This window comes from Pseudomonas sp. Tav-5-1A, assembly GCF_055755055.1.
The window spans coordinates 4,111,515-4,223,375 of record NZ_CM146901.1; the positions used below are offsets into that span (position 1 = coordinate 4,111,515).

Consider the following 111,861-nt stretch of genomic DNA (forward strand, 5'->3'; position numbering starts at 1 on the left):
GGCGTCGAGATGGAACTCAACGGATCGCCGCTGGAACGTCTTCAGGTCAGCGCGGGTTACACCTACACCACCACCGAAACGTTAAGCCCAGTGCGCAGCGTGAACGTCGCGGTGAGTGACGGCACCACGTACAACACGCTCATTCCGCGTCATTCGTTGCGCCTGTGGAGCGACTACCAACTGGCCGGCGACCTGAGCCGTTGGACCCTTGGCGGCGGCGTGACCGCACAAAGCGACATCTCTCGTCTCTCCAGCACCATCAAGACCGAGCAGGCCGGCTATGCGCTGTGGAGCGCCCGGCTGCAATACCGCATCGACGACCATTGGAGCGTCGCGCTCAACGGTAACAACCTCTTCGACAAGACCTATTACGCGACCATCGGCGACCGCACTGGCGGTAACTACTACGGTGATCCGCGCAACTATATGGTGACGTTGAAAGGGAACTTCTAGACCGCGTAGGCATGCTGGCGGCAGACGCTGGCATGTCATTTTGCGAAAGGCGGCTGTGGGTTGAAAGCAACCATCGGCGGAGGGTGCTGTCGGTCAGAAGCCGCCCCTCCGTCGACGCCGGTTACCAGCCTTGCCACAGCTTGGAACCGAGGTGTTCGGTGCTGCCAACCTGGTTTTTGATAGTCTTGCCCCTTCCGCTTTCAAGGCATGAGCCGGCATGAATATCATCAGCGCAACGATGCACCAATCGAAACACACCACGGCCCCTCACCCGGTTTTCACGCTTGACTCCATTCCACTGGACAACTGGATCAAAGGCATCGCGTATGACAGCGCGGGCAATGACATCACCGAGGGTCTGGTCCCTGCACAAGGTTGGTTGATTGAGGACGACCACCTTCGATACGCATGGCAAGTGCTCGAACCCGCCGCACAAGACGGCTCGACGATCGTGCCGCTGTTGGTCTGCGCCGATGACATGGATTTGAGCTGTACGGTCGCGGTAGTGGAGCAAGTAATAAGCGGCGACATTGTCAGCTGGACGCGTTTTGGTAGAGCACTCGACACCATTTCCGGCGTGATCACCGCCGTGAACTGGAACGAGACCAATCAACGAGCCTCATTCCACAGGGGTCAATTTCAAGACGCCTTGGCAGAATTCAAAAGGTTGACTGAGTATGCGTGGGCTTGAGCATGATTCGGCGCGCTTCGGCGGTTTAGCAGGGAGACGTGCATGACGCCGGATGACAGCGAGCTTGGTGTGGAGCGAGGGGAGCCAGCTCGTCGATGGTAGGTATGAGGAAATGGGCAAGGGTTGTTGAGGCCGTTTCGGCCGATAGTGGTGACTGCGACCGGGCAGGAGCGGACGCTAGTTCCCTGACCAAGGCCTATTGCCACCGTTCAGCACTACAAACGATAATGCAACCTATTCCCACTAAGCAGCTGGATGGCTTTTGCCGTGTCTTCCCCCTCAAGCGCCATCGTCGGCAATCTCTACGTAGAACATAATTCCTGGCTTCGCACCTGGTTGCGCAGACGTAAGGCCTGCCACAGCGATGCGGCCGACCTGGCCCAGGACACGTTCGTGAAAGTGCTCAAGGCATGCAACGCCCAGGATATACGGGATCCGCGACAGTATCTGGCAACCGTGGCCAAGGGTTTGATGATTGATCTGTTCAGGCGCCGCTCCCTGGAGCGGATCTACCTGGACACCCTCGCCTGCTTGCCCCCTGCCGAAGTGCCCAGCCTCGAGGAACAGGCGATTGTATTCCAGACCCTGCTTGAAGTTGATCGGATGCTCGCCGGCCTAGGGGCTAGGGTGCGCCAGGTGTTTATCCTCTCCCAACTCGACGGCCTTACGTATAAAGAGATTGCCGAACAATTGGGTCTGTCGGTTCGCACTGTCAATTACCACATGGCCAAGGCCATGGAGCACTGCTGTTTGATGCAACTGGAACTGGACGTATGAATTCAGGGCCAAGCCGCGCACAGCGTGACGCGATCCGCGAGGCGGCGCGTTGGTACGCAGTGCTCGCCTCTGGCGAGGCCAGTGAGCAGCAGCGTTTGCAATGGCACCAGTGGCATGACGGCAATCCCGAACGACAATGGGCGTGGGAGCGGATGCAAACCGTGACTGATGCCATGGGGCAGCTACCCCGACGGGTAGCATCCTCGACACTGCTCGGCGTCGCTCAGTCCCGTCGACAGGTACTCAGTGGGCTTGCGCTGTTGTTCGGCACAGGGGCATTGGGTCGTGCAGCATGGCGCAGTGATACCCGTCGCGAGTGGATGGCCGACTACCGAAGTGCAGTGGGAGAGCGGCGCGAGATCAACCTGGCAGATGGCACACGAATGTTGCTCGACACTGACACCGCGGTAGATGTGCAGTACGACAATCAACATCGCCTGCTGACGCTACGCCGAGGAGAAATCCTGGTGACAACGGGCAGTGATCAGCAACGACGCCCCTTCATGGTCGAAACTCGCTATGGGCGGGTGCTCGCGCTGGGAACGCGTTTCGCTGTCACTGTGGATGATGTCGGCGCTAACGTGTCGGTGTTGGAAAAAGCGGTTGAGCTGACGGTCGGTGCTGCCCCGGGCATCCGGCTTGAAGCGGGCCAGCAGGTGCGATTCGGACCAAGTGGTGCTCAGCCCTTGCGTCTCAATGATGCGACGGTGGCAACGTGGGAACAGGGTCACCTGATCGCGATCGATGAGCCTCTGGCAAGCCTGATCTCCCGCCTGTCCCGATATCGCACCGGCATTCTCCAATGCGATCCGCAGATTGGCAGGATGAAGGTGTCGGGGTCGTTCCCTATCGACGACACCGACCATGCACTGGAGGCGCTGCAGAGTGCCTTCCCGGTACAGGTCGTTCGGCGCACCCGCTATTGGGTCTCGGTGGTGGCTCGCGACGGGCGCCGATAAAATTTCCGCAAGCGTTGCACTTTTCCTGCACCTGGCTCGGCCTACCCCTGGAAACGGATTAACGAGTGTTCTCGGGGAGGGAACCGTGAGCTTTACCCAACGACCGCATGCTGCCCTGGCGTTAGCCATTCACCTGGCCATTGGCACGAGCCTCGCCTGGCCGGCCAACACATTCGCTGCCTCAGCCAGCATTGATGAAAACCGTACGTACGATATCGCCGCCGGGTCATTGACCGAAAACCTGAGCCGCTTTGCCGGCGCATCAGGCGTCGCCCTGAGCTTCGAGGCAACGCTTACCCAAGGGCGCAAGTCTCCAGGGCTGAGCGGTCGCTACAGCGTTGACGCAGGCTTTGCCATGTTGCTGGCAGGCAGTGGTTTGCAGGCAGTACGCCAGAGCAATGGCGTGTACTTGCTGAAAGTGACTGACAACGCTGGCGCCATGGAGCTGGGTGCGACATCGGTATCGGGGTACGCGCTGGGGGAGCTCACTGAAAATACCGGTTCCTACACCACAGGTGCCAGCGCCACGGCAACCCAGTTGAGTCTCAGCCTGCGCGAAACTCCGCAGTCGGTGAGCGTGATGACTCGCCAGCGCATGGATGACCAGCAACTCAATCGCCTGACCGACGTGCTGGAGCAGACACCCGGAATCAATGTGGCCTACAGCGGCATGGACCGCTTCGACATTTACTCCCGCGGCAGCACCATCACCAATTACCAGATCGACGGCATCACTACGCAGTCCGACAGCCAGACCCGCACCATCCCACAAACCTCGATGGACATGGTGCTCTACGACCGCATCGAAGTGCTGCGCGGCGCCAGCGGGCTCATGACCGGATCCGGCGACCCAGGTGGCCTGATCAATATGGTCCGCAAGCGACCGACCCGCGACTTTCAGGCCCATGTGCAAGCCGGTGCGGGCTCGTGGGACCTCTACCGTAGCGAGGTAGACGTCTCTGGTCCCCTTAACGCCGAAGGCAGCATTCGCGGGAGGCTAGTGGGCGCGAAGCAGACCCAGAACAGTTTCATGGACGCCTATGGCAGCGATCGAGACATTCTCTACGGCGTGATGGAGTTCGACCTGGACGATGACACCACCCTGCGTACCGGGGTCGACTACTCGAAAATCGACATCGACGGTGCCGCCGGCGTCCCCCTGGTGTACAGCACCGGCCAGCCGGCTCACTTCTCACGATCCACCAGCGTGGGCGCCCGCTGGGCCAAGGACGAGATCCAGACCTACAACTACCTGGTTGCCCTGCAGCATCGGTTCGCCAATGACTGGTCGCTGGACGTTGCGGGCAACTACATGGACATCGACCGCACCGACCTGATCGGCAACTACCTGTTCAAAGACGTAGGCGTGCTGCCTTCACTCAACCAGACCACTGGTAACGCCCGGGCCGATCGTGGACTGGCCAATGCGGACCAAACCCAGAAAGGTTTCAACCTGACTCTGCACGCTCCCTACGAGCTGTTCGGACGCGCCCATGAACTGGTCACCGGCTTCAACTACACGAGCTACGACAACACCCATAACGTGCTGAGCGATGGCATCTCCAACCTCTTCAACTTCTACACGTGGGATAACTACCTGCCCGAGGGTACGACCTATACGCCCTCGTTCGTGATGAAGACCCATTACCAGCAGCGCGGGGTTTTCATCGCCAACCGCTTCAAGGTGACCGACGACCTGAATCTTATCCTGGGCGTACGCAACTCCGACTACAGCTACGACTACAGCCTGCGCTACTACACCGGCACGGCCGGCAGCACGTCGAGACGACGCGAAAACGGCGTAGTCACCCCCTACGCAGGCCTGGTCTACGACCTGACTCCGGAACAATCGGTGTATCTGAGCTACACCGACATTTTCCAGCCACAGAGCAACCAGGATCGCAACGGCGTAGTGCTTGACCCGGTCACGGGCCAGAACTACGAAGCCGGCTGGAAAGGCGCGTTCTTCAATGGTGCCCTCAACACCAGCGCGGCGGTGTTCGAAGTCAAGCGCGATAACCTCGCCGAACTGGATATCGGCTATACGATTCCCGGAACCAGCAATAGCGCCTACCGCGCCGTCAAAGGTGCCATCACCAAGGGTTATGAGGTGGAACTCAATGGCCAACCCGTGCAAGGCTGGAACCTAAGTAGCAGCTATACCCATGCCGAAACGCGTGACGCCCAGGGTGACCGCAACCTGACGACCATACCAGTCGACATGGTAAAGTTCTGGTCCACCTACAACGTCGGCGGGAACTGGAATGCCCTGACCCTAGGCGGTGGCGTCAACTGGAATTCCCCGACCTACGTGGCGTTCAGCGGCACAACCATCAAACAGGACGACTACGCGGTGTTCAACGCGATGGCTCGCTACCAGTTCACCGCCAAACTTTCCGCCACGCTGAACCTGAACAACCTGTTCGATAAAACTTACTTCAGTAGCATCAATGGAGCGCAAGGTTTGTATGGTAACCCCCGGAACTTCATGATCAGTACGCGATACGACTTCTGATAATGGGCGCTTTGTAGCCTGATTTCCGTTGCTGGTTCACGTCAGGCTGCAGGGCGCGCTGAATTTCTCCCGTGTATTACAGGCCCAGCGACTGGCTGCTCTCGGCCAGAAGCGGGCCTCCGATCGACACCCTGCAATCAAATCTGGTTTAGCGTCCCTGTACCCCGCAACATGGACGAATTGAGGTTTAACGGTGCGCTCCTGGAACGACTTTTATCATCAAACCGCCACACGTGCCCCCTCCGCACTGCTAGCCAAAGCACTGGCCCTGGCGCCAGAAAGGACAAGTGCTCCATGGGCCGTTGATCTGGGGTGTGGCGCGGGCAACGAGACAAGACAGTTGCTAGACGCCGGCTGGCATGTATTGGCTATCGATAAAGAGCCTGGAGCCATTGCGCTAACTACGGCGACGTGCCCAGCGGAAAAGCACGGAAGACTAACCACTGCGCTCGCCAGCTTTGAACAAATGCCACCGTTGCCGCGCTCGGGCTTGATCCATGCCGGCTTGTCACTGCCCTTCTGCCGGCCTGGCCATTTTGCATTGCTGTGGGACCACATTCGGTGTGCCCTGATACCAGGTGGCGTGTTTGTCGGCCATTTTTTCGGAGTCCGACATGGATGGTCCGCGCTAGAAAACCTCACTCTCCACACCGAGCAGGATATTCGAGGGTTCTGCGGCGGCATGGAGATCGCGCTACTACGGGAAACTGAAACGTTGATTGAAAGAGACGACGGCCCTCTCAACTGGCATCGCTTCGACCTCATCGTCAGAATGCCCGAAACCATTGCCGTAACTCGCTAAGGTGTCAGGGTTTGAGTGCCGTAGTCCTCAACGGGCTTATTCCCAAGCCACCCGCGATGCGGTCAAGTTCGGTACCGGGCAACCGCGGCGCAGCAGGCGCGGCCTGTTCGGTCGGCGGCCAGCGCAGATCTGTTTTTATCGGATCACCACCCAGCCGCGCGAGCCGAGCCTTGCGTGGAAAGACAGATCTATCCAGGCAGGCTTCACGATCGGCAGAGGATGACAGCTGACGACATCCGCCGCCGTTTGATACAGCGCGTGCTTCGCACACACGCTTGCTACTTACATCGTTAATATCAACGCAGTCCAGCGAGCCGAGCGCGCCTCCCAGTACTTGTGCAACTGAATCCGCGTGGGCCTGAGATGTGAAAATCGATGCCGACAATACCAGCGCCAGCTTCCAGTCCATGGGGTATCCCTCCTCCGCTAATACCCAGCATGATCCACGAGTGAGATTCCACTTTTATGACCACGGCCCGCGGACTACAACGGTCATTTTTTTCGGATAACTTCATCAACTGGCAAGCTGCTCACGTTGCGCGATGAATAGGTTTTTCACCGACTGGAGATTCGGAAATTGACATGGAAGTGCTTGGCGTTCTGGATAGCTTTGCTGGGGTGGGCAACGGCGAATGCTGATGCTGTCCGCGAACCGGCGTTGATAAAAGCAGCGCGGGCAGCCTGCAAAACCTTGAGCACCTTGACCGGGCCATCGTTTTTTCGCTCGAACGCTTATTTCTCCGGGCCGGACGGGATCATTGCGGTAGTGATCCAGGGCACGAAACCGGCCCCCTCCATGAAGGGGCAAGTGGGCTCCGAGTTATGCTTGTATTTTCCGCAACGAAGACAGGCTCAGATTACTGAATGGGATGAGTTGGCCAAGCCTGGCAGCAAACCACCGATTAGCAGGCCTGCAGACTTTTAGGCGTTTTGCCGGCTGTAACACCCGGTTGAGCCAATTTGCTGATCAGCAAAAGAGCCGTAAATATCATCTGGGTCATCCAGCATTTACGGTCCGCGGTTGTAGAAGAAGGAACCACGTATGCGCGAACGCAAGGCAGCGCGACTGCTCGTTATCAGCCCGTCTCGAAAAGTGCTCCTTTTCAGGTTTACCCATACCGAGGATGCTTTGGCAGGCACTAGCCACTGGGCAACCCCTGGAGGTGGCCTGGAACAAGGCGAGACATTCCACGCTGCGGCGATGCGCGAGTTGCGTGAGGAAACCGGTCTGCAAGCTTCAGTAACGGGGGAAGCAGTGGCGCACCGGCGTGTCTCGCTGCTTCTCCCCAGTGGCGAGACGGTGCTGGCCGTTGAGCAATATTTTGTCGTGCATGCCGGGGACCAGTCCCTATCCCGTTCGGAGTGGTCACCCCATGAGCGCCAGGTCATGACAGACCATTATTGGTGGTCCATTGAAGAATTGAGGTCCACCAATGAGCGGATATTTCCGGAAGGGCTTGTCGACATCCTCGTGCGCGCGGGCATCTGACGACTTGATCGAGATGATGCTGTGCTTCTCCGTGCGTTACAACGTAGTACCGCTTCATGCGTTCGCCTCACCTTATGGTCGTCCGCTCCCTGTCGCGATATCTTGAGGGTATGTGCGTGACAGGCATGTGAACCCTTCCCTTGCTCGGCAGATACCCAGCTTCTGAATAAGCGCTTCCGGCCAGAAGCGGCTGTTCGAGATCAGCAGCGCCAGCCACTGCAACATGGCTACAATTCCCACTCTTGGCCTGATGAGAGGGAACTCATGGATTTGTATGTGGTGCGGCATGGAGAAACCTGGGCGAATGCCGAACAACGTTACCTGGGTTCGCTCGATCCTTCGCTTACAGCACGAGGACGTGAACAAGCCAGGGCGCTGGCCGCGAATATGCCCCCTGGGCTGGACGCACTTGTCGTGTCCCCACGTTTACGGGCGATAGAAACCGCCAGTATCCTGGACGAGAGACTTGTTCTCCCGGTGCAGGCAACGGACTGCTTTCGAGAACGTGATGTTGGGGTGTTCGAGGGGTTGACTCAGGCAGAAGCGAAGGAGCGATATCCGCAGCTTTGGTCGCGAAATATAACGCGCCAATGGGGGCTTGCCCCGACCGGCGGGGAGTCGATCGTTGACGTTGTGGAACGGGTCAGAGGCGGGATGATCGATTTGGAGTCGAAATACTCATCGAAGCGTATTCTTCTCGTTGCGCATGGCTTCGTTGCAAAGACAATCCGCGCACTGGCCAGAAGCGACTTTTCAGACTTCTACAGCTGGCAACTCTCCAACGGCAGCATGCTCGCTTTGGAAAACTTCGAACTCCCGACAGTCGATCTGGAGACGTTAAAGGCCTCACTCCCACCTGGATAATTGTGCAGTCGTGCTCTCGTCCTCAGCCTCGCTCGAAGACCTCCCCTACACCGAATGCCATTCGGTGTTCCAGCGAGCACTGGAGTTGTTGCGCAAAAGACTCAAAGAGTTCTGGCGCTGAGTTAGCGAGTGACACCGAGTGGATCGAGGGCTGTCCGCGTTGGAGCGGGAATGGCTGGTTACCAGAGACGGCACTCGTCCAGAACCGGACAAACAACAAAGCCCTCTCAAACGAGGCGTTCGTACGTCAGGTAATCATGCGCACCGAGCCCGGCACATAAAAATCCCGCTTTCTCATACAGTCTCTTCGCAGGGTTATCCGCTCGCACACTCAGCCGCAGCTGCCGGAATCCATGCTGTGCCGCGTCCGTCACAAAAGCTTCCAGGAGGGCCATTCCAACGCCGCAACGTCGATACTCAGGCCCGACATGAACAGTGCAAAGTTCCGCGTGAGAGTGCTCAGGCACCCAGAGTGAGTAACCCGCGAATTGATCGTCCATGAGCGCGACTGTCAGACGGTCAAAATTCTCTACCCACCGCGTCAGGTGTCGTTCCAGTTGGGTGCGCCAAGCAGATTCATGCTTGGGCTCCCAGCAGCGGATGTAGCTCTCCTCGCCTCGATAGACGGCCGGAAGATCGGTGATACGTGCTTGTCGAAGTTGAAGTGCCATTCCATTAGCCTTTTTATTGAGCCTGCAGACAGGGCATGGTCTACGAGCTGTATAGCAAAGTCCGACAAATAATCGTAGCCATCGCCGGGGCAGCCGCTATCGGCCACAGGCGGTCTCTCGGCGGATCGAGTCTGGGGCAGTTACACTGGTTTTTTTGACCGCATGGAGAAACACATGCCCAAGGCATACCAAGGAAGCTGCCTGTGCGCAGAGGTCGGTTATGAGTTGCTCGTCCCTCCCAAAGCAGTAAGCCATTGTCATTGCAGCCAGTGCCGCAAGGCTCACGGAGCCGCGTTTGCATCATATGGCAGCGTTCCGCGTAGCGCGCTACGAATTCTTCGCGGCGCCAACAACCTCAAGACCTATGCATCCTCACAGACGGTGTTGCGCGAGTTCTGTGCAGAGTGCGGTTCGACCCTGTTCTGGTCACGTTGTGAGGGTGAATTTTCCGACTGGATTTCGGTAGCGCTAGGCACGCTTGATACGCCACTCCTGCCCCACAACCAAAAGCACGTCCACGTCGATTCCGCAGCCCTTTGGTACAAGTCATCTGTCTGTTGCTCAAAATCTGAGTGACCGCTCTGGGTCGAAAGCAGACGATCATGACTGACCACAATCCATTGCTGCCCTTAGCATCGAGCGGCAGTCGACCAGGATCGCCAATACGGTCAATTCCACGCATCCGTCTGCTGGACTGTCGGTTCTTGTCAGATCACTATTTCCTGTCAAAAGCGTCAAGCCCGGTAAGCTGGGCGGATAGCGCCCAAAGGCGTTCAGCTTGTTCAGGGTCTGCGGCATAGGGCCGGACGCCGACAAAGGATGGTGGTTCGTTTTCGTTTAACGATGCGATCTCACAGTCCTCGCAATACAAACCTCCCATTTCAGTTAGCTGCGGAGCTGTTGCGGCCCAAACTTGGGTGGCCGCGCCCTGCTGTGTTGTCTTAAAAGTAGGATCAGCAAGGTTGCCGCTCGCGTCCAGCCAGCCGGCGGCAACCATTTCGTCCAAAGGCAAATGGCGTTGGAGCGGTGTGAGAATTTTACCGGGATGAAGGGAGAAAGCACGGACACCTTCGTGCTGACCAAGCCGATCAAGGTGGACGGCAAACAACGCATTGGCCGTCTTCGACTGACCATAGGCCAACCACTTATCGTAACCCTGTGTGAAGTGCACATCCTTCCAGCGAATATCTGATTGCTGATGCCCTGCCGATGACACCATGACCACCCTTGCACCACCCTTGAGCGCAGGCCAGAGCAGATTTACGAGTGCGTAATGCCCCAGATGATTGGTGGCAAACTGTGCCTCCCAGCCTGCCCCTACGCGGGTTTCCGGGCAAGCCATGACTCCTGCGCTGCCTATCAGGATGTCGATGTGCCGATTACTGGCCAGGAAACGCTGTGCAAAGTCATGCACGCTGGCCAGGTCGGAAAGATCCAGTTGCTCGATTTCAACATTCGAAATTCCGCTGGTGTTTGCGCGCGCAGTTTTAACATCACGTGCCGCAACAACGACACGCGCGCCTGCATCACTCAGTGCCTTTGTCGTCTCTAGGCCCAGGCCCGAATGCCCCCCAGTCACTATAGCGGTGATGTTGGTCAGATAGTGCCCTTCGAGTACCGCTGCTGCGGTGGTTGCCGCTCCAAACCCCGATTGGATGGGAGACTGTTTGCTGGTCATGGCGTGTCCTTGATATCTGGCAAGCGATAGGGGAAAACATCCACGGCGACCATTGTCTAGGTTAGGCTTAGGACTTTGAATGCACCAAAGTCCAACTATCTGTCGAGATCGTCCTACATCCATGGATCCCCTCTCCGAAGCCCTCTCTCTTTTGAACACCCACAGCTCTCTTTTTGCAGGTCTGAAGGCGGGCGGCGACTGGGCTATCGACTTCCCGCCGCCCGATGGCGTCAAATTCAATGCGATCGTCGAAGGGACTTGTTGGCTAGTGGTGGAAGGCTTGGGGCAACCGATCCAGTTGACAGCTGGAGATTGCTTTCTTTTGCCACGCAAGCGGGCATTTTCCCTTCGCAGCGACTTGTCATTTCCGGCCATCCACTCAGAGGCGATCTATCGCCACGCTGTCAATGGCATTGCCAGCTGTGGTACGGCTGATGCGTTTTTCTTGATCGGAGGTCGTTTTGACTTCGGTGAGGAAGCTAGCCTGCTATTTGAAGGATTGCCCGCCGTTGCCGTCATCAAAAGTGGTACGGATCAAGCTTCCGTGCTGAATTGGGCCCTTCGGCGTATGGCTCACGAGCTTACCAATCCCTCGCTTGGGAACTCCATCATCGTTCAGCACCTCGGCCACATCATGCTGGTGCAGGTGTTACGAATGTATTCGACTCAGGAAGTAAATAACGTCCCGGGTTGGTTGGTTGCCATATCTGATCCGCGTATAGGGGTAACCATTCAAGCCATTCATGCCGATCCCGCACGCTCTTGGACGGTTGAAAACCTTGCCGAAATTGCGGGTGTTTCCCGGTCGACCTTCGCACTGCGATTCAAGGAAAAGTCCGGTACCACTCCATTGGAGTACGTCTTGCGCTGGCGCATGCAGTTAGCTGCAAAATTTTTAAAAACGAACAATCAGGTTACTATTTCGTCTATCGCACAGAAGCTAGGCTATGACTCCGATAGTGCGTTTAGCCATGCGTTCAAGCGCGTGATGGGTTGTTCCCCTCGTGAATACAGGGAGCGAGCAGTTTCCATATCTTGGCCTGGAGCACGGCCAGCCTTGGTAAAGAAGCCTCGGGTACTTGGATAGAGGGATAGCTTCTGGCCGATATCTGCCGGTTCGTAAACCTGCCTAAAGGTCAATGCCTCCGCCCCTGGCTAAATTCGCGAAGCGGTCTGCATCCAACCGAACCCGCTATGCGGAATTGGCCCAGAGGCGGCTACCGAACCAACGAGGCCTGTCTCTAAGGGCTGCAATCGGCCACGAGCAGCCCTTCACCCCAAGCATCACATATCAGCCGTATGCCATAGCTGCCGAAGGCACGCGCCGCCCCCCAGATGTGCCGCATCGCCTGTGACGCGGCCTGGCGGCCGCTGCAGGTAGCCGCTGGCGTCGGGACACGCTGAAGTTTTCCAGTGAAGTCAAGGCCCAGCCCAGCCTCCGGCAGTGGTTACCGTGCAGAGGCTGGCCGACCGTTTCTGTCCCCAAGAAGCCCTTTGGGTCAAGTCTCAATCCACCACAAACAACTTTGCACCGGTGGCAGTTGAGGAACGGTGAGCTTCAGCGTTGTCGGCTACCTGGTAGCTCATCCCGGCCGTCAAGGTGAAGGTGCGTCCGTCATCGAGTTGGGTCTCCAGTCGGCCATCCAGACATAGCAGAATGTGCCCCTTGCTACACCAGTGATCGGCCAGGTAGCCAGCGCTGTACTCAACCATTCGCACTCTTGCATTGCCGAACTGGCGGGTCCGCCAGAGCGCTATGCCAGCTTCGCCAGAATGAACAGTCGGTTCTATTTTCGACCAATCGGTTGTGCCAAAGGGGATATCTGTGAGTTGCATGATTGTCTCAAACGAGGGCTGGAGCTGAATCGTAATGAACGCTGGAGGCGGCCGACAGATACAGATCAGGCTGATGTCCACCATACGCCAGAGAAACAGCCGCGCTCGTAGTGCGATCAAGTAGCGACTGCCTGCTTTTCCAGTACCCGCTGCGGGTTGGAAGCATTGCCTTTGCGCGCTTGAATGCCATAGCCTTTCGTTCTTCAACACCTACCATCGACGAGACAGTGATGAACGAACCACAAGGACGTATCGAGCTTTCCGGGCTGAAATGCCGACCTGTTGGCCCAGATGACGCCGATATGATCGCCGTGCACCGGCAAAGAATGTTTCTTGAAGCTGGCGGGGAGCCTGATGCACTGCGCGTCATGACTGAACACTTTCGCCCATGGCTTCAGGAGCGACTGGACGACGGCCGGTACTACGGTTTTGCGCTCTGCGATGCTGATCAGGCCGTGGCGAGCATTGGCCTCATGACCATCGACTGGCCGCCCCACCCATCGCACCCCACCATGGGCCGGCGGGGGTACGTGCTCAATGTCTTTGTCGAACCAGCCTATCGCCGCCGTGGCTTGGCTTCAGCCTTGATGCAAATCGCCGAGGCTGAGTTTGCTGGACGAGGCATCACCTTCGCCGTGTTGCACGCAACCGAGGTTGGAAAGCCTGTGTATGAGCAAATAGGCTGGATGGGCACCTCGGAAATGGCCAAAACCATCGGTTGATATAAACCACTTTCGGCCAGAAAGCGTCTAGGGGTAGCGGTCCAGTTTTAGCTGGACGAAGGTCAGGTCGAGCCAAGTGCCGAATTTCACGCCGACCTCCTTCAAGGTGCCGGCATGCTCAAATCCACGCCGTTCATGCAGACCTATCGAGACGAAATTACCGGCTTCAATGCCGGCCACCATCACGTGCTTGCCGGCGCTGCGGGCGCGGCCTATAAGCGCCCTCAACAGTTGCTTGCCGATGCCATTCCCTCGCTGATCGGCACGAACGTAGATGGAGTGTTCAACGGTGTGCCTATAACCATCCCACGGCCGCCAATCACCGAAAGAGGCGTAGCCGAGCACGCTACTGTTGGCGTCGACAGCGACCAACACTGGGTAGCCCGCTCGTGTGCGCTCGGTAAGCCAGGCACCACGATTGGCAGTGTCGACCCGCAGGTCATTCCAGATGGCAGTGGTGTTCTCCACGGCGTCATTGTAAATAGCGGTGATCCCCTCGATATGGCTCGCAGCTGCATCGACAATTTCCATGGCGCTCCCTTTCCATTTAGTCACTATAGTAGATACCCCACTCACTACAGCTGACAGGATAGCAACGTTTTTCAAAAGCGCTTATACCCAACGAGAATGCTTGAATAAAAACCATACCTGTCGCTCGTACGCCCCGATCCCCGCGATGTGCCCCTCCAATGACTGTATTACTATAGTAGTACGTGAAAAAATTACGCATTCGCCGTCACTGTGCCCGCATAGTGATGCCGAATGGCAGAATCACCGACGATGCCGCCTGCCGCACGGCTGCCGATCATCCAGCGAGAAGATCCTGATGAAAAATGACGTTGACCTGAAAATTGGTGCCCGAATAAAGGTCGAGCGGGAAAGCCGGGGATGGTCGCTGACAGAGCTGGCTGCCAAAGCCGGGGTTTCGCGAGCCATGATTTACAAGGTCGAGCGCGCGGACAGCAGCCCAACAGCGAACTTGCTAGGCAAGCTTTCCGGCGCCTTTGGCCTCAGCATGTCCACGCTCATGGCTCGGGCAGAACTAGGTCATGGGAAGCTGCTGCGTGCCGCAGATCAACCACTTTGGATTGACCCCATGACAGGCTATGAGCGCAGGCATGTGTCTCCTGGCTCCGACCTGCCGATTGATCTTGTCCAGGTGGCGCTGCCCGCCGGCAAGCAGGTGCCAATGCCAGCCTCCGCCTATGCGTTTCTGCGGCAATTGATATGGGTGATCCACGGCGAGCTGGTTTTTGTAGAAGGCAATGTCCAACACCGCATGGGCGAAGGCGACTGCCTGGAACTGGGCCCGCCTGCAGACTGCATCTTCATGAATGAGAGCAGCGAGCCATGCGTCTATGCGGTGGTTGCCCTTAGCGTGTCCTGATTGCCCAGGGTTGCAACGCAATCCACTCCCCCACCCCGCTAGCGCCCGCTGGAGACACCGCCGTAGCACCTGCGCGCCACGGCAATGAAGGCTTGGGTTGCCATGGAAGCCTGGGTTTTGTCCAGCACGGCAAGCCCGACCACCCGCCTGACCGCAGGGTTCAAGGGCCGTGTCAGGTATTCGGCCGAGGCGCGCTGGGGCAACGAGGATTGCGCCACCACCGTCACGGCATCGCCGCGCTCCACCGCAGCCAGGGTGCTCATCAGTTGTGAGGTTCGGTAGCGCACGCGCGGTTGCAGCCGTGCCGCCGCGAACAATTGCGATACCAGTTCAGAGGAGCCGGCCTCGGTCAGGACGAAGGGGTCGGCACACAGGTCGCCCAGGCTTACCGAGGCTTGGGGCGCCAGGCAATGGTCGAGCGGCAGCACGGCAACCATCTGATCTTCGATCAGCGGATAGGTATCAAACTGACCGTCGGGCAAGGTAACGAAGCCCACATCGACGCGATGCTCCAATAGCCATTGAACAACCTGGCGATCCGGCCCCTCGTCGATGTGAACTTCTATGCCCGGATAAGCCGCGCGGAACTCGCGCAGAATGGTGGGTAGCAGGCGCTGCGAAGACGTGGGGCCGAAAGAACCTATGCGCAGCGTGCCCAGGGTCAGGTTCCGCGCATCGGCCGCCTCCAGGCGCATGGCGTCGGCCATGCCCAGCATGGACTTGGCCCGCTGAACCAAGCGCGCGCCGATGTCGGTCAGCTCGATCTGGCCATGGTGGCGGACCACCAGCTCAACCCCCAGCTCTTGCTCAAGGGCCTTCACCGCATGAGAAATCGCCGATTGGGACACCTTCAGGTCCGCAGCGGCCAAGGTGAAACCACGCCGCGCTGCCACGGCCACAAAAATCTCGAGTTGGGTAAGCGTCATTGGCGGGGCATGAGGATTTGCTCATTTCCATATGAGGCAGAAAATGCGTAAGTATAGTGCGAATAGGAATAACGGCAAGCACCGAACCTATGTCTCTTGGCTCGTTAAGGAAGAAATGATGCTCACCCAATGGAAAACCGATGGAATTTCATCATTGTGGCCGGAAATCAACGGCGAATTTTTGGCGTTGCGAGGAATCCCCAACGATCACCTACCGGCCAGTGAGGCGCAAGCCTTGTACAAGAAAATCCTCGTCGGGTTTGACGCGATAACGAGCTGTGAGATGAAGGAACTGTACAAATTTAAACTGTTCTTGCAGCAAACCCCGGTGCATTTCAGCTCGCTGCCTGAGGTAAAGTTCATTCACAAGGCGTTCATCGCCTGGGTAAACTTCGAGTACGAGATGGCAAGAGCGTTATTTGCCAAACACATGAGCACTTACCCGACTGACGTAATTGCTCTTTTTTTTCTGCACATGCTGGATTTCTGCACCGGCAAAACAGTTCGCTTGAAACCGGACTTCGTCACCTATGACCCGCACATGTCCGATGAAACCGAACTCTATGGTTATTATCTATCCATGAAGGCATTTGTCCTGTGCGAAAGCAAATGCTTCGACGAGGCCCTGGCCGTAGGCCTGCGCTCGGTGGCGCTCATACCTGATAATATTTACGGCATTCACGCGGTGGCCCATGCCCTGCATGAGTTGGGCGAGTGGCAGGAGCTTACAACGTTTCTGGAAAACAGCAAGGTTCACTGGATCGAAAACCCAGGCATGCGAATGCACGTCTACTGGCACCTGGCAATTGCTTACGAGCGCTGCGACAACCTGGAGCAAGCGTTGTTCGCGTTTGACTCTTTGTACGCACTCAAGGACAGCCCTTTTGCAAAGCAGGACCTGGATGCAGTGGGCTTCCTTTGGCGGCTACGCCTCAAGTCCAGTGATGGAACTTACCGCGTGATGTGGAAGCGGCTGGCCATGCTCTGGACCGGTAGCATTTATGCATCCACTTCATACTTCCATAAGATCCACGCGGCATTTGCTTTTTCCGCCACCAACCAAACGATCCTGATCGAGAAGCAAATAGTGGACAGCGATGGATTCGGGGTCGAAACCGAAGCCCACCATGCGGGCATGAATGTGCTGAAGGCCATCCATCTTTTCACCCTGCAACGCTACAGCGAAAGCCACGACCTATTGAGCGCCAGCCGCGAGCATTGGCATTTGCTTGGCGGTAGCCGCGCTCAGCGAGAGATCCTGGAACTGACCATGGCCTACGCGGTGCAGCAAATCCCGTCAACCCAACCAGAGAAACTCTCGGCATGACGCACACTCGTGGCTTACAGAGCCGATATTCAGAACGGTTGATTTACCTGCAATTATCCCTGGTCGCGATGATATGGGGCGGAACGTTCGTGGCCGGGCGCTACATGTCGGTGGATACCCCTGCCCTGCTGTCAGCCAGCGTGCGATTCCTGCTGGCAGGTGCAGTGCTGGGGGTATTTTTGCTGCTGTCCAAACAGGCATTTGTGAGGCTGTCGGGGGCCCAGGTGGTCAAAGTGCTGGGCTTGGGTTTTTGCGGTATTTACGCCTATAACCTGTGTTTTTTCTATGGGCTGCACATCATCAGCGCCTCACGGGCGTCGTTGATCGTGGCGCTGAATCCCGCGGTCATGGCGATAGGCGCTTATCTCATGTATCGCGAGGCGATCTCCCTCGCGAAAGCGTTCGGTATTGTGCTCTGCCTGATGGGCGCGGCGGTGGTGATATTTTCCAAAAACCACCTGGCGATCGCCGGCGATGGCGCTGATTGGCGCGGCGACCTGCTGATTTTCGGCTGTGTGCTGAGCTGGGTAGCCTACAGCCTGTTCGGCAAGTCGGTGGTCAAGGAAATCGGCGCGTTGCATACGGTGACCTACTCGATCTGGGCCGGCGCGGCGATGCTGACCGTCACCGCCATTGCCAAAGGGCAGTTCAGCCTGGAGCTGGTGAGGGCGTTGCCGGCCAACGAACTGTTGAGCCTGACCTACCTGGGGGCCATTGGTTCGGCGCTGGCGTACATCTGGTTCTATAACGGCATCCAGGTGATCGGCGCTACCCGCGCGGGGGTGTTCATTGCGCTTAACCCGTTGACCGCGGTGTTGCTGGGGTGGGGGCTGCTCGATGAGCACATCAGCGTTTATACCGCGGCGGGGGGAGCGTTGGTGATCGGCGGTATTGTGATGTGTAACAAGGCGGTTTCTGCGTCGGGGAGCACCTGGTTTCGGTCTGGCTTTTTTCTTCGGCACTGAAGCGCAGTTGGGGGCAACGGCGGCAGGTGGCGATAATGTTCATGACAGGATGGCTAAGCTGAGCAACGGCCGCTCACGGCCAGAAGCAGACTCCCGCCATTAAAATAGCAATCCGGTTTCGCTATTGAGTGGCTAGCTTATCGCGCACAAATTCGATGAAGCGCTGGGTTTTGGCAGGAAGCAATCGAGTTTCGGTCAGGGCATACACCGAGACAGGTGATCCCTGCCAGTCAGGGAGAATCCTTCGCAGTTTCCCTTCCGCCACGTCCTGAGCGGCGATTCCCTCTGGCAGCAAAGTAACCCCCAGATCCAGCGACGCCATACGTCTCAACATCCCGACGCTATTGAGTTCGAATCGCCCGCCGATATCGACCTGCTCCGTTTCACCTTTGCCTGAAAGCGTCCAGCGATCCGAACTCGGGCCGCGCAACCGCAAACACTCATGGTGAGTCAATTCCAGAGGTGATTGTGGCTCTCCCGAGACTTCCAGGTACTGCGGCGAGGCGTACAAGAAGCGTTGTAGGCTCGCCAACTTCCGCGCAATCAGATTAGAGCTTGGGGGTTCGCCCATGCGGATCACTACGTCGACTGGTTCGCTGATCAGATCAACTTGCCGGGGCGTGAGGTCGAAATCGAAGCTGATGCCAGGGTATTGCTGAGCGAACTCAGCGATCAGTGGTGCCAGGTAGACATTGGCAAAATCCACTGGGAGTGACGCTCGCAACAGGCCGCTAGGACGAGCCAGCATCTCTCCCAATTGCTCATGAGCGAGTCTAGCCTCATCGACGATCCGCTTGCAGCGTTCGTAATACAGCTGTCCCGCCTCGGTCAGTTCAATTTTCCGGGTTGTGCGATGCAGCAGCCGCAGGCCAATGGCTTTTTCCAGGCCACTGATTCGCCTCGAAAGCGTTGAGTTGGGCATGTCCAGTCCCTCGGCAGCTTTTCGAAAGCTGCGGACTTTCACAACCTCGACAAACAACGCCATGTCATTCAGATACTCCAATGCATTGCTCCATCAGTGGATCAGTGATTTCAATTTTACCGGATTTATCCCGGATACGGATTGATTAATCATAGGCACATCACCACTGAGGAACACCGCAATGAACTCTCTTTTTTCCGAAGTCAAAGTAGGTCGTTACACCCTCTCCAACCGTATGGTCATGGCGCCAATGACTCGCTCGCGCTCTGACGATGCTGGCGTACCTTCCGATCTGGTCACCACTTACTACTTTCAGCGTGCTTCGGCAGGTCTGATCATCAGCGAAGGCGTATTTCCGGTTGCCATGGGTAAAGGCTATGTACGCACCCCTGGTATCGAAACCACTGACCAAGTGGCCGCCTGGAAGAAAGTCACTAGCGCCGTTCATACTCGCGGCGGCCGCATCTTTATGCAGCTGATGCACTGTGGACGAGTGTCCCATCCATCGCTCCTGCCGAACGGTGCACAGCCCCAAGCCCCTTCCGCGATAAAGGCAGCGGGTCAGACTTATACTGCAACTGGCCTGCAAGATTTCGTCACCCCGCACGCACTGAGCGTTTCGGAAATTGCTGATGTTGTCGCTGGATACCGCAACGCGGCCCGCCTGGCGATTGAAGCCGGTTTCGACGGTGTCGAACTGCATGCAGCATCCGGTTACCTGCCAGAGCAATTCCTGTCCACCGGCAGCAACCAGCGCGACGACCAATACGGTGGCTCGGTCGAAAACCGCACCCGCTTCGTCCTGGAGGTACTCGCTGCCATGGTCAGTGAAGTAGGTGGTGACCGTGTAGGTATCAAGATTTCGCCGGAGATGAACTTCAACGACATCGTCGATGCCAACCCGCAGGAAACCTACACCTATCTGGTCTCGCAACTGCGCGGTCTGAACCTCGCCTACCTACATGTGGCGCTGTTCGGTGCCCAGTTCGACTACCACGCAGCCCTGCGACCTCTGTTCGACGGAAGCTACCTGGTCGGCAGTGGCCAGACCAAAGAAAGTGCTCAATCTCTGATCGCAGATGGCAAGGCTGACGCAGCTGTGTTCGGTGGCGCGTTCCTGGCCAACCCTGACCTGCCGCAACGCTTCCTGGCCGGTGCTGAGTTGAACGTACCGAACAAAGACCTCTTCTACGCCCCTGGCGCTGAAGGCTACATCGACTATCCAACCATGTCCGAACGGGCATAAGGAGACCGTCATGTCATCCAGCGCACGTTTGCAACGTATGAACCATGGCAGCCAATTCAGGGCGTTCAGCCTGCGTGGTGACCAGTACGCAAAACCAATCGATCCATTCTTGGGTGTCGATCACGCGTGGATCAGCGGGCCGACGTTCCCACCCCATCCTCATGCAGGTTTTTCAGCGGTCTCGTACCTGTTTTTGGACTCTGAAACGGGCATCGACAACCGAGACTCGTTGGGTAACCGCAATCTTATCCAACCGGGTGGGCTGCACTGGACGGCAGCAGGTCAAGGCATCGTGCACGAGGAGGTTCCGGCTGAACCCGGCAAGACCGTCCACATGCTTCAGATATTCATCAATTTGCCGGAGCGAAAGCAGGACGCTGCGCCATTTGCGTTAAGTCTCGAAGCTCAGGATGTGCCTGTCGTCTACAAACCAGGAGCAAAGATTCGCGTGCCTTTCGGAAGCTTCGAGGGTGCTGTGTCGCCACTGGCAGTGCCGACCGAGGTTCGCCTTCTGGACATCTCCTTGGAGGATGGGAGCGAAGTCGCGATTTCTATTCCAGAAGGGCATATCGCTTTTGTAATGCCCATCGACGGTGAGGTTTTGGTCGACGGCAAACCCTTCGACCTGACCAAGCCCGAGGCTGCTGTAGATCTGCCACAGACAGCGGATCGAGTTGTGACTCTGGCTGCCAAGAATGGCAACGCTAAAGCGGTCATGTTTTCGGGCGTTCCGTTGAACCAGCCGGTGTTTTGGCAAGGGCCCCTGGCGCTTGCTTCCGCAGAGGCCTTGACCAAGGCAGTCAGTGGATACCAGCGCGGTGCATTTGGAACTCTGCAAGCATTCAATTGAAGTTAATGATCCCCAACTGGGGTGGTGCACCCCATACAATCGCTAGGAGAAAGACCATGACGTACGAAAAATTCAGTGCCGACAATGCTGCACTCCTGCTGATCGACCACCAGGTCGGCACCATGGGGTGGGCGAAGTCCATGCCGTTTGAAGAACTCAAACGCAACGCTCTGATGCTCGCTAAAGCAGCTCGCATCCTTAAGCTCCCTGTCGTACTGACGTCCAGTATGGAGGAGTATGCACAAGGCCCTCTGCTGAGCGAGCTGAAAGAGATCCTTCCGACCGAATTCGCCGGTCGCATCAAGCGTCTGGGCATCGTGAACGCAATGGACGATGAAAACTTCGCCGCTGCCGTGAAAGCCACTGGCCGCAAAAAACTCATCCTCGCTGGCGTGACCAACGACGTCTGCACGGTATACCCGGCACTGTCGCTCGTACGCGATGGTTACGAAGTCCAAGTCGTGGCTGACGGTGGTGCTTCGCCTACCAAAATGGCTGACGACATCGCCTTGCGTCGCATGGATAAAGCCGGTGTGACCCTCACCACCACCAATCAGTTGATCGCCGAACTGGCAGGCAGTTGGGCCACCCCAGAGGGCGGTCAATTGGTTCAGGTGCTGATGGAAGCATTTGGCGACTGACTCCTTGCTCTAAGCCAGAGGAGCTGGAATATCGCTCCTCTGGCCCCTTGGCAATAGAAGCGACGAATGAGTCGCCTTTTTTGCAATGCCGTCGACGTGACGTCATCTGCCTTCATGGTTGTCCTCATCACCGGATCTTGAATCAATGGCTTCAGACGAAGAGATCACCATCATCGGCGGTTCGCTCGCCGGACTCACCCTAGCACTCGCATGCGCATCATCAGGTTTGAGAGTTCGTGTACTTGAGCAGTCCGAAGGACACGCGTCAGGCGGCGACAGTCTAACCGTCGATCTGGCCCTCCTGGCCGCCACAACCGGGCACAATCCCCGTGTGTCACCTGCGCTCCCCGTCGTCCCAGCCTACAGAGATCTCACTACTTGGCCAGCGCTCTATGGCTGGTTACGAGACCGCGTGAACGAGGCTCCCGGCATAGTGCTTGAAGGCGGCAGACGAGTGTCTTCTGTTTCTGACCTAGGCGACTCAGTTCAAATCACCTTCGCAGATGGCCATCAGCAAACGGCGCCAGTGGTTACTGGGGCGGATGGCTATCGTAGCGTTGTTCGACAAGCGATAGCGCCTGAGGCGCCGTTTGCGAAATACGCAGGCTATCTCGTTTGGCGTGGGCTTGTTGACGAGCAAACGCTGCAAAACCCGGTGTCCTGGCCCTCGGATGGTGGCCTTTGGATTGAGTTCGTAGGCGGTTACAGACTTGTTGCAGCAACGCTGCCAGGTCGTGACGGATCTGTTCAGCCTGGGCAGCGACAAATCACATTTGCCTGGTTTGACGCCCATCAAGATGAGCTGCTGCGTCGTACTGGCTGTTTGACCGCAGAAGGGCATACTGTCGGAACTCTCGCCCGAGGCATGATCGATGACAGCGTCAGGTCAGCACTAGCGAAGCGTGCCCATACCATATGGCCGGAAAGATGGCGGGAAGCAGTGCTGGCAGGTATCCGCTCTCCAAACACGCTTAGCGGCTCTCCCATCGCTGAATACCTTCCGCAACGGCTTGCCCGAGGCAACATGGCGATCATTGGTGATGCTGCGCACGTCATCACGCCTATGACCGGCAGAGGGCTTTTGACTGGCATGGAGGACGCTTCGACCGTGGCGCATCTGCTGGCGAGGCGAAGCCCCGGAGAAACATTTGCTACTGTGCTAGCGCGTTATGAGCAGGCTCGACTGCCATTCATCCGGGGCCTAGTGAAGCACTCAATGAATATAAGCAGTGAGTATCTGAAACTCGCCCGAGCATGAAGAGAAGCGGGCAGATGGTTTAACTGTCAGGGTCCGCTTTGGGTCGAAAGCAACCATTGGAGAATGGCCGCCTTCTGCCCAAAAATGGCCAGCAGCCACGGATGCTGGGCCCATGACTCCGGTTGATCCCCAATGCTATTTCTTTTTACGCAGCCCCACCGCGACTCCCATCAATGCCAGCGCGCCTCCTACAGCATGATAGCTATGCAGCCGCTCCCCCAACACCGCGCACGCCAAGGTATGCAAGCAGCTAGGAAAAAGACAGTCCTCGCAGCGTAGGTGGGCCTCATCAGCAAGATGCAGGTTCAAATGCCCATTTCGATGGTTTCCGGATCCGGCCCCAAGCGGCCGGCTTGCTTGAGTTGGGCAATCGCTTCAACCTCCCGACGGCTGAGCTGAAAGTCGAATATGTCGATATTGGCCGCAATTCGTTCGGGATTGGACGAGCGAGGTATCACCACATAGCCATTCTGAAGGTGCCAGCGAAGGATGACCTGGGCAGGGGTTTTGCTGTGGCGCTGAGCGATTTCAGCGAACAGTGGCAGTTTCAGTACCTCACCGCCCTGCCCCAGCGGGCTCCAAGACGAGACAACGATGCCTTGCTCACGGCACCGATGGCTCAGTTCGGCTTGGTTGAAATCGGGACGGACTTCGATCTGGTTGATTGAAGGAATCACGCCTGTGTCATCAATGATATGCGCCAGATGCTCGCTATTGAAATTGGACACTCCGATTGAGCGGACCCGACCTTCCTTTCGCAGGCGCACAAAGGCCTTCCAAGTGTCACGATAGGCTCCCTTTTTCGGGATGGCCCAATGGATCAAGTACAGGTCCAACGTTTCAAGGCCCAGACGCTGCATGCTGGCGTCGAACGCTCGCAAGGTGCTGTCGAACCCTTGATCGGCATTCCATAGCTTTGTCGTGATGAAGATTTGGTCGCGGCCCAGATCGCTTTCCATAACCGCTCGGCCAACTCCGGCTTCGTTACCGTAACTCATCGCCGTATCAATATGTCGGTAACCGGATTCCAAGGCAATCCTGGAAGACGCATAAGCCTGCGCGTCGTCCAGTTTCCACACGCCGAAGCCCAGTTGCGGAATCTCTACGCCATCATTGAGGGTAATCCGTGGAGCGGATGCCATGGCTATCTCCTGATAAAGATTGAGGGGGACATCAGTAAGGTGGCTGAATTGAGTATCTCCCGGTTTCAATACTGTGATACAGATGCAATAATTTTAGCCATTCAAAACCGTGAGGTTCGCAATAATGGACAAGTTGAATGCCATGGCTATGTTCGTTCGCGTGGTTGACTGTGGCAGCTTCACTGCTGCGGCATTGGCGAGCAACGTCAGCCCGACCATGGTTGCCAAGCACATTCGTGCCAGCGAGGCACGCTTAGGGGCGCGCTTGCTCCACCGGACGACCCGTCGACAGCACCTCACTGAGGTAGGCCAACTCTTCTATGAGCGCTGCAAAAAAGTACTGGCCGAAGTCGAGCTTGCCGAGGCAAGCGCCTCGGAACTCCAGGAGACACCACGTGGTGCAGTCAGGCTGGTAGCACCGGTCACATTCGGTAGCCAGGTGCTGGTACCAGCTCTGACTCGTTATTTGGAGCAGCATCCGGAGGTGGATGTAGAACTCACGCTCGATAATCGAGCGCCTGACTTCCATGCCGACAATATCGAACTGGGCATATTGATTGGTGACGTGAAGGACATGGGCCTTGTTGCGCGGCCACTCAGGCCCTACCGCAGGATTCTGGCGGCGTCTCCAAAGTATTTAGCCACACACGGCACGCCCTCCCACCCTGAAGAATTGGAACGGCACAGTTGTTTGGGGCTATCGTACTGGCGACGACATGATCGGTGGAACCTGGTCTGCGAGAATGATGAAACATGCGCAGTGATGGTGAAGGGAAGATTCTCATCAAACCAGGGAAGTGCGTTACGCATGGCAGCACTGTGTGGAATCGGCATCGTATTGCAGCAAGAGGATCTGTTATCAGACGATATTGCAGCGGGGCGCCTGGAGCGGGTCCTGGCAGATTGGTCTTATAAGTCGACTCCAATGCATTTGCTCTACCGACAAGACACCACTCCGACTGCCAAGCTGAGAAGTGTGATCGATTTTCTCATGAGGGAGTTTGCAACTTGAGTTCTGGGGCGGTAGAGCATCGCATTATATGAAAGCCTAGCCTCCACTAGCGGCGAAAGCACGTCAGGGTGGATAACCGCTAAAGTTTTTCCTGCTCCTCGAAAACCTCTGAAACAACCCCCATAGCGTTGTTAACATTTGCCCCACCCGCATAGAACATGGTTTGTAGAACCGCTTCGACAATCTGCTCCTGGGTTGCGCCGGCCTCCAGTGCTGCCTGCGTATGTGCCCGGACCTGCGGCAGTGCGGATCCCATCGTCACGCAACTGGCGATGATAATTAATTCACGCGTTGCCAAGTCCAAACCCGGTCGATCCAAAATTCCAGCAAATGCCCAGCTCATCGTCATAGTGATCAAATCAGGGCAGATGTCCTCCCGCGACTGGGCCAACTGTTGCCCGCTATGGTTACCGTGCAACCTAGAGAAAAGCTGTAGCCCGCGTGTAAAATCCGGGCCTCTCGCCAACTGCTGTTTGCTCATATGCATTTACTCCTCTGGTACCGGTTATCCGACAGTGGGTCATTCTGCGAGGCATGAAGGCTGCGAAACAGCAGCTTCAGGTGTTTTCATTCCATACCCTGAGGTCCTGAATGAAAGAGAGTGGATAATTGCTCGTGACGGTCAGATGCGGTCGGACACTGGGTGGAAGCCCTGGGCCTTCTCTCATGCTTCACGTATTTGGCTGCCCTTCACAAAGGGCAGCTTTCGGCCGAGGCTGTGTAAAAACGCTTTCGAGCAGCTTTGGTGGCCTGATTGGGGGCTAAAATCGCGCGCCTATGCAACTTCCAGCTCCGCTGATTAGCCAAATGCCGGCGGATTTCGCGTAGCAGCGCAGACTTCAAAACCGTGCCTGCGTTTTTACACACTCTGGGCCAGAAGCTGCCTTCCAGCCAAGCAATACCCCCCAGCCACATACGATAGTTGCCGAACGCCCCACCAGAAGTACTGCAGCGCCTTTGACGCGGCCTGGCGGCCGCTGCTACACATCTTCTCACCTCAGCCAACCAATCGCTTGCGCATGGGCGTGCACGCCAGCTCAAGCCCCGAAGGCGAGGTATAGATGCCGCCAACCTCCCCGAGGTAACCACACCGATGGTAAAACCCTGTGGCATTCGGGGTCGCGTCCAGGTGAATTTCGTCAAGCCCAGCCGCAATCGCCAGCCGCTCCAGATGCTGGATCATGGCCTTGCCAATGCCCTGCCCCATGTACGTGGGCAACACAAAGAGAGCGCCCAGCTCCCCGGACTGGAAATCGATCAGCCCCGTGGCAACCGCCACGTCACCCCACCAGGCAATGTGGTACCGGCGCGCCACACTGGCCCGGTACCGGTCCGTCAGGGGCACCTGTGTCCAGGCTTGAACCTGTTCTGGCGTGTAGACGGTAATACATTGGTGTCGAATAGCCTGAAACCGGATATCGAAAGCGACCTCGGCGTCGCTGTACCTGGCTGGGCGGATCTGCAACATGCTCACTCTCCTTGTCATGGATGTTCATGACCGGAGCATGAAAAAGCCCCGGCCGTTGCTGGCGGGGCTTGGGGGGATGCGTGGGATTTACGCGCGCAACGCCCTATGGCCCGCCGAGGGGGGCATCATGGGGTGCATCTGGGTTACGCGGCTGCAAGTGGTCATGGGGGCATCATCTGATGTTTTGGAAGGGAGTGCAATTTTTCGGGCGCAGAGGTGTTCGATGTTGGACGGCAATCGGCGAGACGCAGCAGTGCGTGCGCTGCGATGGTCATCTCAAGTCTCCCAAGCCGTTGTAGTGAGAAGACTTTTCCACCCATCTTCGATACTGGCGAGTGCGCAAGGCCATGGCGAGCTGCTGCAAGATCAGCGCCCGCAACGGTGAAACGCTCGGATCGGTTTTTTTAGCTCGGCTGAGTTTGCGCAACTGAAACTTCACCACTGCCATGTTCGCCAAGGCGGCAATGGCTTTGTTTTTCCAGGTGATTGCAGGCAACTGCGGTGCGCTGTCCTTGCCCTGCTGCCAGTTACGAGGCAAGTGCGGGTCGATGGCCAACGCTGTGCCGATGCCCACCATGTCCACACCACTGCGCACCACGCTTTCGGCCACCGGCCGGCGGCGGATACCGCCGGTAACCATCACCGGCATGTTGGCGACGGTTTGGATGTCACGGGCGAATTCGACGAAATACGCTTCACGCGCCAAGGTGCGACCGTCGCGGGCGTCACCCTGCATTGCGGGTACTTCGTAGCTGCCTCCGGATAATTCCACCATGTCCACGCCCAGGCCGTTGAGCAACTCAACCACCTTTTTCGCCTCATCGGCAGTGAACCCTCCACGCTGGAAATCAGCGGAATTGAGTTTAACCGCCACCGCAAATTCCGCGGACACCACAGCCCGGACCGCCTTGACGATGGCGAGCAACAGGCGCGCGCGGTTTTCCAGGGAGCCGCCCCACTCGTCCGTTCTTTGATTGGTCAGGGGCGAAAGGAACTGGCTCAGCAAATAGCCATGGGCGGCGTGGATTTCCACGCCGGTGAACCCGGCTTTTTCGCCCAGGCGGGCGGTGTTCGCGAAGCGCTGGATGACCTCTTCAATCACATCAGGGGTCATCGCCCGGGGCGTGGCGAAACGCTTGGACATGTTGCCCAGTGCCAGGGGCACGGCTGACGGCGCCCACGTCGTTTGCCCGAGGTTGGCCTGCATCTGCCGGCCTGGGTGATTGATCTGCAACCAGACCTGCGCGCCGCCGGATCGAGCAATAAGCGCCCAACGCTTGAAAGGGGCCAGGTGTTGATCGTCCTGCAACACCACGCCACCCGGTCCGGTCATGGCGCGGCCGTCGACCATCACGTTGCCAGTGATGATCAGGCCGACACCGCCGTCCGCCCACGCTTGATAGAGCCGCATGAGGTCTTCGGAGGGAGCCTGGTGGGCGTCCGCCATGTTCTCTTCCATGGCGGCTTTGGCGATTCGGTTCTTGATGGTGGAACCGTTGGGAAGGGTCAGGGGGGCGAACACATTCATGGGGCAGTCCTCAACTGGAGATGAGGCCACCTTAAGATTGAAGTGAACTTTAAGGTCAATACCTTTTTGTAGCCCCCTCTTCTCGCAGACGAGTTATCAGCATTTGCGCGTTGTCCCCACACGCAACACCCTCGGGCTTAGCTTCAATGCCCTTGATGACGAGCAGAAGTTGCGCTTTGTTTTGCGCCAGCCGCTCCTGCAGCACACTGATTTCCTCCACCTTTTGCTTCAGCCCCGTGAGCAACGCGTCGTGCTGGCAGCCGCTGGCGTTCCCCGGCATCAGTTGCCGGATCTCCTCCAACGAGAAACCTGCGGCCTGTGCACCGGTGATGAGTTCCAGCACCCATTGGGTATCAGGCGCGTAATCTCGGTAGCCGTTGGCCTTGCGCTCGACGGAGTGAATCAAGCCACTGGCCTCGTAAAAACGGATTCGTGAAGGGGCCAGTCCGCTGATTTTCGCCAGTTCGCCTATTCTCATAACCCCACCCTGCACCACGCTTGACCTAAAAGCTGACTTTAAACCTAACGCCATCAGGCGGCCAAGGCCGGCTCAACCTTCGCTCGCAAGTTCCTCGCGAACAATCGCTGCACCAGCACTCAACGCTCTCAACTTGCCGCTGGCCACTCGACGCGGCAACGGTGCCATGCCGCAGTTGGTGCACGGGTAGAGTTTGTCGGCGTCGACGAATTGAAGGGCTTTGCGCAGGGTGTCGGCAACTTCCTCGGGCGTTTCGATGGCATGGTTGGCCACATCAATGGCCCCGACCATCACCTTCTTGCCCCGGATCAGTTCGATCAGCTCCAGGGGAACGTGGGAGTTGTGACATTCCAGCGAGACGATATCGATGCTGGACTGTTGCAACTTGGGGAACGCCAGTTCGTAATGGCGCCACTCCGCGCCCAGCGTCTGTTTCCAATCGGTATTGGCCTTGATGCCGTAGCCATAGCAGATATGCACGGCGGTTTCGCAGTTGAGCCCTTCGATGGCGCGCTCCAGGGTGGCCACGCCCCAGTCGTTCACTTCATCAAAAAAGACGTTAAAGGCAGGCTCGTCAAACTGGATGATGTCCACCCCGGCAGCCTCGAGTTCCCTGGCCTCCTGATTGAGAATTTTGGCAAATTCCCACGCCAGTTTTTCCCGGCTCTGGTAATGCGCATCGAACAGGGTGTCGATCATGGTCATGGGGCCTGGCAGTGCCCATTTGATCGGTTGCCGGGTCTGCTGCCGGAGGAATTTGGCGTCCTCGACGAACACCGGTTCTCTACGCGCAACAGCGCCCACCACCGTGGGGACGCTGGCGTCGTAGCGATCACGGATCCTGACGGTCTTGCGCTGTTCAAAATCAACGCCGTCGAGGTGTTCGATGAACGTGGTCACGAAATGCTGACGGGTTTGTTCACCGTCGCTGACGATGTCGATACCGGCCAGTTGCTGCTCGTGCAACGCCAGGCGCAAGGCGTCTTGCTTGCCTTCAATCAGCGCGTCGTCGTGCAGTTTCCAGGGTGACCAGAGTGTCTCGGGTTGGGCAAGCCAGGCAGGCTTGGGCAGGCTGCCAGCCGTCGATGTGGGCAACAATTTTTTCATGAAAAAGACCTTGGTTTAAATGAATCAAAACGTGCAGTTCGCCGCCCACTGTTCAAGCATGGCTTGGTAGGGTCTGATGAACTGTTCTTCGGCGAACTTGCCTTGTTCCACAGCCAAGCGACTACGTTCCTCTCGATCATAAACAATGCGCGTCAGCGAGTAGTCCTGGTGTGTCAGGCTTGGCTGGTAGGTTTTACCTGCCGCCGAATTGGCGTTGTAAATCTCGGGCCGGTAGATTTTCTGGAACGTGTCCATGGTGCTGATCGTGGCCATCAACTCCAGGTTGGAGTAGTCACCCAACACATCGCCTGTAAAATAAAACGCCAGCGGCGCCGCACTGTCAGGCGGCATGAAGTAGCGAACCTTCATGCCCATTTGCTTGAAGTATTCATCGGTCAGCGAGTATTCATCCTGCTGGTACTCATGGCCCAATACAGGATGCTGGTTTTCGGTACGGTGGTAGGTTCTGCTGCTCGAAACGCTCAGGCAGATGACCGGCGGCTTGTCGAAATGCGCTTGGTAGGCGCTTGAATTGACGAAGCACTTGAACAGCTTTCCGTGCAGCTCGCCAAAGCCTTCCGGTGTGCTGAACCCGGCCTGCTTGTTGTTGTGTTCCAGCAACCGCACGCTGAAATCGTAGTCGCGCACGTAAGAGGAAAAGTTATTGCCGACGATGCCGCTGATGCGCTCGTTGGTTTGACGGTCGACGATCGTAGTTTTGAGCACTTCGATCAGCGGGATGGCGTCACCACGGGTGCCGGCCCCCATGTTCATCTCGACGGAGATGATCTCCAGTTCGACCCCGTAGCGATCACCTGCAGGGTTGTCCCAATGCGCCAGCGCGTTGAAGCGGTTATCTATCATCTTCAACGTATTGCGCAGATTCTCCTGCCGGCTTTCACCCCTGGCCAGGTTGGCGAAGTTGGTGGTGACCCGGGTATTGTTTGATGGCGAATAGTGCTCATCAAAATTTATGCTTCTGATCGTGAAGGTGAATTCATTGTTCATTCCAACTGCCACCCTGCTTTTCAGTATTGACCAGCGTTCTGTTCCCTCACGGCCTTGGCGTTGGCGAGTGTGAAGAGCTGAGCGCAGGTTAAAGCGGGTGGCAGTTGAGTAAAAACGAATTGATTTCAAAAAAGCATTAGTTCTGCTCATGCCGCTGCAACAGCGCGACAACGAGCTGGCCGGCGCTACCCCTTGGTCAAGTCCACCAACGGCGTCTGCCGCACTTCGGTGTCGCGCCCACCCTGAATATCACTCACCTGCTTCAAGGCCTTGTCCACTGCGGCCTTGTCCGCCAACAGGCTGTAGCTGATGTGGAACTGCTTGTGCTCTTTCGGGCCAATGGTGGGTACCAGGTTCAGTGGGCGCTGGTAACGGCGGTTGTAGGAAAAACTGGTCCCTGGTTCCAGCCCCGTGACGTAGCCCTGGCCCTGGGTATCGGCGTTTTTCCACAGGGAGAACACCGGCAGCGTCTGGGTGTTGAAACCGACCGCCACGCCCAGGCTGCCCGCCTGGTTATGCAGCACGGTCAAGGTATCGCCCTTGGCATCGGCATAGGGCACTACGTTGTAGACCGTTTCGTCGTAGTCCTTGGTGGGCGCGCGGTAGGTTTGCCAGTCGGCCAGGTCGCCCTTGGCCTTGTCGTTGAACGGCGACACCTGTTTCACCGGCGCAGCGAAACGCGCGCCCTGCTCCAGGAACGGGGTGCTGAAGTTGCTGTGGTACAGCGCCTGGTATTCCTTTGGGTAGTCGCCGTTGTTGGTGAGGGTGTCGTTGAGGGCGAACGCTACGCTGCCCGGCTCGGTGACCAGTTCGGTGGCGACGGCGAAGTCGACCTTCTTGAACGCCTGCTCTTTCAGCTCGCCACGCAAGCGGATGGCGTACGGCGGCTGCTCGTCGATGTGCAGGGTGACTTTGCTTGCGGGTATGTTGGCGGCCCGCCCGTGCAGGGTCAGCAGCTCGCCGTTGTCGACGCCGGGGTGGCCGACCCATTCGTAGCCGCAGCGGGCCACCAGCTCGTTGAAGCCTTCCAGCCAACCCAAGCCATCGCGGCCATTGAGTTCGATAAAGGCGGGGTTGACCACTTCCTTGACCGGTGAATCCCAGCCCATGCGCACCTTGCCCACCGAGGCGTGCAAGACGTTCATGCCGCGGGTGGGCACCACCGAGAGTTGCATCGTGCCGTTATCGATGTCGACGATGCTGACGCCCTCCTGCCGCCCACCGTGCAGGGTACGCACCGTGACGCTGAAAGGTTTGGCGGTTTTCATCCCGAGCTGCTGGCTGGTGACCTGCCAGTTCTGGGCGGCTTTGTCAGTGTCGAGCAATACGTAATCCCAGGCCATGGCGTGGGAGCCGGCGGACAGGGCGCCGAGGGCAACGAAGAGTTTGAGCGGAGTCATTGCAGTAGCCTTTCTTGGAGTTGTGGGTTTTTTATAGCCTTGAAGAAACGTTTCAGCAAGCCCAGGGGCGACGTTCCCCGCCCATTTAGGCCATGATGCACGGCAGCGCGAGGCCCCTGGCGCGAACAGACAAGGAACGGTTGACCTTCACATGACCCTGCAACAACTTACCTACTTCCTGGCCGCGATCGAGCACGGCACCTTCTCCAAGGCCGCCGAAAGCCTGCACATCGCCCAGCCGTCGCTGTCCGAGCAGATCCTGCGCCTGGAAGAGCACCTGGGCACCCACGTGTTCATCCGCACCAACCGGCGGCTGGTGCTCACCGAGGCGGGGCGGCGCCTGCAGCCGTTCGCCCAAGGCATGGTCACCGCCGCCCGCCAAGGCTACGAGGCGGTGCAAGCGGTGCGCGAGCTCAGTGGCGGGGTGGCCAGCTTCGGCACGTTCGGCACGGCGCACCATTACTTCCTGACCGACCTGATCGAACAGTTCCGCACCCAGCACCCCGACATGCGCATCAAGATCGTGGGCTACAACTCGTCCGAGATCGCCGAGTTGGTCAGCCACGGCGATATCGAGGCGGGCCTGGTGATGCTGCCCATCAAGCAGCAGAACCTGACGGTCAGCGAGCCGGTCTGGTCGGCGCAGGTCGGCTACATCAGCGCCAACCCCGACCACCTGCAGGGCCCGAAAACCATCCGCGACCTGGCCACCGCGCCCCTGATCCTGACAGAAGCGCGCTGGAATACCGCCGACCCTATCCGCCGCCTGCTCGCCCAACTGGCGGCCAAGGGCGGCGAGGTGCTGGACCCGATCATCGAGGTGGAACACCAGGTCACCGGCTTTGAACTGGCCGCCCGCGGGCTCGGCGACGTCATTGCCACGCGCCCGATCCTGCATCAGCTGGGCTTCAATGACCGCCTGGGCTGGGTGCCGATCAACCCGCCCATCTTCGAAGTCTTCGGCTTTATTCACCGCCACGACACGCCCATTTCGCCGCCCACCCGGGTGCTGATGAACCTGATGCGCAGCCACCTGAGCCGTATCCAGGCGTTGTATGCGCATCTGGAGTCGCAGTAGCCATAGGCTGCGCCTATACGAAGCACTTTGTTTTACCCATTCATCCGCACGCAAGCCGGTTGGATACTGCCCCCACGGACGCCAATGACAGGCGCTTGCACCGTTCGATGAAGGGGGAGTCAACCATGTCCACTCAACTGCAGTACTGCATCATTGGCGCCGGGGCCGCAGGCCTGGCAGCGCTGAAGACCATGACCGACGCCGGCTTCCAGGTGGACTGTTACGAGAAGTCGGGGCACATCGGCGGCCACTGGAACACCGACTACGACGCGTTGCACCTGATCACCCCGAAAAGCAGCTCGTGCTTCGATGGTTTCCCGATGCCGGCGGACTACCCGGTGTACCCCAGCCGCGACCAGGTGAAGGCGTACATGAACGCCTACACCGACACCTTCGGCCTGCGCGAGAAAATCACCTTCAACACCGAAGTGCGCACCCTGGTGCCCCTGGGCGACAACGGCGAAGCGGGCTGGCAGGTGACCCTGGCCGACGGCACCCGCAAGCGCTACGCCGGGGTGCTGGTTGCCAACGGCCATTTGTGGGATTGCAAGATCCCCGAGGTGGGCAAAGGCTTTACCGGCGTGTCCATTCACTCGGGTGAATACCGCAACGTCAAACAGGTGGAAGGCAAGGTGCTGGTGGTGGGCTTCGGCAACTCCGGTTGCGACCTGGCCGTGGATGCCGCCCAGGCGCGCCTCGACACCACCATCGTGATCCGCCGTGGCCAGCTGTTCCAGCCCAAGACCATTTTCGGCGTGCCCCGCGGTGAGTTGCCGTTCCTCGGCCAGTTGCCGCCCGAACAGCAGAACATGGTGATGAACCTGCTGATCATGGCCACCGTCGGCTCGCACACGAACTACCCCGGCCTGCCTGCCCCGGAAAGCTACGACCTGGACGAACAGCCGCCGGTGGTCAACACCCTGCTGCTGTACTGGATTCAGCACGGCCGCATCAAGGTGGCCCCGGGCATCGAGCACATTGAAGGCAAGACCGTCACCTTCAGCGACGGCAGCCAGGGCGACTACGACACCATCGTCTGGGCGACCGGCTTCAACACCCGCCTGCCGTTCCTGGACGAGAACCTGCTGCAATGGCGCGACGGCGCGCCCCTGCGCACCGCCGCCATGACCCTGCCGACCAACCTTGAAGGCCTGTTCTACATCGGCCTGGGCGCCCCACGTGGCCCGCAATGGCCGGTGTACTGCGACCAGACCAAATTGGTGATGCGCTTCCTGAAACTGCGCGCCGCCGGCATGCAAGGCCTGGCGGCCAAGTTCGCCAGGCTGCAGCCGGCCGACTCGCGCATCGACATCATCAAGCGCGAATGGCTCGCCAGCTACAAAGACACCCAGCGCCAACTGGATGTCATGGAACTGTCCCTGCAACCCGCCGCCCCTATCGCCCAACTGGCCTGACTGGACTACTCATCATGACTACTGCACCTACCGCCAGCGTCATCATCACCGGCACCTCCTCCGGCATGGGCCAGGCTGTCGCCCAACGTTTCCAGGCCGAAGGCTGGCACGTGGTGGCCGTCGACGTCGCCCCCGGCACCCAAGCGCCCAGCGCTCTGTTCTCGCCGGTCGTGGGTGACATCACCCGCGAAGCAGAGCTGACCAGCGCCATCGACGCCGCCCTCGACGGCAAGGCGCCGTTGAAAGCCGTGATCAACGCGGCCGGGATTTTCCCGACCTCGTCGCTGGAAAGCTACAGCGACGCCCTGTACCGCAAGATCTTCGACATCAACGTGCTGGGCTCGCTGAACATCGCCCGCATCGGCACCCGGCACTTGAAGGCCGCCGGTGGCGGCGCCATCGTATTCTTCGCGTCGGTGGACGCCTTCACGGTGTCCAAGAACCAACTGCTGTACAGCGCCTCGAAAGCCGCCGTGGTGTCCATCACCCGCTCGCTGGCCATTGAACTGGCCGACCACAACATCGTGGTCAACGCCCTGGCGCCGGGCTGGGTAGACACCGAAGGCACCCGTGCCGGTGGCCGCATCGAAGCGGCCATTGCGTCGATCCCGCTCAAGCGTGCCGCCCGCGTTGACGAGATTGCCGACTGGGTCTGGCAGCTCGGCGCCAAGCCGTCCTACGTCACGGGCGAGTCGCTGTGCATCGCCGGCGGTGTGTTCATGCGCTGACCCAATCGCAGGCCCCACGCGCCAAGACGTGGGCCTGCCCTTCCTCCTGACAGCTGCCTCATTACAATTATTCCAGAGGGCAAAATCATGGGCGAACTCTACGTTTCCTCCACGTCGCACGACAGGTCCACCCCGCGCGCCAAGGCCTCGACCTCGCGCAAACCGATGACCAAGGCCGTGGTCGGCGTGACCCTGGGCAACATGGTCGAATGGTTTGACTTTGCGTTGTACTCATCACTGGCCGGCATCATCGGCAAGACCTTCTTCCACAACGACAACCCCACCACGCAACTGCTGGCGATCTATGCAACCTTCGCCGCCGGTTTCCTCATCCGCCCCCTGGGGAGCCTGGTGTTCGGCCCCATCGGCGACAAGTACGGGCGGCGCATGGCGCTGTCGCTGAGCATCTCGCTGATGGCGGTGGCCACCTTCGCCATTGCGCTGATACCCAGCTACGCCAGCATCGGCGCGTTCGCCCCGATACTGCTGATCCTGATGCGCCTGCTGCAAGGCCTGTCCACGGGGGGCGAGTACGGCGGCTCGTGCACCTTCATCGCCGAGCACGCGCCGGACAAACGCCGCAGTTTCCTCACCAGCTGGCTGGAGTTCGGCAATATCTCCGGTTTCCTGCTCGGTGGCGCGGTGGTCACCCTGTTCACCCTGACGCTGGGCGAAGCCACCATGGCTGACTGGGGCTGGCGCGTGCCCTTCGCCGTCGGCGGCCTGTTGGGCATGATCGCCCTGTACCTGCGCCTCGGCCTGGAAGAAACCCCGGTGTTCCAGCAAATGCAGGCAAACGAAGCCGCGCTGAAAAACAGCCCGGCGGCCAAAGCCGGCCTGTTCACCCTGCTGTTGAACGAGTGGCCGCAACTGCTCAAGTGCATGGGCCTGGTCACGGTGTTCAACGTGACCTACTACATCATCCTGGGGTACATCCCCGGTTACCTGGAGAACGTGCTGGGCTACAGCAACAGCTTCAGCCTGAGCCTGGGCATGACCGCCACGCTGTTCATGCTGGTGCTGATCCCGGTATCCGGCCTGCTGGCGGACCGCATCGGCCGCAAGGCCATGATCATCGCCGGCTGCGCCCTGCTGATCGTGCTGGCCATCCCCTGCTTCATGCTGCTGCACAGCCAGTCGCTGCCCCTGCTGCTGGCAGCCATGCTGACCCTGACCCTGGCGCAACTGTTCTTCGAAGGCGCCATGCCGGCGACGCTGACATCGCTGTTCGGCTCCCGGGTGCGCTTCAGCGCCCTGGCCATCAGCTACAACGTCGCCGTGTCGCTGTTTGGCGGCACCGCCCCGCTGATCAACACCTGGCTGATCAACGCCACCGGTAACCAGATGATACCGGCCTGGTACCTGATCGCCGGCGCCGTGGTCGGCCTGATTTCCGTCCTGTTCGTGCAGGACTCCACCGGCAAACCTCTCCCACAATGAGACCCATGATGACTACTCCAACCTCGCGTCAAAACATTTCCTCGGGCGGCCAGTACGAAGCGGTGTTCGGCTACTCGCGTGCCGTGCGCGTGGGCAACCACCTGCACATCTCCGGCACCTGTGCCTCGCCGGACTACGAACACAGCAATGCCGGCGAACAGGCCCAGGCCATCCTGGCCACCGTGCGCAACGTGCTGGCCGAAGCCGGCATGAGCGTGGAAGACGTGGTGCGCACCGTGGTCTACCTGCGCGACATCAACGATGCCGCCCAGGTGGCCAAGGCCCACAGCGACGTGTTCGACGGCATCCGCCCGGCCAGCAGCCTGATCCAGGTCGACTCCATGCTGCGGCCCTGGCAGAAGGTCGAGATAGAGACCTACGCCATCGTCGCCGGCTGACGCGGCCTGCCGGCCGCTGCTACAGGGCATGCCGCACCTCCCCGTAGCAGCTGCCACAGGCGGCGTCAGCGGCACCCAGCCGTCAACGCTAGCCGAGCGAAGCAAATCCACCCCGGCTTCACGCCACCTAGGGCAAATGCCCCAAGGGTAATCCCCCTTGAGGCTTGATGGTCTTGATCGCAAAATTGCTGCGAATATCCCGCACCCCCGGCAGCCTCAGTAGCGACTCCGTAAGAAAGCGCTCGTAGTCACGCAGATCCGGCACCACCACATGCAGCAGGAAGTCCGACTCACCTGAGACCAGGAACGCCGAGATGACCTCTGGCAGCGCCAGCACGGCCAAACGGAAGTTTTCGGCTTCGACCTCATGGTGACGTTCGACCTTCACCCCCACGAAGACAGTCAACCCCAGCCCCACGGCTTCCGCCTCCAGGCTGGCTTGATAGCCGCGTATCACCCCCGCCTCCTCCAGCTGGCGAACCCGCCGCAAGCATGGTGAGGGGGACAGGCCAATCTCCTCGGCCAGTTGAACGTTGGTGAGCCGACCGTCGCGCTGCAGGGCGGTGAGAATACGTTTGTCGTAACCATCGAGCTTGGGGTAGACCGGGCGCTGAGTTGGCATAGGTAGCCTGTTGAATAGGGATTGATTGGCACAATCTGCCAATGATAGCCAATTCAAGGGTTCATTACGCAACCACCTGCCCCGCCCATGCGGCTTAGAATTTTGTCCTCACTTCCTGCCCTGACGGTCGCTGCCATGGACGATAAAGTTCTCTATCTCGCCGCCCTTGCGATGATTTTTCTCATGCCTGGCCCCGACATGGTCCTGCTGCTGCAGACCGGCGCTTGCCAGGGCCGCAGACGGGCGCTGGCCACCGCTTCGGGTTTGGCCATGGCCCGTGCCGCTCATGTCACGTTGGCGGCGGTGGGCCTGGCATCGCTGTTCAAGGTGCTACCCTGGACGTTCGAAATAGCCAAGTTCGGTGGGGCTGCCTATCTGCTCTGGCTCGGCCTCAGGATGTTCAAGCCGACCAGCCATGGCACACCGCGCCACCCGCCGGCGCAGAGCACACCGGGCCAGGGGCTGGCGGCGGTGCGGCGTGGCATGCTGACCAACCTCCTGAACCCCAAGGCCTTGTTGTTCTGCTCGGTGTTACTGCCGCAATTCATCCACCCGGGCCAGGGGCCCGTGCTGGGCCAATTTGCGTTCCTGGGCGTGATATTAGTGAGCGTGGGCGCAGTGTTCGACGTAGCCTACGCCACCGCTGGCGGCTGGATGGGCCGCCGCCTGGAACACAGCGCCGTCGCGCAGAAGGTCCAGCAATGGCTGTTTGGCGGGATGTTGATCGGGTTCGCTGTGCGGCTGGCGTGGGTGCAGCAGGGCTAATCTACCTGTAGCAGCGGCCGCCAGGCCGCGTCAGAAGCCGCTGCGTTGTGCCTGGCTCACCGTGGTTGCAAGACGCCGCCTGGCGGCAGCTGCTACATCCTGTGGGAGCTGGCTTGCCAGCGAGCTGTGGGGCCATAGAAGCTCGCTGGCAAGCCAGCTCCCACAAAGGCAGTTGCAGCTACGGCAACCCCAGGGCCTTGCGGCCCTGGGCCATGGACTCAGGCGCGACACCGGCGAACAAGTTCGCCTGGCTTTTCACCAGCCCGGTACACCGGGCAACCCCCACCATTGCCTCCAGGTATTTGAGCCCCACGGTGGAGGAATCCACCACGGGCACGCGCGTGCCCTGCACGTGGCTGTAGCCGGCGCGACGCAACAGTGGCCCGTAATAGGCACAGCCCACCAGGATCACGTCTGCCCCGTCGCTGATGCACGCGTGCGCCGCAGCCTCGAAACGAGGAATGAATTGCCGTGCCGGCGCATCGACGGCTTCCAGCAATAGCTGTGCATCGGAATAGGGCGTGATGGACCGGACCGGCCGAGCGGTACAGCGGTCCCGCAGGCCATAGGCGATGATATCGCGCTCGATGGCCACGGCAGTCTTGTCGGAGACCGTGACCACCGCGAACCGTTGGCCCATGGCCAGGGCGGCTAGCATCGACTGCTCGCCCACCGAAGCTACCGGGATGTCGAGCATCTCGCGTGCTTCCCACAAAGGGTCATTCCAACAGCCCAGATAAACGCCATCGTATCCGTCGGCCTGGGCTTGCATGGCGGCTTCCACCATCAGCACCGAGTTCAGGTGCTCGGCATACTGCGAGCGGGTGAAGCCACCGCTGGTGGCCAGGAAGCGAAAGTCCAGTTGAACGTTTGGGGCAACCACGGCGCCGACACGCTCGTGAATGGTCGCCCATAGCGGCTCCAGGGCCGGGTTACGGGCAGTCGGGTGAATCCAGCACAGTTTCATCGAGGCATTCCTCTTGGCCAATAAAAACCGGCGAACGGGTCGCCGGTTGCAGGGCAAAACGGCTCCTGGCATGGGATTGCCGGCGCATGCCTCCACCAGCAGCATTGTGGCGCTCGGTGTAGGGCGAGATGAACGGTGGGTTTCCAGTGTCTTGCATAGGCGGGGCCTATAGAGGCGTGGTTGCTCTGCGCTCTTTGCTCAGCCTTGCCACAGCGCTGGCAAATGCCATAGCCTGCTTGTCTTCGACACTCACCATCGACGGGACAGCGATGAAGCCACCACAGGGACGTAGCGAATCAAGCGGGCTGCAATGCCGGCCTCTTGGGCCAGATGACGCCGAGACGATCGCCTTGCACCGCCAGACAATGTTTCTCGAAGCTGGCGAAGATGCTGAGAAATTGCGCGTAATGACTGAGCACTTTCGCCCATGGCTGAAAGAGCGGTTGGATGACGGTCGATACTATGGCTTCGCGCTCTGCGATGCCGACCAGGCTGTTGCGACCATTGGCCTAATGAGCATCGATTGGCCACCCCACCCAGCCCACCCCACCCTGGATAAGCGCGGGTACGTGCTCAATGTCTTCGTCGAGCCCGCCTACCGCCGTCGTGGCCTGGCTTCAGCCTTGATGCAACTCGCCGAGGCCGAGTTCGCCAGGCGGGGTATCAGCTTTGCCGTGCTGCACGCCACCCAGGTTGGAAAGCCTGTGTATGAGCAGATAGGCTGGGTGGGGACGTCGGAGATGGCCAAGGCCATCACTGGATAACGACCGCTACCCACACGCGCCCCCCCCCCGAGCCAAACCCATGCCCAACCCACCCTTCGCCCCCTACCAACACCTGGCCAGCGACCTTCTGGCCTGCTTACCCACCACCAACGACGGCTCCCACGACCTGTCGCACCATCACCGGGTATGGTCCAACGTCCGGCGCATTCAGCAGTGCGAAGGCGGCGACCTGGAGGTGCTGCTGGCCGCCACGCTGCTGCACGATTGCGTGGCGGTCGAGAAGGACTCGCCCCTGCGGGCCCAGGCCTCGACGCTTTCGGCGGAAAAAGCAGCTTCGGTCCTGACGGATAGAGGCTGGGAGCCGAGCCGGGTCGAACAGGTTGCCCATGCCGTGCAGGCCCACAGCTTCTCGGCAGGCGTCGCGCCCCAGACCCTGGAGGCGAAGATACTGCAAGACAGCGACCGCCTGGACGCCATTGGCATGGTGGGCGTGGCGCGCTGTTTCTACGTTGCCGGGCGCATGGGCTCGGCGCTGTACGATTTCACCAACCCCACGGCTGCTGATCGCGACTACCAGGACAAGCAGTTTGCCATCGAGCATTTCCACACCAAGCTGCTGACGCTCGCGGTCGGTTTCCAGACAGCCGAGGGCGCCCGCCTGGCTGCGGTGCGCCATGGGCGGCTGGAGTCATTCCTGGCGGATTTCATGGATGAGATTGAGGGGTGAAGACACTGGCGGTCGTCTGCCTGACTTGCTCGCGCAGCCATCGGTGCACAGGTTCGGCGTCGTGCCGGGGATGCCAGCTCATGGCGATACTGACCTGCGGCGTGGCCACTGGCAGCGCAAACACATGCAACTGGTTGGAGTGAGGACTCCAGCGGGCAAATGGCTCCGGTATGGCGGCGATGAAATCCGAGCTCATGGCCATGGCCAAGGCCGCCTGAAACGACGGCACCACAAGGGCCACGCGCCGCTTGGCGTTGACCGCCGCAAGTCCATGATCGATAGGGCCATCGGCCACACCACGCCGTGAGGCGTTGACGTGCGGCCAGGCAATGAACTGCTCGACACCGATGTGCTCAAGCGTGACCAGCGGGTGATCCGCCCTGACCACGCCCATGAACTGCGTCCTCAGTAGGGTTTGGGTCTTGATCTCCGGCGCGTCGCCATCGAGCACTCCCAGGTCCAGGTCCACCTCGCCGCTGCGCAACGCCTCCATGCTTTGCTGAGGGCGCAACACGAAGCGCAAGGTAATCCCCGGCGCCTGCTCCAGCAGCCGGGCGCACAGCGCCGCCGCCCAGGTCCCGATCACGCCATCGCTGGTACGCAGAGTGAAGGTCCGCTCGACTTGGGCAAGCTCGATATCCGGCGGCGCGAGGATACCCCGCACCTCTTCGATCAAGGTCCGCACCCGCTCCCGCAAATCCAGCGCCCGCTGGGTGGGCACCAGGCCTCGCCCTGCCGGCACAAACAACGGATCACCCAAGGCGTGGCGCAGATGCGCGAGGCGACGACTCATCGCCGGGGCGCTCAGATTCAGGCGCCTGGCCGCACCAGCAACGCTGCCCTCGTTGAGCAACGCGTCCAGGTCAATCAAGTGGTTGAGATCGAGGCTCTTCACGGTGGATCTGCACCTTAAGACAGGTATCGCCAGGCATCTGCTGCAAATGGCGCATGCATAGGTTGCTATCGTTGCAATTTATTTAATCAAGAGGTGCCGCAAAAATCCACCGAACTCATTCCTGACAAGGTGCCCGCCATGCCTGACTCGCGCAGCCTCCCCGTATCACGCCAAGCGCCCATCGCGGCGCTCTTGACCTCCTCACTTGCACCGCTGTGCGCCGTGGTCCTCTGGTCCGGCAACACCATCGTCACCAAGGCCGCCGCAGTGGCCATTCAGCCAGCCTCGATTGTGTTCTACCGCTGGCTGCTGGCGTTTGCGCTGCTCAGCCTGTTTGCCGGCAAAGGCGTGTGGCGCAACCGCCAGGTGGTGGCCCGGCACTGGCCCAAGCTGATGGTGTTGGGCGTGCTCGGCATGGCGGTCTATCAAGGGCTGGCGTACCAGGCAGCACTGACCACCTCGGCAATCAACATGGGCGTGCTGGTCTCGCTGGCGCCGCTGATGTCAGCGCTGCTGGCCTGCGCCATCGCACGCGAGGCCGTACCGGCACGCACACTTGCCGGGGCGCTGATATCGCTGGCGGGGCTGTTCTGGTTGACCAGCCAGGGGCACCCCATGCGCCTGTTCCAGCAAAACCTCACGCCGGGCGATGGCCTGATGCTGGTCGCCCTCTTCGCCAATGCGTTGTACGGCCTGCTGCTTAAGCGCTGGGCGTTGCCCCTTTCAACCTGGCAGCAACTGCAGGTGCAGGTCGGCTTCGGCGTGCTGGTGACGTTGCCGGTCTGGCTGATGAGCCCTATCTCACCAATAACCGCCGGCAACGCACCGCTGATTTTGTACGCGGGTATCGCCGCGTCGATCGGCGCACCGTTTTTCTGGATGAAGGGGGTTCGCCACTTGGGGGCGCCGAAGGCGTCGTTGTACCTGAACCTGGTACCGGTGTTAGTGGCCGTGGTGGCGTGTGGGGTATTGGGCGAGCAGTTGCATGCCTATCATGCGGTGGGTGGTGGGCTGGCGTTGCTGGGGGTGGGGGTGGGATTGCGGCTCAAGCGGGTCAACTGACGTTCACGGAGGGCATCAAATGAATCAGCCAGCAATACATTCCATAACAGCACTGCCCGAGAACATCGCGGTTTTGGAAAAAGAGGCCATCGCCGAGGGCTTCAGGTTTCTCACGCGCCTGGTTGCCGAATGGCAGTCCGGCGCCAATCGCTTCAACCGCACCGGCGAATGCCTCATGGCGGGTTTTATGGAGGGCCAGCTGATAGCGATTGGCGGTCTTACCCAAGACCCATTCGCAGCGCATGGCGTCGGCAGGCTGCGTCGGGTGTTCGTTGCCCGGGCGTTCAGGGGCCGGAACCTGGGCAGGCGCCTGGTCGAGCAGCTGGTTGCCCATGCCGCTCGACACTTCCGCGAGGTGCGCCTGTCCACCGATTCCTCCAGCGGCGCAGCCTTCTATAGTGCCTGCGGCTTTCAGGCGGTGGTGGATGAACAGGCGACTCATCACTGTGTGCTTGAGCCCACACGCTCTGCGTAGCAGCGGCCGCCAGGCCGCGTCACAGCCGCCCCAATAGCCCGTGGCAGAACATTTCCCTTCAGAGGGCGGGTGCTCTGACAGCCTTGCGAGCGTTCATCACGCGCTCGGTAGTCTCTTGCTCAGTGAGTAACCTGAGCGACAGCACCTTGACGATGAACGGGGGCCCCGCTGGCTCTCCACAGGCCACTTCGGCGCTACCGCCGATGGGCAGGTAACCATACGAAGTACTCGACGCGACCTCTTCCCCCGTCTCTCGGTCGACTATCCGCGCACGCGAAGCCCACGCACCGCTGGCGGCAACAGGGAACTGGGTGTTGACGTCGTATTGATACCTGGCCGTCGGGCTGTCCAGTTTTTCTGCTTCATGAACGTCTGGCCCACGGAGTACTTTCACGCCTGGGCGCGACGTGCGTTGCGTCTGAATTTCCTGAAGGTCTGTGTGAGTAAGTAGATAACTCGACAACGAAGAGTTTGCTTCAGGCATGTACAACAGCCTCACTTCTGGCAGCGTATGCTCGATCATCTGTTTTGCTTCACCACAGTTGATGGCCATGAAGTGCTCCAGCTTCGACTTTTGTTGCCAATAGCCCGTGGGGTGATGGAACCAATAGAAGTTAAACGCCAGCAACGCAGCCGCCAGCACAGCCACCTCCAGCCAGCCCGGCTTCAGGTAACCAGGCCAGGAAGGCCGTACTAGCTTTAGGACGGCGAACAGCATCGCCATCAGCCAACAGAAGTAACCCCAACCCAGGCCGGATATCGCCCCGTCCCCGTGAGCTTCGTCATAGATAATGCCGCTGCGGAACATGAACGTGCAGGCCAGGACCAACGCCACCACCGCCCAGCGTAATGCGCGGTGCGGGTTGGCGAGAGACAGCAGCACAGCCCCGAGGTAAAGAGGGTTGGCGAACCAGGAGAAGTGCCCGTCGATAAACCCGAGCCACCCTAGTGCGGCCGTTTCGACACCGTAGACGACCTTGGTGCCTTGGTAGTAAGCCGGCAAGGCAAGCGCGGGAAAGAACAGGGCGATGCTTATCCAGAGATAAGGCCTGAACGGCAATGTCGATCGAACCTGCGCTGGCATCCCGGCGCTTCCTTGCATGACGAGTAGACACACAGCATAGCCAAGCGATGAAAGGCCCAGGACGAACCGCCATTGCGCACTTAAGGTTCGTAGTTCGGCAACTCGATGGCATCCGCCTTCGGCGACAGGAGCTTGCCGAAAACGCCCTTGAACCCCGGCAAGGTCGCCAACCGCAACAGCGCATGCCCCACCGCGATGCCCGCCCGCGAATGCGGCGAGGCCAGCCGGGGGGCGAATGTGGGCACGCTTTGCGCCTGCGCCACGTAAGGCCGCATCAAGGTTTCATACGCCGCGAACGCCTGGGCGTGGTCGGCGTGACGCCCCAGCTCGCCGGCCAGCACATAGGCGCCGCTCAGGCCCAGGCTGGTGCCCATGCCACTGATGGGCGACGCGCAATAGGCAGCGTCGCCCACCAGCGCGACGCGGCCTTTGCTCCAGCGGGGCAGTTTCACCTGGCCCACGGCTTCCAGGTAAAGGTCGGGCGCATCGTCCAGTGCAGCCAGCACGCGCGGCGTCTCCCAGCCGGCGCCGGCGAACAATTGCCTGAGCAAGGCTTTCTGCTCGGCCTGGGCGAGTTTCTCGTAGCCACTGGGCGGCTGCTGGAAGGACAGGAAGGCGCGCGTGGTGCCGAGGTTGTCCGGGCGCAGGCACACGCAGCGGCCGCCCGGCAGGTTGTACCAGCGCATCGCCTGGCCATCGCTGGGCTGCCACGGCACGGTGAAATAGGCCGTATACAGGTCCAGGGAGCGGCGCGTGACCTCGTCGCCAAACACCTGGTTGCGCGTGGTCGAACCGATACCCTCGGCCACGATCACCAGGTCGTAGGCTTGTTCCGCGCCTTGGGCAAAACGCACGTGCACCTGCTCGCCGTCATCCACCAGCCGTTCAATGCTGTCGCCAAAACGATAGGTGACCTGATCCTGGCTGTGCTGGATCAACAGCTTGGCGAGTTCGCCGCGCAGGATTTCCAGCTCGGCTATCGGGCCCTTGCCGTCAAACGCGCCTACGCCGATGAACGCCTGGGTGTGGTTGGCGCGGTCAACGAAGGCGATGCCCTGCTCTGCGGTGGTGTGCGCCCGCACCTGCGCCTCCAGCCCCATGCGCTGCACCACCGTGCGGCCGGCGCCGCGCACGTCAATGGTCTGCCCGCCATCGCGGAAGGCAGGCGCCCGCTCCACCACGGTCACGTCCATGCCCTGGCGCGCCAGCCAGTACGCCAGGGTTGGCCCGGCAATGCTTGCGCCGGTCACCAGAATCTTTTGTGTTTTCATCAGGCGTGGTGGGCGCGTGGCAGGCTGCTGCGATAGACGCCGATCACCTGCCCCAGAAAGGCTTCGATCACGCGGCGGTCACCGCTGTCGAGGCCATGCAGCACGCTGCTCAAGCCCGTGAGCATGGGCGAGATATGTTGATAGGCCAGCGCCACCGACGCCGGCACCGGGCACACCAGCACCCGGCGTTTGTCATCGAGCTGGCGCTGGCGCACCACGTGCCCGGCCCGCACCAGCCGGTCGATGACCTGGGTGATGCCGGCGGTGGTCACCGCCAGCCGCGCGGCAAGTTCGGTGGGCGGCAAGGGCCCGTCGGTGATCAGGTGTTCGAGGGCGGCCATGTCGGTCTGGTTGATGCCCAGGGTGGCCGCCAGGTTACCGGCGGCGGCGCGGGTGAGGATGGCTATCTGCTGCAGCTGTTGGCCCAGGGGGTCGTTGGCGATCTGCAGGGTATGGGGGTCTTGGGCTGGGGATGGCTTCATGCGCGGGGTGTCCGGTGGGCAAGGGGCGCGGCTGCGATGAAGCCAAGCTAACACATAACTAGCTTGCTTAGCTAGTTACCATGCCTGTAGCAGCGGCCACCAGGCCGCGTCAGCAGCCGGCGCGTTTCACCTGGCGCACCGTGGTTGCAGGACGCCGCCTGCGGCAGCTGCTACGTGGTTAGCTTCCGGAGGTATCGGTGCCTGCCAATATCTCCGCCAGGTTGTGGAAATGCCCCTTCCCCGTAGTCGCCGTCGAGCCGCCGGCGGCGCTGCCCGCCTGCGTCAGGGCCTGGCTCAACGTTTGGTGCTGCACCAGCCAACCGGAGGCCGACTTTTCCTCCACGCTCACATTGTCCAGGAACGCCAGCGCCGCCTTGGCGCGGCCCACCGGGTCCTTCGCGTAAGGGTCGGTGAAGTTTTTCGCCTGGTCGGCCGGGCCGCTGTAATACCCCGTGGCCAAACGCCCCTGCTGCGTCATCAGCGCCTTGGCTGCGGTTTGCTCCTGGCTAGTGAAGTGCCCGTCCTTGTTGGTCGCCACTGCGTACAGCGAGCGGCGGTCGAGGTCGCCCATCGCCGAGTTGCGGTCGGTGTCAGTGCCGTCGTAGGGCTTGCCGCTTTTGGTCATCAGCGCGTACTTCTCGTCCAGGCGCTTGCGGGCGTCGGTGGCCACGTCGGCAAAACTCAGGCCCTTGGAGCTGGATACCGCGCCAGGCTGGGAGACGCCCAGGGCCAGGGCGTCGGCCGCCATGCCCGCGCGCGCGGGAAAATAGGCGGAATAACTGGCGATGGCGTGGCTGTAGTCGGCCGAGGTGCCGGACAGGCTCACGGCGTTGCCGGCGTTGCCGGCGTGCTGGGCGCTGCTGGCGGTGGCTTGTGCGGTGGCGCTGGAAGCGCTGGTGCTGCGCGTGGCCTGGCTGGCGTAGGCGGCCGCGGCGGTGTTGGACGAGTTGTTGTGGATGATCATGCGGCTTCCCTGTCGAGGCGACGGAGTTATTTTCATTGTCGACACAACAGTAGGCACTTTGTGTCAGGCATGAAATATTCTCGGCCGCCTGGGTGCCAACTTGAGGACCTGGTTGGCACCCGCCGCAGTGAAGCCATGGGGAATTATTTGCGGGGGCGGCACCACCTAACGCTGCTGGAACGCAACCTTCACCCCCAACGCAATAAACACCGTGCCAATGAATTTGCCCTCCCACTGCCGCAGCCTGGCGAGCCCCTTGGCCCAGCGGCTCAACGGACGAATGGCCAGTACGAGCAGGCTGGTATACAGCGCGCTGAGCCCCGAGAAGATCAAGCCAAGCACCGCAAACTGCGCCAGCGAAGAGCCCGAGGCTGGGTGAACGAACTGGGGCAGGAACGCCAGGAAGAAGATCGCGGTTTTCGGGTTCAACACTTCCGCCCCCACCGCCTGGGCGAAGGCCTGGCCGGGCGAGACAGTGGGCAGTTGGGTGACCCGCGTGGCACTTGCCTTGGCGAAGAAGGCGATAACGCCCAGGTAGATCAGGTAGCAGGCGCCGGCCACTTTGACGACGGTGAACGCCAGCGCCGAGGTCATGAGGATGGCCGACAGGCCCAGCGCAGCGCTCAAAGTGTGTATCAGGTCGCCTGCGGCGATGCCCAGCCCCGTGGCCATGCCCACGGGGCGCCCGCCTTGCAGGGTGCGGGTCAGCACCAGCAACACGGCGGGGCCGGGGATCAGGAACAGGCCAATGACGACAGCGACATACGTCACGATGGAAGCCAGGTCGAACATCGCGGACCACCTCAGGGCAGGAGAAGTCTCCAGTAATCCTGATCCGAAAAGCGAAAGCAACCTGCCGGGGCCGGGTCTGCCTTGGCGAACCGCAGGTGCGTTGGCGGGGTCATTATTTGAAATGCGATATTCCAGGAGCCCCCTGTGCCTCGACCTCCCCAGCGAACCGCACGCAAGGCTGCGTTCCTTGCGGACACCACGGCCTTGATCCTGTTCTTCACCACCACCGGCATCATCAATGAACGCTTCATTGCCGGCATGACGTGGGAACAAGTGCTGCACGCGCGGCTACTGGGCGCGGCCCTGATGGTGCCCGTCGCGCGGCCTTACGGCCTGTGGCGCGACCGGTTGATGACCCGTGCCGGCCCGGGCCGTGCGTCCAAGGTGCTGTGGGACAGCCTTGCCCTGGTCAGTTTCCAGGTGCCTATCTACGCCGCAATCATTGCCACCAGTGGCGCCTCGGCGGGCGGCGTGGTGCGCGGCACGCTTGGCGCGGCGTTGATGATGTTGTTGCTGGGGCGCCCCTACGGCGCCTTCCTTAACGCCGTGCGCAAGCTATTCGGCTTGCCACCGGGCGGCGACCGCCCCATGTCGCTCAACAGCTGACCCCCTGTAGCAGCGGCCAAAGGCCGCGTCCCCAGGCACCGCGGTTGTCCAGACAAACCCCGGTGGCGCAAGGACGCAGCCTTCGGCAGCTGCTACGCGATTGGGGATACCCCGAAGATCGCGATGCAGACGGTGCCATTTCAAGACAGTTGCCGGCACGCCCTAATCAATTAATGCAATTAATCATTTGAAAGCTATTTCAGTTCGAACGCGTCGTAGACCACCGCATTGCCCAGCCGCATGGCGCTGCCCACCCCGATCGTGCGGTTGAGCCACGCGTACCGTGGCGCCGACGTCTCGAACCTCAGCGTAATCCGAAACTGGTACTGGCCCGGGTCAACGTCCTCCCCAGCCGCGACCTTTTTCATCACCTCGGCCGGCCCGAACCGGTAGCCCTCGGTGCGCAGGTAAATCAAGGCGCCGTCGTCGGTCTGCAGCAGGTAGCGGGTGTCGATAACGGCCACGCCGTCGGGCGTGACCACCTGCCAGTCCGCGCCGTTGTCGAGAATGGTGCCCTTGAGCCGCGGGCCTTCGAAGTGGCCGCCGGTGATGGGGATGATGCGCCGGTTGCCCTGGCCGCTGGTAGCGCCCAGCTCCCAGATGGGCGCCACCAGATCAACGCTGAAACGCGCCAGCGGTTCCAGCTTGAGCGGTGGTGGGTCGTAGGTGGCGGCTTGGGTTATGCTGGCGCAGGCCGTCATGGCCAGGATGGGCAGTTGTTTGCGTAGGTTCATGGTGTAGGGCGAGCTCTCTTCTTTTTATATTAGATAACTTTATTAACCATTAAAGCGCAAGACGCGCGACCGAACCACCCCTTGACCGCACACATGGAGTTGCCGTGATCCCTGGATACCGCCTGCGCTTTTACTGTTTTCTCGGTGCCCTGTTCTGCCTGGCCAGCTGCTGGGTGGCGGCGCTTTCGCTAATGGACGGACTGACCCTGGGGCAATTCGATGCCGTGACGGGTTTCCGTCCGCACAAGATCAAGGAACACCTGGTGTTCAACCAACAGCCGTGGCGCTTTACGTGGTACCTGCTCGGCGAAGGTGCGCTGTGCGTTGCGGGGGGCGGCGCAGGCCTGGCGTTGGCCTGGGTGGTGCTGCGCGGGCGGCGTGCGTTCAAGCGTTGGCCGCAGGGTTTTTAGGAGAACGGCGACGGTTTGAAGAAAATGTCACGCGTACGTTTCCGGAAACAAAAGCCCTAAGCAAGTGCCTAGGAACCCGCCTGCAAATTCTGGGATAGTGGGCAACGAGCCTGCCGTGTTCGGGCTCGTCTTGTTGCAAACACAGTGTCTTATGGCAGCTGTGCGCGGGGCATCTCCGGATGCGCCGGGTTCCTGGTGTCCCGGTTGACCAACCCTCGCATGGCTGCCACCCATTTGATGGGTGCGGGGGCTGGCACCCATTCCGAGCTACTGACTTGGTCGATGGCATGAGCGCCGCCAAGTAATCTTTTCCGCAACCACTGCCGCCAGACTGCGCTGACGGGTAGGTACACCGGAACTCCCCAGCGCGTCTGAAACCCCGTGCAGCCAGCCGGCACCGGCTACGAGAATGTGACAGCACTTCAGTAGCACATTTTTGGCAACAAACGCTATCGGAAAAATCCTAGGAAAAATCCTACAACTCCTGCGATAATCGAATAATTAGCTTACATTTTCACGCTTGCGCCTGTTCCCCTCGGTAACTAACCTCCCCTTTGCCGCTGACTGATAGCGGCCGGGTTTGGTCACCCGACGGTCAACAGACGCAAAGCGTCGCCATTTCGTGCCAGCCCTTTCTGGGCCGGCACGATGCTTTATGGCAGCTGTGCGCGGGGCATCCTCGGATGCGCCGGGATCCTGTTGCCCCGGTTGACCAACCCTCGTATAGCTGCCACCCCTTTGTTTGGTCACATTGACTGGCAGCTCCGTTAATCCAACAGGAGCTACATCATGGTCAAACCCACCCCCGATCCACCCTGCAACAAATCCCCCCATCACCGCACCGCCCCACCTCCCGGCCGGGCGACCACAAGGATTTATTCACAGGGAATTTGATCATGAGCGACTTTCTAGAAACCACCGCCCTGCCCTTCGGTATGCGCGACTCCCAGCAGCAACCCTTCTTCAGCGTGAACCCGGGCATCAGCCTGGAAGACACGCTGTGCCACCTGGCGCATTTGCTGCGCTGCGCGTACGACTCGGCCTACGAGCTCACCGACGGCGACGGCGTTGAAAAAGGCCTGGCGTGGTCGGCGCTGCACCACATCGAAGGCGCCAAGGGCCTGGTCGATGCGCTGATCGCCGTCAGGTAGCCCGCTGCGTCGCCGCGGCCTGGCGGCAGCGGCGGCGCTGCTATATCGCCATCACCGACCCTGCGGGGGTAAAATCGGCGCTTTTTACGCGTATCGAACGGATGCCCAATGAGCACTGGCAAAGCCGCAGGACTTTTATTACTCACCTCTTTCCTGGCCGCATGCAGCGTTTCCCCGCCCCGCACCCCGGATGACATCTGCGGCATCTTCCGCGAAAAGGACAGCTGGTACGACGCCGCCAAGGCCACCCAGCAGCGCTGGGGCGTGCCGATCCAGGTGCCGTTCGCCATCATGTACCAGGAATCGGCCTTCCATCAGGACGCCAAGGCGCCGCGCAAATACCTGTTGTGGGTGATCCCCTGGGGCCGCGTGACCACCGCCGCCGGCTACGCCCAGGCCAAGGACGAAGGCTGGAACGACTACCGCAAAAGCACCGGCCACAGCGGCGCCAGCCGCAAGGACTTCGACGACGCCATCGATTTCGTCGGCTGGTACATGGACAAGACCTACACCATCAACGGCGTGTCCAAGTGGGACGCCTATGACCAGTACCTGAACTACCACGAGGGCTGGGGCGGCTACCGGCAGCGCACCTACGCCAGCAAGGCGTGGCTGCCGGCGGTGGCGGGCAAGGTGCAGGCGCGCTCGCAGATGTACGCGCAGCAGTATGCGGGGTGCAAGGCTGATCTGGACCGGGGGTTCTGGAGCCGGTTGTGGCATTGGTTGTGAGGCGCTGATTCCCTGCGTAGCAGCGGCCGCCAGGCCGCGTCCACAAGCGCCGCGTTTTCTCCAGCTATACCGCGTTGGGGCGGACGCAGCCTGCGGCAGCTGCTACGTCCCTTGGGGAGCTACTCGATGAACCGCCGACGCCCCGCCATCACCGCAAAAAAGATCTGCAGGCAAGCCGCCGCCAACAGCATCCACAACGACACCTGCCAGCTCCCGTAAACACTATGCAGCCACCCCGCCAGGAACGGCCCCGCCGCCCCCAACCCATACCCCACGCATTGCGCCATGGCCGACAGCGCGCTGGCCTGGTGATGGTCACGCACCCGCAGGCCGAACAGAGTCAAGCAGGTGACCATCGACATCCCAGCCCCAACCCCGGCGAACACCAGCCAGACCAACGCCAAGGACGGCACCCACAGCAAGCCCGCCATGCCCACCACGATCGCCAGCGAGCAGATCAGCCCCAGCAGCCGCTGGTCCTGCAGGCGCTTGATGGCAACGGCAGTCGACAGGTTGGCCAGCACCGCCACGGCCTGATAGGCAAAGAGGTGCGCACCCGATTCGGAGGGGCCAATACCCACCGAGGCGGCCATGGCGGGATACCAGTCAATCAGCGTGTAGAAGGTCACCGTCTGCAGAGCCATGAACATCGACACCTGCCAGGCAATGGCACTGCCCCACACCGACTTGGGCGGCGGCGGTGCCACGGCGCTGGCACCGCTGCGGGCCTGACGCAGGTGGGGCAACCAGCACAGGATGGCCACCAGCGCCAACGCAAACCACAGCCCCAGGGACAGCTTCCAGGTGTAGCCCGTCAACGCGGACAACTGCGCTGACACGCCGCTGGCCAGTGCCGCCATCAACGCCATGGTCGCGGCATACAGGCCGACACACAACGCGGCCTGGGCCGGGAAGTCGCGCTTGACCAGTGGCACCACCAGCACGTTGGCCGTGGCAATGCCGGCACCGATCAGCAGCGTGCCAGCCCAAAGCCCAGTGAGCGTGCCGCTGGAGCGAATAAGGCAGCCAGCGGCGATCAGGCAAAGCGCACCGAACAGCGCCTGCTCCAGCCCGAAGCGACGCGTGAGCCAGGGGGCCAACGGCGAGGCAGACGCAAACATCAGCAAGGGCAAGGCGTTCAGCAAGCCAGCGGCGGCGGCGCTAAGGGCGAAGTGCTGTTGCACCTGCTCGAGCACAGGGCCAAGGGATGTGATGGGCGCACGCAGGTTTGCAGCGATCAGCAGGATGCCGATCAGCAACGAGGAGGTAAAAAGAGAGGTTCCAGCACGAACGGCTGGCGAAGAAGTAGCCATGGCAACCACGCACAACGAGGGGACGGATCTGTCCCGGGTGTGCGTTGGTTGACGTTAACGCTTACGCAGAGCGCTGGGTAGCGCAATGTCTGGGGTAACGGTATCAAACAATTGCGGTGCGGTTCAACGGGCGTGGCGATCTGCCGCGTGCTGCACTGCTATCGCCGCTGCAAGCCACCAGGTCGAACCTTCAATGAATTTTCTTTCATTGAAAAACACTCCAGCCCACCACAACCGGGCCGACACACCGTCCGTAGAACTTTCAACAAACCATCTGTAAGGATACAAGAGTGGGCGTTTCCCAAGCTACAATCGCATTCCGTCGTCCGCAGGCAGACTTCAACCCTGAGCAGGTCGTTGCCCGGGTATTCAACAAGCGCGTTGAAGTACTGCCCCAACGCCCTCCGCGCTTTGACGCCGAAGCAGCTGACGAGGTGGTTGTGGAGCAATACGGCGATACCTGGGTGATCAGCAGTGCAGCGCTGGCCATGCCGCTTCTGGAACAGCCGCACGCCCTCACCCGCGACTTGCATCGAAGCCTTGGCTCGCCTGCAATGATCGTCCCGTTTTGCCAGTACGAATCTGGAGGCACCTACGGCTACGCGCTCATAGAGAACGGCGTGCTGACGCGGTCACGGCTACAGAATCTCGATAACCCAGCCCAGCAATTCGGGCCGTTGAAACCGTTTGAAGCGCGCTGGGCGTCAGCCGAGTTTTACCTTGAGGAAGATGATTGCCCCGAGGATGAGCGGCAGAAGATCTACTACCTGGGCGATCGCGAGGTGGAAGTGCCGGAACATGGGCTGGCGAGTCGCCTGGGATATGAGGCATTGATGGAGTATGTCGGAATTTGCCCTTGGGACAATTCGCTTGAACCGCGTGTGTGGTATTTGCGGTTGCATGATCAGCCGGTGGCGCGCAAGGCTTGGTGGAAAGTGTGGTAAGCGGCCTTTTTACAGGATTCGCAATAGCGTGATGATCGATATCACCCACCTCTTCCATACCATACGGAATCTTCAGGCACGCTCATGAAATCGCCACCCTCAACCAGGCTCGGGACACCCGCGCCTTGCACGAGGCACTAGACGAGCTTCCCGCCACGGCGCTCATCGAACTACTGGGTGAGCCTTGGCATCAGCTCCATGAAGACATTGCACAGGGGTTGGATTGCTTGCAGACCCACGGGCCAGCGAGGCGCTGCTGCGACTAGCCTTGCACCCGGCTGCCTACCTGACGGGTTGGGGTGTTGCAGCGCAGTGTCAGCGCAAATGTGCGTACGCCCTTGCCCAACTGGGGACTGAGGCGTCGCGCCATGCGCTGCAGGTGCTGGTGCAGAGTGCTGACTTGGGGTTGCAGGCTTTTGGCGAGGAGGGATTGGCCCATTGGGCCTTAGGTTCTGTCCGAAATCCTGAAAAACTGTAGTTGTCAACTGATTCCGGAGACTGAATTGAGTTTTTCCTCTGCGGCTGCAGGCGGTAGCCCTTCGTTGAATTGATGCGGTCGCCGCCAGTTGTACTGCTCCATCAAAAACCGACTGATATCTTGCTGTGCCAGCACAGCGCTCATGTAGCCCACCGGCGGTATCCATTCAGTCTTCAGGCTGCGAAATAGCCGCTCCATCGGCGCGTTGTCGTGGCAGTTGCCGCGCCGACTCATGCTCTGCGTGAAGCGGTATCTCCATAGTCTCTGTCAGAAACTCCGGCTGCCGTATTGGCTGCCCTGGTCGCTGTGAAACAGCACATTCTGAGGCCGGCCACGCTGCTCATAGGCCATATCCAATGCCCTGATTACCAGGTCGGCATCAGGCTTGGCTGAGAACGCCCAACCTACAACACGGCGGGCACAAAGATCGATCACCGCTGCCAGATAGTGCCATCGACCTTCGGCCCAGACGTACGTAATGTCACCGCACCAGACCTTGTTGGGGGATGCCACGCTGAACTCTCGATCAAGTACGTTCGGGATATCGGGTCGCTCCACGGTGGCCTTTTTGTAGGCATGGGAGCCCGGTTGTTTGCTGATCAGGTTCATCTCGCGCATCAACTTACGTACCTTGAATCGCCCGATTTGCATGCCGTCCTCTTTCATCATCAGCATGATGCTTCGACTACCCGCAGCGCTTCGGCTTTGGGTAAACAGTTCGTTGACGCGGCTGCGCAAAATCACCCGTTCGGCATCAGGGGATCGGCGTTTTCGAAGGTATGCGTAGTAGCAAGATCGGGTGACTTCAAATACCGAGCACAATAGATCAACCGGCTCCTCGGAGCGAAGCCGATCGACTAACGCGAGCGCTCGTGTTCCTCGGCCATCAAGAGCGCGGTAGCCTTTTTTAGGATCGATTTTTCCCGTTCCAGACGATTGATTCGGGCTTCCAATTCTTGGATTTTTTGCTGCTCAGGTGTTAACGCCTTGCTGGTCGGGGTGACACCGCCACGTTCTTGCTGGAGCTGGTTCACCCAACGACGCAAGGCCGACTCAACCAGCCCAAGCGAACGGGCTGCCTCGGTATGGCTGTAGCCTTGATCGAGCACCAGGCACGCAGCCTCGCGCTTGAACTCAGGGGTAAAGGTACGACGTTGCTTGGTCATCAGACACCTCTCTGTGGCGAGCATTCTCGCCTAAATGGGTGTCCGGTTTCATTAGACCACCACGGCCACGTCCCATCTGGTTCAGTGCAACGTTTGAGGCTGCAGTTGCAGAGCGGCCTCGCTTATGAGCATCGCCTTATCCTTGGAAATATTCGAGTTCGCCTTGCCTAAACTTTGTGCAAGGCGGAACAAGCTCTGCATCTGCATCTGCAGCTCGTCATCGGAGATAATATCCAGTGTATCGCGGAGATCGGGGTGCTGGGCGATCAGCAGGCTGCGGTACTCCCGAATTGAGTCATCCATGGCGGCATCCTCCTTTGCATTACGAAGAATTTTAGTCTGCACTTTTGGAGTAAATAGTCCGCTCATCGGCAGCATGAGCCAACCTGAGGATGTCATTGCGCCCTCCCCAGCCGTCCGGCTTCGGGCAATCGAGGCTTGCACTCACCGGCTTGAAGACTCACTTCCCGCAAATGCAAGCGGAGCGCGCAGACGTGAGGATGGAAGCCCGCTAGGGCCAAGACGCACCGCGGCTTGGTTAACGACAGCCGTCCGCGCAGCGGCACGCACTAGATCGACGTTGCGCAACGGTACGTACCCTCCGAAACCACCGCCGCTTTCTTGAAAACCTCGAAAGCTTATAGTTGCTATAACTGAGCCAGCATCCTCAGTAACCCTATTCGGATCAGCGGTAAGCCGATAGGTGAGTTACCCCGGCCAGAGGCTCAATCACGCCAACGGCGATTTCTACCTTTCCATTCTCCAACCGGGCTAGCGAAATCACATTGTTATCGTGGAGCACAAACCTCTGGCCTTCCTCAACACCAGGGTAGCGATCGGCAACCTGGTAATCCACGTAGTAGGCAAGGTGCTTCATTAACTGGGTGTCGTTGATGGTGACATTCATGGCGATCTGCAGGCCTTGCCCGACAAAACCAGTGACCAAGATCCCGGCGACAAAATGGGCCATGAATCGAAGGGACATGTTGGCTACCGCAGAGCCTGGCTGGCCTAAGAAAAGAACTCCCATCCGCTCCTCCATCCAACCACGGATTAGCTTGGCACCTGGAATTCTTGATGCGAGCCATGCGGATTCCGAGACCGACACAGCGGCCACACACCCCAATGCGATAGCGAAACAGACGACGCTCAACAGCAATACATACAGTAACAACGCACAGACGACGGCCGACACAGCGATCGTCCCATCGAAATCTTTGGACGGGAGCCCGGTGGCCAGCGCAACGACCCATCGTGCCGCCACGTAGGCCGCGAGCAGCACGCCAGCGTGCACAAAGGTCATCACTGTGCGACTGAACTCGTGGCGCACAACCCATGCGACGAACTTTGCGAGCCACAGACAAAATCCAGCACAGATGAGTCCGCAACCTAGATAGAGCAGAAATGGAGATTCTGTCTTTTCGTGAAAAATGACCACCTTGAATGTGGCTAGAAGTGCCACACCAATACCTAGCCGGTAGAAGTGATAGCAGAGTGGGAGCGATGGCCAAAGCTTGGCTGACAGCCAATTTGAGAGGGATCTGAGCATTTTTGAATATTCGACTACATGGATTTGACTGAAACGACTACTACATACCGGTATTTCTTCCTCGCCGCCTTCACCGCTTCTTGTTCCGCCAAGAGCTTACTAAGCGTGTCGGCTTCGTGAATCAGCTCAAACGTTTTGCCTTCAAACTCATTGCCGACGCGAAGCGTCACTCGCAGCCTAGGAGTGAAGGCTTTGGCCACCTTTTTCTTGGTCGCAGGCGGTGCTACCGGCTTCGTGAAGACTAAGTCGACAGCGGGCTCGGGAGGTGGCGGTGCCGTAGGTTGAATAGTGGGCGCGGCAGTGCCGAACAAGGCACGCCGCATTTCTTCTTCTGTCAAATCTCGGGTCATCAATGTCTCGACGGGGAAGCATAGCTGCTTCCCCAATTATATCAGCGTGGGCAGTGCCCTGCCCTCTGTGATCAATGTATCGGCTACGTTCTCCTAATTCGGGAGGCAGAAGCGCACCTGGATCATGCTCATTTTCTGAATCAGAGCTGGCAGGCAACAACGTGACAGAAGCGAGAGATCGAGGAAACTAATCCCAGAACTCGCTCGATGGAAAATCATTGATTGAATCCTCAATCAGACCATCATCCTCTGCAGCCTTCAGGCGAACGGTCATCGATGTCGACACTAGCTGCCACCGATAGTCTCGAAACCTCACATCGAAGGTCATGGCTGCATCGAAGCACTCAAACTGCTGTCCATAGCGAAATGATTCGATGCGTGTCAGATCGGCAGTGGCCGAGGCAATCAGTACACCTCTATCAGGGTCGTACTGCCTTTCGGCGAGTAGATTAGAGATGTGAACCCTGACTTCCGGAGTATTGCGGTTAAGTTCGTCCTGAACGGCCCAGCGGATCACCTCCTCTTCCAAAGCGTTTGCCACCTCCGGCAGGAAAATAACGTCTGAAAACTTCTCAACGCCGAACGTGAAGCGAAGCAGCCGGGCATCCTCTCGAGCTCCTGATGCCACGCTCTGCAACTCATGATAGCTGGAGAATCCTGCGCCAATTGAAAGCCGCTTACGCGCCACCGAAAGTTGCCAGCCCTGCTGCTGGGCAATGGCTTTGGAAAGAGACTTGAATACGTTAAGTGCGGATAAATTAGACATGACATTCCTCGTGCCATGGACGCGATGACCGATTGCCTGCTCACCGGTCTGTCCATGAATGGGATTGCCATAGGTATTGGGAGGAATAAAACGATGGGCTCTTGCTGCGCGTAACAGGCGCCAGGCGACCATCACCGCCCGTGAAAGAAGATATCGAAACGGGCCAGGAAAACAAGATTTCCTGCTTCACTTGGCGTCCCCGACTGGACGCTGGGCTCCTGACCATCACACCGGCGCAAGCTCCCAACTGGGCATTGGTAGCGAAGCGCTAGCTTGTGCTTTGTCAGACACATATTCTTGAGTCATTTGCATACCACCCCCTAGGTACATATGACCACGCCATACACCTCTGGCCCCTCACTTCTGGCACCATCCGGAGACCCCAAGCGACAGGCCGTTAATGCGCTGAGGGGCTACGCGTACCAACTGTACGTGAGTGCATTGGCATGGATTCGATTGGAAGCTGGGCATCGTCTGTATCTCGAGGTAGCCGAAGACTATGCCATCGTGGCGAAGGACTCGGTGACAGGCGTCCAGGTTAAAGACACTGCCGGGTCGGGCACGATCACTATCAACTCCCAGGATGTCCGTGAGGCTTTGGATAACTTCTTGGATCTGGTTGAACGCAACCGGAATGCGCAAGTCACCCTACGCTTCCTCACCACCTCTTCCATCGGCTTGGAACGAGAGGTAGCTCACAGAATAAATGGCGAAGCTGTTCTCCACTATTGGGCAAGAGCAGCACGAACTGCAGAGGTTAGACCCCTTAGGGAAGCGATTCTCAGAGCTAATGTCTCAGACCGCCTGACTACATTCATTATTGCCCGAACCGACGACGAGCTGCGTCGCGATCTCCTCCAAAAAATAACGTGGGACTGTGGAGAGCCAGGCATTGCAGACGTTAAGCAGGAGCTATCAGTTGCATTGGTTGCGTACGGCAGTGACCGCCTTCGACTCTTGCCGACTGAATCAGAACCGTTAGCGGCAGCCGTCCTTGAAGCCGTCTTGGAGACCGTGCTTCGCTCAGAGCCCACTGCAAGGTATGTGGATGCAGGTTCACTTTTAAAGCTCTGCGAACAAGCAGGCCGAACCTCGCTGCCGCCTGGCATGCTCGAGGGGCTAATACATCAGGGGATGACTCAAGGTCAGAGGCAGCCAACTGAACTGGCAATGGCTGTGATGGAAAACGTGGCCGACTTACCAATGCCAGCTGATGTTCTGCCTCGAGCTGATGTAGTGCAGACGGTGATAGACGTCTTGAACAAATCCTCGGTTGCCATCCTTTCAGCTGGAACAGGAATGGGCAAGTCGGTGCTTTCTAGATTGTCTGCTGCAGCATACGGTGGAGATTGGACGCTTGTCGATCTACGAAATGCCCCCCCACAGGAGTGCGAATACAGGCTTAACAGGGCCCAAGGGGAAGCGGTCACAAAATCGCTTACAGGGATCATCCTGGATGACCTCAACGCGCTGAATCAACCGCAGTTTGCCTCCAGCTTTGGCCGATTCCTACGTGCCCTGAACAGGAGCAATATTGCTTGCATTATCACCTGCTACAAAGACCTGACATCGGGTTCGATTGACAGGCTTGGGCTGGATTTGGGCACATCACTTCGAGTTCCTGCGCTTAGCCAGTCGGAAGTCGCCAGCCTTGTGCAGAAAGCAGGGGGCGACCCAAAGTTGTGGGCATTCTTCGTTCGATATACCGGCGGAAACGGGCACCCGCAGTTGGTGCGAGCAGTTCTGGCTGGGTTGAAGCTGAGAGGATGGCCTTCATCTGACCTTTCCGAGCCAGCCGCGACCAATATTGGGGCAGACGTCGAAGGCGAGCGCGAAGCGATACGTCAAACACTTGTAGAGAGAATGGACGAGCAAGCCAGAAAGTTTCTCTATCGAACAAGCTTGGCTGTAGGGCGTTTCAAGCGCCAAGCCGCGCTGCAACTTGGGGAAATCTCCCCTCCTATTCAGTCCGCTGGGGAATACCTTGATGCTTTGATCGGGCCGTGGATTGATAGCCTTGGTGCGGGGGTGTTGAGAATATCTCCACTCATAGCGAACGCAGGTGAAAACGTGTTGTTGCCGGGTGAACAAGCTTCTGTTCATCAAATGTTTGCGAACCAACTGTGGGCAGATGGGAATCTTGACGTACGGACTGTTGATGATCTATTCATCCATAGCCTCAAGGGAAAGAGTAACCGTCTGGTTCAATTGGGAGGTGCGCTCCTAAGAACGAGGGCGGAACAACTAGAGGTGATTGCGCAATGGTTCCCAAGCTTACGTTTCGCCTCGCTCGAAACCCCAATTGTCCCCAACGACCTCGCAAAATCCTTCCTGTTTAGGCTCAATCAATTCGTACTGTGTGCAGCAATCGACGGCAAGACATCTCACCCAGTGAACGTCTGGCGCACACTCGAGGCAGAAACGCAGGCCTTCCCACCTGAGGCCAGAACAACGTACCGCATCATGGCGATAGGGAAAGCTCTTTGCATCTCTAACCTCTCCTCAATTCTGCCTGACTGGTTCAGCATGCTACGCGAGCTCAGTATTGCAGTGAAAAAGGAGCCACGATTCGGCACCTCAATTCCCGCTTCGGAGACAAATGGGGGTCTATTCATTTCACAAGCAATGCATGTTGGCAGCGTCAAAGCACAGCTAGCTCTGTTTGAAGAATTGAACGACCTGGTTGAGAAAGAGCGTGAGGAATATCTCGGATTCACCCTCCAGACCCGAGGTGGAACTGCAGCGCTGGTAAACGGCCCGTGGCTAGAGGAAGTTCGATTAGGGACGATCGACGGACGCGACGCCTCCGAAGCCTACCAACAAATGGCGGCGCTAAGCCGTTCTTGGGGCCACCCTCCCCTGACGATACTGCTGCTGGTTGCAGTCTCCATAATGCTTGATGAATATGCCGGCGAGCCCCAGTTCGCGCTGGATGTGGTTAAGCAGGCAGAGTTGGAGTTTGGAAATAGCCTCGATCTTGCGAGAGCAAGGTCAAAAATCTTCCTCCGACAACATAGACATCACGACGTCGTATCGATACTACGTGACACAGAGCCAAGGCTTAGTGAGTTTGAGCCATTAGAGCGGATGTTTCTGAGAAGAGAGGCCGGCATCAGCATGGCAAAAACCGGCGACTGGAGTGGCGCCGCCACTCAATTCTCACTAGCCGCCACAGATGCATCTCTGGGTCAAATCGAAAACTCAAAAGCCATGAATCTTGGCCTAAGGGCCGACGCCGCACTTGCGTTTTATAAAGCGCATGATGTCGCATCAGCTGTCGAAATCTACAGAGAAATATTGGGACGATTGCCAGACATTGATCAAGAAACATCGCTGCAGTCGATCTATTGCAGCCGGGTAATTCGTCACGGATTACTCTGGCTCCATGTTCAGACGATCGGAGCCGCAGACGAAGCCTTGGTAAACGGGGAACCAACTGCCATGGTTCCTGGGATGTGCAGCAACCCGACACCACCTGATGGCATGCACGAGCTTCCGAGATCGACCCAAGACGCTGCCTGGTACCTTTTCCTCACGCTGGAAGCGGAGGTGACGGGGCCTACCCATGCACTGCTTCAACTGGAGAAAAGGCTTGGAGGCAAAGCGGCTCCAACATTCGATTTAACCTTCAGGTCATACGTAATCAATAGAGCCATAGAAAATGCGACAGCAGAAGGCTTTGCTGAGCAAATGCACCGGTGGCTTGATTTTGTAGCGTATTCCTTTCCCGAAGGGAATAAGCCTGCCCTACAACTCAGCTCGAACCCCCATTTCGCAACCGTTCCGAGGCTTCCCGCCGAAGCACTACAGACAGATCGATATCTTCAGATCATGCGTGCAGCCATTTTTTCTTTCGGTGTGTCCGCAGCGGTTTCCAGCTCGAGAACGGCGCTAGAGAAACTGCGCGAAAACCTCAAAGATTACAAAGGTTTAAACTACTGCGTAAGCTGGGTTGATCAAATGCTAAAGCCGAACCTTGATGATCAATACTTCTTTATAACGAATTCGATCCATACAGTGCTCACGCGCGACGAGCTGTTTCCTGCTCAACTCTTCGAAGCAACGCTGCGTTTCCTGATAATGGCCAACGAATCTCAATTTCGAAGAGCAATTGAACCCCCTGTCGTTCACTGGGCACAAAGCCACTGGAGAAGCCAAATAAAATCTAAGCTGGCGTTCAACAACGCCAACTACGTCATCCCACAAATCCGAACCGCTCTAGAGATTCCAGGTCTAGCTGGGGTCGCTGCGGTAATCCTGGCGGCTGAGTACGGGATTAACGTAAGGCTGAACGAAAAGCTGCGCGAGACGTGTAGAAAAATCGCAGAAGATATTTCCTCCTGATGTTGTCTAACCTGTGTGGACATTCTTTCCCGAGGACACGAGCGGGAAAATGTCTGCGCTAATGGCCTCGGCAATGTTTCCCTCATGGCGGCAATAGGACTTTCGACAAATGGAGAGCTATGAGGTCTCTGTAGTGGTCTAATGAAACCGGACACCCATTTAGGCGAGAATGCTCGCCACAGAGAGGTGTCTGATGACCAAGCAACGTCGTACCTTTACCCCTGAGTTCAAGCGCGAGGCTGCGTGCCTGGTGCTCGATCAAGGCTACAGCCATACCGAGGCAGCCCGTTCGCTTGGGCTGGTTGAGTCGGCCTTGCGTCGTTGGGTGAACCAGCTCCAGCAAGAACGTGGCGGTGTCACCCCGACCAGCAAGGCGTTAACACCTGAGCAGCAAAAAATCCAAGAATTGGAAGCCCGAATCAATCGTCTGGAACGGGAAAAATCGATCCTAAAAAAGGCTACCGCGCTCTTGATGGCCGAGGAACACGAGCGCTCGCGTTAGTCGATCGGCTTCGCTCCGAGGAGCCGGTTGATCTATTGTGCTCGGTATTTGAAGTCACCCGATCTTGCTACTACGCATACCTTCGAAAACGCCGATCCCCTGATGCCGAACGGGTGATTTTGCGCAGCCGCGTCAACGAACTGTTTACCCAAAGCCGAAGCGCTGCGGGCAGTCGAAGCATCATGCTGATGATGAAAGAGGACGGCATGCAAATCGGGCGATTCAAGGTACGTAAGTTGATGCGCGAGATGAACCTGATCAGCAAACAACCGGGCTCTCATGCCTACAAAAAGGCCACCGTGGAGCGACCCGATATCCCGAACGTACTTGATCGAGAGTTCAGCGTGGCATCCCCCAACAAGGTCTGGTGCGGTGACATCACGTACGTTTGGGCCGAAGGTCGATGGCACTATCTGGCAGCGGTGATCGATCTTTATGCCCGCCGGGTCGTAGGCTGGGCGTTCTCAGTCAAGCCTGACGCTGAGCTGGTGATCAAGGCATTGGATATGGCCTATGAGCAGCGTGGCCGGCCTCAGAATGTGCTATTTCACAGCGATCAGGGCAGCCAATACGGCAGCCGGAGTTTCCGCCAAAGACTATGGAGATACCGCTTCACGCAGAGCATGAGTCGGCGCGGCAACTGCCACGACAACGCGCCGATGGAGCGGCTATTTCGCAGCCTGAAAACTGAATGGATACCGACGGTGGGCTACATGAGCGCCGCGTTGGCTAAACAAGATATCGGTCGTTTTCTGATGGAACGGTACAACTGGCGGCGACCGCATCAATTCAACGAAGGATTAGCGCCTGCCGTTGCCGAGGAAAAACTTAACGCAGTGTCCGGGATCAGTTGACCACTACAGAGCGCGGATGCGGAGAGACAGACGGAAGCTGACCAGGGTCTGTTACCTACGCAAATTTGAGTCGACTCCGCATCCATGAGGCACACGCACTAAGATAGGACGTTAGTGCTTGTACAGCTTAAACGCCCGATCAATCCAAACGACGTGAAAAATCCGCCCACTACGGTAGCCAACCATCGGCACCAAATCGTAGGCCCTGAACGCCAATAGGCGGACCTCTTCCGTGATAAAGGCAGGCAACGCGGCCTTTAAACTGCCCCTATCAATGATTTCGGTGCCTAGGCCGTGCCGCTCCTGCTGGCGAATGTCTTTCCAGGAGAGGCTGCTGAGTTTTCTCAGTTTATCCAGCATCTTCGACCGTTCTTCTTGCTGGCAGTCTTGAATGCACCAGCCCTTCTGCAGGTATTCGAAGGAAAATACCGGTGGGCGGGCGTCCGAATCATCGAGTTCCACGGGTGAAGTGCGTGCCTTGATCTGAGAGCCATGCGAGTCCCGTCGCTTGATTCTGTCCCTGGCCACGGTCAGTTCACCAGATGTTCGCGGAAATAATGCTCCATCTGCTGCTGGGGGATCTCGCGGCTGTACTCACCTTCGGAGTAGTTTTCACGCCAGGGGTCTTCCTCATGGGTGAGCTGGCGTAACTTCCATGCGGAATATTGGCCATAGACGCCAAACACCTCTTCGATGAGGCGGCGTTCGTCAACGCTCAGCACCTCAGGATCGAATGCCACATCCGGTGGAATCGGGTTTGATCCCCGGTCCCGGAATTGACGGTACAGAGCAGGTACCACAGGCCCGTGCATCCACGCTTCAATGGGCTCGTCGAACAGTGGCGTGCCGCGCAGGGCCAAGCTGAACCCTTGAGCGTAATACACCAATTTCTGAAGCTTTAGATTCGAGATCTCACCCCCTTCCCCCTCAAGGTTCAGGAAGTAGTTGGCTACGTCTGCGCTGCTTGGCATTTTGCCTCCCCTTTCGTGATACGAGTCGTCCTCCACTCAAAGTGAGGCGCATGCGTGGGCAAGTCAAGCTGACGGGGCAGCTATTCCTCGACAGTTCGTTTCAAGAAGGAAGAAAAAGTCGTCGCACTCTGAAAAATGATGAAGGCGCGTGCGACCTGGATGGCAGGAAAAGAAAACCCAGAAACGAAAAAGCCCTGAATAATCAGGGCTCTAACGAACAAAATGTGGCGGAAGCGTAGAGATTCGAACTCTAGGATAGTTGCCCATCGACGGTTTTCAAGACCGTTGCCTTAAACCACTCGGCCACGCTTCCAGCTTGTTGCGGCGTGCATAATACCCGATTGAAACACACTGTCAAACTCTCTTCATTTCCCCTTGCAGCATGTCTGTTATGATCTTTGCATCTGAACGTTTCAAACGCGGTTTTCAACCCAAAGGAGTCTCGCCATGCGCGAACAGGATTACGCAGTCAATAGCAGGCAGCAGGCCGACCAGCTAGAGGTCAGCAAGGTCCTGCGCAACACCTACGGCTTGCTGGCCATGACCCTGGCCTTCAGCGCCGTGACCGCCTACGTGTCGCAGCAGATGCACGTGGGCTACCCGAACATTTTCGTGGTGCTGATCGGCTTCTACGGCCTGTTCTTCCTCACCACCAAGCTGCGTGACTCGGCCTGGGGCCTGGTGTCCACCTTTGCCCTGACCGGTTTCATGGGTTACCTGCTGGGCCCTATCCTCAACCGTTACCTGCACATGCAGGGCGGTGCCGAGGTGGTCAGTTCGGCGTTTGCCATGACGGCGCTGGTGTTCGGCGGCCTGTCGGCCTACGTGTTGATCACGCGCAAGGACATGAGCTTCCTGGGCGGTTTCATTACTGCGGGCTTCTTCGTGCTGCTGGGTGCCACCGTGGCGGGTATGTTCTTCCAGATCAGCGGGCTGCAACTGGCGATCAGCGCAGGCTTCGTGCTGTTCTCCTCGGTGTGCATCCTGTTCCAGACCAGCGCGATCATCCAGGGTGGTGAGCGGAACTACATCATGGCGACCATCAGCCTGTATGTTTCGATCTACAACCTGTTTGTCAGCCTGCTGCAGTTGTTTGGCCTGATGGGTCGTGATGACTGATTGAGTGGTTGTGTTGAGAAAGCCCGCTTCGGCGGGCTTTTTTGTGGGCGCGAATGCCGCACAAACCTGTAGCAGCGGCCGCATGGCCGCGTCTTAGGCGCCGCATTGGGGCGGGTACACCGCGCGGTGACGGGACGCGGCCTTCGGCAGCTGCTACGCGAGAGCGGATATCGCGCAGACCTGTAGGCCGCGTCTTTGGCGCCGCGTTGGGGCAGGTATACCGCGCGGTGGCACGGGTGGCGATGTGCGGCGCAACGGTAGTGGCCTTGTGGGGTGCTTATCCGTAGAATTGCGCTCTTTTTTTCGCCAAGGCCCTGCCATGACTGTTCATCAACAGCCCTCCCCGCCCCCTAGCCAAGACCTGGTGCTGGGGCTGGAAGACCGTCCCCGCCCGGTGATTGCCCTGCTGGCTGCACTGCAGCATCTGCTGGCGATCATTGTTCCCATCGTGACGCCGGGGCTGTTGATTTGCCAGGCACTGGGCGTTTCGCCCCATGACACCAACCTGATCGTGTCGATGTCGCTGGTGATTTCCGGCATCGCCACCTTTGTGCAGTGCAAGCGCTTCGGGCCGTTTGGCGCGGGTTTGCTGATTGTGCAGGGCACCAGTTTCAACTTCGTCGGGCCGCTGATTGCCGGTGGCGCGCTGATGGTGAAGCAAGGCACGCCGGTTGAAGGCGTGATGGCGGCGATTTTCGGCGTGGTGATTGCCGGCTCGTTCGTGGAGATGGGCATTTCGCGCATTCTGCCGTTCGTGAAGCGGCTGATCACGCCGCTGGTGACCGGCATCGTGGTGTTGATGATTGGCCTGACGCTGATCAAGGTCGGCCTGATCAGCATGGGCGGCGGTTTCTCGGCCATGGCCAACGGCACCTTCGCCAACGGCGACAACCTGCTGCTGTCGGGCGTGGTGCTGGCAATTATCGTGGTGCTGAACCGCGTGCCGGTGGTGTGGATGCGCAGCTGCGCCATCGTCATCGCCCTGGCGGCGGGTTATGCCCTGGCCGGCTACATGGGCCGTTTGAACTTCACCGGCATGCATGAAGCCGCGGTGTTCCAGGTGCCGGTGCCGCTGCACTTCGGCCTGGGCTTCTCGTGGGCGCTGTTCATTCCGATGCTGGTGATTTACCTGGTGACTTCGCTGGAGTCCATCGGTGACGTGACGGCCACCAGCAAGGTGTCTAAGCAGCCGGTGGAAGGCCCGGTGTGGATGCAACGCATCAAGGGCGGCGTGCTGGTGAACGGCGCGAACTCGTTGCTGGCCGGCGTGTTCAACACCTTCCCCAGCTCGATCTTTGCCCAGAACAACGGCGTGATTCAGCTGACCGGCATCGCCAGCCGCCACATTGGCGTGTGGATTGCCGGCATGCTGGTGATCCTGGGCCTGTTCCCGACGGTGGCCGGTGTGATTCAAGCGGTGCCGGAGCCGGTGCTGGGTGGCGCGGCCATGGTCATGTTCGGTGCCGTGGCGGCGTCGGGCATCAATATCCTGGCCAGCATTCACCTGGACCGTCGCGCGCTGCTGATCATTGCCGTATCCCTGGCCCTGGGCCTGGGCGTGGCGCAGGTGCCGGAGTTCCTGGCGCACATGCCGTCGGCCCTGCGCAATGTGCTGGAGTCGGGCGTGGCCACCGGTGGCATCTGCGCCCTGGTGCTGAACTGGTTCCTGCCGGAGCTGCGCGATAACAGCGCCCGCTGACGCGGGTGCGGCGGGCTTTTTTCGCGTGCAGGCTTTATCATTCCGGCAGATTTGCTGATAGAGCCGCGCCATGAAGTTCGCCATCGCTGTATTTTCCCCCGCCCATGCGCCCTCCTCGCGCCGCGCCTTGCGGTTTGCCGAGGCGGCGCTGGCGGGCGGCCATGAAATCGTCCGCCTGTTCTTTTATCAGGACGGGGTGCACAGCGCCTCGGGCAACGTCGTTGCCCCGCAGGATGAGCTGGACGTGGCCGCCCAGTGGCGCGCCTTTATTACCGAGCGCCAGCTGGACGCGGTGGTGTGCATTGCCGCCGCCCTGCGCCGTGGCGTGCTGGACGTAGCCGAAGCCAAGCGCTGGAACCGCCCCGCGGCCAACCTGCCGGCGCCGTGGGACCTGTCCGGGCTGGGCCAGCTGCATGAAGCCGCCCAGCTGGCCGACCGCCTCGTGACCTTTGGAGGGCAGTGACATGGCCAAATCCCTGTTGATTATCAGCCGCCAGGCGCCGTGGTCGGGCCCCGGCCCACGCGAGGCACTGGACATCGCCCTGGCAGGCGGTGCCTTCGATTTGCCGCTGGGCATGCTGTTCCTCGATGACGGCGTGTTTCAGTTGGCGACAGGCCAACAGCCTGCCCAGGTGCAGCAGAAAGACCTGACCGCCAACCTGCAGGCGCTGCCGATGTTCGGCGTGGACGAGCTGTTCGTGGCGGCCAGCAGCCTGCGTGAGCGCGGCCTGGCCGCCGACGGCTTGAGCCTTGCCGCCGAAGTGCTGGAAGACGCCGCCCTGGCCGCCCTTGTCGACCGCTTTGATCAGGTGATTACCCTCTGATGGCTACTTTGCATGTGTTGTCCCACTCGCCCTTCGGCGATAACCGCCTGGCCAGCTGCCTGCGCCTGCTGGGTGCTGATGATGCCCTGCTGCTGACCGGCGACGCCGTGTACGCGCTGCTCAATGACAGCCTGGCGCACCTGGCGGGCCGGGTTTACGCCCTGGACGAGGACGTGCAGGCGCGCGCCATCAATGGCGCGGCGCAGGTGGTGGATTACCCGGGCTTTGTGCAGCTCACCCTCGATTTTGACAAGGTCAACACCTGGCTATGAGTGAACTGATGGTTGAAGGCCGTGCGATTGCGCTGGACCAGAACGGCTTTCTGGAAGATTTGACCGAGTGGTCTAAACCCGTTGCCGAGGCCCTGGCCGCGCGCGAGGAGATCGTGCTGACCGCCGAACACTGGGAGGTGCTAGAGGTGTTGCGTCAGTTCTACCAGGAGTTCCAGCTGTCCCCGGCCACGCGGCCGCTGATCAAGTACACGGCGCTGAAGCTGGGCGCCGAGAAAGGCAACAGCCCGCACCTGAACCGCCTGTTCAACGGCACTCCCGCCAAACTTGCCGCCAAGCTGGCGGGCCTGCCCAAGCCGACCAATTGCATATGACCGACTACCCCGCCCTGCTCCTAGAAACCCCTGCCGAACACCCGTTCGCTCAATTCGTCCGCGCCTTGGGCAAGGGCAAGCGCGGCGCGCGCAACCTGACCCGCGAAGAAGCCCGCGAGGCCATGGGTATGCTGCTGGATGAGCAGGTGGAGGAAGCCCAACTGGGCGCGTTCCTGATGCTGCTGCGGCACAAGGAGGAAAGCGCCGAGGAACTGGCCGGCTTTACCGAGGCCCTGCGCGCGCGGCTCAAGCCCCCGGCCCTGGCCGTGGACATCGACTGGCCCAGCTACGCCGGCAAGAAACGCCACCTGCCCTGGTACCTGCTGGCGGCCAAGTGCCTGGCCGGCAACGGCCTGCGCATCCTGATGCACGGCGGTGGCGCGCACACCGCGGGCCGGCTGTACACCGAGCAGCTGCTGGGCACCCTGGGCATTCCCCTGGCGCGCGGCTGGCAGGCGGTGGGTACGGCGCTGGACAGCCACCGCCTGGCGTTCGCGCCGCTGGTGGACTGGGCGCCGCAACTGCAGCGGATGATCGACCTGCGCAACACCTTGGGGCTGCGCTCGCCGATCCACTCCCTGGCGCGCATCCTCAATCCGTTGGGCGCGCGCTGCGGCCTGCAGAGCATCTTCCACCCCGGTTACCAGGCGGTGCACCGCGATGCCAGCGGCCTGCTGGGCGACCACGCCATCGTCATCAAGGGTGACGGCGGCGAGATCGAGGTCAACCCCGACAGCCCCAGCCACCTGTACGGCACCACCGGCGGCCAGAGCTGGGATGAAGAGTGGCCGCAGCTGGCAGCGCAACGCCACGTGAAACCGGCCAGCCTTGCGCCTGCGCACCTGCTGGCGGTGTGGCGCGGCGAGGCCCAGGACAGCTACGGCGAAATGGCCCTGATCTCGACCATGGCCCTGGCCCTGCGCGGCCTGGGCCAGCCCCGTGACGAGGCCTTCGCCACCGCCAGCGAATACTGGGCGGCTCGCGACAAATCGATTTAACCGATAGATTGATCGGGGTTTTTGCGCTATTTATTCGAACTGATGGCCGTACACTGGGCTCCAACGCTTATAGAGTTTGCGAGGAGTCCAGCCCATGGGCCTGTTGATCGAAGGACGCTGGCATGACCAGTGGTACGAAAGCGCCAAAGACGGCGCGTTCCAGCGCGAAGCGGCCAAGCGTCGCAACTGGGTGACCGCCGACGGCCGCCCGGGCCCCAGCGGCGAAGGCGGCTTCCAGGCCGAGGCCGGCCGCTACCACCTGTACGTGTCACTGGCCTGCCCCTGGGCGCACCGCACACTCATCGTGCGCCAGCTCAAGGGCCTGGAAAGCCTGATCGACGTGTCGGTGGTCAGCTGGCTGATGCGCGAGAACGGCTGGACCTTCGACACAACGCTCGGCTCCACTGGCGACAAGCTCGACGGCCTGCAATTCATGCACCAGCGCTACACCGCCGAGACGCCGGACTACACCGGGCGCGTCACCGTGCCGGTGCTGTGGGACAAGAAGCTGGGGCGCATCGTCAGCAATGAATCGGCGGAGATCATCCGCATGTTCAACAGCGCGTTCAACGACCTGACCGGCAACACGTTGGACCTGTACCCCGAGGCGCTGCGCGGTACCATCGACGCGCTGAACGAGGCCATCTACCCGGCGGTCAACAATGGCGTGTATCGCGCAGGCTTTGCCACGTCGCAGTCAGCCTATGAGGCGGCGTTCGATGATGTGTTTGCCGAGTTGGACCGCCTGGAGCGGTTGCTGGGTGAGCAGCGTTACCTGGCCGGCGAGTACCTGACCGAAGCGGACGTGCGGCTGTTTACCACGATTATTCGCTTTGACGCGGTGTACCACGGGCACTTCAAGTGCAACCTGCGGCGCATTGCCGACTACCCGAACCTGTCGAACTGGCTGCGTGAGCTGTACCAGTGGCCGGGTGTGGCGCAGACGGTGGATTTCCAGCACATCAAGCATCATTACTATGCCAGCCACGCCACCATCAACCCGACGGGAGTGGTGCCAAAAGGCCCGGCGCAGGATTTCACCCTGCCCCACGACCGCGCGCGCCTGCCAGGCAAAGGCATCGCGTAAACCTGTAGCAGCGGCCGCAGGCCGCGTCAGGACACTACGCAGTGCCTGTGACGCGGCCTGCGGCCGCTGCTACGGGGTTACACGGTTTGCTGGGCGCCTTCGAACCAGGCGAGCTTCTCGCGCAGTTGCACCACTTCACCCACGATGACCAGCGTCGGCGCATGCACTTCATGCTCCGCCACCAGCCGTGGCAGGTCAGCCAGGGTGCCGGTGAAGACCCGCTGGTTGACGGTAGTGCCCTGCTGCACCAGCGCTGCCGGGGTATCGGCGGCGCGGCCGTGCTTGATCAGCTGCTCGCAGATGCTCGGCAGGCCCACCAGGCCCATGTAGAACACCAGGGTCTGGGCCGGCGCCACCAGGTCTGCCCAAGGCAGGTCGCTGGTGCCGTCCTTGAGGTGGCCGGTGATGAAGCGCACCGACTGGGCATAATCACGGTGGGTCAGCGGGATGCCGGCGTAGGCCGCGCAACCACTGGCCGCGGTAATGCCCGGCACCACCTGGAACGGGATGCCATGGGCCGCCAGTTCCTCGATTTCCTCGCCACCACGGCCAAAGATGAACGGATCGCCACCCTTGAGCCGCACCACGCGCTTGCCTTGCTTGGCCAGGGTCACCAGTTGCTGGTTGATCTGGTCCTGCGGCACGGCATGGTCGGCGCGGCGCTTGCCGACGTAGATGCGCTCGGCGTCGCGGCGGCACAGCTCGATGATGGCCGGGGCCACCAGGCGGTCGTACAGCACCACGTCGGCCTGCTGCATCAGGCGCAGGGCCTTGAAGGTCAGCAGGTCGGGGTCACCGGGGCCGGCCCCCACCAGGTAGACTTCACCCGGTGCGTGGGGCGGCTGGCCGTTGATTTTCTCCACCAGCAGCCGCTCGGCTTCGGCGCCCTGCCCGGCCAGTTGGCGGTCGGCAATCGGGCCCTGGAACACCTCTTCCCAGAACGCGCGGCGCTGCTGCACGTCGGGGTAGAGGCCTTTGACCTGGGCACGGAAGCGCGCCGCCAAGCCGGCCAGCTCGCCGTAGGCGGCCGGAATCCAGGCCTCCATCTTGGCGCGGATCAGGCGTGCCAGCACCGGCGCATCGCCGCCGCTGGACACCGCCACCACCAGCGGCGAGCGGTCGACGATGGCGGGGAAGATCACGCTGCACAGGGCCGGCGCATCCACCACGTTGACCGGCACGCAACGACGCTTGGCATCGGCCGACACCTGGGCGTTGAGGGCTTCGTCGTCGGTGGCGGCGATGATCAGTTGGCAACCGTCCAGGTCGCTCTCCTGATAACCGCGGCGCACCGCTTCACCGCCGCTGCTGCGCACCAGTTCATCCAACTGCGCTTCGATGGCCGGGGCCACCACGCGCAGCAGCGCGCCGGCATCGGCCAGCAGGCGCGACTTGCGCAAGGCAATCTCGCCACCGCCCACGACCAGCACATGGCTGCCCTTGAGCTTGTGAAACAGCGGCAGGAATTCCATTTAGCCGATGACCTCGATGCCGCCCATGTACGGCTTCAGCACTTCCGGCACGCGGATGGAACCGTCGGCCTGCTGGTAGTTTTCCAGCACGGCCACCAGGGTGCGGCCCACGGCCAGGCCCGAACCGTTGAGGGTGTGCACCAGCTCCGGCTTGCCGGTTTCCGGATTGCGGAAACGCGCTTGCATGCGGCGGGCCTGGAAATCACCGGTGTTGGAGCACGAGGAGATTTCGCGGTACTTGTCCTGGCTGGGGATCCACACTTCCAGGTCGTAGGTCTTCACGGCGCTGAAGCCCATGTCGCCGGTGCACAGGGCCAGCACGCGGTACGGCAGCTCCAGGGCCTGCAGCACGCGCTCGGCGTTGGCGGTCAGGCTTTCCAGGGCTTCCATGGATTTCGACGGCTCGACCACTTGCACCATCTCGACCTTGTCGAACTGGTGTTGGCGGATCATCCCGCGGGTGTCACGGCCCGATGCGCCGGCTTCGCTACGGAAGCACGGGGTGTGGGCGACCAGTTTCAGTGGCAGCTGCTTGGCGTCGAGGATCTCGCCCGCCACGATATTGGTCAGCGACACTTCGGCGGTCGGGATCAGGTACAGGTCGGCCTCGCCTTCGCGGCTGATCTTGAACAGGTCTTCCTCGAACTTGGGCAGCTGGCCGGTGCCCTTGAGCGCCGGGGCCTGGACCAGGTACGGGGTGTAGGCCTCTTCGTAACCGTGTTCGGTGACGTGCAGGTTGATCATGAACTGCGCCAGGGCGCGGTGCAGGCGGGCAATCGGGCCGCGCAGCAAGGCGAAGCGTGCGCCGGACAGCTTGGCGGCAGTCTCGAAGTCCAGCCAGCCGAACTGCTCGCCCAGGGCCACGTGGTCTTTCACGGCAAAGCCGAAGTCGGCCGGGGTGCCCCAGCGGCGCACTTCGACGTTGCCTTCTTCGTCTTCACCGACCGGCACCGACTCGTGCGGCAGGTTGGGAATGCCCAGCACGATGGCGTCCAGCTCGGACTGCAGCTTGTCCAGCTCGGCCTTGCCTTCGGCCAGCTCACCGGCCATGCGGTCGACGTCAGCCATCAACGGGGCGATGTCTTCGCCGCGCTGTTTGGCCTGGCCAATGGATTTGGAGCGGGCGTTACGCTCGGCCTGCAGTTGCTCGGTGCGGGTCTGTACGGTCTTGCGCTGGGCTTCCAGCGCTTCCAGGCGCGCCACGTCCAGGCTGTAGCCACGGGCTGCGAGGCGATCCGCGGTTTCGTGGAGCTTGGTACGCAAAATCAGGGGATCGAGCATGTCGGTCTCTCGTTATCAAATTAAGTCTTGGTCAGCCCTTGTTGCGGGCAGGACACCGGGCAGCCGACCATATTAACGGCCAGCGTACCGGGATAGAAGGGCTGTTTCCAGTTGCGTGTTGCAGAACCGGGCAAACAAGGCTGGCAGCGCGAGATCTCGACGACACCCTGACAATCAAGACATGCGCGTGCCTCACTGGAAATCTCCAGGGTTCATACCGGCCAGCGCAGCCTGGCGGCAGCGGCTACGTCCCCTCCGTAGCAGCGGCCGCAGGCCGCGTCATGGGTGCCGCAGCCTGTTGCAACGTGCCAGCCCTTCAGGGCTTGCGGCGCTGGCGCGGGCTGAGGCGGTCCAGTTGGGCCAGGTGCTTGAGCTTTTCGCCGATTTTCAGTTCCAGGCCTCTAGGCACCGGCTGGTAGTAGGCGCGCGGCTCCAGCTGTTCGGGGAAGTAGTCTTCGCCGGCAGCGTAGGCGTCGGGCTCGTCGTGGGCGTAGCGGTATTCCTCGCCGTAGCCCAGCTGTTTCATCAGCTTGGTGGGGGCGTTGCGCAGGTGCAGCGGCACTTCCAGCGAGCCGTACTCGGTGGCTTCGCGCATGGCCTGCTTGAAGCCCATGTACACGGCGTTGCTTTTCGGCGCGCAGGCCAGGTAGACGATGGCCTGGGCCACCGCCAGCTCGCCTTCGGGGCTGCCCAGGCGCTCCTGCACGTCCCACGCCGATAGGCACAGGCCCAGGGCGCGCGGGTCGGCGTTACCGATGTCTTCGCTGGCCATGCGCACCACGCGCCGGGCCAGGTACAGCGGGTCGCAGCCACCGTCTATCATGCGCGCGTACCAGTACAACGCGGCGTCCGGGTTGGAGCCACGCACGGACTTGTGCAGCGCCGAGATCTGGTCGTAGAAGGCTTCGCCGCCCTTGTCGAAGCGCCGACGGGTGTCACCCAGCAGGCTCTGCAGCAGCTCGGTGGCGATTTCCTCGCCGTCCTCGGCCAGGTCCGATGCGTTTTCCAGCAGGTTGAGCATGCGCCGGCCGTCACCGTCGGCGGCCGCCAGCAGCATACCGAAGGCCTCGTCGCCCAGGCGCAGCTGGCGCTTGCCCAGGCCGCGCTCCTCGGTCAGTGCGCGGTCCACCAGGCGCCGCAGCGCCGCCTCGTCCAGGCTCTTGAGCACGTACACGCGGGCGCGCGACAGCAGTGCGTTGTTGAGCTCGAACGAAGGGTTTTCGGTGGTGGCACCGATGAATATCAGCGTGCCGTCTTCCACGTATGGCAGGAAGGCGTCCTGCTGGGACTTGTTGAAGCGGTGCACTTCGTCGACGAACAGGATGGTGCGGCGGCCGTACTGCCCGGCCTGCTGCTTGGCCACTTCAACGGCCTGGCGAATCTCCTTGACCCCGGCCAGCACCGCCGAGACGGTCTCGAAATGGGCGTCGGAAACCTCCGCCAGCAGCCGCGCCAGCGTGGTCTTGCCCACGCCAGGCGGCCCCCAGAAGATCATCGAGTGCAGCGCACCCTGCTCCAGCGCCTCGCGCAGCGGCTTGCCGCGGGCCAGCAGGTGCTCCTGGCCAACGTATTCGTCCAGGTTGCGCGCCCGCAGGCGAGCGGCCAGGGGCTGGGCGATGGGCTCACTGCGGAACAGGTCCATGACGGGCGGGGCTACCTCTTATTCCTGGATGACGTCGGTGCCCTTGGGCGCCACGAAGGTGAATTTGCTCTTGTCCACCGGGTCATTGGCTTTCACGCCGGTGAACAGGATGTTGGTGCGCTGGCCGACGCTGTCGATCAGTTGCATGTCATTGATCAGGCCCTTGCGGAACGACAGGCGCAGCGAGTCGAACAAGGTGTCCTTGGTCTTGGGCTTGAGCATGAAGTCGATCACGTCGCCCGCTTCCTTGGCGCTGATGTCGAAGCTCTGGCTGATCTTCGAGATGTCACCGGACAGCAGCAGCGCCGGGGTCTGGGTCAGGCGCTGGTCGAGCTTCTTGACGGTCAGCTGTTGCAGGTCGGGGTCGTACAGGCTGACCTTCTGGCCATCGGAAACCATGGTCTGCTCGTTCGGCGCCGCGGTGTGCCAGTAGAACAGGCCCGGGCGCTGCAGGGTCATTTCACCGGAGGTTTCCTGCAGCTGGGTGCCGCTGCCGTCCAGGGTCAGTTGCGAGAAGTGCGCCGCCAGGGTCTGGGACTTTTCCAGCAACTGGGTCAGGCTTTTCACGGCGGCGTCGTCGGCGTGGGCCGGCAGCGTGGAGAAGGCCAGGGCAGAAACCAACAGCATGCGAATCAGGCGCATGGGAATCCTCGTACAAAGAATGGGACCGGCCACCGACGATTCGGCGGCCGGCAGTTCAATCAGTCGCGCATCGGCCCGGGCGCGATGACTTCGCGCGAGCCGTTGGTGTTCATCGGCGTGACCACGCCGGCCATTTCCATCGCCTCGATCATGCGCGCGGCGCGGTTGTAGCCGATCTTGAGCTTGCGCTGCACCGCGGAGATGGACGCCCGGCGGCTTTCCAGCACGAAGTTGACGGCCTCGTCGTACAGCGCGTCGGACTCGCTGTCCTCGTCGCCACCACCGCCACCGCCGCCGCCTTCGAAGCCGCTGCCGGCCTCTTCGACGCCGGCGAGGATGTCCTCGTTGTAGTCCGGCACGCCACGCAGCTTCCAGGCTTCCACCACGCGATGCACTTCCTCGTCGGAGACGAAGGCGCCGTGCACGCGAATCGGCAGGCTGGTGCCCGGCGGCATGTACAGCATGTCACCGTGGCCCAGTAGCTGCTCTGCGCCGCCCTGGTCGATGATGGTGCGCGAGTCGATCTTGCTCGACACCTGGAACGCCATTCGGGTGGGGATGTTGGCCTTGATCAGGCCGGTGATCACGTCCACCGACGGGCGCTGGGTGGCCAGGATCAAGTGGATACCGGCAGCACGGGCCTTCTGGGCGATACGCGCGATCAGCTCTTCGACCTTCTTGCCGACGATCATCATCATGTCGGCGAATTCGTCGACGATGACCACGATGGTCGGCAGCGTCTTGAGCAGCGGCGCCTCGTCATCCATGCTCTCGCGGCGGTACAGCGGGTCGGTGAGCGGCGTGCCCTCCTCCTCGGCGTCCTTGACCTTGCGGTTGAAGCCGGCCAGGTTGCGCACGCCCATGGCCGCCATCAGCTTGTAGCGGCGCTCCATCTCGGCCACGCTCCAGCGCAGGGCGTTGGCGGCGTCCTTCATGTCGGTGACCACCGGGCACAGCAGGTGCGGGATGCCTTCGTAGATCGACAGTTCGAGCATCTTCGGGTCGATCATGATCAGTTTGGCGTCTTCGGGGCTGGACTTGAACAGGATCGACAGGATCATGGCGTTCACGCCCACCGACTTACCGGAACCGGTGGTACCGGCCACCAGCAGGTGCGGCATTTTCGCCAGGTCGGTGATGACCGGCTTACCGCCGATGTCGTGGCCCAGGGCCATGGTGACCGGCGACTTGGCTTCGTCGTATTGCGGCGACGACAGCACTTCGGAGAACCGCACGATCTGGCGGTCCTCGTTGGGGATCTCGATACCCACGGTGGTCTTGCCCGGAATCACTTCCACCACGCGCACGCTGGTCACGGCCAGCGAACGCGCCAGGTCCTTGGCCAGGTTGGCGATGCGGCTGACCTTGACGCCGGCGGCCGGCTGGATTTCGTAACGGGTAATGACCGGGCCGGGGTGGATGGAGTCCACCGACACTTCGACGCCAAATTCCTTGAGCTTGATTTCCAGCAGGTGGCCCACGCCCGCCAGGGATTCAGGCGAATAGTTGACCTTCTTCTTTTCGGCCGGGTCGAGGATGGAAATGGGCGGCAACGTGCCTTCCACGGCGCTGTCGACGAACAGCGGCACCTGTTTTTCCTTCTGCACGCGCTTGCTCGGCTCTGGCGGCTTGGCCATGGCCGGGGCCGGCATGATCACCGGTGGCGCCTGCTTCTCGCGCTCGGCCGTGTGCTTGGTCAGCGACTGGTCGCGCTCGATGATGCGCTCGCGGGCCTTGGCCTGCTCGCGGCGGTCCGGGGTAATGGGCGCGACCACGTCGTGCACGCGCACGTCCACCTCGCGCAGTTGCGCCACCAGTTGGCGACGTTCGTTGCGCGCCGCCCACCAGCGGCCGGCGGCGCCTTGCACCAGTTCCAGCAGGTCGAGGACGATCTTGCCGGTCAGGTCCATGACCTTGAACCACGACAGGTCGGTGAACACGGTCAGGCCGAACAGGAACAGGGCGATGAACAGCAGTGTGCTGCCCTGGGCGTTCAGCGCGTTGTAGGCCAGGTCGCCGAGGCTTTCGCCCAGGGCGCCGCCCGCCGAGGCCGGCAGGCTGGTGGACTTGAAGTGGATGTGCGCCAGCGCGGCACCCGAGAGCACCAGGAACACCAGACCGATCAGTCGCCACGAGAACAGCCAGCCGCTCCACTGCCAGGGCTGGTGGCGTTCGCGGAAGATCTGCCAGGTCTTGACCGCCAGCAGCAGCGGGAAGATGTAGGCGAAATAACCCAGCACCATGAACAGGATGTCGGCGGCGAAGGCCCCCACGCGGCCGGCCGCGTTCTGCACCTCATGGGCGGTGCTGGTGTGGCTCCAGCCCGGGTCGCCCTGGTCGTAGGTGAGCAGCGCCATCCACAGGTACAGGCACAGGGCACCCATGGCAATCAGGGCACCTTCCTTGAGCCGGTAGTGCATTTGCTGACGCCACAGGGGCACTACGGGATTGGGTGTCGCGGTGGATTTCTTCAAAACAAGTCTTTTCCTGCGCCCATGGGCGCCAACAACGGATGATGGACCAAACAATAAAAAATCAGGGTAATGAACGGAGCATTGTACGGGTTCGCCACAGCATAGCCCAGAGCGTCTGGCACGATTCAATTGGAGCACGCATTGCCTTTTGTGACAAAGGCTTATGCAGGCTTTTCAATTACATTCCCGAAGGTTTACGACCGCGACATGACCGTAGAGTTGCAGGACGGGGTTTTTATCCTGAATACTGACCACAGCCGCACCCTTGTAGCCGCTGCCGCAGGCTGCGCTGGCCTTTTGCCTCGCTGAATTTCTTCAGTGTACCCAAGAGCCAGCGCAGCCTGGCGGCAGCGGCTACAAGCGCCCTCCCCTCCCCCTGCCAGAAAAATTCCATGCTGACCTGGTTGAAAAAGAACGAGCTCACCTTCCCGCCGCTGGACAAGGCCCTGCGCGACCCCAACGGCCTGCTGGCCGCTGGCGGCGACCTGAGCGCCGAGCGGCTGGTGCAGGCCTACCGCCATGGCTGCTTCCCCTGGTACCAGGACGGCCAACCTATCCTGTGGTGGTCGCCAGACCCGCGCACCGTGCTGTTCCCCGCCGAGCTGCACGTGTCGCGCAGCCTGGCCAAGGTGATTCGCCAGCAGCGCTACCGGGTCACCTTCGACACCGACTTCGCCGCGGTCATCCGCGCCTGCGCAGGCCCGCGGGCCTATGCCGACGGCACCTGGATCACCGGCAGCATGCAGGCGGCCTACATCCACCTGCACGAGCAAGGCCTGGCCCACTCGGTGGAGGTGTGGCAAGGCGAGCAACTGGTCGGCGGCCTGTACGGCCTGGCCATGGGCAAGCTGTTTTTCGGCGAATCAATGTTCAGCCACGCTGACAACGCCTCCAAGGTCGGCTTCGCCGCCTTGGTGGGCCACCTGCAGGCTGCAGGTTTCGCCCTGATCGACTGCCAGATGCCTACCGAGCACCTGCTCAGCCTGGGCGCGCGCTCCATCAGCCGCGAAGACTTCGCCTGGCACCTGCGCACCTACCTCGACCAGGCCAACACCGCCACCTGGGTTTGTTAGGCGAGTTGGGCGCAGCTGGCTTACACTTATTCAAAGGTTTCGATCCGAGGGTTGATCATGACTGAGTTGGCGCGGTTGAAGTTCTATGCCACTCAACCCCATTCGTGCAGCTACCTGCCCGAGGAGCAGGCCACCACCCTGTTCCTCGACCCCAGCCAGCCGATGGACGTGCACGTGTACGCCGACCTCTCGGAAATGGGTTTTCGGCGCAGCGGCGATCACCTGTACCGCCCCCACTGCCAGCGCTGCAACGCCTGCGTGCCGGCGCGCATCCCGGCGGCCAGCTTCAGCCCCAACCGCCAGCAGAAACGCATTCTCAAGCGCAACGCCGACATCCAGGTGATTTCCACCAAGCCTGCGTTCAGCGAGGAATACTTCGACCTGTACCAGCGCTACATCGAACAGCGCCATGCCGATGGCGACATGTACCCGCCCAGCCGCGATCAGTTTTCCACCTTCCTGGTGCGCGACCTGCCGTTCTCGCGCTTCTACGAATTCCGCCGCGATGGCCAGTTGCTGGCCGTAGCGGTTACCGACCTGCTCCCCAACGGCCTGTCGGCGGTGTACACCTTCTACGAACCCGCCGAGGAGCGCCGCAGCCTGGGCCGTTTTGCGATTTTGTGGCAGATCGGCGAGGCGCTGCGCCTGGAACTGGGTGCGGTGTACCTGGGCTACTGGATCAAGAACTGCAAAAAGATGAATTACAAGACCCAATACCGGCCCATAGAACTGCTGATTAACCAGCGCTGGGTGACACTCAACTGAAGGGCCTTGGCGTAACGCCCCTTTTTCAGGCACAATGCACGCCGCTTTTGCCTGGCGCAGTTGCACCGGGCCATTAACTGGACACCGAGGGCTTTACTGCATGTCGAAAGAAGACAGCTTCGAAATGGAAGGCACTGTCGTCGACACCCTGCCGAACACCATGTTTCGCGTGGAGTTGGAAAATGGGCACGTCGTTACCGCGCATATCTCCGGCAAGATGCGCAAGAACTACATTCGTATTCTGACCGGTGACAAGGTGCGCGTTGAATTGACGCCCTACGATTTGAGCAAAGGGCGCATCACTTACCGCGCTCGCTAAGCGACACAAACGAAAACGCCCGGCGCATGCCGGGCGTTTTTGTGTGGGCGCTACATTTGTAGCGAATCCGTAGCCGCTGCCGCAGGCTGCGCTGGCCCTATGCCCCACCGGAGATCTCCAGCGAACACAGGGGCCAGCGCAGCCTGCCGGCAGCGGCTACAGCGGTTACGCCATTTCCGCCGTGGTTTCGAAGTCGAAGGTCATCTCGCCGTCCTTCACATCGATGTGCACCACGCCGCCGTGCTCGGCCAGCTCGCCGAACAGGATCTCCTCGGCCAGCGGCCGCTTGATCTTGTCCTGGATAAGCCGCGCCATTGGCCGGGCACCCATGGTGGCGTCATAGCCACCGGCTGCCAGCCAGCTGCGCGCCGCGTCCGACACTTCCAGCAGCACACGCTTGTCTTCGAGCTGGGCCTGCAGTTCGGTGAGGAACTTGTCGACCACGCTCTTGATGGTTTCGTGGCTGAGCCGGCCGAACTGGATGATGGTATCCAGGCGGTTGCGGAACTCCGGCGTGAAGCTCTTCTTGATGACTTCCATGGCATCGGACGAGTGGTCCTGGTGCGTGAAGCCAATCGAAGCGCGCGCCGCGGTCTCGGCACCGGCGTTAGTGGTCATGATCAGGATCACGTTGCGGAAGTCCGCCTTGCGCCCGTTGTTGTCGGTCAGGGTGCCGTGGTCCATCACCTGCAGCAGCAGGTTGAAGACTTCCGGGTGGGCCTTCTCGATTTCATCGAGCAGCAGCACGCAGTGCGGTTGCTTGGTGATGGCCTCGGTCAGCAGGCCGCCCTGGTCGAAACCGACGTAGCCCGGAGGCGCGCCGATCAGACGGGAAACGGTGTGCCGCTCCATGTATTCCGACATGTCGAAACGCACCAGCTCCACGCCCAGGGCCTTGGCCAACTGCCGCGCAGCCTCGGTCTTGCCCACGCCGGTGGGGCCAGCGAACAGGAACGAACCCACTGGCTTGTCTGGCGATTTCAGGCCCGCACGGGACAGCTTGATGGCGGTGGCCAGCGAGTCGATGGCCGCGTCCTGGCCGAACACGGTCAGCTTCAGGTCGCGCTCCAGGTTACGCAGCAGCTCCTTGTCGGAACTGGTGACGTGTTTTGGCGGAATGCGCGCGATCTTGGCGACAATGTCCTCAACCTGTGGCACTTCGATGCGCTTGACGCGGTTTTCCACCGGTTGCAGGCGCTGGTAGGCACCCGCCTCGTCGATCACGTCGATGGCCTTGTCCGGCATGTGCCGGTCATTGATGTAGCGCGAGGCCAGCTCGGCAGCGGCGCGCAGGGCTTCGTCGCTGTACTCGATGCTGTGGTGCTGTTCGAAACGCCCCTTCAGGCCGCGCAGGATGCCGATGGTGTCTTCCACCGAAGGCTCGCTGACGTCGACTTTCTGGAAGCGCCGCGCCAGGGCCCGGTCTTTCTCGAAGATGCCGCGGAATTCCTGGAACGTGGTGCTGCCGATGCAACGGATATCACCCGAGGACAGCAGTGGCTTGAGCAGGTTAGAGGCGTCCATCACCCCGCCCGACGCCGCGCCCGCACCGATGATGGTGTGGATCTCGTCGATGAACAGGATGGCTTGCGGGCGTTTTTTCAGCTCGCCCAGCAGCGCCTTAAAGCGTTTTTCGAAGTCGCCGCGGTATTTGGTACCGGCCAGCAAGGCGCCCAGGTCCAGCGAGTAGACCACGCTATTGGCCAGCAGGTCCGGCACCTGGTTGTCGACGATGCGCTTGGCCAGGCCTTCGGCGATGGCGGTCTTGCCCACGCCAGCCTCACCCACCAGCAGCGGGTTGTTCTTGCGGCGGCGCGCGAGGATCTGCGCGACGCGCTCCACCTCGTGCTCACGCCCTACCAGCGGGTCGATGCGACCCTGGCGAGCCAGTTCGTTGAGATTGCTGGCATAGGCATCCAGCGGGTTGCCTGAAGAAGAAGACTCACCGCCCTCGTCGTCCTGCATATCCTGCTCACCCTCGGAATGATCGCCGTGCCCAGGCACCTTGGAGATACCGTGGGCGATGTAATTGACCACATCGATGCGGGCCACGCTCTGCTGTTTCAGCAGGAACACGGCCTGGCTTTCCTGTTCGCTGAAGATGGCGACCAGCACGTTGGCGCCGGTGACTTCACGCTTGCCCGAGCTCTGCACGTGGAAGACAGCACGTTGCAGCACACGCTGGAAGCCCAGGGTTGGCTGGGTCTCGCGGTCCTCGTCGTGGACGGGGATCAGCGGCGTGGTGGAGTCGATGAACTCCTGCAAGTCGTGCTTGAGTTTGTCGAGGTTTGCGCCACAAGCACGCAAAACGGTGGCGGCGGCCTCATTATCCAATAATGCCAGCAGGAGGTGCTCCACGGTCATGAACTCATGACGTTTGGAACGCGCCTCCTTGAAGGCGAGATTGAGGGTGACTTCGAGCTCGCGGTTTAACATAGCTTCACCTCATACCCAAGTGGTCGGCGATTAACCGTCCTTCTCGATTTCACAGAGTAGCGGATGCTGGCTTTCCCTGGCGTACTGATTGACCTGCATGGCCTTTGTCTCGGCGATGTCGCGGGTAAACAATCCACATACGGCTCGCCCTTCCGTGTGGACGGCGAGCATGACCTTGGTCGCCAGCTCGCGGTTAAGGTTGAAAAACACCTCGAGCACTTCGACGACGAAATCCATCGGTGTGTAGTCATCGTTAAACAAAACCACCTTATACATGGGTGGCGCCTTCAAGGCCGGCTTGGCCTCCTGTATGGCCACGCCTGCGGAATCGTCCTCATGCGATTCCGGGCGATCCTGATTGAATGTTAGTCGAATCTGGCTGAATGCATGCATGGAAAGAAGGTTCATGGTTGAGCGAATAGGGTTGTGTGTTGACCTTGTGACCGACTGTAAGCTCGGCCGCCGCATGACCTTGACTATCGGCAAAACGGTGTTACAAACAATAGAACCCACATTGGGGAATAAAGGTCCGCGCAGTCAACCAAATTTTTTGATCGGTCCGAATGCCGGATGAAGTGGATGATACTCCAGAGATGGAGTCCTTTGCAGAGGGATATGAGCATGGCAAACGGTAAGGTCAAGTGGTTCAACAACGCCAAGGGCTATGGCTTCATCGTTGAAGAGGGCAAAAGCGAAGACCTGTTCGCCCACTACTCGGCCATCAAGATGGATGGCTACAAGACCCTCAAGGCCGGCCAGCCTGTCAAATTCGAAATCATCCAGGGCCCCAAGGGCCTGCACGCCGTCGACATTTCCGCTGCCACCGACAGCCCCGCCCAGCACACTGCCCCACAGGCTGTGCAGCAGACCATTACTGCCTGACTGACACCTGTGGGAGCTGGCTTGCCAGCGAGCTTTGGGGCGACCTGAAAAGCTCGCTGGCAAGCCAGCTCCCACAGGTTCTTGACTAGTCAGGGACAGAAAAACCGGCCAGGACGGCCGGTTTTTTTGTTGCCTGCCATTACATGTGCTTGATCAACGCCTCGCCGAAGCCCGAACTGGACACCAGGGTGGCGCCGTCCATCAGCCGCTCGAAGTCGTAGGTCACGGTCTTGGCACCAATGGCGCCGTTGGTGCCCTTGATGATCAGGTCCGCCGCCTCGGTCCAGCCCAGGTGGCGCAGCATCATCTCGGCCGAGAGGATCACCGAACCCGGGTTGACCTGGTCCTTGCCCGCGTACTTGGGCGCGGTGCCGTGGGTGGCCTCGAACATGGCCACGGTGTCGGACAGGTTGGCGCCCGGGGCAATGCCGATGCCGCCCACCTCGGCCGCCAGGGCGTCGGACAGGTAGTCACCGTTGAGGTTGAGGGTGGCGATCACGTCGTACTCGGCCGGCCGCAGCAGGATCTGCTGCAGCATGGCGTCGGCGATGGCGTCCTTGACGATCACGTTGCGCCCGGTCTTGGGGTTCTTGAACTGCATCCACGGGCCGCCGTCCAGCAAGGTGGCGCCGAACTCGTCGCGGGCGATCTCGTAGCCCCAGTCCTTGAAGGCCCCCTCGGTGAACTTCATGATGTTGCCCTTGTGCACCAGGGTCAGCGACTTGCGGTCGTTATCCACTACATATTGCAGGGCCTTGCGCACCAGGCGCTGGGTGCCTTCCTTGGACACCGGCTTGATCCCGATGCCGCAATCCTGGTCGAAGCGGATCTTGGTGACGCCCATCTCCTCCTTGAGGAACTTGATGACCTTCTGCGCCTCCGGCGAGCCGGCCTTCCACTCGATGCCGGCGTAGATGTCCTCGGAGTTCTCGCGGAAGATCACCATGTCCACGTCGCCTGGCTTTTTCACCGGGCTGGGCACGCCTTCGAACCACACCACGGGGCGCAGGCACACATAAAGGTCGAGCTGCTGGCGCAGGGCCACGTTCAACGAGCGAATGCCCCCACCCACCGGCGTGGTCAGCGGGCCCTTGATGGACACCACGTAGTCCTTCACGGCGTCCAGGGTCTCCTGGGGCAGCCAGGTGTCCTGGTCGTAGACCTGGGTGGCTTTCTCACCCGCGTACACTTCCATCCACGAAATCTTGCGCTTGCCGCCGTAGGCCTTGGCCACCGCGGCGTCCACCACCTTGATCATGACCGGCGTGACGTCCACGCCAATGCCATCGCCTTCGATATACGGAATGATCGGTTGGTCAGGCACGTTGAGGGAATGATCTGCATTGACGGTAATCTTCTGGCCGACGCTCGGTACCTGAATCTTCTGGTATCCCATGCTGGACTCCGTTTTTGTGGGTTGAACATCCTGGCTATCCCTGAGCGTAACCCACCTGCCCTAGACCGCAACCACCCGATTGGCAGGTGAATCTGCCGAAGAGCATCATTTATCCCGCATCACCAGTGGTATACTGTCGCAGTGACCATCGAGTCACCGGGGGCCGAGGCGTCTGCAACCAGACACCAAGCCTTTGAAAACGCTTGAAAAGACCCGGTTGTACCGCAACTCGGTCGCTTGACGCTCTACTGATGCACCCCACATCATCGCGACGAATCCTCGACTTTCGGCTCATTGATCACATTGGACGAAAGCGCCTACCCTGCGCATCTCGAGATTCTGTGCACGCTTAGCAAAGAAGAGAGTTAATCCGAATATGCCCACCCGCTCAAAGATCATCTACACCTTCACCGACGAAGCTCCGGCCCTCGCCACCTATTCCCTGCTCCCTATCGTAGAGGCCTTCACCGCCTCGGCTGATATTGCCGTGGAAACCCGGGACATCTCCCTGGCTGGCCGCATCCTGTCGAGCTTCCCTGAGCAACTGAAAGCCGACCAGGTCATCGCTGACGACCTCGCCGAGCTGGGCACCCTGGCCACCACGCCGGAAGCCAACATCATCAAGCTGCCGAACATCAGCGCCTCGGTTCCCCAGCTCAAGGCCGCCATCGCCGAGCTGCAGGCCCAGGGCTTCAACATCCCGGACTACCCGGAGACCCCGGCCAACGACGCCGAGAAAGAAGCCAAGTCGCGCTACGACAAGATCAAGGGCAGCGCCGTGAACCCGGTACTGCGCGAAGGCAACTCCGACCGCCGCGCACCGCTGTCGGTGAAGAACTACGCGCGCAAGCACCCGCACAAGATGGGCGCCTGGGCTGCCGACTCCAAGTCCCACGTGGCTCACATGAGCAACGGCGACTTCTACGGCAGCGAGAAAGCCGCGCTGATCGAAGCCGCTGACGCCGTGCGCATCGAACTGCTGGCCGCCGACGGTTCCGTGACCGTCCTGAAGGAAAAGACTTCGGTAAAAGCCGGCGAGATCATCGACTGCGCCGTGATGAGCAAAAAGGCCCTGCGCGCCTTCATCGCCGCCGAAATCGAAGACGCCAAGGCCAAGGGCGTGCTGCTGTCGCTGCACCTGAAAGCCACCATGATGAAGGTTTCCGACCCGATCATGTTCGGCCAGGTGGTTGCCGAGTTCTATAAAGAAGCCCTGGCCAAGCACGCCACCGTGCTGGAGCAGGTTGGCTTCAACCTGAACAACGGTATCGGCGACCTGTACGCCCGCATCCAGTCGCTGCCTGCCGAGCAGAAAGCGCAGATCGAAGCCGACGTCCAAGCCGTGTACGCCACCCGCCCAGCGCTGGCCATGGTCAACTCCGACAAGGGCATCACCAACCTGCACGTGCCAAGCGACGTGATCGTCGACGCCTCGATGCCGGCCATGATCCGTGACTCGGGCAAGATGTGGAACGCCGAAGGCAACCTGCAGGACACCAAGGCGGTGATCCCGGACCGCTGCTACGCCACCATCTACCAGGCCACCATCGAAGACTGCAAGAAGCACGGCGCCTTCGATCCGACCACCATGGGCAGCGTGCCAAACGTTGGCCTGATGGCGCAGAAAGCCGAAGAGTACGGTTCGCACGACAAGACCTTCCACATCAAGGCCGACGGCACCGTGCGCGTGGTCGATGGCAAGGGCCGCACCCTGCTGGAACAGAAAGTCGAGGCTGGCGACATCTTCCGCATGTGCCAGACCAAGGACGCGCCGATCCAGGATTGGGTCAAGCTGGCCGTCAACCGCGCCCGCGCTTCCAACACCCCGGCCATCTTCTGGCTGGACCCGGCACGCGCGCACGACGGCGTGATGATCGAGAAAGTCCAGGTCTACCTCAAAGACCACGACACCTCGGGCCTGGACATCCGCATCATGTCCCCGGTCGACGCGATGAAGTTCTCCCTGGAGCGCATCCGCAAGGGCCAGGACACCATCTCGGTGACCGGCAACGTGCTGCGCGACTACCTGACCGACCTGTTCCCGATCATGGAACTGGGCACCAGCGCCAAGATGCTGTCCATCGTGCCGCTGATGAACGGCGGTGGCCTGTTCGAAACCGGCGCCGGCGGTTCGGCTCCGAAACACGTGCAGCAACTGGTGGAAGAGAACTTCCTGCGCTGGGACTCGCTGGGTGAATTCCTGGCCCTGGCCGCTTCCCTGGAACACCTGGGCGTGACCACCGACAACGCCAAGGCCAAGGTCCTGGCGGCCACCCTGGACCAGGCCACCGGCCAGTTCCTGGACAACAACAAGTCGCCATCGCGCAAAGTCGGCAACATCGACAACCGCGGCAGCCATTTCTACCTGGCGCTGTACTGGGCCCAAGCCCTGGCCGCCCAGACCGAAGACACCACCCTGCAGGCGCGCTTCGCCCCGCTGGCCGCTGCACTGACCGAACAGGAAGCGACCATCGTCGCTGAACTGAACGCCGTGCAAGGCAAGCCGGTCGACATCGCCGGCTACTACCACGCCAACGCCGAGCTGGCTGCCAAGGTCATGCGCCCAAGCGCTACCTTGAACGCCGCGATCGCGTCGCTGAAGTAAGCTAGCCCGCAACACACAAAGCCCCGGTCATGTGCCGGGGCTTTGTGCTTTCTACAGGAGAACATCGATGCGCCCATGGATCCCCCACGTCACCGTCGCCACTGTCATCGAGGACAACGGCCGCTTCCTGCTGGTCGAAGAACTCAAGGGCGGCCGCGCCGTGCTCAACCAGCCCGCCGGGCACCTGGAACCCGATGAAAGCCTGATCGAGGCGGCCATCCGCGAAACCCTGGAAGAAACCGGCTACGACGTCGAGCTGACCGGCGTCATTGGCATCTACCTGTACACCGCGCCCAGCAACGGCGTGACGTACCAACGGGTGTGCTTTGCCGGCAAGCCGCTGCACCACGACCCGGAGCGCACGCTGGATCACGGCATCATCGGGCCGCAGTGGCTGACCCGCGATGAGATCATCGAGCAGAAGCCGCGCTGGCGCAGTGAGTTGTTGTTGCAGTGCATTGATGATTACCTGGCGGGCGACCTGCACAGCCTGTCCCTGATCCGAAATTGACCTGTAGCCGCTGCCGAAGGCTGCGCTGGCCCTATGCCCCACTGGAGATCTACTGCGCACTCAAAGGCCAGCGCAGCCTGCGGCAGCGGCTACAGAAGCGAGCGAAGCGCGGCGCTTGGTGGTAGAATCCCCTGCTTTTCCCAGACACACTCTCAATTCCTATGCGTGATTCAGCTGCTGCCCCTGAAACCCAGCGCGTCATCGTCGGCATGTCCGGCGGCGTTGATTCTTCCGTGTCCGCCCTCCTGCTGCTCGAACAGGGGTACCAGGTGGAAGGCCTGTTCATGAAGAACTGGGAAGAAGACGACGGCACCGAATACTGCACCGCCCGCGAAGACCTGGCCGACGCCCAGGCCGTGTGCGACCGTATCGGCATCAAGCTGCATACGGCCAACTTCGCCGCCGAATACTGGGACAACGTCTTCGAACATTTCCTGGAAGAGTACAAGGCCGGCCGCACGCCGAACCCCGACATCCTCTGCAACCGCGAAATCAAGTTCAAGGCCTTCCTGGACTACGCCCTGTCGCTGGGCGCCGACCTGATCGCCACCGGCCACTACGTGCGCCGCCGTGACATCGACGGCCGCACCGAGCTGCTCAAGGGCCTGGACCCGAACAAGGACCAGAGCTACTTCCTGCACGCCGTGGGCGGCGAACAGATCGCCCGCACCCTGTTCCCGGTGGGCGAGCTGGAAAAGCCGGAAGTGCGCGCCATCGCCGAGAAACACGGCCTGGCCACCGCCAAGAAGAAGGATTCCACCGGCATCTGCTTCATTGGCGAGCGCCGCTTCAGTGACTTCCTCAAGCAGTACTTGCCGGCGCAGCCCGGCGAGATCCAGAACACCGAAGGTGAAGTAATCGGCCGTCACCACGGCCTGATGTACCACACCATCGGTCAACGCCAGGGCCTGGGCATTGGCGGCCTGAAGGACGCCAGCGACGAGCCGTGGTACGTGCTGGAGAAGGACCTGGAACGCAACGTGCTGGTGGTCGGCCAGGGCAATGATCACCCGTGGCTGTTCTCCCGCGCCCTGCTGGCCTCGGAAATCTGGTGGGTGAACCCCATCGACCTGAGCAGCCCGCGCCGCCTGACCGCCAAGGTGCGCTACCGCCAGGGCGACCAGCCCTGCACGCTGGAAAAGACCGCCAGCGGCTACCGCGCGGTGTTCGACGACCCGCAGCGCGCGGTTACCCCCGGCCAGTCGGTGGTGTTCTACGACGGCGAGATCTGCCTGGGTGGCGGCGTCATTGAAGTGGCCCAGCCGTGGACCAGCAAAGGCGCCGCTGCATGAACCCCATTCAGGAGCAATTGATTGCCCTGGGTGCGGTTTTCCAGGCCGCCGTGCTGGTAGACCGCATCGCCAAGACCGGCCAGAGCGCCGAGGCGGCCATGGGCTGCATGCTCGGCAGCCTGCTGATTCGCGACCCCAAGGACACCCTGGAGGTGTTCGGTGGCGACGACCTGAACCTGCGCGACGGCTACCGCGCCCTGGTCAGCGCGCTTGAGCGCGACCCGGCCAGCCTGCAGCGCGAACCGCTGCGCTACGCCCTGTCGATGCTCAACCTGGAGCGCCAGCTGGGCAAGCGTGACGACCTGCTGGAGGTGATCGGCCGGCGCCTGCCGCAGATCCAGTCCCAGGTAGAACATTTTGGCATTACCCACGAGAACGTTATCGCCGCCAGCGGTGCGCTGTATCAGGACACCCTGAGCACCCTGCGCCAGCGGATCCAGGTGCAGGGTGACATGCGCAACCTGCAGCAGCCCAGCAACGCCGCGAAAATCCGCGCGTTGCTGCTGGCCGGCATCCGTTCGGCGCGTTTGTGGCGGCAATTGGGCGGCCACCGCTGGCAACTGGTATTCAGCCGGCGCAAGCTGCTCAAAGAACTGTATCCGATGATGCGCGGTTAACGCTCGTCACCTCACGGGCGCGGTCGGCGCTGGGCTGCCGACCTGCAATGAATTTTCATGTATGATACGCGCCCCATTTCGTTGCCCGACTGTCCGAGAACACCCCATGCAGCTTTCTTCGCTCACTGCGGTTTCCCCTGTTGACGGCCGCTACGCCGGCAAAACCCAGGCCCTGCGCCCTATTTTCAGCGAATACGGCCTGATCCGTTTCCGCGCCCTGGTCGAGGTGCGCTGGCTCCAGCGCCTGGCCGCCCACCCGCAAATCAGCGAAGTGCCGGCGTTCTCCGCCGAAGCCAACGCTATCCTCGACGCCCTGGCCGATGACTTCGCCCTCGAGCACGCCGAGCGCGTGAAAGAGATCGAACGCACCACCAACCACGACGTCAAGGCCATCGAGTACCTGTTGAAAGAACAGGCTGCCAAGCTGCCGGAACTGGCCAAGGTCAGCGAGTTCATCCACTTCGCCTGCACCAGCGAGGACATCAACAACCTGTCCCACGCCCTGATGCTGCGCGAAGGCCGTGACACCGTGCTGCTGCCGCTGATGCGCCAGATCGCCGACAACATCCGCGAACTGGCCCACCGCTTCGCCGACGTGCCGATGCTGTCGCGCACCCATGGCCAGCCGGCGTCGCCGACCACCCTGGGCAAGGAACTGGCCAACGTCGTCTACCGCCTGGAGCGCCAGATCGCCCAGGTAGCCGCCGTGCCGCTGCTGGGCAAGATCAACGGCGCCGTGGGCAACTACAACGCCCACCTGTCGGCCTACGCCGACATCGACTGGGAAGCCAACGCGCGCGCCTTCATCGAAGACGAGCTGGGCCTGGGCTTCAACCCCTACACCACCCAGATCGAGCCGCACGACTACATCGCCGAGCTGTTCGACGCCATCGCGCGCTTCAACACCATCCTGATCGACTTCGACCGCGATATCTGGGGCTACATCTCCCTGGGCTACTTCAAGCAGCGCACCATCGCCGGCGAAATCGGCTCGTCGACCATGCCGCACAAGGTCAACCCGATCGACTTCGAAAACTCCGAAGGCAACCTGGGTATCGCCAACGCGCTGTTCCAGCACCTGGCCAGCAAACTGCCGGTTTCGCGCTGGCAGCGTGACCTGACCGACTCCACCGTGCTGCGCAACCTGGGCGTGGGCTTTGCCCACAGCGTCATCGCCTACGAGGCGACCCTGAAGGGCATCAGCAAGCTGGAACTGAACGAAGTGCGCATCGCCCAAGACCTGGACGCCTGCTGGGAAGTCCTGGCCGAGCCGATCCAGACCGTGATGCGCCGCTACAACATCGAAAACCCGTATGAAAAACTGAAAGAGTTGACCCGCGGCAAGGGCATCACCCCTGACGCGCTGCAAACTTTCATCGACGGCCTGGACATGCCAGCCGAAGCCCGCGCTGAACTGAAGAAGTTGACCCCGGCTTCCTACATCGGTAACGCCGCGGCCCAGGCCAAGCGCATCTGACGCTCCGCCCCGTCGCTACGACGCCCGGCTCAGCCGGGCGTTTTTATTCGTGACTTAAAAGCGCTCTCATTCAATAGGTTACACATGAATCCTGATACTCCTCTGCAACTGCTGGGCGGCCTGACTGCACGTGAATTCCTGCGTGATTACTGGCAGAAAAAGCCCCTGCTGATCCGTCAGGCGTTCACCGATTTCGACAACCCGATCAGCCCCGACGAGCTGGCGGGCCTGGCCCTGGAAGAAGAAGTCGAGTCGCGCATCGTCATCGAGAACGGCGAACGCCCGTGGGAAATGCGCCGCGGCCCGTTCGAAGACGACGCCTTCAGCAAGCTGCCCGAGCGTGACTGGACCCTGCTGGTGCAGGCCGTCGACCAATTCGTGCCGGAAGTGGCCGAACTGCTGCAGCCGTTCCGTTTCCTGCCCAGCTGGCGCATCGACGACGTGATGATCAGCTACGCAGCCCCTGGTGGCAGCGTGGGCGCGCACTTCGACAACTACGACGTGTTCCTGCTGCAGGGCCATGGCAAGCGCAACTGGAAAATCGGCCAGATGTGCGACGCCGACAGCCCGCTGATCGACCACGCCGACCTGCGCATCCTGGCCGACTTCCAGCAGACCGACGAGTGGGTGCTGGAGCCGGGCGACATGCTCTACCTGCCGCCGCGCCTGGCCCACTACGGCGTCGCCGTGGACGACTGCATGACCTACTCGGTGGGTTTCCGCGCGCCGAGCGCCGCTGAAGTGCTGACCCACTTCACCGACTTCCTCACCCAGTTCATGCCGGACGAAGAGCGCTACACCGACGCCGACGCCCTGCCTGTCAGCGACCCGACGCAAATCCAGCACGACGCCCTGGACCGCTTGAAGAAGCTGCTCAACGAGCACATGAACGACGAGCGCCTGCTGCTGACCTGGTTCGGCCAGTTCATGACCGAGCCGCGCTACCCCGAGCTGGTGGCCGGTGAAGAGCTGGAAGAGGACGACCTGCTGGGCGGCCTGGAAGACGGCGCCATCCTGATCCGCAACCCGAGCGCGCGCCTGGCCTGGTCGGAAGTGGGCGACGACCTGCTGCTGTTCGCCAGCGGCCAGAGCCGCCTGCTGCCGGGCGAGATGCGCGAGCTGCTGAAGCTGATCTGCGCGGCCGACGCCCTGCACATCGAAAACCTGGGCCCATGGATGATTGACGAGCAAGGTCGTACACTGATCTGTGAGCTGGTCAAACAAGGAAGTCTGGGGTTTGCCGATGAATAAGATTCGCGTACGCGTGGCTGATTGGCACAAGGACATCGCCGACATTCGACGTATCCGCGAGGCCGTGTTCATCGCCGAGCAATCGGTGCCACCGGAGCTGGAGTTCGACGCCGATGACGTCGACGCCGTGCACTTCCTGGCGTGCGAGGGCGACTACCCTATCGGTACCGCCCGCCTGCTGCCCGACGGCCAGATCGGCCGGGTGTCGGTGCTCAAGGACTGGCGTGGCCTTAAAGTGGGCGACGCCCTGCTGCAAGCCGCCATCACCCAGGCCGAGCACCAGGACCTCAAGCAGCAAAGCCTGAGCGCCCAGGTGCACGCCACGGCGTTCTACGAGCGCCACGGCTTCAAGGTGGTGAGCGAAGAGTTCCTCGAGGCGGGCATTCCGCACGTGGATATGGTTCGCTACAGCTGAAATACCTCCCGTAGCAGCTGCCGAAGGCTGCGTCCGGCCGCAACGCCGGTGACGCGGCCTGGCGGCCGCTGCTACGGGAGCTGCGTCGCGTCACGGATTTGCGCTCGCCCCTTCTGCCATAATGTCCACTCCAATGATGGAGACTCCGGACATGCCGTTACGCCCCCTGCTTGCCACCTGCGCACTGCTCGCCTCGTTCACTGCCAGCGCCGCCACCGAAATCGTCCAGCTGAACAACCGCACCAGCGACGACCTGCTGCCCGTGGCGCAGAACTTCATCGGCCGCGACGGCAAGGTCAGCGCCTACGGCAACCAATTGATCGTCAACGCCGACCCGGACAAGATCCAGCAACTGCGCGCGCTCATCACCCAACTGGACGTGGCCGCCCGGCGCCTGCTGATCAGCGTCGACACCAGCGACAGCAACGAAGGCGACCGCGGCGGCTACACGGTCAATAACAACAACACCCGCATCATCAACTACGGCACCACCAACCGCACCGGCGGCACCCAGCAGGTGCAGGCCACCGAGGGCACGCCGGCGCTGATCCAGGTGGGCCAGAGCGTACCCTTCACCACCGCCCAGAGCGACAGCTACGGCGGCCTGCAGACCCAGACCCAGTACCGCAACGTCACCCAGGGCTTCTACGTGACCGCCAGCGTCACCGGCGAGACCGTACACCTGAGCATCAGCACCAATAATGACCGGATGAGCCAGGAACGTCAGGATGTAGTGAACGTGCAAAGCACCGACACGCAGGTCAGCGGGCGCCTGGGCGAATGGATCACCCTGGCCGGTACCAATGAGCAAAGTACCGCCAATAACAGTGGCTACACGCGAAATTGGTCCACCCAGGGGCGTAGCGACATGACTTTGCGGGTAAAAGTGGACCCACTGGACTGAAAACATGACTTGCGGGTCGCGAAAACGCCCCGCCAGTCGTCGACCCGCCCCTCGAAAACTGACTGCCAAGTCGCCTACTACCAAAGATGTAGTGATAGAAAAAAACCACTACAAAACATTTGACGACACTATTCGTGCTTGGCATGATGGCCTCGCTCCCGCTAATCAGGGGCCCTGGAAAGGGCCTTCGGATCGGTCTCTAACCTACCCACCTGAGCCGATTCGTGTCTGGAACGCCCACAAGGCAGCCTGACGAGATTGCGACTGGAACGAAGAAGTTGTCCCGAGGGACGGAAGCGCAATCGGCATCACGGCAAGACCTGAACGTTCGCACAACGGCAACCACGAGCCACGTGCGCCCGGGCAACCTTGGCCTGCCAGCTGTCTTCCCCTCCTTCGAACGACCGTTCGATCGTCGCCTTCTCCGTCAAGCCCGTTCCAGACCTTCTAAGCTTCTGATCTGCGAGCGCCACAATGGTGTTTCTGTAAGGACAGCGCCGGCGGAGCGAGAATTTTCATTCAAACCTATGCGACGAGGTTTATCTCCATGGCACTGACACGCGAACAACAAATAGCTGCCCTCGAAAAAGACTGGGCAGAAAACCCGCGCTGGAAAGGTGTAACCCGGACCTACTCTGCTGCCGACGTTGTACGTCTGCGCGGTTCGATCCAGCCCGAGCACACATTGGCCCGCCTGGGCGCCGAGAAGCTCTGGAACCTGGTGACCCAGGGCGCCAAGCCGTCCTTCCGTCCGGACAAGGACTTCGTCAACTGCATGGGCGCCCTCACCGGCGGCCAGGCCGTGCAACAGGTCAAGGCTGGCATCCAGGCCATCTACCTGTCCGGCTGGCAAGTGGCCGCCGACAACAACTCGGCCGAATCGATGTACCCCGACCAGTCGCTGTACCCGGTGGACTCGGTGCCGACCGTGGTCAAGCGCATCAACAACTCGTTCCGTCGTGCCGACCAGATCCAGTGGAAAGCCGGCAAGAACCCCGGCGATGACGGCTACATCGACTACTTCGCGCCGATCGTGGCCGACGCCGAAGCCGGTTTCGGCGGCGTGTTGAACGCCTACGAGCTGATGAAGAGCATGATCGAGGCAGGCGCCGCCGGCGTGCACTTCGAAGACCAGCTGGCTTCGGTGAAGAAATGCGGCCACATGGGTGGCAAGGTACTGGTGCCTACCCAGGAAGCCGTACAGAAGCTGACCGCAGCGCGCCTGGCCGCTGACGTGGCCGGCGTGCCGACCATCATCCTGGCCCGCACCGACGCCAACGCCGCCGACCTGCTGACCTCGGACTGCGACCCGTACGACCAGCCGTTCGTGACTGGCACCCGCACCCAGGAGGGCTTCTACAAGGTGCGTGCCGGCCTCGACCAGGCCATCGCCCGCGGGCTGGCCTACGCGCCGTACGCCGACCTGATCTGGTGCGAGACCGCCAAGCCGGACCTGGACGAGGCTCGTCGTTTCGCCGAGGCCATCAAGAAGGAATACCCGGACCAGCTGCTGTCGTACAACTGCTCGCCGTCCTTCAACTGGAAGAAGAACCTGGACGACGCGACCATCGCCAAGTTCCAGCGCGAACTGTCGGCCATGGGCTACAAGCACCAGTTCATCACCCTGGCGGGCATCCACAACATGTGGCACAGCATGTTCAACCTGGCGCACGACTACGCCCGCAACGACATGACCGCCTACGTGAAGCTGCAGGAGCAGGAGTTCGCCGACGCCGCCAAGGGCTACACCTTCGTGGCGCACCAGCAGGAAGTGGGCACCGGCTACTTCGACGACATGACCACCGTGATCCAGGGCGGCACCTCGTCGGTGACCGCGCTGACCGGCTCCACCGAAGAAGAGCAGTTCCACTGATGTAACGCACACGCCGTAACGAAAAAGGCCACCCCACGCAGGTGGCCTTTTTTGTGGCCCCTGGAACAACACCGCTTTCACAGGCCATGGCACGTTGCAACAAACCGTAGGAGCCGACCTTGGTCGCGATGCGCCGCGCGGGCGGCGCTCGGTCTAAAGAACGCCACGAAAACACCGGCATGCGCCTTTAAACAACACCACCGACCTGTAGCCGCAGCCTTCGGCAGCGACGATGGGGTGTCGCCGCGAGGTGCCTGCCGATATTCCTGTGGCGGTCATCAAATCGAGCGCCGCCCGCGCGGCGCATCGCGACCAAGGTCGGCTCCTACATTTGTTGCAACGCGCCATGGCCTGCGAGTTCGCGTTGCCAGCCTTGGCGCACGACGCCGCCATCGCACCTTCTAATCAAACCTTCGCCCCGCCCCACATCGACTACGCTTCTACAACCAAAGTCTTGATCCACGCCAACTTATATAGAGGGAAAATAGCGTAGAACGTACGAGTTGGTTAACGCGCACGTGAGGGTTGACACGATTTGGAACCCTTTAAATGATATTAATTATCATTACACATTAAAAAGACCTCCAAACGGGTGTAACAACGGTATAAATAAAACCACCTGAAACCCCCGCCCCATGGGGCCTGCAGGCACTTGCAAGGTGTGTATGTGCTTAATCCTACGAATAAATTTGCTGCAGAAAATTTACTTGCTACCGCTTTACCCATAAAATCAGCGCGATAGATTCAGCTGCGACATATCGTCACTGCTTTACTACTTTTCAAGTACCGAGACATTTGCTCTCCGTTAAGGATTCCAGCATGCCCGATTCGACAGGACTCATGGCCCACAACTGGGGCTTTGCCATCTTCCTTTTGGGTGTCGCCGGGCTCTGCGCCTTCATGCTGGGGCTGTCGGCCCTGCTGGGCAGCAAGGCCTGGGGCCGCAGCAAGAACGAACCATTCGAATCCGGCATGCTGCCGGTCGGCAGCGCCCGCCTGCGCCTTTCCGCCAAATTCTATCTGGTCGCGATGCTGTTCGTGATCTTCGATATCGAAGCCCTCTTTCTCTTTGCATGGTCTGTGTCGGTACGCGAAAGCGGCTGGGCCGGATTCGTCGAAGCACTCGTTTTCATAGCAATTCTGTTGGCAGGTCTTGTCTACCTTTGGCGGGTGGGGGCGCTCGATTGGGCTCCCGAAGGTCGCCGTAAGCGGCAAGCGAAGCTGAAACAATGAGGCTTTGGCAATGCAATACAATCTCACCAGAATCGACCCGGATGCACCCAACGACCAGTATCCGATCGGCGAACGGGAAACCGTAGCCGATCCGCTAGAGGATCAGGTCCACAAGAACATTTTCATGGGCAAGCTCTCGGACGTCCTGAGCGGTGCTGTCAACTGGGGGCGTAAAAACTCCCTGTGGCCGTACAACTTCGGGCTTTCGTGCTGCTACGTGGAAATGACCACCGCGTTCACCGCGCCCCACGACATCGCCCGCTTCGGCGCGGAAGTGATCCGGGCATCGCCACGCCAGGCCGACTTCATGGTCATCGCCGGCACCTGCTTCGTGAAGATGGCGCCGATCATCCAGCGCCTGTACGAGCAGATGCTGGAGCCCAAGTGGGTGATCTCCATGGGTTCGTGCGCCAACTCCGGTGGCATGTACGACATTTACTCGGTCGTCCAGGGGGTGGATAAATTCCTGCCCGTGGACGTTTACGTGCCCGGCTGCCCGCCGCGCCCAGAGGCCTTCCTGCAAGGCCTGATGCTGTTGCAGGAATCGATTGGCCAAGAGCGTCGCCCGCTGTCCTGGGTCGTCGGTGATCAAGGCGTGTACCGCGCCGAGATGCCGTCGCAAAAGGAACAACGCCGCGAACAACGCATTGCGGTCACCAACCTGCGCAGCCCCGACGAAGTCTGATCCAGCTCTTTACCCGGCACCGCCACAAAGAACCCTGGCCTCATTCTGTACGTTGACGAATAGCGACCGAGAACATGACAGCGGACACCGCTCTATATATCCCGCCTTACAAGGCTGACGACCAGGACGTGGTCGTCGAACTCCACCAGCGCTTCGGCCCCGAGGCGTTCGTCGCCCAGGAAACCCGCACCGGCATGCCGGTGCTGTGGATCGCCCGCGCCAAGCTCAAGGAAGTGATGAGCTTCCTGCGCAACGTGCCCAAGCCCTACTCCATGCTGTATGACCTGCATGGCGTCGACGAGCGCCTGCGCACCCAGCGCCGCGGCCTGCCGGGCGCCGATTTCACCGTGTTCTACCACCTGATGTCGGTGGAGCGGAACAGCGACGTGATGATCAAGGTCGCGCTGCACGAAGGCGACCTGAACCTGCCCACCGTCACCGGTATCTGGCCCAACGCCAACTGGTACGAGCGTGAAGTCTGGGACATGTTCGGCATCACCTTCCAGGGCCACCCGCACCTGTCGCGCATCATGATGCCGCCCACCTGGGAAGGCCACCCGCTGCGCAAGGACTACCCGGCGCGCGCCACCGAGTTCGACCCCTACAGCCTGAGCCTGGCCAAGCAGCAGCTTGAAGAAGAAGCCGCGCGCTTCCGCCCGGAAGACTGGGGCATGAAGCGTTCGGGCACCAACGAGGACTACATGTTCCTCAACCTGGGCCCCAACCACCCTTCGGCCCACGGTGCGTTCCGCATCATCCTGCAGCTGGACGGCGAAGAGATCGTCGACTGCGTGCCCGACATCGGCTACCACCACCGTGGCGCCGAGAAGATGGCCGAGCGCCAGTCGTGGCACAGCTTCATCCCCTACACCGACCGCATCGACTACCTGGGCGGGGTGATGAACAACCTGCCCTACGTGCTGGCGGTCGAGAAGCTGGCCGGCATCAAGGTGCCGCAGAAGGTCGACACCATCCGCATCATGATGGCCGAGTTCTTCCGTATCACCAGCCACTTGCTGTTCCTGGGTACCTACATCCAGGACGTGGGCGCCATGACCCCGGTGTTCTTCACCTTCACCGACCGCCAGAAGGCCTACACGGTGATCGAGGCCATCACCGGCTTCCGCCTGCACCCGGCCTGGTACCGCATTGGTGGCGTGGCCCACGACCTGCCGCGCGGCTGGGAAAAGCTGGTGAAAGACTTCGTCGAATGGCTGCCCAAGCGCCTGGACGAATACACCAAGGCTGCCCTGCAGAACAGCATCCTCAAAGGCCGTACCATCGGTGTCGCCGCCTACAACACCAAGGAAGCCCTGGAATGGGGCGTCACCGGTGCCGGCCTGCGTTCCACCGGTTGCGACTTCGACCTGCGCAAGGCGCGCCCGTACTCGGGCTACGAGAACTTCGAGTTCGAAGTGCCGCTGGGCCACAACGGCGATGCCTATGACCGCTGCATGGTGCGCGTGGAAGAAATGCGCCAGAGCATCAAGATCATCGACCAGTGCATGCGCAACATGCCCGAAGGCCCGTACAAGGCGGACCACCCGCTGACCACGCCGCCGCCCAAAGAGCGCACGCTGCAGCACATCGAAACCTTGATCACGCACTTCCTGCAGGTTTCGTGGGGCCCGGTCATGCCGGCCAACGAGTCCTTCCAGATGATCGAAGCGACCAAGGGCATCAACAGTTATTACCTGACGAGCGACGGCGGCACCATGAGCTACCGTACCCGGATACGCACCCCAAGCTACCCGCACCTGCAGCAGATCCCTTCGGTGATCAAAGGCAGCATGGTCGCGGACTTGATCGCGTACCTGGGTAGTATCGACTTCGTTATGGCCGACGTGGACCGCTAAGCATGAACAGCACGCTTATCCAGACTGACCGTTTCGCCCTGAGCGAAACCGAGCGCTCGGCCATCGAGCACGAGCTGCACCACTACGAGGACCCGCGCGCGGCGTCCATCGAAGCCCTGAAAATCGTGCAGAAGGAACGCGGCTGGGTGCCGGACGGGGCCCTGTACGCCATCGGCGAGATCCTCGGCATCCCGGCCAGCGACGTCGAAGGCGTGGCCACCTTCTACAGCCAGATCTTCCGCCAACCGGTGGGCCGCCACATCATCCGTGTGTGCGACAGCATGGTCTGCTACATCGGCGGCCACGAATCGGTGGTCAGCGAGATCCAGAGCAAGCTGGGCATCGGCCTGGGCCAGACCACCGCGGACGGGCGCTTCACCCTGCTGCCGGTGTGCTGCCTGGGCAACTGCGACAAGGCCCCGGCGCTGATGATCGACGACGACACCTTCGGTGACGTACAGCCAGCCGGCGTTGCCAAACTGCTGGAGGGCTACGTATGACCCTGACTTCCTTTGGCCCGGCGAACCGTATCGCCCGCACCCCGGAAACCCACCCGCTGACCTGGCGCCTGCGTGACGACGCCGAACCCGTGTGGTTCGACGAGTACGTGGCGAAAGACGGCTACGCCGCCGCGCGCAAGGCCTTCGCCGACCTGTCCCAGGACGAGATCGTCCAGACGGTGAAAGACTCCGGCCTCAAGGGCCGTGGCGGTGCGGGCTTCCCCACCGGCGTCAAATGGGGCCTGATGCCCAAAGACGAATCCATGAACATCCGCTACCTGCTGTGCAACGCGGACGAAATGGAGCCCAACACCTGGAAAGACCGCATGCTGATGGAGCAACTGCCCCATCTGCTGGTGGAAGGCATGCTCATCAGCGCCCGCGCGTTGAAGGCCTACCGTGGCTACATCTTCCTGCGCGGCGAGTACGTGACCGCCGCCAAGCACCTCAACCGTGCCGTGGAAGAAGCCAAGGCCGCAGGCCTGCTGGGCAAGAACATCCTCGGGTCGGGCTTCGACTTCGAGCTGTTCGTGCACACCGGTGCCGGCCGCTACATCTGCGGTGAAGAAACCGCGCTGATCAACTCCCTGGAAGGCCGCCGCGCCAACCCGCGCTCCAAGCCGCCGTTCCCGGCCGCCGTGGGCGTGTGGGGCAAGCCGACCTGCGTGAACAACGTGGAAACCCTGTGCAACGTGCCGGCCATCGTCGGCAACGGCGTGGACTGGTACAAGTCGCTGGCCCGCGAAGGCAGCGAAGACGCCGGCACCAAGCTGATGGGCTTCAGCGGCAAGGTCAAGAACCCCGGCCTGTGGGAGCTGCCGTTCGGCATCCCGGCCCGCGAGCTGTTCGAGGACTACGCCGGCGGCATGCGCGACGGCTACAAGCTCAAGTGCTGGCAGCCAGGCGGCGCCGGCACCGGCTTCCTGCTGCCCGAGCACCTGGACGCGCAAATGTACGCCGGCGGCATCGGCAAGGTCGGCACCCGCATGGGTACGGGCCTGGCCATGGCCGTGGACGACAAGGTCAACATGGTCTCGCTGCTGCGCAACATGGAAGAGTTCTTCGCCCGCGAATCGTGCGGCTTCTGCACCCCGTGCCGCGACGGCCTGCCGTGGAGCGTGAAGCTGCTGCGTGCCCTGGAGCAAGGCCGCGGCCAGCAAGGCGACATCGAGACGCTGCTGGGCCTGGTCGGTTTCCTCGGCCCAGGCAAGACCTTCTGTGCCCACGCACCCGGTGCCGTGGAGCCCTTGGGCAGCGCGATCAAATATTTCCGCCCGGAATTCGAGGCTGGCATCGCCGCAAGCAGCGGCCTGCGCCCGGACCTGGCGCGCCCGATCCAGGTCGGCGCATAACAAGACTCAAAAGCCGGTGGTCCGTGCCGCCGGCTGCGCGCCCCCTGCCCTTGCATGAAGGGTGGCGGGGCGAGCACACAGCTTTCCATTAGCCACGCCCGCCCACGCGGGCCAACGAAGAACTTTGAACCATGGCCACTATCCACGTAGACGGCAAAGCGCTCGAAGTCGATGGCGCAGACAACCTGTTACAGGCCTGTCTGTCGCTTGGCCTCGACATTCCTTACTTCTGCTGGCACCCCGCACTCGGTAGCGTTGGTGCCTGTCGCCAGTGCGCGGTCAAGCAGTACACCGACGAGAACGACACCCGTGGTCGCATCGTCATGTCGTGCATGACCCCTGCCACCGACAACACCTGGATTTCCATCGACGACGACGAGTCCAAGGCGTTCCGCGCCAGCGTCGTCGAATGGCTGATGACCAACCACCCGCACGACTGCCCGGTGTGCGAGGAAGGCGGCCACTGCCACCTGCAGGACATGACCGTGATGACCGGTCACAATGAGCGTCGCTATCGCTTCACCAAGCGCACGCACCAGAACCAGGAACTCGGCCCGTTCATCGCCCACGAGATGAACCGCTGCATCGCCTGCTACCGCTGCGTGCGCTTCTATAAAGACTACGCCGGCGGCACCGACCTGGGCGTGTACGGCGCCCACGACAACGTGTACTTCGGCCGCGTTGAAGACGGCGTGCTGGAAAGCGAGTTCTCCGGCAACCTCACCGAGGTGTGCCCGACCGGTGTGTTCACTGACAAGACCCACTCCGAGCGCTACAACCGCAAGTGGGACATGCAGTTTGCCCCCAGCATCTGCCACGGCTGCAGCAGCGGCTGCAACATCAGCCCCGGCGAGCGCTACGGCGAACTGCGCCGCGTGGAGAACCGCTACAACGGTTCGGTCAACCACTACTTCCTGTGCGACCGCGGCCGTTTCGGCTACGGCTACGTGAACCGCAAGGACCGCCCGCGCCAACCGCTGCTGGGCCAGCAGAAGCTGGGCCTGGACGCTGCCCTGGACAAGGCCGCCGAACTGCTGCGCGGCCGCAACATCGTCGGCATCGGCTCGCCCCGCGCCAGCCTGGAAAGCAACTACGCGCTGCTGGAACTGGTAGGCGGCGAGCACTTCTACAGCGGCATCGAAGCCGCTGAGCTGGGCCGCATCCGCCTGGTGCTGGACGTGCTGAAAAACAGCCCGCTGCCGATCCCGAGCCTGCGCGAAGTGGAAGACCACGACGCCGTGTTCGTGCTGGGCGAAGACCTGACCCAGACCGCCGCGCGCATGGCCCTGGCCCTGCGCCAGTCGGTCAAGGGCAAGGCCGTGGAAATGGCCGAAGGCATGCGCGTGCAGCCCTGGCTGGACGCAGCGGTCAAAAATATCGGCCAGCACGCCCTGCACCCGCTGTTCATCGCCAGCCTCACCGACACCAAGCTCGATGACGTGGCCGAGGAATGCGTGCACGCTGCACCCGAAGACCTGGCGCGCATCGGCTTCGCCGTGGCCCACGCCCTGGACGCCAGCGCCCCTGCCGTGACAGGCCTGGACGCCGAAGCCCTGGAGCTGGCGCAACGCATCGCCGACGCCCTGCTGAAAGCCAAGCGCCCGCTGATCGTGTCCGGCACCTCGCTGGGCAGCAACGCCCTGATCGAGGCGGCCGCCAACATCGCCAAGGCCCTGAACCTGGCCGGCAAGCAAGGCTCCCTGAGCCTGGTGGTGCCCGAGGCCAACAGCCTGGGCCTGGCCATGCTCGGTGGCGAGTCGGTTGACGCTGCGCTGGACGCAGTGATCGACGGCCGTGCCGACGCCCTGGTCATTCTCGAAAACGACCTGTACACCCGCCTGCCGGCCGCCAAGGTCGATGCCGCCTTGGCCGCCGCCAAGGTTGTCATCGTTGCCGACCACCAGCAGACTGCCACCGCCGACCGCGCCCACCTGGTGCTGCCAGCGGCCAGCTTCGCCGAAGGCGACGGCACCCTGGTCAGCCAGGAAGGCCGCGCCCAGCGCTTCTTCCAGGTGTTCGACCCGGCGTACCTGGACGCAAGCAACCTGATCCACGAGGGCTGGCGCTGGCTGCACGCCCTGCGCAGCACGCTTTTGGACCGTCAGGTCGATTACACCCTGCTGGACCAGGTGACCCAGGCCGTGGCCAACAGCAAGCCGGCCCTGGCGCGCATCGTCGAAGCCGCCCCGTCGGCCGCGTTCCGCATCAAGGGCTTGAAGCTTGCCCGTGAACCGCTGCGCTACAGCGGCCGCACCGCCATGCGCGCCAACGTCAGCGTGCACGAGCCGCGCACCCCGCAGGACAAGGACACCGCGTTCGCTTTCTCCATGGAAGGCTACTCGGGCTCCGCCGAGCCGCGCCAGCAGGTGCCGTTTGCCTGGTCGCCGGGCTGGAACTCGCCACAGGCCTGGAACAAGTTCCAGGACGAGGTCGGTGGTCACCTGCGCGCAGGCGACCCGGGCACCCGCCTGATCGAGAGCCAGGGCGACAGCCTGAACTGGTACAGCGCCATCCCGGGCGCCTTCGCCCCGGCCCGTGGCACCTGGACCGCGGTGCCGGTGCACCACCTGTTCGGTTCCGAGGAAAACTCGTCCCGTGCAGCGCCGGTGCAGGAACGCATCCAGCCCGCCTACGTCAGCCTGGCCAAGTCGGAAGCCGACCGCCTGGGCGTCAACGACGGCGCGCTGCTGAGCCTGAACGTGGCGGGCGTGGCCCTGCGCCTGCCGCTGCGCATCAATGAAGAACTCGGCGCGGGCCTGGTGGCCCTGCCCGCAGGCTTCGCCGGCATTCCGCCTGCGTTCGCCGGCGCTACCGTCGACGGCCTGCAGGAGGCAGCACAATGACCTGGTTCACCCCTGAAGTGATCGACATCATCATTGCTGTCGTGAAGGCCCTGGTGATCATGCTGGCCGTGGTGGTCTGCGGCGCGCTGCTCAGCTTCGTCGAGCGTCGCCTGCTGGGCTGGTGGCAGGACCGCTACGGTCCGAACCGTGTCGGCCCGTTCGGCATGTTCCAGATCGCCGCCGACATGCTGAAGATGTTCTTCAAGGAAGACTGGAACCCACCGTTCGTCGACCGGGTGATCTTCACCCTGGCGCCGGTGGTGGCCATGAGTGCCTTGCTGATCGCCTTCGCCATCATCCCGATCACCCCGACCTGGGGCATCGCCGACCTGAACATCGGCCTGCTGTTCTTCTTCGCCATGGCTGGCCTGTCGGTGTACGCCGTGCTGTTCGCCGGCTGGTCGTCGAACAACAAGTACGCCCTGCTCGGCAGCCTGCGGGCCTCGGCGCAGACCGTGTCGTACGAAGTGTTCATGGGCCTGGCGCTGATGGGCATCGTGGCGCAGGTGGGTTCGTTCAACATGCGCGACATCGTTGAATACCAGAACCAGCACCTGTGGTTCATCATTCCGCAGTTCTTCGGCTTCTGCACCTTCTTCGTCGCCGGCGTTGCGGTAACTCACCGCCACCCCTTCGACCAACCGGAAGCGGAACAGGAACTGGCCGACGGCTACCACATTGAATACGCCGGCATGAAATGGGGCATGTTCTTCGTCGGTGAGTACATCGGCATCATCATGATCTCGGCGCTGCTGGTGACCCTGTTCTTCGGCGGCTGGCACGGCCCGTTCGATATCCTGCCGCAACTGTCGTTCATCTGGTTCGCCCTGAAGACCGCGTTCTTCATCATGATCTTCATCCTGCTGCGCGCCTCGATCCCGCGCCCACGGTATGACCAGGTGATGGATTTCAGCTGGAAATTCTGCTTGCCGCTGACCCTGATCAATTTGCTGGTGACCGCTGCCGTCGTGTTGCTGAACACGCCAGCTGTTGCGGCCCAGTGAGGATTTGACCCATGTTCAAATATATTGGTGACATCGTTAAGGGTACGGGTACCCAACTGCGCAGCCTGGTGATGATTTTCGGCCACGGCTTCCGCAAGCGCGACACCCTGCAGTACCCCGAAGAAGCCGTGTACCTGCCGCCGCGCTACCGCGGCCGCATCGTACTGACCCGCGACCCCGACGGCGAAGAGCGCTGCGTGGCGTGCAACCTGTGCGCCGTGGCCTGCCCGGTAGGTTGCATCTCGCTGCAGAAGGCCGAGACCGAAGACGGCCGCTGGTACCCGGACTTCTTCCGCATCAACTTCTCCCGCTGCATTTTCTGCGGCCTGTGCGAGGAAGCGTGCCCGACCACCGCGATCCAGCTGACCCCGGATTTCGAAATGGCCGAGTTCAAGCGTCAGGACCTGGTGTACGAGAAAGAAGATCTGCTGATCTCCGGCCCCGGCAAGAACCCTGACTACAACTTCTATCGCGTTGCAGGGATGGCCGTTGCCGGCAAGCCGAAGGGCGCTGCGCAGAACGAAGCCGAGCCGATCAACGTGAAGAGCTTGCTCCCTTAAGGAAGAAAGATGGAATTCGCTTTCTATTTCGCAGCCGGAGTCGCCGTGGTGTCCACCTTCAGGGTGATCACCAACACCAACCCCGTGCACGCGCTGCTGTACCTGATCATCTCGCTGATCGCCGTGTCCATGACCTTCTTCAGCCTGGGCGCACCGTTCGCCGGTGTGCTGGAAGTGATCGTCTACGCCGGCGCCATCATGGTGCTGTTCGTCTTCGTGGTGATGATGCTCAACCTGGGCCCGGCCTCGGTGCTGCAGGAACGGGGCTGGTTCAAGCCCGGCATCTGGGCAGGCCCGATCTTCCTGGCCGGCATGCTGCTGTTCGAGCTGCTGTACGTGCTGTTCGCCGAGCCTTCGGGCGCGGCCATCGGCCAGGAAACCGTGGGCGCCAAGGCCGTGGGCGTGAGCCTGTTCGGCCCTTACCTGCTGGTGGTGGAACTGGCCTCGATGCTGCTGCTGGCCGCCGTGGTCACCGCCTTCCACCTGGGCCGCAACGAGGCGAAGGAGTAACTCATGTCATCTATTCCCCTGGAACATGGTCTCGCAGTAGCCGGTGTGCTGTTCTGCCTGGGCCTGATGGGCGTGTTGGTACGCCGCAACATTCTGTTCGTATTGATGAGCCTGGAAATCATGATGAACGCCACTGCGCTGGCGTTCGTCGTGGCCGGTGCACGCTGGGCGCAGCCGGATGGACAGATCATGTTCATCCTGGTCATCACCCTGGCAGCCGCGGAGGCCAGCATTGGCCTGGCGATCCTGCTGCAGCTGTACCGCCGCTTCCACACGCTTGATATCGACGCTGCCAGTGAGATGCGCGGATGAACCTAATCTTCCTGACTTTCGTATTCCCCCTGATCGGCTTCCTGCTGCTGTCGTTCTCGCGCGGGCGCTTCTCCGAGAACCTCTCGGCGCTGATCGGCGTGGGCTCCATCGGCCTGTCGGCGATTGTCGCCGCCTGGGTCATCTGGCAGTTCAACGTTGCGCCGCCTGAAGCGGGCCACTACACCCTGGTGCTGTGGCGCTGGATGTCGGTGGACGGCTTCGAACCCAACTTCGCCCTGTACGTCGACGGCCTGTCGGTGACCATGCTGGGCGTGGTGGTGGGCGTGGGCTTCCTGATCCACCTGTTCGCGTCCTGGTACATGCGCGGTGAAGAGGGCTACTCGCGCTTCTTCTCGTACACCAACCTGTTCATCGCCAGCATGCTGTTCCTGGTACTGGCCGACAACCTGCTGTTCCTGTACTTCGGTTGGGAAGGCGTGGGCCTGTGCAGCTACCTGCTGATCGGCTTCTACTACAGCAACCGCGCCAACGGCAACGCAGCCCTGAAGGCCTTCATCGTCACCCGTATCGGTGACGTGTTCATGGCCATCGGCCTGTTCATCCTGTTCCAGCAGCTGGGCACGCTGAACATCCAGGAACTGATGGTGCGGGCCCCTGCGCACTTCAAGGTCGGCGACTTCTGGATTGTCTTCGCCACCCTGATGCTGCTGGGCGGCGCGGTCGGCAAATCGGCCCAGCTGCCGCTGCAGACCTGGCTGGCAGACGCCATGGCCGGCCCTACCCCGGTATCGGCACTGATCCACGCCGCCACCATGGTGACCGCGGGCGTGTACCTGATCGCCCGTACCCACGGCCTGTTCGCCCTGGCGCCGGATATCCTGCACCTGGTGGGCATCGTCGGCGGCGTGACCCTGGTACTGGCCGGCTTCGCCGCCCTGGTGCAGACCGACATCAAGCGTATCCTCGCCTACTCCACCATGAGCCAGATCGGCTACATGTTCCTGGCGCTGGGCGTGGGTGCCTGGGAAGGCGCGATCTTCCACCTGATGACCCACGCCTTCTTCAAGGCCCTGCTGTTCCTTGCCTCGGGTGCGGTGATCGTTGGCTGCCACCACGAGCAGAACATCTTCAAGATGGGCGGCCTGTGGAAGAAGCTGCCGCTGGCCTACGCCTGCTTCATCGTCGGTGGCGCGGCGCTGTCGGCCCTGCCGATCCTGACCGTGGGCTTCTACTCCAAGGACGAGATCCTCTGGGAAGCATTCGCCAGCGGCCACACCTACCTGCTGTACGCAGGCCTGGTGGGCGCGTTCATGACTTCGATCTACACCTTCCGCCTGATCTTCATCGCCTTCCACGGCGAAGCCAAGACCGACGCCCACCCCGGCCACGGTATTTCCCACTGGCTGCCGCTGGGCGTGCTGATCGTGCTGTCGACCTTCGTCGGCGCCTGGATCCACCCACCGCTGGCGGGCGTGCTGCCGGAAAGCGTCGGCCATGCCGGCGGTGAAGCCAAGCACAGCCTGGAAATCGCCTCGGGCGCCATCGCCCTGGCCGGTATCCTGCTGTCGGCCATGCTGTTCCTGGGCAAGCGCCGCGTGGCCACCGCCATCGCCAACAGCAGCCTTGGCCGCGTGCTGTCGGCCTGGTGGTTCGCCGCCTGGGGCTTCGACTGGATCTACGACAAACTGTTCGTCAAACCGTACCTGGCTATCAGCCACCTGCTGCGCAAGGACCCCGTGGACCGCACCATCGGTCTGATCCCGCGCATGGCCAAGGGCGGCAACAGCGCCATGAGCCGTACCGAAACGGGCCAGCTGCGCTGGTACGCCGCCTCCATCGCCGCCGGTGCCGTGCTGGTACTGGGCGCCGTTGTGCTGGCTGCGGTCTGACTATGAACCTTGCGACTTTGCGAAAGGAATTGAGCCCGTCATGATTCTGCCCTGGCTGATCCTGATCCCCTTTATCGGCGGCCTTCTGTGCTGGCTGGGTGAGCGCTCCGGCGCCACCCTGCCACGCTGGATCGCGTTGCTGACCATGTCCCTGGAACTCGCCCTCGGCCTCTGGCTGTGGGCCCATGGCGACTACCACCTGGCCCCTGCCCCGGGCGCCGCACCTGTCTGGGCCTATGAATTCAAGGTCCAGTGGATCGAGCGCTTCGGCATCAGCGTGCACCTGGGCCTCGATGGCCTGTCGCTGCTGATGATCTTGCTGACCGGCCTGCTCGGCGTGCTGTCGGTGCTGTGTTCCTGGAAAGAGATCCAGCGCCACGTCGGCTTCTTCCACCTCAACCTGATGTGGATCCTGGGCGGCGTGGTCGGGGTGTTCCTGGCCCTGGACCTGTTCCTGTTCTTCTTCTTCTGGGAAATGATGCTGGTGCCGATGTACTTCCTCATCGCGCTCTGGGGTCACAGCTCGGCAGACGGCAAGAAGACCCGCATCTACGCGGCGACCAAGTTCTTCATCTTCACCCAGGCCAGCGGCCTGATCATGTTGGTGGCGATCCTGGGCCTGGTGTTGTTCAACTACAACGCCACCGGCGTGCTGACCTTCAACTACAGCGACCTGCTCAAGACCAACCTGCCCCACGGCGTGGAATACATCCTGATGCTGGGCTTCTTCATCGCCTTCGCGGTGAAGCTGCCGGTGGTGCCGTTCCACTCCTGGCTGCCTGATGCCCACGCCCAGGCGCCCACTGCAGGTTCGGTGGACCTGGCGGGTATCCTGCTGAAGACCGCGGCCTACGGCCTGCTGCGTTTCGCCCTGCCGCTGTTCCCGCATGCCTCGGCCGAGTTTGCGCCGATTGCCATGACCCTGGGCCTGATCGGCATCTTCTACGGCGCCTTCCTGGCGTTCGCGCAGACCGACATCAAGCGCCTGATCGCCTTCTCCAGCGTGTCGCACATGGGCTTCGTGCTGATCGGCATCTACTCGGGTTCGCAACAGGCGCTGCAAGGCGCGGTGATCCAGATGCTGGCCCACGGCCTGTCGGCAGCGGCGCTGTTTATCCTCAGCGGCCAGTTGTACGAGCGCCTGCACACCCGGGACATGCGCGAGATGGGCGGCCTGTGGTCGCGCATCGCCTACCTGCCGGCCATCAGCCTGTTCTTCGCGGCGGCGTCGCTGGGCCTGCCGGGCACCGGCAACTTCGTCGGCGAGTTCCTGATCCTGATCGGCAGCTTCCCGATTGCCCCGATCGTGATCATCATCGCCACCACCGGCCTGGTGTTCGGCTCGGTGTACTCGCTGATCATGATCCACCGCGCCTACTTCGGCCCGTCGAAATCCGACGCGATCCTGGCCGGCATGGACAACCGCGAACTGATCATGGTGCTGGGCCTTGCCGCCCTGCTGGTACTGCTTGGCGTCTATCCGCAACCGTTCCTGGACACCTCTTCGGCCACCATGGCCGGTGTGCAGCAGTGGTTCGGCACCGCTTTCACTCAACTCGCTTCGGCCCGGTAAGAGCGCTATGGACCTGACCCTTCAACACTTTATCGCGCTTGCACCGCTGCTGATCACCAGCCTCACCGTTGTCGTGGTGATGCTGGCGATCGCCTGGCGGCGCAATCACTCGCAAACCTTCCTGCTGTCGGTGGCGGGGCTGAACATTGCCCTGCTGTCGGTGCTGCCGGCCCTCAAGGTGTCGCCCATCAGCGTCACCTCGCTGATCCAGATCGACCACTTCGCCTGCCTGTACATTGCCTTGATCCTGGTCGCCACGCTGGCGTGCGTGACCCTGGCCCACGCCTACCTGGGTGATGGCGGCTCGGGCTACCCGGGCAACCGCGAAGAGCTGTACCTGCTGATTTTGATGGCCGCCGCCGGCGGCATGGTGCTGGTCAGCGCGCAGCACCTGTCGAGCCTGTTCATCGGCCTGGAACTGCTGTCGGTGCCGACCTACGGCCTGATCGCCTACGCGTTCTTCAACAAGCGTTCGCTGGAAGCCGGCATCAAGTACATGGTGCTGTCGGCCGCCGGCTCTGCTTTCCTGCTGTTCGGCATGGCGCTGCTGTATGCCGACGCCGGCAGCCTGCAGTTCGCCGAGATCGGCCGCGCCCTGGCAGCCACCGGCAAGCCGAGCAGCCTGGCGGCCCTGGGCCTGGGCATGATGTTCGTGGGCCTGGCGTTCAAGCTGTCGCTGGTACCCTTCCACCTGTGGACCCCGGACGTCTACGAAGGCGCCCCGGCGCCGGTGGCGGCCTTCCTGGCCACCGCCAGCAAGGTGGCGGTGTTTGCGGTAGTCGTGCGTCTGTTCCAGCTCTCCCCTGCAGCCAGCAGCGGCGTGCTGACCACCGTGCTGGAAGTGATCGCGGTGGCCTCGATCATCATCGGCAACCTGCTGGCGGTGACCCAGACTAACCTCAAGCGCCTGCTGGGCTTCTCGTCGATCGCCCACTTCGGCTACCTGCTGATCGCCCTGGTGGCCAGCAAGGGCCTGGCGCTGGAAGCCATCGGCGTGTACCTGGTGACCTACGTCATCACCAGCCTGGGCGCCTTCGGCGTGATCA

The 111,861-nt window shown here is 61.0% G+C and carries 111 protein-coding genes, 1 tRNA gene and 1 pseudogene (2 of these 113 running past the window's edge); 72 read left to right on the top strand and 41 right to left on the bottom strand.

What is annotated here, in order from left to right; translation table 11 throughout:
• From AC0J42_RS18630 to AC0J42_RS18655, 6 genes are all read left to right on the top strand, one after another.
• Positions 1–453, top strand: the 3' portion of a protein-coding gene (locus AC0J42_RS18630; RefSeq protein WP_473002982.1) for a TonB-dependent siderophore receptor. The gene continues 2,001 nt to the left of window position 1, outside the view; only the last 453 of its 2,454 coding nucleotides appear in the window; the start codon falls outside the window, past its left edge; its stop codon occupies positions 451–453.
• Between the two features lie 217 nt (positions 454–670).
• Complete coding sequence (locus AC0J42_RS18635) at positions 671–1,144, top strand: hypothetical protein (RefSeq protein ID WP_473002984.1); 474 nt, start codon at positions 671–673, stop codon at positions 1,142–1,144.
• 255 nt (positions 1,145–1,399) lie between these two features.
• The gene (locus AC0J42_RS18640; RefSeq protein ID WP_473002986.1) at positions 1,400–1,921 is read left to right on the top strand and encodes a sigma-70 family RNA polymerase sigma factor; all 522 of its coding nucleotides are present in this window, start codon (positions 1,400–1,402) and stop codon (positions 1,919–1,921) included.
• Positions 1,918–2,880 (top strand): FecR domain-containing protein, encoded by a 963-nt coding sequence (locus AC0J42_RS18645; RefSeq protein ID WP_416425019.1) that lies wholly within the window; start codon positions 1,918–1,920, stop codon positions 2,878–2,880. The genes AC0J42_RS18640 and AC0J42_RS18645 overlap by 4 nt, the downstream gene beginning before the upstream one ends.
• 85 nt (positions 2,881–2,965) lie before the next feature.
• Positions 2,966–5,395, top strand: coding sequence for a TonB-dependent siderophore receptor (locus AC0J42_RS18650; RefSeq protein ID WP_473002988.1), 2,430 nt, complete (start codon positions 2,966–2,968; stop codon positions 5,393–5,395).
• Positions 5,396–5,588: 193 nt separating this feature from the next.
• On the top strand, positions 5,589–6,197 hold the full coding sequence (locus AC0J42_RS18655; protein ID WP_473002989.1) for a class I SAM-dependent methyltransferase: 609 nt from the start codon (positions 5,589–5,591) through the stop codon (positions 6,195–6,197).
• 4 nt (positions 6,198–6,201) lie between these two features.
• Here AC0J42_RS18655 and AC0J42_RS18660 read toward each other — a convergent pair whose 3' ends face one another.
• Positions 6,202–6,606 carry a hypothetical protein gene (locus AC0J42_RS18660; RefSeq protein ID WP_473002990.1) on the bottom strand — a complete coding sequence of 135 codons (405 nt, stop codon included), beginning with the start codon at positions 6,604–6,606 and terminating at the stop codon, positions 6,202–6,204.
• A gap of 633 nt (positions 6,607–7,239) precedes the next feature.
• On the opposite strand from AC0J42_RS18660, the gene AC0J42_RS18665 reads away from it, so the two are divergent.
• The gene (locus tag AC0J42_RS18665; protein ID WP_473002992.1) at positions 7,240–7,686 is read left to right on the top strand and encodes an NUDIX hydrolase; all 447 of its coding nucleotides are present in this window, start codon (positions 7,240–7,242) and stop codon (positions 7,684–7,686) included.
• Positions 7,687–7,950: 264 nt separating this feature from the next.
• Positions 7,951–8,550: a histidine phosphatase family protein gene (locus tag AC0J42_RS18670; protein ID WP_473002993.1), complete on the top strand. Its 600-nt coding sequence runs from the start codon at positions 7,951–7,953 to the stop codon at positions 8,548–8,550.
• A 227-nt stretch (positions 8,551–8,777) separates the two neighbouring features.
• Here AC0J42_RS18670 and AC0J42_RS18675 read toward each other — a convergent pair whose 3' ends face one another.
• On the bottom strand, positions 8,778–9,221 hold the full coding sequence (locus AC0J42_RS18675) for a GNAT family N-acetyltransferase (protein ID WP_473002994.1): 444 nt from the start codon (positions 9,219–9,221) through the stop codon (positions 8,778–8,780).
• Positions 9,222–9,395: 174 nt separating this feature from the next.
• Between AC0J42_RS18675 and AC0J42_RS18680 the strand changes: the two genes are divergently transcribed.
• The gene (locus tag AC0J42_RS18680) at positions 9,396–9,797 is read left to right on the top strand and encodes a GFA family protein (RefSeq protein ID WP_473002995.1); all 402 of its coding nucleotides are present in this window, start codon (positions 9,396–9,398) and stop codon (positions 9,795–9,797) included.
• Positions 9,798–9,936: 139 nt separating this feature from the next.
• Here AC0J42_RS18680 and AC0J42_RS18685 read toward each other — a convergent pair whose 3' ends face one another.
• Positions 9,937–10,899 carry an SDR family NAD(P)-dependent oxidoreductase gene (locus tag AC0J42_RS18685; protein ID WP_473002997.1) on the bottom strand — a complete coding sequence of 321 codons (963 nt, stop codon included), beginning with the start codon at positions 10,897–10,899 and terminating at the stop codon, positions 9,937–9,939.
• A 121-nt stretch (positions 10,900–11,020) separates the two neighbouring features.
• Between AC0J42_RS18685 and AC0J42_RS18690 the strand changes: the two genes are divergently transcribed.
• Positions 11,021–11,986, top strand: a complete 966-nt coding sequence (locus AC0J42_RS18690) for an AraC family transcriptional regulator (RefSeq protein WP_473002998.1) — start codon at positions 11,021–11,023, stop codon at positions 11,984–11,986.
• 419 nt (positions 11,987–12,405) lie between these two features.
• On the opposite strand, the gene AC0J42_RS18695 is transcribed toward AC0J42_RS18690, so the two are convergent.
• Positions 12,406–12,735 carry a DHCW motif cupin fold protein gene (locus tag AC0J42_RS18695; protein ID WP_416427729.1) on the bottom strand — a complete coding sequence of 110 codons (330 nt, stop codon included), beginning with the start codon at positions 12,733–12,735 and terminating at the stop codon, positions 12,406–12,408.
• Positions 12,736–12,965: 230 nt separating this feature from the next.
• On the opposite strand from AC0J42_RS18695, the gene AC0J42_RS18700 reads away from it, so the two are divergent.
• Complete coding sequence (locus AC0J42_RS18700) at positions 12,966–13,457, top strand: GNAT family N-acetyltransferase (protein WP_416427728.1); 492 nt, start codon at positions 12,966–12,968, stop codon at positions 13,455–13,457.
• 27 nt (positions 13,458–13,484) lie between these two features.
• On the opposite strand, the gene AC0J42_RS18705 is transcribed toward AC0J42_RS18700, so the two are convergent.
• The gene (locus AC0J42_RS18705; RefSeq protein WP_473003001.1) at positions 13,485–13,988 is read right to left on the bottom strand and encodes a GNAT family N-acetyltransferase; all 504 of its coding nucleotides are present in this window, start codon (positions 13,986–13,988) and stop codon (positions 13,485–13,487) included.
• A 295-nt stretch (positions 13,989–14,283) separates the two neighbouring features.
• Here AC0J42_RS18705 and AC0J42_RS18710 point away from each other — a divergent pair, with 295 nt between their 5' ends.
• The gene (locus tag AC0J42_RS18710) at positions 14,284–14,844 is read left to right on the top strand and encodes a helix-turn-helix domain-containing protein (protein WP_416427726.1); all 561 of its coding nucleotides are present in this window, start codon (positions 14,284–14,286) and stop codon (positions 14,842–14,844) included.
• A gap of 38 nt (positions 14,845–14,882) precedes the next feature.
• Here AC0J42_RS18710 and AC0J42_RS18715 read toward each other — a convergent pair whose 3' ends face one another.
• On the bottom strand, positions 14,883–15,770 hold the full coding sequence (locus tag AC0J42_RS18715) for a LysR family transcriptional regulator (protein ID WP_473003002.1): 888 nt from the start codon (positions 15,768–15,770) through the stop codon (positions 14,883–14,885).
• 118 nt (positions 15,771–15,888) lie between these two features.
• On the opposite strand from AC0J42_RS18715, the gene AC0J42_RS18720 reads away from it, so the two are divergent.
• Entirely contained in the window at positions 15,889–17,097 is a 1,209-nt protein-coding gene (locus AC0J42_RS18720) for a tetratricopeptide repeat protein (protein WP_473003004.1), read from the top strand.
• On the top strand, positions 17,094–18,062 hold the full coding sequence (locus AC0J42_RS18725; protein WP_416427723.1) for a DMT family transporter: 969 nt from the start codon (positions 17,094–17,096) through the stop codon (positions 18,060–18,062). The genes AC0J42_RS18720 and AC0J42_RS18725 overlap by 4 nt, the downstream gene beginning before the upstream one ends.
• Before the next feature lie 121 nt (positions 18,063–18,183).
• Here the strand turns inward: AC0J42_RS18725 and AC0J42_RS18730 are convergent, their stop codons facing one another.
• On the bottom strand, positions 18,184–19,065 hold the full coding sequence (locus AC0J42_RS18730) for a LysR family transcriptional regulator (protein WP_473003006.1): 882 nt from the start codon (positions 19,063–19,065) through the stop codon (positions 18,184–18,186).
• 100 nt (positions 19,066–19,165) lie between these two features.
• Here AC0J42_RS18730 and AC0J42_RS18735 point away from each other — a divergent pair, with 100 nt between their 5' ends.
• From AC0J42_RS18735 to AC0J42_RS18750, 4 genes are all read left to right on the top strand, one after another.
• Positions 19,166–20,230: an alkene reductase gene (locus AC0J42_RS18735; protein WP_473003008.1), complete on the top strand. Its 1,065-nt coding sequence runs from the start codon at positions 19,166–19,168 to the stop codon at positions 20,228–20,230.
• A 10-nt stretch (positions 20,231–20,240) separates the two neighbouring features.
• Positions 20,241–21,080 (top strand): pirin family protein, encoded by an 840-nt coding sequence (locus tag AC0J42_RS18740; protein ID WP_473003010.1) that lies wholly within the window; start codon positions 20,241–20,243, stop codon positions 21,078–21,080.
• A gap of 56 nt (positions 21,081–21,136) precedes the next feature.
• A complete protein-coding gene (locus tag AC0J42_RS18745; protein WP_473003011.1) occupies positions 21,137–21,721 on the top strand; it encodes an isochorismatase family protein in 585 nt (194 codons plus the stop codon).
• A 145-nt stretch (positions 21,722–21,866) separates the two neighbouring features.
• A complete protein-coding gene (locus tag AC0J42_RS18750; protein ID WP_473003013.1) occupies positions 21,867–22,979 on the top strand; it encodes an FAD-dependent monooxygenase in 1,113 nt (370 codons plus the stop codon).
• A 305-nt stretch (positions 22,980–23,284) separates the two neighbouring features.
• Here AC0J42_RS18750 and AC0J42_RS18755 read toward each other — a convergent pair whose 3' ends face one another.
• Positions 23,285–24,121 (bottom strand): aldo/keto reductase, encoded by an 837-nt coding sequence (locus tag AC0J42_RS18755; protein WP_416427734.1) that lies wholly within the window; start codon positions 24,119–24,121, stop codon positions 23,285–23,287.
• Positions 24,122–24,245: 124 nt separating this feature from the next.
• Here AC0J42_RS18755 and AC0J42_RS18760 point away from each other — a divergent pair, with 124 nt between their 5' ends.
• A complete protein-coding gene (locus AC0J42_RS18760) occupies positions 24,246–25,133 on the top strand; it encodes a LysR substrate-binding domain-containing protein (RefSeq protein ID WP_416427732.1) in 888 nt (295 codons plus the stop codon).
• Between the two features lie 79 nt (positions 25,134–25,212).
• Here AC0J42_RS18760 and AC0J42_RS18765 read toward each other — a convergent pair whose 3' ends face one another.
• The 7 genes from AC0J42_RS18765 to AC0J42_RS18795 form a co-directional block, all read right to left on the bottom strand.
• Positions 25,213–25,614 carry a carboxymuconolactone decarboxylase family protein gene (locus AC0J42_RS18765; protein ID WP_416427731.1) on the bottom strand — a complete coding sequence of 134 codons (402 nt, stop codon included), beginning with the start codon at positions 25,612–25,614 and terminating at the stop codon, positions 25,213–25,215.
• 516 nt (positions 25,615–26,130) lie between these two features.
• Positions 26,131–26,601, bottom strand: a complete 471-nt coding sequence (locus AC0J42_RS18770) for a GNAT family N-acetyltransferase (protein ID WP_473003014.1) — start codon at positions 26,599–26,601, stop codon at positions 26,131–26,133.
• A 271-nt stretch (positions 26,602–26,872) separates the two neighbouring features.
• Positions 26,873–28,129, bottom strand: coding sequence for an NADH:flavin oxidoreductase/NADH oxidase family protein (locus AC0J42_RS18775; RefSeq protein ID WP_473003016.1), 1,257 nt, complete (start codon positions 28,127–28,129; stop codon positions 26,873–26,875).
• A 55-nt stretch (positions 28,130–28,184) separates the two neighbouring features.
• Positions 28,185–28,607 (bottom strand): MerR family transcriptional regulator, encoded by a 423-nt coding sequence (locus tag AC0J42_RS18780; RefSeq protein WP_473003017.1) that lies wholly within the window; start codon positions 28,605–28,607, stop codon positions 28,185–28,187.
• Between the two features lie 72 nt (positions 28,608–28,679).
• Complete coding sequence (locus tag AC0J42_RS18785) at positions 28,680–29,714, bottom strand: methionine synthase (protein ID WP_473003020.1); 1,035 nt, start codon at positions 29,712–29,714, stop codon at positions 28,680–28,682.
• 24 nt (positions 29,715–29,738) lie between these two features.
• Positions 29,739–30,722: a DUF1852 domain-containing protein gene (locus AC0J42_RS18790; RefSeq protein WP_473003021.1), complete on the bottom strand. Its 984-nt coding sequence runs from the start codon at positions 30,720–30,722 to the stop codon at positions 29,739–29,741.
• Between the two features lie 185 nt (positions 30,723–30,907).
• Positions 30,908–32,122, bottom strand: coding sequence for an aldose 1-epimerase family protein (locus AC0J42_RS18795; protein WP_473003024.1), 1,215 nt, complete (start codon positions 32,120–32,122; stop codon positions 30,908–30,910).
• 151 nt (positions 32,123–32,273) lie between these two features.
• On the opposite strand from AC0J42_RS18795, the gene AC0J42_RS18800 reads away from it, so the two are divergent.
• The 5 genes from AC0J42_RS18800 (at position 32,274) to AC0J42_RS18820 (ending at position 37,181) form a co-directional block, all read left to right on the top strand.
• Entirely contained in the window at positions 32,274–33,200 is a 927-nt protein-coding gene (locus AC0J42_RS18800; RefSeq protein ID WP_416425042.1) for a LysR family transcriptional regulator, read from the top strand.
• 125 nt (positions 33,201–33,325) lie between these two features.
• Entirely contained in the window at positions 33,326–34,615 is a 1,290-nt protein-coding gene (locus tag AC0J42_RS18805) for a flavin-containing monooxygenase (RefSeq protein WP_473003026.1), read from the top strand.
• 14 nt (positions 34,616–34,629) lie between these two features.
• A complete protein-coding gene (locus AC0J42_RS18810) occupies positions 34,630–35,343 on the top strand; it encodes an SDR family NAD(P)-dependent oxidoreductase (RefSeq protein WP_416425044.1) in 714 nt (237 codons plus the stop codon).
• 87 nt (positions 35,344–35,430) lie between these two features.
• The gene (locus tag AC0J42_RS18815) at positions 35,431–36,783 is read left to right on the top strand and encodes an MFS transporter (RefSeq protein WP_473003029.1); all 1,353 of its coding nucleotides are present in this window, start codon (positions 35,431–35,433) and stop codon (positions 36,781–36,783) included.
• An 8-nt stretch (positions 36,784–36,791) separates the two neighbouring features.
• Positions 36,792–37,181, top strand: a complete 390-nt coding sequence (locus AC0J42_RS18820; RefSeq protein WP_473003030.1) for a Rid family hydrolase — start codon at positions 36,792–36,794, stop codon at positions 37,179–37,181.
• A 127-nt stretch (positions 37,182–37,308) separates the two neighbouring features.
• On the opposite strand, the gene AC0J42_RS18825 is transcribed toward AC0J42_RS18820, so the two are convergent.
• Positions 37,309–37,803 (bottom strand): Lrp/AsnC family transcriptional regulator, encoded by a 495-nt coding sequence (locus tag AC0J42_RS18825; protein ID WP_416427412.1) that lies wholly within the window; start codon positions 37,801–37,803, stop codon positions 37,309–37,311.
• Positions 37,804–37,938: 135 nt separating this feature from the next.
• On the opposite strand from AC0J42_RS18825, the gene AC0J42_RS18830 reads away from it, so the two are divergent.
• Positions 37,939–38,568 (top strand): LysE family translocator, encoded by a 630-nt coding sequence (locus tag AC0J42_RS18830; protein ID WP_473003033.1) that lies wholly within the window; start codon positions 37,939–37,941, stop codon positions 38,566–38,568.
• 178 nt (positions 38,569–38,746) lie between these two features.
• Here the strand turns inward: AC0J42_RS18830 and AC0J42_RS18835 are convergent, their stop codons facing one another.
• The gene (locus AC0J42_RS18835) at positions 38,747–39,535 is read right to left on the bottom strand and encodes an aspartate/glutamate racemase family protein (RefSeq protein ID WP_473003034.1); all 789 of its coding nucleotides are present in this window, start codon (positions 39,533–39,535) and stop codon (positions 38,747–38,749) included.
• A gap of 269 nt (positions 39,536–39,804) precedes the next feature.
• Here AC0J42_RS18835 and AC0J42_RS18840 point away from each other — a divergent pair, with 269 nt between their 5' ends.
• Complete coding sequence (locus AC0J42_RS18840; RefSeq protein WP_473003035.1) at positions 39,805–40,299, top strand: GNAT family N-acetyltransferase; 495 nt, start codon at positions 39,805–39,807, stop codon at positions 40,297–40,299.
• A 40-nt stretch (positions 40,300–40,339) separates the two neighbouring features.
• A complete protein-coding gene (locus AC0J42_RS18845; RefSeq protein ID WP_473003036.1) occupies positions 40,340–40,987 on the top strand; it encodes an HD domain-containing protein in 648 nt (215 codons plus the stop codon).
• Here the strand turns inward: AC0J42_RS18845 and AC0J42_RS18850 are convergent.
• A complete protein-coding gene (locus AC0J42_RS18850; protein WP_473003037.1) occupies positions 40,965–41,882 on the bottom strand; it encodes a LysR family transcriptional regulator in 918 nt (305 codons plus the stop codon). The genes AC0J42_RS18845 and AC0J42_RS18850 overlap by 23 nt on opposite strands.
• A gap of 138 nt (positions 41,883–42,020) precedes the next feature.
• Between AC0J42_RS18850 and AC0J42_RS18855 the strand changes: the two genes are divergently transcribed.
• The gene (locus AC0J42_RS18855; protein ID WP_473003039.1) at positions 42,021–42,944 is read left to right on the top strand and encodes a DMT family transporter; all 924 of its coding nucleotides are present in this window, start codon (positions 42,021–42,023) and stop codon (positions 42,942–42,944) included.
• A 175-nt stretch (positions 42,945–43,119) separates the two neighbouring features.
• Complete coding sequence (locus tag AC0J42_RS18860) at positions 43,120–43,419, top strand: GNAT family N-acetyltransferase (protein WP_473006879.1); 300 nt, start codon at positions 43,120–43,122, stop codon at positions 43,417–43,419.
• Between the two features lie 58 nt (positions 43,420–43,477).
• Here the strand turns inward: AC0J42_RS18860 and AC0J42_RS18865 are convergent, their stop codons facing one another.
• The 5 genes from AC0J42_RS18865 to AC0J42_RS18885 form a co-directional block, all read right to left on the bottom strand.
• Positions 43,478–44,503, bottom strand: coding sequence for a hypothetical protein (locus tag AC0J42_RS18865; RefSeq protein ID WP_473003041.1), 1,026 nt, complete (start codon positions 44,501–44,503; stop codon positions 43,478–43,480).
• Between the two features lie 80 nt (positions 44,504–44,583).
• Positions 44,584–45,774, bottom strand: a complete 1,191-nt coding sequence (locus AC0J42_RS18870; RefSeq protein ID WP_473003043.1) for an FAD-dependent monooxygenase — start codon at positions 45,772–45,774, stop codon at positions 44,584–44,586.
• Positions 45,774–46,256, bottom strand: a complete 483-nt coding sequence (locus AC0J42_RS18875) for a MarR family winged helix-turn-helix transcriptional regulator (protein ID WP_473003045.1) — start codon at positions 46,254–46,256, stop codon at positions 45,774–45,776. Before AC0J42_RS18875 ends, AC0J42_RS18870 begins: the two co-directional genes overlap by 1 nt.
• A 178-nt stretch (positions 46,257–46,434) precedes the next feature.
• Complete coding sequence (locus AC0J42_RS18880; protein ID WP_473003047.1) at positions 46,435–47,220, bottom strand: hypothetical protein; 786 nt, start codon at positions 47,218–47,220, stop codon at positions 46,435–46,437.
• A gap of 165 nt (positions 47,221–47,385) precedes the next feature.
• The gene (locus tag AC0J42_RS18885; RefSeq protein ID WP_473003049.1) at positions 47,386–48,012 is read right to left on the bottom strand and encodes a LysE family translocator; all 627 of its coding nucleotides are present in this window, start codon (positions 48,010–48,012) and stop codon (positions 47,386–47,388) included.
• Positions 48,013–48,156: 144 nt separating this feature from the next.
• Between AC0J42_RS18885 and alaE the strand changes: the two genes are divergently transcribed.
• Entirely contained in the window at positions 48,157–48,618 is a 462-nt protein-coding gene (gene alaE, locus AC0J42_RS18890; RefSeq protein ID WP_473003050.1) for an L-alanine exporter AlaE, read from the top strand.
• A 194-nt stretch (positions 48,619–48,812) separates the two neighbouring features.
• Here the strand turns inward: alaE and AC0J42_RS18895 are convergent, their stop codons facing one another.
• Positions 48,813–49,352, bottom strand: a complete 540-nt coding sequence (locus AC0J42_RS18895; RefSeq protein ID WP_473003052.1) for a DUF3237 domain-containing protein — start codon at positions 49,350–49,352, stop codon at positions 48,813–48,815.
• A 104-nt stretch (positions 49,353–49,456) separates the two neighbouring features.
• On the opposite strand from AC0J42_RS18895, the gene AC0J42_RS18900 reads away from it, so the two are divergent.
• From AC0J42_RS18900 to AC0J42_RS18910, 3 genes are all read left to right on the top strand, one after another.
• Complete coding sequence (locus AC0J42_RS18900; RefSeq protein ID WP_473003055.1) at positions 49,457–49,762, top strand: hypothetical protein; 306 nt, start codon at positions 49,457–49,459, stop codon at positions 49,760–49,762.
• Positions 49,763–50,658: 896 nt separating this feature from the next.
• Positions 50,659–50,913, top strand: coding sequence for a DUF3077 domain-containing protein (locus AC0J42_RS18905; RefSeq protein WP_473003057.1), 255 nt, complete (start codon positions 50,659–50,661; stop codon positions 50,911–50,913).
• A 108-nt stretch (positions 50,914–51,021) separates the two neighbouring features.
• A complete protein-coding gene (locus AC0J42_RS18910) occupies positions 51,022–51,642 on the top strand; it encodes a transglycosylase SLT domain-containing protein (RefSeq protein WP_416425062.1) in 621 nt (206 codons plus the stop codon).
• Positions 51,643–51,761: 119 nt separating this feature from the next.
• Here the strand turns inward: AC0J42_RS18910 and AC0J42_RS18915 are convergent, their stop codons facing one another.
• Positions 51,762–52,955 (bottom strand): MFS transporter, encoded by a 1,194-nt coding sequence (locus AC0J42_RS18915; RefSeq protein ID WP_473003059.1) that lies wholly within the window; start codon positions 52,953–52,955, stop codon positions 51,762–51,764.
• A gap of 290 nt (positions 52,956–53,245) precedes the next feature.
• Between AC0J42_RS18915 and AC0J42_RS18920 the strand changes: the two genes are divergently transcribed.
• Complete coding sequence (locus tag AC0J42_RS18920; protein WP_473003061.1) at positions 53,246–53,899, top strand: hypothetical protein; 654 nt, start codon at positions 53,246–53,248, stop codon at positions 53,897–53,899.
• Between the two features lie 268 nt (positions 53,900–54,167).
• Positions 54,168–54,377 (top strand): hypothetical protein, encoded by a 210-nt coding sequence (locus tag AC0J42_RS18925; RefSeq protein ID WP_473006880.1) that lies wholly within the window; start codon positions 54,168–54,170, stop codon positions 54,375–54,377.
• Between the two features lie 3 nt (positions 54,378–54,380).
• On the opposite strand, the pseudogene AC0J42_RS18930 reads toward AC0J42_RS18925, so the two are convergent.
• The 5 genes and pseudogenes from AC0J42_RS18930 to AC0J42_RS18950 all read right to left on the bottom strand — a co-directional run bounded on the left by AC0J42_RS18930 (position 54,381) and on the right by AC0J42_RS18950 (position 58,208).
• Positions 54,381–55,543 (bottom strand): annotated as a pseudogene (locus AC0J42_RS18930) (IS3 family transposase).
• A gap of 81 nt (positions 55,544–55,624) precedes the next feature.
• Entirely contained in the window at positions 55,625–55,921 is a 297-nt protein-coding gene (locus AC0J42_RS18935) for a hypothetical protein (protein ID WP_473003062.1), read from the bottom strand.
• Positions 55,922–56,228: 307 nt separating this feature from the next.
• On the bottom strand, positions 56,229–57,005 hold the full coding sequence (locus tag AC0J42_RS18940; RefSeq protein ID WP_416425069.1) for a hypothetical protein: 777 nt from the start codon (positions 57,003–57,005) through the stop codon (positions 56,229–56,231).
• Positions 57,006–57,106: 101 nt separating this feature from the next.
• The gene (locus tag AC0J42_RS18945) at positions 57,107–57,442 is read right to left on the bottom strand and encodes a hypothetical protein (protein WP_416425070.1); all 336 of its coding nucleotides are present in this window, start codon (positions 57,440–57,442) and stop codon (positions 57,107–57,109) included.
• Between the two features lie 187 nt (positions 57,443–57,629).
• Entirely contained in the window at positions 57,630–58,208 is a 579-nt protein-coding gene (locus AC0J42_RS18950; RefSeq protein WP_473003064.1) for a hypothetical protein, read from the bottom strand.
• A gap of 330 nt (positions 58,209–58,538) precedes the next feature.
• Between AC0J42_RS18950 and AC0J42_RS18955 the strand changes: the two genes are divergently transcribed.
• Both AC0J42_RS18955 and AC0J42_RS18960 read left to right on the top strand, forming a co-directional pair.
• Positions 58,539–62,552, top strand: a complete 4,014-nt coding sequence (locus AC0J42_RS18955) for a hypothetical protein (RefSeq protein ID WP_473003067.1) — start codon at positions 58,539–58,541, stop codon at positions 62,550–62,552.
• A gap of 193 nt (positions 62,553–62,745) precedes the next feature.
• Positions 62,746–63,908, top strand: a protein-coding gene (locus tag AC0J42_RS18960) for an IS3 family transposase (RefSeq protein WP_473002671.1) whose coding sequence is annotated in 2 segments (ribosomal slippage) — positions 62,746–63,001 and positions 63,001–63,908 — 1,164 coding nt in all. Because the reading frame shifts where the segments join, the coding sequence is not laid out codon by codon here.
• A 111-nt stretch (positions 63,909–64,019) separates the two neighbouring features.
• On the opposite strand, the gene AC0J42_RS18965 is transcribed toward AC0J42_RS18960, so the two are convergent.
• Both AC0J42_RS18965 and AC0J42_RS18970 read right to left on the bottom strand, forming a co-directional pair.
• Positions 64,020–64,370 (bottom strand): hypothetical protein, encoded by a 351-nt coding sequence (locus AC0J42_RS18965; RefSeq protein WP_416425080.1) that lies wholly within the window; start codon positions 64,368–64,370, stop codon positions 64,020–64,022.
• A gap of 68 nt (positions 64,371–64,438) precedes the next feature.
• Positions 64,439–64,879 (bottom strand): Panacea domain-containing protein, encoded by a 441-nt coding sequence (locus AC0J42_RS18970; RefSeq protein WP_416425081.1) that lies wholly within the window; start codon positions 64,877–64,879, stop codon positions 64,439–64,441.
• Between the two features lie 50 nt (positions 64,880–64,929).
• Here AC0J42_RS18970 and AC0J42_RS18975 point away from each other — a divergent pair, with 50 nt between their 5' ends.
• Positions 64,930–65,118: a hypothetical protein gene (locus AC0J42_RS18975; RefSeq protein ID WP_473003070.1), complete on the top strand. Its 189-nt coding sequence runs from the start codon at positions 64,930–64,932 to the stop codon at positions 65,116–65,118.
• Here the strand turns inward: AC0J42_RS18975 and AC0J42_RS18980 are convergent.
• Positions 65,105–65,192: transfer RNA gene (locus tag AC0J42_RS18980), tRNA-Ser, on the bottom strand. The genes AC0J42_RS18975 and AC0J42_RS18980 overlap by 14 nt on opposite strands.
• 134 nt (positions 65,193–65,326) lie before the next feature.
• Between AC0J42_RS18980 and AC0J42_RS18985 the strand changes: the two genes are divergently transcribed.
• From AC0J42_RS18985 to AC0J42_RS19020, 8 genes are all read left to right on the top strand, one after another.
• Positions 65,327–65,998: a Bax inhibitor-1/YccA family protein gene (locus tag AC0J42_RS18985; RefSeq protein ID WP_416425207.1), complete on the top strand. Its 672-nt coding sequence runs from the start codon at positions 65,327–65,329 to the stop codon at positions 65,996–65,998.
• Between the two features lie 319 nt (positions 65,999–66,317).
• Entirely contained in the window at positions 66,318–67,697 is a 1,380-nt protein-coding gene (locus AC0J42_RS18990) for a nucleobase:cation symporter-2 family protein (protein WP_473003072.1), read from the top strand.
• 70 nt (positions 67,698–67,767) lie between these two features.
• Positions 67,768–68,160 carry a sulfurtransferase complex subunit TusD gene (tusD, locus tag AC0J42_RS18995; protein WP_473003073.1) on the top strand — a complete coding sequence of 131 codons (393 nt, stop codon included), beginning with the start codon at positions 67,768–67,770 and terminating at the stop codon, positions 68,158–68,160.
• 1 nt (position 68,161) lies between these two features.
• Positions 68,162–68,521: a sulfurtransferase complex subunit TusC gene (gene tusC / locus AC0J42_RS19000; protein WP_473003074.1), complete on the top strand. Its 360-nt coding sequence runs from the start codon at positions 68,162–68,164 to the stop codon at positions 68,519–68,521.
• The gene (tusB, locus tag AC0J42_RS19005; protein ID WP_473003076.1) at positions 68,521–68,793 is read left to right on the top strand and encodes a sulfurtransferase complex subunit TusB; all 273 of its coding nucleotides are present in this window, start codon (positions 68,521–68,523) and stop codon (positions 68,791–68,793) included. The genes tusC and tusB overlap by 1 nt, the downstream gene beginning before the upstream one ends.
• Positions 68,790–69,125, top strand: coding sequence for a TusE/DsrC/DsvC family sulfur relay protein (locus AC0J42_RS19010; RefSeq protein ID WP_473003078.1), 336 nt, complete (start codon positions 68,790–68,792; stop codon positions 69,123–69,125). The genes tusB and AC0J42_RS19010 overlap by 4 nt, the downstream gene beginning before the upstream one ends.
• The gene (locus AC0J42_RS19015; RefSeq protein ID WP_473003080.1) at positions 69,122–70,123 is read left to right on the top strand and encodes a glycosyl transferase family protein; all 1,002 of its coding nucleotides are present in this window, start codon (positions 69,122–69,124) and stop codon (positions 70,121–70,123) included. Before AC0J42_RS19010 ends, AC0J42_RS19015 begins: the two co-directional genes overlap by 4 nt.
• Positions 70,124–70,217: 94 nt before the next feature.
• The gene (locus tag AC0J42_RS19020; RefSeq protein ID WP_416425214.1) at positions 70,218–71,210 is read left to right on the top strand and encodes a glutathione S-transferase family protein; all 993 of its coding nucleotides are present in this window, start codon (positions 70,218–70,220) and stop codon (positions 71,208–71,210) included.
• 77 nt (positions 71,211–71,287) lie between these two features.
• Here AC0J42_RS19020 and cysG read toward each other — a convergent pair whose 3' ends face one another.
• The 5 genes from cysG to AC0J42_RS19045 all read right to left on the bottom strand — a co-directional run bounded on the left by cysG (position 71,288) and on the right by AC0J42_RS19045 (position 78,721).
• On the bottom strand, positions 71,288–72,682 hold the full coding sequence (gene cysG / locus AC0J42_RS19025; RefSeq protein WP_416425215.1) for a siroheme synthase CysG: 1,395 nt from the start codon (positions 72,680–72,682) through the stop codon (positions 71,288–71,290).
• Positions 72,683–73,963, bottom strand: a complete 1,281-nt coding sequence (gene serS / locus AC0J42_RS19030; RefSeq protein WP_416425216.1) for a serine--tRNA ligase — start codon at positions 73,961–73,963, stop codon at positions 72,683–72,685. It abuts the gene before it with no gap.
• A 316-nt stretch (positions 73,964–74,279) separates the two neighbouring features.
• Positions 74,280–75,605 carry a replication-associated recombination protein A gene (locus AC0J42_RS19035; RefSeq protein ID WP_473003084.1) on the bottom strand — a complete coding sequence of 442 codons (1,326 nt, stop codon included), beginning with the start codon at positions 75,603–75,605 and terminating at the stop codon, positions 74,280–74,282.
• 18 nt (positions 75,606–75,623) lie between these two features.
• The gene (lolA, locus tag AC0J42_RS19040; protein ID WP_416425218.1) at positions 75,624–76,247 is read right to left on the bottom strand and encodes an outer membrane lipoprotein periplasmic chaperone LolA; all 624 of its coding nucleotides are present in this window, start codon (positions 76,245–76,247) and stop codon (positions 75,624–75,626) included.
• Positions 76,248–76,306: 59 nt separating this feature from the next.
• Positions 76,307–78,721 carry a DNA translocase FtsK gene (locus tag AC0J42_RS19045; RefSeq protein WP_416425219.1) on the bottom strand — a complete coding sequence of 805 codons (2,415 nt, stop codon included), beginning with the start codon at positions 78,719–78,721 and terminating at the stop codon, positions 76,307–76,309.
• 392 nt (positions 78,722–79,113) lie between these two features.
• Between AC0J42_RS19045 and aat the strand changes: the two genes are divergently transcribed.
• From aat to infA, 3 genes are all read left to right on the top strand, one after another.
• Positions 79,114–79,794 carry a leucyl/phenylalanyl-tRNA--protein transferase gene (gene aat / locus AC0J42_RS19050; RefSeq protein WP_473003087.1) on the top strand — a complete coding sequence of 227 codons (681 nt, stop codon included), beginning with the start codon at positions 79,114–79,116 and terminating at the stop codon, positions 79,792–79,794.
• Between the two features lie 57 nt (positions 79,795–79,851).
• A complete protein-coding gene (locus tag AC0J42_RS19055) occupies positions 79,852–80,559 on the top strand; it encodes an arginyltransferase (RefSeq protein ID WP_473003090.1) in 708 nt (235 codons plus the stop codon).
• A gap of 100 nt (positions 80,560–80,659) precedes the next feature.
• Positions 80,660–80,878 (top strand): translation initiation factor IF-1, encoded by a 219-nt coding sequence (gene infA, locus AC0J42_RS19060; RefSeq protein WP_002553999.1) that lies wholly within the window; start codon positions 80,660–80,662, stop codon positions 80,876–80,878.
• 165 nt (positions 80,879–81,043) lie between these two features.
• On the opposite strand, the gene clpA is transcribed toward infA, so the two are convergent.
• The gene (clpA, locus tag AC0J42_RS19065) at positions 81,044–83,314 is read right to left on the bottom strand and encodes an ATP-dependent Clp protease ATP-binding subunit ClpA (RefSeq protein WP_416425222.1); all 2,271 of its coding nucleotides are present in this window, start codon (positions 83,312–83,314) and stop codon (positions 81,044–81,046) included.
• Between the two features lie 30 nt (positions 83,315–83,344).
• A complete protein-coding gene (gene clpS, locus AC0J42_RS19070; protein ID WP_416425223.1) occupies positions 83,345–83,707 on the bottom strand; it encodes an ATP-dependent Clp protease adapter ClpS in 363 nt (120 codons plus the stop codon).
• Positions 83,708–83,935: 228 nt separating this feature from the next.
• Between clpS and cspD the strand changes: the two genes are divergently transcribed.
• Complete coding sequence (gene cspD / locus AC0J42_RS19075) at positions 83,936–84,196, top strand: cold shock domain-containing protein CspD (protein ID WP_416425224.1); 261 nt, start codon at positions 83,936–83,938, stop codon at positions 84,194–84,196.
• A 139-nt stretch (positions 84,197–84,335) separates the two neighbouring features.
• Here the strand turns inward: cspD and icd are convergent, their stop codons facing one another.
• Entirely contained in the window at positions 84,336–85,592 is a 1,257-nt protein-coding gene (icd, locus tag AC0J42_RS19080) for an NADP-dependent isocitrate dehydrogenase (protein ID WP_416425225.1), read from the bottom strand.
• A 376-nt stretch (positions 85,593–85,968) separates the two neighbouring features.
• Here icd and AC0J42_RS19085 point away from each other — a divergent pair, with 376 nt between their 5' ends.
• The 22 genes from AC0J42_RS19085 to nuoN form a co-directional block, all read left to right on the top strand.
• Positions 85,969–88,197 carry an NADP-dependent isocitrate dehydrogenase gene (locus tag AC0J42_RS19085; RefSeq protein ID WP_416425226.1) on the top strand — a complete coding sequence of 743 codons (2,229 nt, stop codon included), beginning with the start codon at positions 85,969–85,971 and terminating at the stop codon, positions 88,195–88,197.
• A 67-nt stretch (positions 88,198–88,264) separates the two neighbouring features.
• The gene (locus AC0J42_RS19090; protein ID WP_473003093.1) at positions 88,265–88,708 is read left to right on the top strand and encodes an NUDIX hydrolase; all 444 of its coding nucleotides are present in this window, start codon (positions 88,265–88,267) and stop codon (positions 88,706–88,708) included.
• A 161-nt stretch (positions 88,709–88,869) separates the two neighbouring features.
• Complete coding sequence (gene mnmA / locus AC0J42_RS19095) at positions 88,870–90,000, top strand: tRNA 2-thiouridine(34) synthase MnmA (RefSeq protein ID WP_416425228.1); 1,131 nt, start codon at positions 88,870–88,872, stop codon at positions 89,998–90,000.
• Positions 89,997–90,617, top strand: a complete 621-nt coding sequence (gene hflD / locus AC0J42_RS19100; RefSeq protein WP_416425229.1) for a high frequency lysogenization protein HflD — start codon at positions 89,997–89,999, stop codon at positions 90,615–90,617. Before mnmA ends, hflD begins: the two co-directional genes overlap by 4 nt.
• A 106-nt stretch (positions 90,618–90,723) precedes the next feature.
• Complete coding sequence (gene purB / locus AC0J42_RS19105; protein ID WP_416425230.1) at positions 90,724–92,094, top strand: adenylosuccinate lyase; 1,371 nt, start codon at positions 90,724–90,726, stop codon at positions 92,092–92,094.
• Between the two features lie 84 nt (positions 92,095–92,178).
• Positions 92,179–93,345 (top strand): ribosomal protein uL16 3-hydroxylase, encoded by a 1,167-nt coding sequence (locus AC0J42_RS19110; protein WP_473003096.1) that lies wholly within the window; start codon positions 92,179–92,181, stop codon positions 93,343–93,345.
• Complete coding sequence (locus AC0J42_RS19115) at positions 93,338–93,760, top strand: GNAT family N-acetyltransferase (protein WP_416425232.1); 423 nt, start codon at positions 93,338–93,340, stop codon at positions 93,758–93,760. Before AC0J42_RS19110 ends, AC0J42_RS19115 begins: the two co-directional genes overlap by 8 nt.
• 151 nt (positions 93,761–93,911) lie before the next feature.
• Complete coding sequence (locus tag AC0J42_RS19120; RefSeq protein ID WP_416425233.1) at positions 93,912–94,664, top strand: secretin N-terminal domain-containing protein; 753 nt, start codon at positions 93,912–93,914, stop codon at positions 94,662–94,664.
• A 547-nt stretch (positions 94,665–95,211) separates the two neighbouring features.
• Positions 95,212–96,537: an isocitrate lyase gene (gene aceA / locus AC0J42_RS19125; protein WP_416425234.1), complete on the top strand. Its 1,326-nt coding sequence runs from the start codon at positions 95,212–95,214 to the stop codon at positions 96,535–96,537.
• An 819-nt stretch (positions 96,538–97,356) separates the two neighbouring features.
• Positions 97,357–97,770 carry an NADH-quinone oxidoreductase subunit A gene (locus tag AC0J42_RS19130; protein WP_008369061.1) on the top strand — a complete coding sequence of 138 codons (414 nt, stop codon included), beginning with the start codon at positions 97,357–97,359 and terminating at the stop codon, positions 97,768–97,770.
• Between the two features lie 10 nt (positions 97,771–97,780).
• Positions 97,781–98,455, top strand: coding sequence for a NuoB/complex I 20 kDa subunit family protein (locus tag AC0J42_RS19135; RefSeq protein WP_158156576.1), 675 nt, complete (start codon positions 97,781–97,783; stop codon positions 98,453–98,455).
• A 74-nt stretch (positions 98,456–98,529) separates the two neighbouring features.
• Positions 98,530–100,311, top strand: a complete 1,782-nt coding sequence (nuoC, locus tag AC0J42_RS19140; RefSeq protein WP_473003098.1) for an NADH-quinone oxidoreductase subunit C/D — start codon at positions 98,530–98,532, stop codon at positions 100,309–100,311.
• 2 nt (positions 100,312–100,313) lie between these two features.
• Positions 100,314–100,811 carry an NADH-quinone oxidoreductase subunit NuoE gene (gene nuoE, locus AC0J42_RS19145; RefSeq protein WP_007970445.1) on the top strand — a complete coding sequence of 166 codons (498 nt, stop codon included), beginning with the start codon at positions 100,314–100,316 and terminating at the stop codon, positions 100,809–100,811.
• Positions 100,808–102,163, top strand: coding sequence for an NADH-quinone oxidoreductase subunit NuoF (nuoF, locus tag AC0J42_RS19150; RefSeq protein WP_473003100.1), 1,356 nt, complete (start codon positions 100,808–100,810; stop codon positions 102,161–102,163). Before nuoE ends, nuoF begins: the two co-directional genes overlap by 4 nt.
• Positions 102,164–102,294: 131 nt before the next feature.
• Positions 102,295–105,006 carry an NADH-quinone oxidoreductase subunit NuoG gene (gene nuoG / locus AC0J42_RS19155; RefSeq protein ID WP_416425237.1) on the top strand — a complete coding sequence of 904 codons (2,712 nt, stop codon included), beginning with the start codon at positions 102,295–102,297 and terminating at the stop codon, positions 105,004–105,006.
• Complete coding sequence (nuoH, locus tag AC0J42_RS19160) at positions 105,003–106,010, top strand: NADH-quinone oxidoreductase subunit NuoH (protein ID WP_416425238.1); 1,008 nt, start codon at positions 105,003–105,005, stop codon at positions 106,008–106,010. Before nuoG ends, nuoH begins: the two co-directional genes overlap by 4 nt.
• A gap of 11 nt (positions 106,011–106,021) precedes the next feature.
• A complete protein-coding gene (gene nuoI / locus AC0J42_RS19165) occupies positions 106,022–106,570 on the top strand; it encodes an NADH-quinone oxidoreductase subunit NuoI (RefSeq protein ID WP_027979511.1) in 549 nt (182 codons plus the stop codon).
• A 9-nt stretch (positions 106,571–106,579) separates the two neighbouring features.
• Positions 106,580–107,080 (top strand): NADH-quinone oxidoreductase subunit J, encoded by a 501-nt coding sequence (gene nuoJ / locus AC0J42_RS19170; RefSeq protein ID WP_416425239.1) that lies wholly within the window; start codon positions 106,580–106,582, stop codon positions 107,078–107,080.
• A 3-nt stretch (positions 107,081–107,083) separates the two neighbouring features.
• Entirely contained in the window at positions 107,084–107,392 is a 309-nt protein-coding gene (gene nuoK, locus AC0J42_RS19175) for an NADH-quinone oxidoreductase subunit NuoK (RefSeq protein WP_008369052.1), read from the top strand.
• Positions 107,389–109,242: an NADH-quinone oxidoreductase subunit L gene (nuoL, locus tag AC0J42_RS19180; RefSeq protein WP_416425240.1), complete on the top strand. Its 1,854-nt coding sequence runs from the start codon at positions 107,389–107,391 to the stop codon at positions 109,240–109,242. The genes nuoK and nuoL overlap by 4 nt, the downstream gene beginning before the upstream one ends.
• A 40-nt stretch (positions 109,243–109,282) precedes the next feature.
• Positions 109,283–110,815 (top strand): NADH-quinone oxidoreductase subunit M, encoded by a 1,533-nt coding sequence (gene nuoM, locus AC0J42_RS19185; RefSeq protein WP_416425241.1) that lies wholly within the window; start codon positions 109,283–109,285, stop codon positions 110,813–110,815.
• Positions 110,816–110,822: 7 nt separating this feature from the next.
• On the top strand, positions 110,823–111,861 hold the 5' portion of the coding sequence (gene nuoN, locus AC0J42_RS19190) for an NADH-quinone oxidoreductase subunit NuoN (protein WP_473003104.1). It continues 431 nt past the right edge of the window; 1,039 of the gene's 1,470 nt are visible here — the first part of the coding sequence; its start codon is at positions 110,823–110,825; the stop codon falls past the right edge of the window.

What these genes read in the sequence shown, in the direction of transcription:
- AC0J42_RS19135 (WP_158156576.1), top strand. Translation starts at nt 97,781, where the DNA reads ATGCAATACAATCTCACCAGAATCGACCCGGATGCACCCAACGACCAG.
- aceA (WP_416425234.1), top strand. Translation starts at nt 95,212, where the DNA reads ATGGCACTGACACGCGAACAACAAATAGCTGCCCTCGAAAAAGACTGG.
- AC0J42_RS18775 (WP_473003016.1), bottom strand. Translation starts at nt 28,129, where the DNA reads ATGAATGTGTTCGCCCCCCTGACCCTTCCCAACGGTTCCACCATCAAG.
- AC0J42_RS19055 (WP_473003090.1), top strand. Translation starts at nt 79,852, where the DNA reads ATGACTGAGTTGGCGCGGTTGAAGTTCTATGCCACTCAACCCCATTCG.
- AC0J42_RS18865 (WP_473003041.1), bottom strand. Translation starts at nt 44,503, where the DNA reads ATGCCAGCGCAGGTTCGATCGACATTGCCGTTCAGGCCTTATCTCTGG.
- AC0J42_RS18660 (WP_473002990.1), bottom strand. Translation starts at nt 6,606, where the DNA reads ATGGACTGGAAGCTGGCGCTGGTATTGTCGGCATCGATTTTCACATCT.
- AC0J42_RS19010 (WP_473003078.1), top strand. Translation starts at nt 68,790, where the DNA reads ATGAGTGAACTGATGGTTGAAGGCCGTGCGATTGCGCTGGACCAGAAC.
- mnmA (WP_416425228.1), top strand. Translation starts at nt 88,870, where the DNA reads ATGCGTGATTCAGCTGCTGCCCCTGAAACCCAGCGCGTCATCGTCGGC.
- AC0J42_RS18825 (WP_416427412.1), bottom strand. Translation starts at nt 37,803, where the DNA reads ATGCCAACTCAGCGCCCGGTCTACCCCAAGCTCGATGGTTACGACAAA.
- tusB (WP_473003076.1), top strand. Translation starts at nt 68,521, where the DNA reads ATGGCTACTTTGCATGTGTTGTCCCACTCGCCCTTCGGCGATAACCGC.
- AC0J42_RS18685 (WP_473002997.1), bottom strand. Translation starts at nt 10,899, where the DNA reads ATGACCAGCAAACAGTCTCCCATCCAATCGGGGTTTGGAGCGGCAACC.
- AC0J42_RS18745 (WP_473003011.1), top strand. Translation starts at nt 21,137, where the DNA reads ATGACGTACGAAAAATTCAGTGCCGACAATGCTGCACTCCTGCTGATC.
- AC0J42_RS18915 (WP_473003059.1), bottom strand. Translation starts at nt 52,955, where the DNA reads ATGGCTACTTCTTCGCCAGCCGTTCGTGCTGGAACCTCTCTTTTTACC.
- purB (WP_416425230.1), top strand. Translation starts at nt 90,724, where the DNA reads ATGCAGCTTTCTTCGCTCACTGCGGTTTCCCCTGTTGACGGCCGCTAC.
- AC0J42_RS18895 (WP_473003052.1), bottom strand. Translation starts at nt 49,352, where the DNA reads ATGAACCTACGCAAACAACTGCCCATCCTGGCCATGACGGCCTGCGCC.
- tusC (WP_473003074.1), top strand. Translation starts at nt 68,162, where the DNA reads ATGGCCAAATCCCTGTTGATTATCAGCCGCCAGGCGCCGTGGTCGGGC.
- AC0J42_RS18755 (WP_416427734.1), bottom strand. Translation starts at nt 24,121, where the DNA reads ATGGCATCCGCTCCACGGATTACCCTCAATGATGGCGTAGAGATTCCG.
- AC0J42_RS18810 (WP_416425044.1), top strand. Translation starts at nt 34,630, where the DNA reads ATGACTACTGCACCTACCGCCAGCGTCATCATCACCGGCACCTCCTCC.
- AC0J42_RS18970 (WP_416425081.1), bottom strand. Translation starts at nt 64,879, where the DNA reads ATGCCAAGCAGCGCAGACGTAGCCAACTACTTCCTGAACCTTGAGGGG.
- AC0J42_RS18675 (WP_473002994.1), bottom strand. Translation starts at nt 9,221, where the DNA reads ATGGCACTTCAACTTCGACAAGCACGTATCACCGATCTTCCGGCCGTC.
- hflD (WP_416425229.1), top strand. Translation starts at nt 89,997, where the DNA reads ATGAACCCCATTCAGGAGCAATTGATTGCCCTGGGTGCGGTTTTCCAG.
- AC0J42_RS18765 (WP_416427731.1), bottom strand. Translation starts at nt 25,614, where the DNA reads ATGAGCAAACAGCAGTTGGCGAGAGGCCCGGATTTTACACGCGGGCTA.
- AC0J42_RS19035 (WP_473003084.1), bottom strand. Translation starts at nt 75,605, where the DNA reads ATGGACCTGTTCCGCAGTGAGCCCATCGCCCAGCCCCTGGCCGCTCGC.
- AC0J42_RS18690 (WP_473002998.1), top strand. Translation starts at nt 11,021, where the DNA reads ATGGATCCCCTCTCCGAAGCCCTCTCTCTTTTGAACACCCACAGCTCT.
- nuoG (WP_416425237.1), top strand. Translation starts at nt 102,295, where the DNA reads ATGGCCACTATCCACGTAGACGGCAAAGCGCTCGAAGTCGATGGCGCA.
- AC0J42_RS19130 (WP_008369061.1), top strand. Translation starts at nt 97,357, where the DNA reads ATGCCCGATTCGACAGGACTCATGGCCCACAACTGGGGCTTTGCCATC.
- AC0J42_RS18805 (WP_473003026.1), top strand. Translation starts at nt 33,326, where the DNA reads ATGTCCACTCAACTGCAGTACTGCATCATTGGCGCCGGGGCCGCAGGC.
- AC0J42_RS18700 (WP_416427728.1), top strand. Translation starts at nt 12,966, where the DNA reads ATGAACGAACCACAAGGACGTATCGAGCTTTCCGGGCTGAAATGCCGA.
- AC0J42_RS18670 (WP_473002993.1), top strand. Translation starts at nt 7,951, where the DNA reads ATGGATTTGTATGTGGTGCGGCATGGAGAAACCTGGGCGAATGCCGAA.
- clpS (WP_416425223.1), bottom strand. Translation starts at nt 83,707, where the DNA reads ATGCATGCATTCAGCCAGATTCGACTAACATTCAATCAGGATCGCCCG.
- nuoM (WP_416425241.1), top strand. Translation starts at nt 109,283, where the DNA reads ATGATTCTGCCCTGGCTGATCCTGATCCCCTTTATCGGCGGCCTTCTG.
- AC0J42_RS18945 (WP_416425070.1), bottom strand. Translation starts at nt 57,442, where the DNA reads ATGACCCGAGATTTGACAGAAGAAGAAATGCGGCGTGCCTTGTTCGGC.
- AC0J42_RS18815 (WP_473003029.1), top strand. Translation starts at nt 35,431, where the DNA reads ATGGGCGAACTCTACGTTTCCTCCACGTCGCACGACAGGTCCACCCCG.
- AC0J42_RS18635 (WP_473002984.1), top strand. Translation starts at nt 671, where the DNA reads ATGAATATCATCAGCGCAACGATGCACCAATCGAAACACACCACGGCC.
- AC0J42_RS19020 (WP_416425214.1), top strand. Translation starts at nt 70,218, where the DNA reads ATGGGCCTGTTGATCGAAGGACGCTGGCATGACCAGTGGTACGAAAGC.
- AC0J42_RS18875 (WP_473003045.1), bottom strand. Translation starts at nt 46,256, where the DNA reads ATGAAGCCATCCCCAGCCCAAGACCCCCATACCCTGCAGATCGCCAAC.
- AC0J42_RS18855 (WP_473003039.1), top strand. Translation starts at nt 42,021, where the DNA reads ATGCCTGACTCGCGCAGCCTCCCCGTATCACGCCAAGCGCCCATCGCG.
- nuoF (WP_473003100.1), top strand. Translation starts at nt 100,808, where the DNA reads ATGACCCTGACTTCCTTTGGCCCGGCGAACCGTATCGCCCGCACCCCG.
- AC0J42_RS18870 (WP_473003043.1), bottom strand. Translation starts at nt 45,774, where the DNA reads ATGAAAACACAAAAGATTCTGGTGACCGGCGCAAGCATTGCCGGGCCA.
- AC0J42_RS18880 (WP_473003047.1), bottom strand. Translation starts at nt 47,220, where the DNA reads ATGATCATCCACAACAACTCGTCCAACACCGCCGCGGCCGCCTACGCC.
- AC0J42_RS18910 (WP_416425062.1), top strand. Translation starts at nt 51,022, where the DNA reads ATGAGCACTGGCAAAGCCGCAGGACTTTTATTACTCACCTCTTTCCTG.
- AC0J42_RS18800 (WP_416425042.1), top strand. Translation starts at nt 32,274, where the DNA reads ATGACCCTGCAACAACTTACCTACTTCCTGGCCGCGATCGAGCACGGC.
- AC0J42_RS18680 (WP_473002995.1), top strand. Translation starts at nt 9,396, where the DNA reads ATGCCCAAGGCATACCAAGGAAGCTGCCTGTGCGCAGAGGTCGGTTAT.
- aat (WP_473003087.1), top strand. Translation starts at nt 79,114, where the DNA reads ATGCTGACCTGGTTGAAAAAGAACGAGCTCACCTTCCCGCCGCTGGAC.
- AC0J42_RS18955 (WP_473003067.1), top strand. Translation starts at nt 58,539, where the DNA reads ATGACCACGCCATACACCTCTGGCCCCTCACTTCTGGCACCATCCGGA.
- AC0J42_RS18645 (WP_416425019.1), top strand. Translation starts at nt 1,918, where the DNA reads ATGAATTCAGGGCCAAGCCGCGCACAGCGTGACGCGATCCGCGAGGCG.
- AC0J42_RS18760 (WP_416427732.1), top strand. Translation starts at nt 24,246, where the DNA reads ATGGACAAGTTGAATGCCATGGCTATGTTCGTTCGCGTGGTTGACTGT.
- AC0J42_RS18750 (WP_473003013.1), top strand. Translation starts at nt 21,867, where the DNA reads ATGGCTTCAGACGAAGAGATCACCATCATCGGCGGTTCGCTCGCCGGA.
- AC0J42_RS19085 (WP_416425226.1), top strand. Translation starts at nt 85,969, where the DNA reads ATGCCCACCCGCTCAAAGATCATCTACACCTTCACCGACGAAGCTCCG.
- icd (WP_416425225.1), bottom strand. Translation starts at nt 85,592, where the DNA reads ATGGGATACCAGAAGATTCAGGTACCGAGCGTCGGCCAGAAGATTACC.
- AC0J42_RS18860 (WP_473006879.1), top strand. Translation starts at nt 43,120, where the DNA reads ATGGCGGGTTTTATGGAGGGCCAGCTGATAGCGATTGGCGGTCTTACC.
- AC0J42_RS18950 (WP_473003064.1), bottom strand. Translation starts at nt 58,208, where the DNA reads ATGTCTAATTTATCCGCACTTAACGTATTCAAGTCTCTTTCCAAAGCC.
- tusD (WP_473003073.1), top strand. Translation starts at nt 67,768, where the DNA reads ATGAAGTTCGCCATCGCTGTATTTTCCCCCGCCCATGCGCCCTCCTCG.
- AC0J42_RS18770 (WP_473003014.1), bottom strand. Translation starts at nt 26,601, where the DNA reads ATGTTGCAGATCCGCCCAGCCAGGTACAGCGACGCCGAGGTCGCTTTC.
- AC0J42_RS19115 (WP_416425232.1), top strand. Translation starts at nt 93,338, where the DNA reads ATGAATAAGATTCGCGTACGCGTGGCTGATTGGCACAAGGACATCGCC.
- AC0J42_RS18795 (WP_473003024.1), bottom strand. Translation starts at nt 32,122, where the DNA reads ATGACTCCGCTCAAACTCTTCGTTGCCCTCGGCGCCCTGTCCGCCGGC.
- AC0J42_RS18885 (WP_473003049.1), bottom strand. Translation starts at nt 48,012, where the DNA reads ATGTTCGACCTGGCTTCCATCGTGACGTATGTCGCTGTCGTCATTGGC.
- nuoK (WP_008369052.1), top strand. Translation starts at nt 107,084, where the DNA reads ATGTCATCTATTCCCCTGGAACATGGTCTCGCAGTAGCCGGTGTGCTG.
- AC0J42_RS18785 (WP_473003020.1), bottom strand. Translation starts at nt 29,714, where the DNA reads ATGAAAAAATTGTTGCCCACATCGACGGCTGGCAGCCTGCCCAAGCCT.
- AC0J42_RS18905 (WP_473003057.1), top strand. Translation starts at nt 50,659, where the DNA reads ATGAGCGACTTTCTAGAAACCACCGCCCTGCCCTTCGGTATGCGCGAC.
- AC0J42_RS18705 (WP_473003001.1), bottom strand. Translation starts at nt 13,988, where the DNA reads ATGGAAATTGTCGATGCAGCTGCGAGCCATATCGAGGGGATCACCGCT.
- AC0J42_RS18725 (WP_416427723.1), top strand. Translation starts at nt 17,094, where the DNA reads ATGACGCACACTCGTGGCTTACAGAGCCGATATTCAGAACGGTTGATT.
- infA (WP_002553999.1), top strand. Translation starts at nt 80,660, where the DNA reads ATGTCGAAAGAAGACAGCTTCGAAATGGAAGGCACTGTCGTCGACACC.
- AC0J42_RS19015 (WP_473003080.1), top strand. Translation starts at nt 69,122, where the DNA reads ATGACCGACTACCCCGCCCTGCTCCTAGAAACCCCTGCCGAACACCCG.
- nuoI (WP_027979511.1), top strand. Translation starts at nt 106,022, where the DNA reads ATGTTCAAATATATTGGTGACATCGTTAAGGGTACGGGTACCCAACTG.
- AC0J42_RS18640 (WP_473002986.1), top strand. Translation starts at nt 1,400, where the DNA reads ATGGCTTTTGCCGTGTCTTCCCCCTCAAGCGCCATCGTCGGCAATCTC.
- AC0J42_RS19110 (WP_473003096.1), top strand. Translation starts at nt 92,179, where the DNA reads ATGAATCCTGATACTCCTCTGCAACTGCTGGGCGGCCTGACTGCACGT.
- AC0J42_RS19090 (WP_473003093.1), top strand. Translation starts at nt 88,265, where the DNA reads ATGCGCCCATGGATCCCCCACGTCACCGTCGCCACTGTCATCGAGGAC.
- AC0J42_RS18830 (WP_473003033.1), top strand. Translation starts at nt 37,939, where the DNA reads ATGGACGATAAAGTTCTCTATCTCGCCGCCCTTGCGATGATTTTTCTC.
- AC0J42_RS18710 (WP_416427726.1), top strand. Translation starts at nt 14,284, where the DNA reads ATGAAAAATGACGTTGACCTGAAAATTGGTGCCCGAATAAAGGTCGAG.
- AC0J42_RS18715 (WP_473003002.1), bottom strand. Translation starts at nt 15,770, where the DNA reads ATGACGCTTACCCAACTCGAGATTTTTGTGGCCGTGGCAGCGCGGCGT.
- cspD (WP_416425224.1), top strand. Translation starts at nt 83,936, where the DNA reads ATGGCAAACGGTAAGGTCAAGTGGTTCAACAACGCCAAGGGCTATGGC.
- AC0J42_RS18665 (WP_473002992.1), top strand. Translation starts at nt 7,240, where the DNA reads ATGCGCGAACGCAAGGCAGCGCGACTGCTCGTTATCAGCCCGTCTCGA.
- AC0J42_RS18695 (WP_416427729.1), bottom strand. Translation starts at nt 12,735, where the DNA reads ATGCAACTCACAGATATCCCCTTTGGCACAACCGATTGGTCGAAAATA.
- clpA (WP_416425222.1), bottom strand. Translation starts at nt 83,314, where the DNA reads ATGTTAAACCGCGAGCTCGAAGTCACCCTCAATCTCGCCTTCAAGGAG.
- AC0J42_RS18835 (WP_473003034.1), bottom strand. Translation starts at nt 39,535, where the DNA reads ATGAAACTGTGCTGGATTCACCCGACTGCCCGTAACCCGGCCCTGGAG.
- nuoC (WP_473003098.1), top strand. Translation starts at nt 98,530, where the DNA reads ATGACAGCGGACACCGCTCTATATATCCCGCCTTACAAGGCTGACGAC.
- cysG (WP_416425215.1), bottom strand. Translation starts at nt 72,682, where the DNA reads ATGGAATTCCTGCCGCTGTTTCACAAGCTCAAGGGCAGCCATGTGCTG.
- AC0J42_RS18790 (WP_473003021.1), bottom strand. Translation starts at nt 30,722, where the DNA reads ATGAACAATGAATTCACCTTCACGATCAGAAGCATAAATTTTGATGAG.
- AC0J42_RS19120 (WP_416425233.1), top strand. Translation starts at nt 93,912, where the DNA reads ATGCCGTTACGCCCCCTGCTTGCCACCTGCGCACTGCTCGCCTCGTTC.
- AC0J42_RS18740 (WP_473003010.1), top strand. Translation starts at nt 20,241, where the DNA reads ATGTCATCCAGCGCACGTTTGCAACGTATGAACCATGGCAGCCAATTC.
- AC0J42_RS18975 (WP_473003070.1), top strand. Translation starts at nt 64,930, where the DNA reads ATGCGTGGGCAAGTCAAGCTGACGGGGCAGCTATTCCTCGACAGTTCG.
- AC0J42_RS18845 (WP_473003036.1), top strand. Translation starts at nt 40,340, where the DNA reads ATGCCCAACCCACCCTTCGCCCCCTACCAACACCTGGCCAGCGACCTT.
- nuoH (WP_416425238.1), top strand. Translation starts at nt 105,003, where the DNA reads ATGACCTGGTTCACCCCTGAAGTGATCGACATCATCATTGCTGTCGTG.
- lolA (WP_416425218.1), bottom strand. Translation starts at nt 76,247, where the DNA reads ATGCGCCTGATTCGCATGCTGTTGGTTTCTGCCCTGGCCTTCTCCACG.
- AC0J42_RS18820 (WP_473003030.1), top strand. Translation starts at nt 36,792, where the DNA reads ATGACTACTCCAACCTCGCGTCAAAACATTTCCTCGGGCGGCCAGTAC.
- nuoE (WP_007970445.1), top strand. Translation starts at nt 100,314, where the DNA reads ATGAACAGCACGCTTATCCAGACTGACCGTTTCGCCCTGAGCGAAACC.
- AC0J42_RS18735 (WP_473003008.1), top strand. Translation starts at nt 19,166, where the DNA reads ATGAACTCTCTTTTTTCCGAAGTCAAAGTAGGTCGTTACACCCTCTCC.
- AC0J42_RS18840 (WP_473003035.1), top strand. Translation starts at nt 39,805, where the DNA reads ATGAAGCCACCACAGGGACGTAGCGAATCAAGCGGGCTGCAATGCCGG.
- AC0J42_RS18720 (WP_473003004.1), top strand. Translation starts at nt 15,889, where the DNA reads ATGCTCACCCAATGGAAAACCGATGGAATTTCATCATTGTGGCCGGAA.
- AC0J42_RS18985 (WP_416425207.1), top strand. Translation starts at nt 65,327, where the DNA reads ATGCGCGAACAGGATTACGCAGTCAATAGCAGGCAGCAGGCCGACCAG.
- AC0J42_RS18990 (WP_473003072.1), top strand. Translation starts at nt 66,318, where the DNA reads ATGACTGTTCATCAACAGCCCTCCCCGCCCCCTAGCCAAGACCTGGTG.
- nuoL (WP_416425240.1), top strand. Translation starts at nt 107,389, where the DNA reads ATGAACCTAATCTTCCTGACTTTCGTATTCCCCCTGATCGGCTTCCTG.
- serS (WP_416425216.1), bottom strand. Translation starts at nt 73,963, where the DNA reads ATGCTCGATCCCCTGATTTTGCGTACCAAGCTCCACGAAACCGCGGAT.
- AC0J42_RS18780 (WP_473003017.1), bottom strand. Translation starts at nt 28,607, where the DNA reads ATGAGAATAGGCGAACTGGCGAAAATCAGCGGACTGGCCCCTTCACGA.
- AC0J42_RS18935 (WP_473003062.1), bottom strand. Translation starts at nt 55,921, where the DNA reads ATGCTGCCGATGAGCGGACTATTTACTCCAAAAGTGCAGACTAAAATT.
- nuoJ (WP_416425239.1), top strand. Translation starts at nt 106,580, where the DNA reads ATGGAATTCGCTTTCTATTTCGCAGCCGGAGTCGCCGTGGTGTCCACC.